Below are 115,343 nucleotides of genomic sequence, written 5' to 3'. Positions count from 1 at the left end.
CAGTATCACTTACCACAACCTCGTTGCGGCCACAGCCACTCCATGTCTTACACATAAGCCTCAATCAGGCGGATACTCGGGTGCCCCACAAGCGATCATAGGCGTTCAAACCACGTATGCTGCGCATCATGATCACACGCACAAAATTCAAGCGTAGCTTATCTCGCCTGTGCGACGCTTAATGTCGCATCGACCTGCCACACTGTCTCTTCTACTGACGCAGAAGGGAATGCATGGTCACACTTCCACGGAACGACGTGACACATTATGACATCATCGGGGATGTTCACGGTCAGTACGGCACTTTGATTACCTTGCTCGAGACCTTGGGCTATCGTCATGAGAACGGTGTGTAGTCTCAGCCGGGGCACCAGGCAGTTCGAGTGAACTGGTGGCCTACACCCATTCGCCCGACGTGCCAGTGGCCACTCAACGCAAAGAGGCAGCATGATGCAAAATGACACCCGTTTGATCGCGTTTTACCGAGGCGAAGCGCCCGACCATCAGGGCCGTATGATAACGGACCTCTGGGCGCTGTCGCCGTTTTGGCTAGAGCACACCCACGACTACATTCAGTGGCTGTTTCCCATTCCGGAAGCTAGTCGGTTCAATGCCTTTGCGCCTGTGTTGACGCCGGCGGTACAAGCCGCTTTTAAAGAAGACACCACGATGCGCGAGCATCAACAACGCTCGCTGGCTGTGATGCTGGATTTCTTTGGCCTAGAGCGTCGCGGCGATACCATCGTCGCCGGGCCGTCGCTGTCTATGCAGACGCACATCTGGCTCAAAGCCGGGGGGCATAATCACTTGCGGATTACCCGCATCATCCGCTCGCTGGCCCTTTGTCACCAAGAGACGCTGGCGCGCGCTTTCCAGGACGCGGTGATAACCATCGGGACTCAACGTGGCGTGGTGTCCGAGACCTCCTTGGCGTATTGGCGTGATGCGTTTTAATAGGAAACTGATGGATTTGATCATCCGAGGCCCTACCTATAAGAGAGGTCAACGAAATGACGCAACCGAACTATCTTTCAACCAATGATATTCGTGACCGTTTCTCTAAGGCTATGTCGGCCATGTATCAAGCGGAAGTGCCGCAGTACGGTACGCTGCTTGAACTTGTCGAGTGCGTTAACCAAGAAACGCTTAGCCAGCAGCCTGAACTGCATCGCCGCCTGGAAGCGCAAGGTGACTTGGCGCGTTTGAGCGTAGAGCGCCACGGCGCAATTCGCGTGGGTACTGCCGCAGAGCTTTCCATGCTTCGCCGCCTGTTTGCCGTAATGGGCATGTATCCGGTCGGTTATTACGACCTATCTGAAGCGGGAGTGCCCGTTCACTCAACTGCCTTCCGGCCCATTGACGATGATGCGCTGGCGACGAACCCTTTCCGTGTGTTTACCTCACTACTGCGTTTAGAGCTCATTGAAAGCAAGGCCCTGCGCCAGCGTTCAGAAGAAATTCTGGCAAAGCGCGATATTTTTACCCCAGGAGCGCGCGCGCTTGTCGAGCGTCATGAGACTCAGGGTGGGTTAACCCGCGAAGAGGCCGACCGGTTCGTGAAAGAAGCCCTGGAAACCTTCCGTTGGCACCAGGATGCGACCGTTGACTTGGCTACCTATCATGCGCTGCATGATGAGCACCGCTTGATTGCCGATGTGGTGTGCTTTCGTGGGCCGCATATTAATCACCTGACGCCGCGAACTCTGAATATTGACGAAGTACAGCGCCGCATGGCGGAGATGGGCATGAACCCGAAGGCCGTCATTGAAGGGCCTCCGCGCCGTGAGTGCCCTATTTTGCTGCGTCAAACCAGCTTTAAAGCGTTAGAAGAATCGATACGCTTTGCCGGTGACGAGCAAGGCACCCACACCGCTCGCTTTGGCGAAATTGAGCAGCGTGGTGTGGCGCTAACGCCGAAAGGGCGTGCGCTTTATGACCAGTTGCTTAATGAAGCTCGAAAGCAAACCGTTGGGCTGGATAACGATGCCCACCAAGCGGTAATGCAAAGCGTATTTTCCACGTTCCCTGATAACTATGAGGCAATGCGCCAGGAGGGTTTGGCGTATTTTCACTATCATCTGACCGAGAAGGGGCAAGTCGCTCAAAATCATCTCGATACCGATATTGAGGCATTGATCGAACAAGGCCGAGTTGAAGCCCGGCCCATTACTTATGAAGACTTCTTGCCGGTGAGCGCTGCGGGCATTTTTCAATCAAACCTGGGAGGAAAACAGAATGAAGCCTACGCGGGTAACGCGAATCGTGATGCTTTTGAAGACGCGTTGGGTGCTCCGGTAACTGACGAGCTATCACTCTACGCAGAGCGCGAACGGGCATCGAAAGAGACAATTTTGACGAAGGTATAGCTAAAGCGATGCTGCCACTACCTAAATTTCAAGATAACGGTATAAAAATTCTGTTTAACCACTCAGCCAGAATGTATGCCTACCACTAGGGAAGCGCTGCATAAAGCCTGCTACAGCTGCCGGTTCAGGGCATGTTTCTCCAGCAGATGACACGGCGTTGCCTACGAGAGGCCGCTCACTTCGCTCAGGGTGTCGCCGCGCGCTAGGAGACGCCGCAGGATGTCGGGCATGAACTGACGTCGGACGGTGACAGCGTAGAAGGATTCGTGGACGTTGGGCAACGTCATGTAGGGAACCAGGATGCCACTGGCGATTTCGTCGTGGGCAACGACTTCGGGGAGGAGAGCGAGGGCGCCGCTGTCGCGCGCGAGCAGGCGGAGCATGGCCATATCATCGACTTCGGCCAGCACGTCCGGTCGGTACTGATGGAGGCTGCAAAAGCCGTCGAAGGCGGCGCGTATTTCGCTGCCCGCGCCCGGTAGAACCCAGCGCCAGCCTTCATAGCCGTGGGGAAAGTCACCGTCGGGACGGCCCTGCGGCGGACCGACGATGGCCAGGGGCTGGCAGTCGAGCAGTTGCGCCTGCCACGACTGTTCGCCGTCGTCGCCAGAGACAGCGGTGTTGGTGAGAATCAAGTCGAAGCGGTGCTGCGCCAGGCCGTCGAGCAGCGGCGCCATGGCCCCTGCATGCAGGCTAAAGCGCACGCGCGAGTCGTGCAGCAGCGGAGCGATGAACTGGTCGATGAAGTTGCGCGACATGCTTGAGAGGGTGCCAATACGCAGCTGCTGGAACTCCGGTTCGATACCGTGGCGCAGCATGGATTCCAGCTCCTCCCCCTTGCGGAAGATCTCCTCCGCGTAGCCCAGCACCCGCTGGCCTGTGGCGGTGAGCTGTAGGGTACGCCCGCGTCGCTCAAAGAGCTGTACCTCCATGCTGCGTTCAAGCTGCTGGATCTGCGCGGAGAGCGCTGATTGGGAGATGTGCAGCTGTTCGGCGCTGCGAGTCAGATGCCCGCTGCGGGCCACCTGCCAGAAATAGAAAAGGTGGCGGTAGTTGAGTCGCTGCATGGCGGCCTCCTAATACATTTATAAAAAAGAACGTTTTGTCAAAATATATATATTTAAATTAATGAAGTGAAGTGGTGATACTGTCGGTTCCGTTCCCTGTTTGATGACTCAGGAGACCGCTCATGACACCCGAACCCTCGAACGTACTGATGTCCCTGCTGCTGGTGGCGGTGCCGATGCTGTTCCTGCTCGGCGCAGCCCACTCGCGCAGGCAGGCCCTGACCACCCAGCCTCGCGTGCCGGTGTGTCATCTCTCCTCGGCGGTGCCACTTGCGGGACTGACCATCGTCGCCGGACTGAGCCTCTGGCAGTGGCTGGCACCGGTGACGCCGCTGGCGGGCCTCAGCGGCAACCCCCTGACGCTGACACTATTGACACTCGTGCTGCTGCTGGCGCTGGTGATTCTGCCGTTCTCGCAGCGCTACATGGCGGGAGATCGTCGCGCTGATCACTATGCGCGCTGGCTGCAGCGCACCCTGGCGGCGGTGACGCTGGTGCTGATCAGCGATCACCTGCTGCTGTTCTGGGTCGGCTGGGTGATGATCAGCCTCTCCCTGCACAAGCTCCTGATGACCTACCCAGAGCGCCCGCGGGCAGCACTGGGCGCGCATAAGAAGTTTCTCCTGGCGCGGCTGGCAGAGATCTCGCTGTTGGCGGCCTTCGTGCTGCTGTACCAGGCCCACGGCACGGCGGTAATCTCGCAGCTGGTGGCTACCGCACAGACGGCGCCGCTGGATGTGTCCAGCCAGATCGCGCTGGGACTGATTGCCCTGACCGCGCTGATCAAGTGTGCCCAGTTGCCGGTGCATGGCTGGCTGATCCAGGTCACCGAGGCGCCGACGCCGGTCTCGGCGCTGCTGCATGCGGGCGTGATCAACCTCGGCGGCTACCTGCTGCTCGTCTTCGGACCGTTGCTGGCACTGGCCGACCCGGCACGCTGGCTGCTGCTGGGCGTCGCCGGCCTGACTACCCTACTGGCCGCGCTGATCATGACCACCCGCATCAGCGTCAAGGTGCGACTGGCCTGGTCCACCAGCGCCCAAATGGGCCTGATGCTGGTCGAGTGCGCGCTGGGACTGTATGAACTGGCACTGCTGCACCTGATCGCCCACTCCTTCTACAAGGCGCACGCCTTTCTGGCAGCGGGCAGTGCGGTCCAGCAGCATCTGCTGCGCCACTTCCTGCCCGCACCCCGAACAGGGTTTCGGCAATGGGCCCTGGCCACGCTCTGGATAGTGCCGGCAGTAACGCTGGCCGCGCTGACGGTGACGCCGGCCGGCCCCTTCAGCCCCTGGCTGCTGCTAAGCATGGCGCTGATCGTGCTGCTGGCCCGTCATGGCGGTATCGGCTGGATGCCCTGGGCGATGCTGTCCCTGGCCCTGCTGATGATCTACAGCCTGCTCAAGCTGGGCGCCGGACAGCTGCTGCCGGAAAGCGTGCCCCTACTGGATCCGCTGGCGGATGCCTGGGTAGCCATGCTGGTGCTGGCTCTATTCGGCCTGCACGCTTGGCTGACACGCAGCGACAGTGCGCTGGCCCGACGCGTCAACCTGCATCTCTATGCCGGGCTCTATCTCGATGAGTGGTTCACCCGCACCACCCTGCGGCTATGGCCGGTGCGCTTGCCGCCAAGCCTGAACGCCAAGCGTACTGAAAGCCCTGCGCCGCTTCACCTGACACAGGAGTATTGAGTATGTCTCATCATCACAACCTCCGTTCTCCCGCCCCGACGCTGACGGCAGGGCAGCGTCAGGCCCTGCAGGCTGCGGGGGGGCGCATCGCACCGACCTGGCCGCTGGACCAGCTGATCGCCGTGAACCCCTGGTGGGAGATGCGCGACCAGCCGCTGGAAAGGGTCGCGGCTCGCCTCTCGGCACTGGCGCATGCCCGCGTGCTGATGCCCGCCGAGCATTATGCCGGACTCTGGGAGGCCGGACGCATCACAGCGGCGCATCTGCAGGCAGCTGCCGCCGAACGGGGTGAGCACGCCAGTACCGCGAGCCTGTTGGCGGCACTACGGGATACGCCGGCCTTGCCGCACTGGCACAGCCTGGGGGACTGGCTGGATGCCGAGCGCGATCAATACCATCAGGTCGCCTGGCGGGACGAGATCACCCACCAGATCAGCCAGTTCTGCGCCGCGCGCTATCAGGCCGATGGCCCTCTGTCGCGCGCGGAGCCGTCTTTGTATGCCGCCTGGCTGGAAGTCACGCGGGTGGATCACGGCATCGCCATTCTGATGGAAAGCCCGGCGCTGCCCGAGATCTTCGCCTCCCTGCCGGAGGATGCCGACACCCTGCTGGCCACTGCCATCGAGGAGCTAGGCCTGACCGAGGGGGTGCTGACCGACCATGCCCATGCCCTGCTGCTGGACGTCAACGGCTGGGCCTCCTGGCTCGCCTACGAGCGCTGGCAGGCGCAACTGGATGGCGACAGCCACGATGAGCTGCCGGAGCTGATCGCCATTCGGCTGGCCTGGGAGCTGGCACTGTGGCGCTTGCAGCACCGCCAGTCAGCGGCGGCCGCGCAACGCTTGCAGTATCGCTGGCAGCAGCAGTTGCACCAGTTGCCCGCGTTGCTCAAGCGGCACGAGACGGCACTGGCGCCCTTCTGGATCTGGCAGCGTGCGGCGGAGCTGGCCTATCAGGCGCACCTGGCGGCACGCTTGTCACCCCGAGAGACAACCGAGCCCCTTGCAAGCGCGCCGGAACGCCCGCGCCTGCAGGCGGCCTTCTGTATCGATGTGCGCTCAGAGCGCATGCGCCGCGCCCTGGAGGCCCAGCACCCGGACATCGAGACCCTGGGCTTCGCCGGTTTCTTCGGCCTGCCGATCGCCTATGCGCCGGCCGGCGGGAATACGGTGCGCCCGCAACTGCCGGGGCTGCTGCGCGCCGGGATCACCGTGACCGAGGCCGACACCGAGGCAGGCGATCTGACGCGGTACCGGCAGCGCCAGCTGGCCCCGAAGGCGCGCTGGCAGCAGTGGAGCGGTGGCGCCGGCTCGGCTTTCAGCATGGTGGAAAGCGCCGGACTGAGCGGCCTGTGGAAGCTGTTAAAGCGCACTTTCATTCCCGATGCGGGCTCGGCCCACCCGTTCAACGACCTGACCTGGCCTGACACGCGCTGGCGGCTGAGCCGCGACGCGGCGCCCCTGTCGCTGGAGGAACAGGTCGAATTGACCGATGGCATCCTGAAGGGCATGGGCCTGACCCGTTTCGCCCCAGTGGTGTTGCTGGTCGGTCACGGCAGTCACAGCCACAACAATCCGCATGCCGCCGGGCTGGACTGCGGCGCCTGCGGTGGCCAAACCGGCGAGATCAATGTGCGAGTACTGGCCGCCCTGCTCAATGACCCCCAAGTGCGGGCCGGTCTGCGCGAGCATGGCCATGCGCTGCCGGAGGGTGTGCGCTTCGTGGCGGCGCTGCACAACACTACCACCGATGCCCTGACGCTCTTCGACGCCGAGGCCGAAGCGCTGGAGGCCGACCTTCCCGCGTGGCTGGCAGCGGCGACGCACCAGGTCCAGCGGGAGCGCGGTGCCTCTCTCGGCGTGGACGACAAGACGCCGGTGGCGGAGGATCTGCAGCGGCGTGCGCGAGACTGGTCCGAAGTGCGGCCGGAATGGGGGCTGGCCGGCAACGCCGCCTTCATTATCGCGCCGCGCGCCCGTACCCGCGGGGTCGACCTGGAGGGACGCACCTTCCTGCATGACTATGACTGGCAGCAGGATACGGACTTCCAGGGGCTGGAGCAGATCATGACCGCGCCCATGATTGTCACCCACTGGATCAACATGCAGTACAACGCCTCAGTGACCGACAACCCACACTATGGCAGCGGCAACAAGGTGCTACACAACGTGGTCGGCGGGCATCTGGGCGTGTTCGAAGGCAACGGCGGCGACCTGCGGATCGGCCTGCCACTACAGTCGCTCCACGATGGTGCGCGCTGGATGCACGAACCGTTGCGCCTTTCGGTCTGTATCGAGGCCCCGCGCGAGGCCATCGAGGGCATCCTTGAGCGTCACGAGATGCTCCGCCAACTGGTCGATCACGGTTGGCTACACTTATTGAGATGGACGCCGAACGGACTGGAGCGCCTCGCACAGGCCGAATGGCACCCGCTGCCGCGCCTCCCGGCCGATCCCGGACCAGACGCAAAGCGTGCAGCAGCGCCGCTACATCGTCAAACAGTGCAAAAAGGCCGCCCAATGGAAACGTAAAACATTTAACGTTCGCCTGGTCGCCATTAACAAAGACAGCTTAAGCGCCCCAAGTGTGGATAGGCCTATCGCCGTGGTGTTCAGTGCCCTGCCAGATTTTCTCTTCCCATGGCACATCATCCGCGCGGTTGAACACCACAAGATGGGCTTCATCGGCACCCACTTGGTCCGCATAACCGGCTGTTTGCGCGACGCCCTTCGCTACGGTGGCCTCCCGGCTGTCGCGTTGAATTTTGAGCTCAATCACCACCTGCTGTACCGGGCCGTTAAAGCCTTTTGCTTCATTCAGCGGCCACTCGATCAATAAGTCGATGCGCTTGCGCCCCAGGCCATATTTGCGCGTGATACGCCCGCCGCCGTTGATAATGCGCTGCAAAAACGCCTGCATCACAAGCTGCGGCCCGGCTTCTTTATACTGAAAGCGCTCCAGCCAACTCTCGGCGTGCTCGCGGAAAAACTGCTGAAATCCTGCCAACAGCTTGGGCACGTCCAGCCGACGTTCGGGAGTGAGGTACCAGGCTTGTTCTTGGTTGGGAATGCGCGTCTGCATGATCCAGGTAAGATCGCGCGGGATGACTTCGCGATAGATACGGTTACTGATACGCAGGGACGGGTACGTCTCGATCAGGCCCAAGTCTTCGACATACTGCTGGTCGTCTGGCTTGACCGCATCGATATCGACACTCTCTTCGCTGGAGAGCAGCGCACTCATCACCCGCTGCACGCGCGGCTCGCGTAGTTTGTCGGTCAACTGGTCGAGGTGCGTGGCGCGGGATTGAATGAGTTTTTCCCGGGCGGCGCGGTAATCCTCTAGCGTGAGCAGGCGCGTGCGATCGCGGGCGGGCCTGAAGCGCCAGGTCAGCTCGTAACCCAAGGCATTGACCAGCCACGGCTGGCCGCGGGTGTCTTCCCATAGCTCGGGAAAAATCGCCGGGTCCAAAAGCTGCCCGGTGGCTTCGGTATGCTGACACCAAAGTTGCTCGCACTCTTCATAGGTAAAATTACCCATACGCAGCGATTCAGCTTTGATATTGAACGCGCTGCCGCCGGTGATCACCTGCGCACCTTCCTGGTGCATGCGGTAATCGCGCACGTCGCGCACGCCGCAGAGCACAATCGACTGCGGAAACGCCTCCGGGCGCTGGGCGTAGCCGGCGCGGATCTGTCGCAAAAGCGATATCAGCGTATCGCCCACCAGGGCATCGACTTCGTCGAGAAACAGTACGGTGGGCTTGTCCGCCGTCATGCTCCATTCACCAAGCAGGCGGGTGAGGAGATCCTGCGCACTGCTACCGCGCTGGGCCATCAACCAGGCATCCAGCGAGGCATCGCCCAGATAGAGCTGGATAGAGCGCGCAATGGCACTGCACGCCGCCGGAATGCCCTTGCTTTCATCGCCCCGCGCCGCCTGCGCCCCTTCGATATTGGCGTAGGCGCAGGCGTAACGCCCCGCCTCGTTGAGTGCTTTCATCATCGCCAGCAGCGTGGTGGTCTTGCCTGTCTGGCGCGGCGCGTGCAGCACGAAGTAGCGCTCTTGCGCGATCAACGCTCCAATCTCTTCCCAGTCGACACGCATCAGCGGATCAATATGATAATGCTTGTCTGGCTTAGTTGGGCCGGCGTTATTAAAAAAGCGCTCCATCGAATAGCACCTTGAAAGGGAAAACTTTCTCCACTTTAGCACGGGCGACTGCCTATCGTTGCCACACGAAAATCTGACTTCGGATTTGGGTGATTTCGCGAATGCGGCGCTGGAGGTGGTCGATATTCGCGCTAAAGGCTTAGCCGGGCCGGCGCCGCTCGCTCAGCAGGCCACCACCAGCTTGTGCGGGCGTACGGGGTGATCGATCACCCGCATGGGCAGCTGATAAAGCGCGGACAGTCGCTCATCCTCAAGCACCGTATCCGTTGCGCCCTGGGCGATACAGCGGCCGTTTTGCAGCAGTAAGACATGATCGGCATAGCGCGCGGCCAGGTTCAGGTCGTGAAGGATGATCAGCACGCCAAGCCCTAGCGTCGCTTGGCGCCGGGCGATTTCAAGGGTCAGCTGCTGATGGGCCGGGTCGAGCGCGGCGGTGGGCTCGTCCAAAAGCAGATAGCGGGCGATTTCCAGCGACTCAGAGGCGTCGTTATAGATCTGCGCCAGCACCCGGGCCAGCTGCACGCGCTGCTGCTCGCCGCCGGAGAGCACCGGAAACGAGCGCTTAGCCAGGTGCAGGCAGCCGGCTTCCTTCAGGCACGCCTGGGCAATCTCCAGATCCCGGGCGTGGCCGCTGGCGTGGGGAATACGCCCCATCATGACCACCTCAAGGGCGTGAAACGGAAAGTTGAGCGTGGATTTTTGCGGCAGCACCGCGACCTGGCGGGCGATATCTTCACGACACCAGGCGGCATAGGGCTCGCCGTTGAGCGTCATCTGTCCGGCGCTAGGCGACGCCTCGCCGGTCAGAACGTTTAGTAGACTACTTTTGCCCGCGCCGTTGGGCCCGAGTACCGCGGTGACTCGGCCGGGCATCACCTCGACGTCGACGTTTTCCACCAGCGTGTGGCGACCCACCCGGTAGCTGATGCCTTTGGCTGTAAGCGTCATAGCCGGTATTTCCTCCCCTGCACGATGATCAGGGCAATAAAGAAAGGCCCGCCAATCATCGAGGTCAAAAGCCCGATAGGCAGCTCCGCCGGGGCGATCAGGCTACGCGCCAGCATATCCGCCACCACCAGAAACAGGCCCCCCAGAAGCGCCGAGGCCGGCAGCAGATAGCGATGGTCCGGACCCAGCGTCATGCGTACCAAGTGCGGCACGATCAGCCCCACAAAGCCCACCATGCCGGCGGCCGCTACCGCCGCCCCCACCGCCAGCGCGCTGAGCAGCATCACCCGATACTTGACCCGATTGACGTCGATCCCCAGGTGGCGAGCCTCGGATTCGCCCAGCAGCAGCGCGTTGAGCGGGCGCGCCAGGCGCGGCAGCAGCACAAGCGCCAGCACGATCAGCGAACCGGCGGCTAGCACCACCTCCCACATGGCTCCGCCCAGGCTGCCCATGGACCAGAACGTCAGGGTGCGCAGCTGGGCGTCGTCGGCCATGTAGGTAAACAGGCCGATGCCGGAGCCGGTGATGATGTTGATGGCAATGCCGCCGAGCAGCAGCGTGCTGGTGGAAGTGCCGCCGCTTCTTGAGGTGGCAATGCGCGCCACTAGAAGTGTGGTGGCAAAGCCGCCAGCGAAGGCGGCCAGCATCAGGCTGTAGGGGCCCATCCAGGCGATCAGCGGCCCCAGGGCGGTGCTGCCAAGCACGATCACCGCCACGGCCGCCAGCGCCGCGGCCCCCACCAGGGCCGCGGCACACGCCACGGCGACACCGCCCAGCAGCCGGCGCGTCTTCAGCATTGGCGTACTCATGCGCAGGCTCGCTCCGGATTCAGCATGGATTCGGCCAGACCGCGCCACTCGGGGTCCTCCTCCCGGGTGCGCACGCCAAAGAACTGGGCCGCGGTGTCGCCGTTCTCCATGTAAAGCTCAATGGAGGTGATAATGCCGTCCCTCGACGGTTTGCGCACCACCCAGGCGTGGGTCACCTTGTCCATCTGCAGGTGCAGGTTGAACTCAGGGTCGAGCACGTTGAGCCAGGGCCCCATGGTCTTGACCCGGCTGATCGCCCCAGAGTGAATCTGGATATTGCCGCGGTTGCCGACAAAGCACATGATCGGCACGCCGCGGTCAGCGGCCTGCTCCAGAAGCGCGGTCACGCCGGCCGGTGCAAACGGCTCGGCCCGGGTAGGCCCGACCAGGCGAAACGCCTGCTGGCGGCTGACACCGTGGCGTTCGAGCATGCCCCTGAACTGATGCACGTCGGTCATCTCGTCCCACTCCCGGGCAAGCGCTGCGGTGTCCACCTCGGCATCCCGGGCATAGGCTGTCTCTTCCGGCCCGTCTTCCACGGCCAGCGGCGTGGTTTGGTCATCGGCGCGAAATTCATCCACCAGCGCCAGGTAGGCGTCAAAGTCGCTTTCCGGCTGCAAAAAGATCTTCTGCACGGCGTCGCCCTGCGCGTCAAAAAACTGCAGGCTATAGCGCACGCCGTCTTTCACCGGCTCCGCCACGGCAAAGCCGAAGCGCCAGCGCCCCACGATAATGCGCAGATCAATCTTGCGCCCCTTGCTGATCACAAGGCCCATGGGGCCGTTGATTCTTGCCGGCGGGTAGCTGCCCTTGCGCTCGTGCACGGCGGCCTCGTTACGCGTCAGGGTCATCAGGTAGCCCAGCCGGTGAAACGCCTCGATCTGCTCGCCGAAGCGCGCGTCCAGACGAATACGGCGCAGCTCGCCGGCCTGGGCATCCACAAGCTCGGCCTCGCTGCAGCCAAGCGCATAGGCCGCATCCCGGCGGCGTACGGCGGTGCCACTTTCCTGCAGCACTTGATACTTCCTTGCAAGGTCGGTCAAAAACGGCGTGGCAAGCGGGGTATCTTTCGGGCTGATATCAAACATGGCATGCATCTTTTTATTTCCTGTCGAGCGCAAATATTAGTGCCTTGGAACCCCGCGCCTGCCGGTGGCGGCAGGCGCGGGGCGCGGGATTAGAAGTCGGCGCTTACGCGAAGCGAAAGCTCGCGGCCGGGCTCAAGAAACTCACCGCCGCTTTCCACCACTTCGTCGAATACGTTATCCAGCCCCAGGCGGACGTTGGCGTACTGGCCTACGGGCTGACTCACGCCCAGATCCACCACGTGATAAGCGTCGATCTTGTCGCTGTTGGCGCTGTCGGCGTACTGGCTTGCGGTATAGCGCCAGGCCCCGTACAAGGTGCTGCCGACGTTGGGCAGGGTGTGCTCGGCCACCACCTTGAACAGATGTTCGGGAGTATCGGCAAGCGCATTGCCGCGATAGCGCTCGGCGCGATTTTCGCTGTCAAGCCAGGTGTAGCTGGCGCGCAGGCGGCTGTACTCGCCAGCGCGCAGGTCAAACTCGGCTTCCACCCCCTGGGTGATGGCCTCATCCACATTCTGGTACTGGGCCACGGTGACGCGGCCATCCTGATACTCACCGGTCGTGATCAGATCATCGATGCGGTTGTGAAACAGCGTGATGCTGGTTTCCCACTCCGGCTGGCTGTAGCTTGCGCCCAGCTCAAAGGTGGCGTTGGTTTCCGGCTCAAGGTCGTCGTTGCCTTCGTAGCGCCGGGTGGGGCCGGCGGGAATCACGTAGTCGGAAGTAGCCTTGGAAAGCCCCGGCGCCATGTAGCTTTCGCCGTAGCCGGCCTTGAGACCGAGGCCCGTCATCCCACCCCAGTTCCAGTAAATGCTCGGGCTGATTTCATCGTCGTAGCGGCTGTGGTGGTCATAGGCCACGCCAAGCGTCAGGGCCTGGCGCGACGTCAGGCTGATGCGATCCTGAAACGTCAGCGTGGTGGCATTGACGCTATCGTCAAAGTCTTTGTCGTTGCGCGCGACGTCTTCTCGGCGGTGCAAGAGCCCGGTGGACAGCCGATGGCGCTCGCCCAGGCGTCCTTCCAGGCTGGCCTCGTAGTTGTCTTCATCCACTTCCCAGTCGCTTGAGCCCTCCAGCAGGTCGGTTCTGCCTTGGGTGGCGCTGAACTGCAGGTCGAAACCACCCAGGCGAGTCAGGTAACTGGTCGAGAGCAGACGGCGATCCTGCTCAAGCTCGGTGGTGCGCATGCCAAAACCGTGGGCGGGACCGATTTCCCAGGCCTCGTCGCGACCCAGCAGCAGGTCCACCTCCACGCGGTCGGTATCGCTCAGCGCGATGCCGACCCCGGTCTGCAGCGTGCGGCTATTTAGCTCGGAGGTGCGGGTAGTGCCGTCGTCGGCCACGATGGGCTCTTCGTTGCGCTCGGAGACCGACAGATTGAAATCGCCGCGGCTGCCAAGCGGGCCGCCCACGGCGGCGCTGACCCAGTCGCTCTGATGGTCGCCGTCCCGGTAGCCCAGCTCGCCGTCCACGCTTGCCACCCACTCCTTACCGGCCTTTTTGGTCACGATGTTGATCACCCCGGCCATGGCATCGGCGCCGTAGAGCGTGGCCGCCGGCCCGCGAATCACTTCCACACGCTCGATCTGGCTTACCGGTACCCAGTTGTAGCGATAGGCCGGCTGAAAGCTCAGGTTACGGTCGGTATTGGGTACCCGTTTGCCGTCGACCAGCACCAGCGTCTGTTCGGCGGAGAAGCCGCGAATGCTGGGCGCGTCCTGAGCCACGTTGCCCGCCTTTTGCAGATACACCCCCGGCAGATTCTGCAGCACTTCCTGCACGCTTGTGGCACCGCTACGGGCGATCTCTTCGGCGCTGACCCGATCGACGGTTCCCGGGTGACGGTCTGCACCGCTAATGATCTGCCCGGTGACCACCTGGGGCTCAAGCACGACGTCCGACGCTTGAAGTGAGGTGTTCAGCACGAGACTCAAAGGCAGGGTGGAAGCAAGGGTAAGGGTCGAGCGCAACTTCATGATGATCGTTTCCAGTCATTGGATGCTAGGGATGCATAAACAAGCACATACAGCAGACGTAACGGGCTGGGCTCGCAGAGCGTGAGCCTGGGGACATGGCCTGCTGATGGCGATGCAGAATACCAGATAGCAAAAGTAATGCAAATGAGAACAAGTTAGATTTATTTATAAAAAAAGCTCGACCGAAATCCGCCCGCGAGCCACATCCATAGTCACCCAGCAGGCGCACGGACACCCCTACCGGCGCGGCGCAATGCTGAAAGCTTTGGAAGCGGCTTGATCCGTCCACATCTTTCTTGCTGCGACCATCATGACCTCCAATAAGATAACGGCTGAAACCCAAGGTCCGTGAGTCCGTGAAAAATGCAACGCGTCATCACAGGATCAAGCGATTGATGATGCCCAAACCCCGCCGGAGATTGCATATCGCGCCCGCCGCCCCGATGGTAGAAGGCTCAGGCAAACCCGCACCATGGAGTTCTCATGCCCCGGCTCACCGATACACCTCTCCCCGTCCTCGACCTGGCGCAGCTTACCGAGCGGCTGGGCTTCATCCGCTTCTGGATGGCCGAACACCAGCAGTTCCTGGGTACCGCCATCCTCGGCGGCCCCGAAACCGTTCGCGAGGGCCTCGAGCATTTCCCTAAGAGCTACGAGATTGTCGCCGAGGCATGGCGCTCATGACCCATGACGGCAATGGAATAGGCCACACCCGACAGACCATCTTTCGCTTTCATGGCGAGCTCAACGACTTCCTGCCCAGGGAGCGGCGATCGCGCGCCTTCAGCCGTGACGTTCCCCCTAAGGCGGCGGTCAAGGATGTGATCGAGTCTCTGGGTGTGCCTCATACCGAAGTGGACGTGATCCTCGTAAATGGCGAATCAGCGGGATTCTTCTGCCAGCTGGAAGGCGGCGAGCAGATCGAGGTCTATCCCTGGTCGTTGGTGCCGCCGGTAGCCCCCGTGTGCCACCTGCGCCCACGACCTGCGCCAAGGCCGCGCTTCGTGCTTGATGCCCACCTGGGCAAGCTTGCCCGCCACCTGCGCCTGCTCGGCTTTGACTGCCGCTATCACCACGCCATCGAGGATGACGAGATCGCCAAGCTTGCCGAGAGCGAGAAGCGGATCGTGCTCAGCCGTGACCGTGGGCTGCTAATGCGCCGACGCATCGAGCAGGCGCATTTCGTGCGCAACATCAAGCCCTTGGCTCAGCTTGAGGAGGTGTGCAGCACCTTCGATCTGGTGAATGCCCTTGCGCCCTTCACACGCTGCACTCGCTGCAACGGCCTGCTGGTGGAGGTGGACAAGGCGGATGTTCAGGATCGCCTGGAGCCGCGCACCCGGGCCCATGTCGAGCACTTTTTCGAGTGCGAGAACTGCGGCCATCTCTACTGGCACGGCAGTCATGTCGAGCGCATGCGGTCAATGGTGGAACGGCTGCGAAAACGCCTGCAATGAACGAATCAGGCTGGCGCCCTGGCACGCAGCATGAGGTTGCGCGGGGTAAGGCTTCGCTTGCAGAAGGTACCGAGCTCCACCGCAAGGCCCGCCTCCTCAAGCATTCGGGCACGGTCCCGGGCAAGCCATACTTCCAGAGGCCGGCGAAACAGGTGGCGCACCAGTTCAAGCCGTGCCACCTCACCATGGCGGCGCCAGCCGGCCTGTTCATGTCGCGCCCAGTCGATCCCGTCGGGAAGCGTGATCGCCTTTCGATCTGCCGCCCAGTGGCAGAAACCCTCGAAGCTTGAAGGCAGCGCTCCGTAGGCAAGGCTCGGCACGGGCAGATAGGCGTCCAGGCCGCGCAGTTCGCGCTGAAGCTCATCGAAACCCAGCCGCCAGGCACTGGCTTTCTGGCGGTTCAGGCGTACATTGCGCGGGGCGGTGACGGTTTCCTGCACGGCAAGGGCAAGGTCCTCGCGGCTGAGTGAAAGCCCGAAACGCTCGCAGAGCCGGCGCCCTTCCCGGGAGAGCGGCCGGTAGTGCTCGGCCGTGGTGCGCTGGTAGCAGCAGGGTGCAAGAGTGACGGCACTGCCGCGCTCGGCGGCAAGCTCGAGCAGGCGCACGTGCAGGTCGCCACAGGCGTGCAGGGCCATGAGATGGCTGTCGGGCTTGAGCGCATCGGCCACTTCGGGAGCCAGCACATCCTGCCGGCACATCCGAAGCGCCACGCCCTGACGCTCGGCCAAGGCCTGCCCCTGGTCACAGAGTGCCTGCTGCCACTCGAGGGCTGAAACCTCGCTCTCGAGCAGGCGCGCCAGGGTACGCGACAGGTGGCCCTTGCCGGCGCACCACTCGACAAGCTTCTGGCCCGGGATGAAGGCAAGCCGCTCGGCAAAGGCCTCGATCTGCTGCCACTTGCGCCCGCCCACATGCTGGCACCAGGCCTCGGGCAGTTTCGTTGCATTCCGGGCAGAAAGCGCGGGCAGTGTCACGAGCTCGGCAAGCGCCTCGACCGGTAACCAGCGAGCCAGTGGGGAGTCGGTGAAGGGGTCGTCTTCCAGGCGCGCACAGTCCTCATCGGTCAGCGAACGCAGCATAGCGCCAAGCTCGGGGTAGTCCGCCTCCCAGGGCAGGACGGGGTGCTGAAACGGCAAGGGGCGCCAGAGCGGCTGCCACCGGGCGAGAAGATGGGTCAGGTGCATGCAGGCAAGGTCTCGAGGAGAAGCGCTTGGAGCGGCGATTTTACCATGACCCGTCACTTCTTCACGACCCGAGCCGGGCTTGCGAATCAGGGTTTTATTCTGTAAGCCATGGAAAGCCGCAACCTCTGCTCCGTAGTGCGTTTGAATAAAAAGCATTATTTATTGTATGTTTTCAACTAAGCGCAAAGATCTAGCAAGAAGACACTTGGCTACCAGCCGATTCCTTTTCATTTACCCTAGGTAGCCTCCATGCTTCTGATCCCATTGAGCCGCTGGCGGGCCGCGGGCCTTCTGATCGCCATTGTGACCCTTGTCCTTATCTGGCTTGCTGACTACGCAGGCGTTTTTCGCCTGCCCGACGCCTCGGTCTATCGTGAGTACCATCGGCTAATGCCCCCCATCGATCAGCCACCCTCCCAGGTGCTGCTGGTAGAAGGCGACCTGCAAACCCTGGAAGAAGATGAGTGGCCTTTGTTGATCCAGCAGCTTAAACGCTTCGAGCCCGCTGCCATCGGCGTGATGTACCCGCCGCCACGCGTATCGAAGGCAGGCCTTGATGCTGCGCGGCAGCAGGGGGTAGTCATCGGTGAGGCCCATGACCAGACTTCTTCGCACGCGTCTGTGATAACCCCGGCGCCCTCGCCCTGGCCTGAAGACGTAGGCTTGCATCAGCCGCACCCACGCATTGGCGATGACACCGTCACCAGCCTGGAAGCGGCCGTCGCAAACCTTGCCGGTCAAGAGGAGGTGGCCGGGGAGGCGTTTCTCATTGACTTTCGCCCCGGCATCAATCATCTCCCGCTGATCAGGCTCGATCGCGTGCTGAAAGGCGACCTCACCCCCGACCTGATCAATGGCCGGGCGGTGCTCATCGGGCAAGGCATCGACTCGCTGAACCCACCCCTGCAAACGCCCCTTTCCGTTAAAGGCGAGATATCCCGGCTGATGCATGCCGGCTACGCGGTGGAGACGCTGCTGCAGCCATCCTCGCTGCACAGGATCACACCCTGGCAGAACCTGCTGTTCTGGGGCGTGCTGATAGTGGCCGCGATCCTGCTGTATGTCTTTTGGGGGGTATCCCATGCGCTTGGCATCGCCATTGGCGGAAGCCTTGTGCTGTTTGCCGCTGGCTGGGCCGCCCTGCATTTTGTCGGCTGGATAGTGCCCACCAGCCAGCTTATCGCTTTTCACCTGCTGCTCTGGTATCTGATCTCCCGGCGTGAACAGCGGCGTGAATCGAGTACGGTGAGGCAGGTATTGCGCACCAGCAGCGGCTATCTTCAGGACCGCTTGCTACCCACGGACTTCAATACCAGCGACGATCCGTGGGGCCACGTCATCCTGCTGACCACCCAGCTGCTGAATCTGGAAAAAGCCATCGTGCTTGAGCGCATTCCAGGGCGCCATCACGTCCGCGAGGTTAAGGCCTACGGCTGCTCCATCGAGGACATCGATGAGCGCCGGCGCGATTTCGAGCGCACACCTTACGCCTCAGCGCGGCTCGAAGGCGGCCCTTTGCTCTTGAACCAAGCCTTTCTCAAAAACCCCGCGCCCGATAGCCGGCAGTTTCTCGTGCCACTAGAGTTCAACGGGCGGGTTCTGGGCTTTTTCAGTGGGGAGGTGACAAAGCAAACACTCGACGAAACGCCCTTCTTTCTTTCGCTGCTCGGCGATTTCAGCGAGCGCATCGGCGAGCTGCTGTATCGGCGCCAGCGCTTTCAGGCGCGCCAGGAGCGCGAATCCAGCGAATGGGCACGACTGCTGAAACTCGACTCCCTGAAAGCTGAGTACCAGTCTCTAAGCGACATGGCGCTGCTGCTCGAGCGCCGTATTTCGCTGCTCGAAGACGTTTTTGACAACCTCAAGACCAGCACCATCCTCTACGACGCCTTCGGCCAGGTCTCCCAGGTCAACCGTCGAATGAAGGACCTGGCCCGGCGCGCGGATCTCTCCATCTTCTCGCTGACCGCCGCCGATGTCCTCGCGACCCTTGGCGACATGCCCCTTTCCCAGGCTCGCCGTCACCTGCAGTACCTGGTACAGACCGACCAGCCGCGAGTATTTGCCGTCGACCTGCCCTTGGCAGGCAGTGCTTGTTTGCTTAATGTGCGCCCTCTCAAGGCCCAGGCGCTGGAAGAAGACGCCCGGGAAGAGAGCCTAAAGCCGGGCAGTTCCGAGCGGGAAGACACCCCCCTGCATTTTCTGGGTTTTCTGTTTGAACTCGTGGATGTCAGCCAGGTGGTGTGGCTCGAGCGGCTCAAACAGGATGTCAGCCGCATGATCGACGCCGACCTCTGCCAACGGATTGAATCGAGCCTGCGGGCGGCAAGGGCTCTGCCTGCAAGCGATGAAGCAAGCCACCTGCAGGCAGCGCTTGAATCCGCCCTTCAGAGCTCGAAACAGGCAACACAACACCATCAAAGCGCTGCCGATATTCACAGGCTCACCGATTTCCCCGTGAACCCTGTAACCCTGCTCGAGGAGACCACACGACGCTGGGCGCCGCGCCTTGAAGCCGGTGGGCTTGAGCTTGCCACCGGTGAGAGCGCGGTCGATACCTTGGTGCGCGTCGACGCAGGTAATGTCATTGAGGTACTCGATGACATCATGGAAGTTCTCGCCGAGGACTGCATTGCCGGTAAGAAGGTCATGCTCGATCTTGAGCAGCAAACGCACGAAGGAAAAAGCCGGGTGCTGCTACGCCTGGAAAATCAGGGCTACGGCATGCCCGACGAGCGCTTCAAGGCGCTGCTTGAAGAAGACAGCGGGGAGCTTCCCCCCGCCTTTCAGCGCCTCGCTCAAGCGCGCCGCCGGGTACACGAGTGGGGCGGCAAGCTCCAGGGCCATTCCGCCTTGGGCCAGGGCCTGTGTATTGAGATCCGGCTCCCCGCGCTTTCACTGCGTGAGGAACTGGCCAAGCATCAACTGACGGGGAGTGGGCTTGCCGAGGATGACCGTGACACCGACTGATAGCCGTCGCTACCCGAGCCGCCGGAGCCTGTCCCGATGAGCTGGGAGCTCCCGGTCCTGCCGATATTCCCCGAGGGAAGCCTAGCAAGCTCCGTTATCACCACCGTCTGGGTAGGTGTTGGGGTAGTGGCTTTCTTCAACCTGCGTCTGGGTTGGAGTCTTGCCGGCCTGGTGGTACCCGGCTATCTGGTCCCCCTGCTGCTGTTTCGCCCCTGGAACGTGGCGGTGATCATCGCCGAGGGCATCGTCACCTACCTGCTGGTTTGGAGTATTTCCGCTCTGGGCGGACGCTATTTGGGGCTTGCCCACTTCTTCGGTCGCGAGCGCTTCTTCGCCATTCTGCTGGCAAGCGTTGCCGTGCGCGTGGTGTTCGACGGCTTTTTGCTTCCCGATATAGGCGCCTACGCCAATCAGCACTTCGGCCTGCGGTTCGATTATGAAAACCAGTTGCACAGCTTCGGGCTGATCATCGTCGCCCTCATCGCCCACAATTTCTGGAAGCCGGGCCTGGTGCGCGGCTCCCTTTGGCTTCTGGTTACGCTCTTTCTCACCTTTGTGCTGGTGCGCTTCGGGCTGATGGCGCTTACCAACTTCTCGCTGGGTAACCTCGCCTATCTCTACGAGGATATCGCAAGCTCCATCTTCGATAGCCCCAAGGCCTACATCATCCTTCTGACTACGGCCTTGATTGCCTCGCGCATGAACCTGCATTACGCCTGGGAGTTCAACGGCATCATCATCCCCTCCCTGCTAGCGCTGCAGTGGTATCAGCCGGTTTCTTTGGCGTTTACCTTTATAGAAGTGGCGGTGCTGCTCTTGATGGTGAAATTGCTGTTCAAGCTGCCCTGGCTTTCGCTTGCCACTCTCACTGGCGCCCGCAAGCTTTTCCTATTCTTCACCCTGGGGCTCGTCTACAAGCTGCTTCTCGGCCATGCGCTAAACGAGTGGGCTCCTGAAATCGACGCCAGGAGCTACTTCGCCTTTGGCTACCTGATTTCCGCCCTACTGGCGATTAAGATCCACGACAAGGACATCGGCATTCTCGTCACCCGGGCAACCCTTCAGACCTCACTTGTCGCGGTGATCCTGGCAAGCTTTTTCGGCTTTGCCCTGAGCCTTCTGCCGCTCAAACTGATGGATGAGCCGAAGGCGCCCGTCTCGCCCACCCCCATGATAGGCGACACCACGCTTGAATCCTTCATGCTGCGCCAGCGGATCCTGGAATACGCCAGCATCGAGCGTGAAACGACGCCTCTGCCGACGTCTCAGCAGCTGACGCTGTTTGAAGACGCCCTTTCTACCCTGCAAGATTTTCGCCGCAACAGAAGCCCCCGCCACCTGCAGCGTGCGCGCTTGATGCTTGGCAAGCTCGACTACGACCTACGGGTTTTGGAAGACCGCTACCTCGTACTGCGGGAAAACACGCTGCCAAGAGGCTTCGGCACCTATGTCATCGACACCCGTACCCAGAGCGAGCTTGTGATCCAAGTACCGGATGGCGGTGAACTCGGTGCCGCTGATGCCGGTCTTGCGCTTTTTCATCAACAAAAGGCGGCAGCGCTTGCCATCGGCGGAATCACGCTACGCTCCCCCGCGCAAGGCGCCATCGATGCGACACGACATCCCGACACTCTCTTTCACCGTTTTCATCGCCACATGAGTCCGGGAAACAGCCTGCAGCTACGCCTCACTTCCACCCACCATGAAACCGCCCTGCGGGTAAAACAGAAGCTCCCGGCGGATCTCAAGCTAACTCCCATGGAGGAGGTGCTTGGTCGTGTGAACCTGAGATGGGAGAGCCCTCGGGACCACAACATCCAGCGCGAGTCCACAGCCGGCGGCTTTGCCGAGCTTTTGCTGTCGAGAAACACTGCCCTTTCGCTTATCGAGCACAACGCTCAACCGGAGGCTGGCCGACGAGAACGCCAAGGCTCGCTTCACGCCTACTTGATCGATCGGGCCGTACGGCTTCGCAACGTTGGCCAGCCCACTTTCATCGAGCCGGGCCTCGCCACTTTGCTGTATTTCGACCGGGAAGTGCTGACGCCGCTGCTCAAGCTGATCGAGCATCCCGCGTTTGACTCAAGAGCCGGCCAACAAGAGCTGGCCTACCTCGATAGCCTGGCCCGGGGGGTGGGTTACTGCCTTATTCGCTTTGCAACGTCTGATGCGTCATTTCTCGTGCTTGAAGCAGCCAACAGAAACAGCCGCCCCCCATGGGGCACCTATATTTTCCGCGTGGGTGAGTCGCAGGCGCAGCTGGTCGAGGTACCAAGGCCCTTCTTCGAGCAGCATACGCTGGAAGCCGGCGTGGCCCTTTTCCGGCAGCTCAAGGCGAAGGCGCTTTTAATCGCCGGCCGGCACCCCTTCCCCAACCCCGCGGGCCAGCTTGATGCGCTCGATCCCACACCGCCACTGCATCTATTCAACCAGGTGCATCAGACGCTGGTGCGCGAGGCCGGTGATGCCCCGCTTATGATCAGCCAGGTACGGGGCATGGAAAACCTGCCCGCTCTTTCCCAGCCGGGCCTTGTGGCACTGGCCAGTGGCGTTGCCGTGACAGGAGAGCCGCTGCTTTCCAGCACGCCACTGGGCCGTGAGCTTGAATCCGGGCTTTCGACACTGGGACTTAAGCTCAAGGAAAGGCAAGGCGAGGCAAGCACCGCCGGCTACGAGGTAGGCTTCAATGCCCAGGCGCAATACCTTGACGCCACACGCAACAAGCAGTTTGCCAGCCTCTGGCTGACGTCCCAGGCACGCGATGCCTTCGCCCCGCAATCCCAAAGGCGCCAGCAAAAGGCCCAATTTCAGGCACTGGGCATCGAGACCGTAAAAGCACCTCTCGCCGAGCAGGCAACGGTGCGCGGCGTTGCCAGCCAGTCGCTACCGACGGCCATGCGCGCCCTGCTCTTTCGCTACCACCTAACCGGCGACATCATGGCTCTGCGCCAGCTGCAACAGATGCCAGGCTACCGCCTCACCCGCCTACTGACACCGGATACCGATCAGGCCTTTCTCCTTATCACAACGGATGGTGAGCATCTCTTAGCCTTAGCCAATCTGGCGCCCATTAGCCAGAAAACGCTGACGTTCAAGACCGACGATAACCTGGCAACAAGGCTTGAGGCCTTTGCCGCCAGCCGCGCCTTCCTGCTGCATTCATCAGGCGAGAGGGACACAGGAGGGCCGCGATGAGGTGGATAGGCCGGATTTTTCTGCTGGCACTGCTCTCGGCGCTACTCGTCGCGGGGTATCACGCCCTGCGCCCTTTCTGGCAACTACCCACCAGCTTGCCCGCGCTCGTAAAAACGCTGGACCTTGAGACCCATACCACCCGAGTCTATTTTCTCTCTGGGGATGAATGGCTCACCTTTCCTCTTATCAATCGGCCTAGCCAAGTGCGCCTGCTGACCCACGCAGGCGTCGCGCCGGACACCCCCAGAGAGGCGGAGCTGCGCTATACCCTGGTCTACGAGGTGCTGGATGACAAGCGCCGATTACTGAAAAGAGGCCGATACACCCATGAAACCCGGTTGCCGCCACGTCTGGAAAAGGCGGGAACGCCGGTGCCGCCCTACCTCTACGCCGAGCAAGAGCTATCGGTGGCCAGTGGGCAGGCCTTCAACTTAAACCTCAAGGCGTTGCCCGACGCCGCCTACCTGAAGCTACGCGCCGAGCCTTTGACAGAACCACTGCGCAACCTGGCCCTGCGCTTCTACCGTGAAGAGCGCCAGAGCCCGAGAGAAGCAGCGGTGGAGTGGGAGCGCCTGGCCCAGGCAGAGCGTGAGCGCCTTTCCGAGGCAATCATCGCGCCACCGGTGCTCTTGAGCGAACAGGAGAAACGCCACCTGCTGCAGACCCGCTGGCGACCCACGGCACCCCTGGGCACCCGCCCGCCACAAGGGCGGCTTTTCAGCGTCGAAGGGCTTGAATCCACCGTCGACCCGGCACTGACCGTTCAGGCGCCCGGACGCTATATCGATCGCAAGCGTTTTGGTGTTGTCCCCATCCCAGCCAGCGGCGACTACGTGGTTCAATTCAGGGATCTGGAAAACGGCGGCGCCCCCTTGCGGCTGACGTTTCACCAACTGACCGAGGAGCTTGAACCCGCCCGCCTTGAATCCCTTGAGCTGCCACGAGCACTCGGTCGTATGCCGCGGCACTTCGAAAAGGGCCTTGTGCTTGTGCAGTCAAACAGGCCCGGGCTTCTCGACATCTTTCCGGCTGAGAGCCCCCACACCAGCGCCCTGCCCGAGCCCCTCTATCTGCGCGCCCATCAGGCCGGACAAGGGGGAGTCAATTACCGGCTAACGCCGAATGAACACCACCGCACGCCCCTGCGGCTGGACCTGCGCGCTTTTGGTCAGGGGGTGCCGCTGCCGGCTCAGACCCCTACTGAAGCCACCTACCGTTTCTACGACGCCCAAGATAAGCTTCTCGAGCAAGGCGAGCTGACGCCCAGCCTGCCGCCTTCGGCCTTCGATCGGGTGGCCTCGACGCCGGCCATTGCCGACACCTCGCAACCGGCAAGCTTCTTCTTTCGCCTCTCCCCCCAGGTCAGCCGGGTCGAGATCACAAGCGATGACTCGGTTCTCGTGAGCGCCTATACCCGCCCGCCGGACCTGGCGCATACAAGGCGTGTGCCCGAGGACTACTATCCCTGGAAGGGGGACGCGTCTCCACGGCCGCGATGGTTTCTGCTCGACCCCCTGCCGGCCGGAACGGCCACTACCCAGAGCGTGGTGCTACATCTGCAGTCAAGCCCGCCCGAGCGCAATCCGGCACTTCTTGCCGGTGACTATGCGTGGGAGGGCCTGGAACCTCAGCGTGGCGCCCATGGCGCACGACTGCTGCTGCCGGCAGAGAACCTAGCGCAGCTTCGCCCCCAAGGGTTGCCGGTCTATTTTCAGCCGCTGGCGGAAGACCGTGGAAACGAAGGCAGTGGAAGCCCAAAGCACGCCATCGAGGCCTCCGTTGTCTTTGAAACACCCCTCGCCGATCACCGAATCGAGCCCGAGCTGATCTATCTGCGCGACTCGGCCGAGCCCTTCCGCCTGAGCGTCCGTCTGGGTGGCCAGAGGCGCGAGCACCTTTTGAGCGGCAGGCGCGGAAGTCTTCTTCTGCCAAGTACGGCAACCGGCAGACAGAGCATCGCGCTCGACTCAAGCAGTGCCGGCGAGTGGCTTTTGAACTATCGCTATCCCAATGAAGAGGGCTACATCCGGCGCCTAGGCTACCGCCTGAAGGACCAGCCGCTGCACTTCACCCTGCCGGCCCACCCCGAAGCGTCGCGGCTCATCGGGGCGCGTTTCTACCGCACTCAGCCGAACCGGCCCAGCGTGATTCACGCCCGCCTCAACGCCGGTCGTCTTGCCTCGGGCCCGGTAACCGCCTGGACAAACACAGAGCAGCGCTACATCATCAGACCCGAGGGCGCGACGCGTCCGCAGGGCTATGTGCTTGATCACCAGAGCGAAGACGTCGCTGACGGACAGATGCTGCTCTTTGAGCTGGGCGAGGATCTTCCCGAGGGGCCTTTTGAGCTGACGTTCACCCGAGAAAGCGGCGGCCCTGGTTACCTCGTCGTCTACGAGATCCTCCCCGGCGAATACAAGCGCATCCAAACCTTCACCGAGCAGAGCCCATGATCTTGCACTCACAAGCCACCCTGCGAAAAACATGCCTAGTGGCCTTGCCGCTGCTTTTGGGCTTTCTGATACCGGCTCTGGCCCTGGCACTGCCCCCTGTCTATTCGGCAGACCCACTGCATGCACTCGACCGCAACCACCAGGGCGAACGGCTCATCTGGCGGCCCGCCCGTGAGGCGGTAATCCTTGAAAAAGCCGGTCTGGAAACACCGAATAGTGGGCTTTTCGCCGTGCCGGCACCTGGGTATCTGCGCTGGCAGGGCGAGGATGAAAGCCGCCCGCCACGGCTCTGGCTTTCCCGGGATGCCCGTCTCTGGCAAGCGGTGGCGTGGACAACCGGCACCGAGTCGGGGGAGTGGTTTCACATCGCCAACGCGTCGGAAGCCGGCTACGCCCGTCTGGAGGGGGCGAACAATGGCCGCTTGCTAGTCGCCGAACCGGACCCCATCGACGCACCCGATACCTACCGCCCGCTCGATCTGCCACTGCCCAAGGTCCGCTTATACAACGAGGACGGCAGCCAGGTGACCGCTTATGAACTGCCCGCTGAAAACGCCGTTTATCGAGAGGTTAAGGGGCCGGCGGTACTGGCGCTGGCAAGCCGTCCGGGCGCTCCTGCATACTACAGCGACCCACCGCGCTCCGGCCTGGAGTGGCAACTGGATGGCAGCGACTGGCAGCCGACCGATCCGCGTCGCCCCCAGCTCACCCCCAATGCCCAGCGCCGGGACACCGACAGCTGCCTGCTTCACGGCGACATGGAAAGACGCTATCTGGTCATCCCGAAGGGGCGCCACCGCCTTGGCCTGCGCGCTCGGAACGCCTTGCTGATCAGCCTTGAGCACGCCGAGCGGCACGCCTATTTTCTGGAAAGCAACGCACCCGAGCCGACGGTCGAGGCGCGCACCCGACAGCTGCTGAACACGCCCCTGGCCCATAACGGCAACCCCCTTGCCGAGATCGACGCCCTGGCCCGCAGCAATCACCTCGAAGGGGCCGCCGACCTTGCGCTTGCCCGGCTGGCGCCGGCACCCGGTACCCAGCGAGACCCCGTGGCTGACGCCCTGGCCGCGAACATCGAATTCCGCCAGCGCTTCTTTCGCAACCTCTACCCCGATGCCGAACCGACGCGCACGAAGGCCGCCTGGTTCAGCGCGGTTGCCCCCGGTGAGCTTCTCGATGCGCCCCGCTATTTTCTCAGCAATGCGTTTCAGGATGCTCGTCAAGGCAGCGGGATTTTCGATCAGATGTCCAAGGGCGCCTTCGTCAGCCTGGGGACGAGCCCCACAAGCTACCCGCTCCCCCCACGTGAAGGCCCCTCACGACTGCGCCTGGCGGTCGCAACGCCTTTTTTAGCCTCCGGAGCCACGCTGCGCGTGCGCTATGACGATGGACCGGCCCGGCTGCTCGCGCTTGACCCTGACGGCCTTGAGGTCGACTCGCCCCAAGAGGCGCTGCTGTCCCATCTGCAAAAGCGGATTCCCCCGACGCTTGAGGGGCTCTTTGCTGCCCATCGCGAACCGGGCCACCACCTGCCCGTGGCGAGTATCGAGCTCGACCTGCCAAGGCACGTGGCCAGGGTACGGGTGGAAGCGAGCCATCCCGTTAAACTCGCCCTGCAGTACCGCGCCAGCCAGCCCTTCGTTGCGGACGAAAGCGCCTACCTGAAAGCTCTGGAAAGCCAGCCTCCCGTGGCGCTGGTGGCTCACCTTCACCAGCGCTTTCAGGCCGTGGCGGACCCCGCCTCCCGGCCATTGCCAACCGTTATCTCCTCCGAGCGCGCCCTGGCCAATCAGTGGTACCCGCTGCTGCGCGAACTGCACGCCGCGCAATCCGCCTGGCTTGATCACCTCCACCCAGAGAACTCACCGCCGAGCCCTGTGCGGCTTGAGGCCCGGCTTGGTGCCGCACGCAAGGCCGCCGCCAACGAGCAGTGGCTTGAGGTGATGGAAGCCCTCGGCAGCCTGGGTTACGGCCAAAATGCCGAAGCCTACCGGCTCTCCCAGCAAGCCCTCAAGGCCCTGGACGAGCACTTCACGGCTCTCAGGCAGCGCCAGGCGGCGGCTCTTCTGGGCGCGGACTCACAGGCGCGCGAGCTTGCCACCCAAGACCTTCTGACGCAGTACCAGGCGACCCAGGACTGGAACAGCCAGATCCGTCTGCTCGCGGCACGCTTTCTCCGGGAAGGGGATCCAACCCTGCTCAACCCTTTGGGCCAAGCCCTTCACCAAAGCGGCGAGCCGCTCTGGGCGACCCAGCTGGGGCTGGTACTGGCAAGGCTCGGCCAAGCGCCCAACTGGCTCGCGCTTGCCGCCTTTGACGCCGAGTGGCCGATCGCAGCCGACCAGGCGCTGGCAACGCTGCCACCCACTCGCCGGGCCTATCTGCTCGGTGAGCAAGCCGCCCGCAGAGGGCGCGACGAAGAAGCCGCCAGGCACTGGAAAGCGGCCGGCGTCGCCGGTCAAAAGGCTCTCTCCCGGCTGCAACAGGCCCGCAACATTGCCGCCGCCCTGGCAACCCCCGGCAGGGCCGCCCGCGAAGCGGCGGTGGAGCGTTGGCTTGCCTGGTCCCTGGACTCAGATAAGGGGTTTGAGTGGCACTCACTAACGGCTGAGGTAACGCAGTCGGCGGGCTTTGCCACCCTTGAAAGCGAGGTCACCCGCAAGCCACTGGTGCTGCCTCGCGCCACCGCGCAGGCGCCGGTGGAGATAGAGGTCGTCGGGCCGCGGATACTGCGCGTCCAGGCGCGCCGGCTCGACCCCGACAATAGCCCGGAGGACCTGGACTGGCTGGTGGCGGAAATCGCCGGCGAACGCCGTCTGCACCCGCTGCCTGCCCAGCCGATAAATCCCTACCTGGCGCCGCTCGCAGGGCAGCCGACGACCAGCATCGCTGATGACGTGCTGCTGCGGATACCGCCGGGGCTGCAGCGCCTGCGCCTACAGCCGCAAACCCATGCTCACCTGTTTCAGATCGATCAGTGGCAACCCAAAAGCCGCTGGGCCATACTGCCGCCGGTGATGCCGCTGGCACTGCGCGCCCTGCTCTCGCCTGCGGGCAGCTTTCAGGCGCCCTCCGGCGACACACGGCAAAGGCCCGACTACCGGCTGATCAGCGATTGCCGGGCAGTGCCGCTTCCCGTGCTGCCTGCCGAAAGCCTCTACACCCATGGGCTGATAGACGCAGGCGGGCTCGAGCCGGCAGCAACACCTGCGCTTGCCCACTCACTTGCCGGCTTACGCTTTCCCGCCCGGCCCGTCGAGCCCCCGGGATGGCCGCCCGGCAGCCATGCCGTGGCCCTGGAGACACCGCTCCCCTCACCCGCTGACCCCGTACCCGATGCCGAGCAGACCCATGCCCGGGCGATGACCCTGCTTTGGGAAATGCAGCAAAAACCGCAGCGCCATGACGAATTGGCCGCCAGGATCGCCCGCCTGACCAAGCCCTATACGCATCTGCCGGCGTTGCGGGACATACGTGACAAGGCCCTGGAAGGGCTCAGCTGGCAGCTTCAGCCTACCAGTCTTGAGAATGCCGGCGTTCTTCCGCTGCCCTTCGAGAAGCAGTGGCAAGCCCCCTTTAGCCGAGTGCGCAAGGCCTTGCTTGACGAGACCAATGACGCCTTTTTTCTGCACGGGCGCGATACCCGAGGGTTGACCTTCGACTACCCGCAGCCCGTTGCATTGACGCTTGCGCTTGAGCAGAAAGCGCTGCCCTATAACCGGCGCATTCCCGCCACGGTGATGGTGCAGATTGATGATAGCCCCCCGAGACGGGTAACCCTCGATGAGCCCCGCGCGCGTCTGCCTCTCTCCTTCGATGAAGGCGTGCATGCCCTGCGCCTCTGGCTCGAAGAACCGGCCCAGCAGCAGTTTGTCAGCGCCAGGCTCAGGCGCACCGATGCGCCGCTTTCCCCGCTGGAGGAGGAAGCCGCCAGCGATCGCCTCTACCACATTGCCTCGCCCAGCCAGCCGGTGCGCTTTCAGCTCAAAGGCCCGGCCTGGGTGCGTATCGAGCAGTGGCGGCCGGGCGGCACCCCACCCCGCTACCGCTATATTGAGCCCGGCCTGCAGACGCTGGTGCTTTCGGCCACGGATAAGGATCGCTACTACCGCCTCTACGCCTTGCGCGAGGCCCCTGAAAGCCCACCGCTGGCGTCTCGAACGCGACAGGAAACCCTGGCGGCGCCAGCCGAAGGTCCAAAGGCGCCCGAGCTCCCCACCCCCTTGGCCTGGCAGGCCCACGACAGCCAGGAACCGGGGGCCACCCCGGGTAGCCCAGGCTTCTATCTGCATATCGACAAGCGTCTGGCGGGCAGCGATGATGCCATCACCTCGGTTCAGGATTCAGGCTCCATCGAGGGCGGGTTGCGCTACCGTAAGCGTCTTGATCACCCCCTCGGCTTGAACGATACGTCTATCTACAGCCAAAGCGATCTTTTTCTGCGCCACCTGGAGGGTGGCCAATCGCTGTTCGGCGCGCGCCAATGGCTGGATATCTACCCCGCCCAACGCCCCTGGACACTGCAGTTGTACGGAGAAGCCCAGGTGCAACCCGGCAGCATTTCCGGGGTGGATGACCGGCTCTGGTCGGCACAGCTGCAAACACGGCTGGCAAGAGAGTACGAACTCTCCCCCACGCTTGACCATGAACCCGAGCTTGTTCTCGATCAGCACTGGCTGAGCCTGGACAGCGTGCCCGCCTCAGCCCTGGACAACATCGACCCCGATATCTTCACGCCCTATACCGCCGATCACCGGCGCAGCCTAAGCCTTGGCGATCGCCTCACCTGGTGGCCCTGGCGGGATCAGCGCTGGTATCTCGAGGGGGCGGTGGTCAGCAACGAGGATCTCAATCTGCTGTCGCCGGATCACTGGCGCCTGGAAGCGGCCGCCGGTCAGCTGTTCGGCCCGCTTGCCGCCGAAGCTGGCATGCGCTATCGCCACTACCTGGCCGACGATGACCGCGAAAGCTCGCTCGACCGCTCCGATCTTTTCCTGAGCCTCGACTGGCTGCGCTGGGGCAAGGATTCCAACGCCCTGGCCTTGGGCGCCGAAGTGAGCTACGACATTCAGCGCGAGGCCACGCGCTGGCAGCTGAACTTCTCCCTTGACGACAATCAGGGGCGCCTGAGCCCCTTCATGCGCCCAGATGAAATGAACTTCGTGAACCTGCGCCGTGCTCAGCAGCGCTCGCATGTTGATACCAACCGCCTGACGCCGCTGTACGTTAGCGATGCTACGACAGCCGATAGAGCAGCACCTCCACCGGCTTCCCACGACGTGGATCGCTATCTACAAGTAGTGGCGTTGAGTACGCAAGCCTCGGCCCTTGCGCTACGGGAGAGACTCGATCGCCAACTCGGCGCCCCCACACGCTTGGTGAACCGCGGTGGCTTTTATCGCGTCCAGGTCGGTGCAAATGCGCAAGACGTCGAGGCGCTTCGTCAACAACTGACTGCCATGGGCTTTGCCGATACGTTCATGGTGGCCATACCCTCGACCTCTCGGGAAACCCGTGGCACGGCCATCCCCCATGACGTGGACCGCTATTTGCAAGTCATGGCATTGAGCACAGAAGCCGCCGCGCTTGAGCTGCAAACAAAAATCGACCGGAAGCTAGATGCGCCAACCCGTCTGGTGGACGGTGGTGGCGTTTATCGCGTCCAGGTAGGCACAAATGCGCAAGGCGTCGAGACGCTCCGCCAGCGGCTGAGTGCCATGGGGCTTACCGATACGTTTATGGTGCAACGTGATTAAAGAGGGCACAGCACAGGCAGTGGGATTTAACCGAAAGAGGCATCTTGGGCAGAAATATGCGGCCGCGTAACGCCAACGGGCAACTTGAGGAGGTCTTGACCGAAGGGCTTTCCGCGACTTGGCAGCGGCTGCATCGCCACCAAATAGCCGCCATCCTGCGCTTCTACCATCAGGAGGAGCGCCGGGCCCCGAGCCGGGACCAGGACAGCCTGCGCAGAACGCTGCTGGCGACCCTGCTCGACTGGCTGACGGATCGCCAGCGGGAGATGGCACGGCTCAGGGCGGCACAGGAAGCCTTTAGGCGGCGTCTGAATCGCGCCCGCTCGGAAGCCGAGATCCAGGCCCACGTACTCGACCATGCCCGCGACCTCGGCGCCAGCGGGTTCAAGCTTCAAGGCGACCGGCGCGCCTTGAAGCGCTGGTTCGGCGCCGATGCGGTCAGCGAGCGCTACCGCAGGCAGTATGCCGCCTGCGAGCGTCACCTAAGCGTTAGCCTAGAGCGCCTCGGCGTGCTGGGTGCCGCCCACCTCCAGGCCGAGGAAGGCGGTGAAAGCCGCGTGCTCGAGCGTTGGCAGCGGTTGGCGCTGGAGCGGCACCTAAGTGGCCTACTTGAGCACGATGGCGATCACAACGTCCGCCTGGCCGCTTTCAAGGCGCTGTCGGCGTGTATTCGCGCCCTACCCCAAAGCGCGCACGAAGCGTGCCTGAGCAACGCCACCCTAAGCAGTACCTACCGCCTGGCGATGGATCATGCCGAGCCGGTGTGGTTGCAAACCGAGGCGCTCTCCCTGCTCAGCGCTCTGGGCCATGAAGAAGTGCTGACCATCATTGAGCGGCGCCTTGCCTCCCCGGCCAAGGGCGACGATTTCTTCGTGCGCCAGCACGCCGTCAAGGTATTGGCAGCGCAGGAAAAGATCCCCCCGGCGCTGCTGGAAAGCGCCTGCCGTGACGACAGCCCCACGGTGCGCCAGGCACTGATTGAGCTGCTGGTAGACCGGGCGCCTCAGGCGCTTGAAAGCCTGCTTGAGCATTTGACACTCAAGGATGAGGCCCAGGCGGTACGCAACCTTGCCGTACACGCCCTGCCCCGCCTGGTAAAAGCCCATGCGCATACGCTGCCGCTTGTGCGCCGCCTGCTCGAGAGCAACACGCGAGAGGAGACGTGCGCGACCACCCTGCGCCTTTACTGCCATGGGATACCGGCCATCGCGTTCGTGCTTCTTGAGCAAGAGCGCCAGGATGACATCGATACCTGGGCCGAAGAGGGCCTTGGCGTGCTCACCCGACTCAACACCCAGGCCCTCGACTTTCGGGTGCGGCGCTGGGCCGCCCAGGCACGCGAGCGGCTCTGGTGCCTGGCCGACCCCGAGGCCCGGGCACTGCACGAGCACATCAAGCACCATCTGGATAACACCCCCGCGAAAAAGACACGGCGGCTGAAACTCCCCCGAGCCGTGGACGCGGATCGCTTGGGGCGGGTGCTGGGTCTCTTCACCCAGCAGGGTTTTGGGCTGGATGTGAGTGTCAAAGGCCGGCGGCTTTCATGGCGGCGCTGGGAGCGCTTTCGCTTTCGTCTCTGGCGGCTGTGGTACGAGATGACCCACGCTTCCGCCTCCAAGCGCCAGGCGGGGTATCACACCCTCGGACGCGTCTACTACGGACTTCTGCAAGTGCCCTCGGCGCGCCTAGCCGAGCTGAGCGCCACTCAGGTGCCCGGCGAGCCGCTGCAAATGCCCGAAGAGGCTGGGTGGCGCCCTTACCTGCCGCTGGTCGATCAACTTATTTCAAGCCTCGACCAGGGCTGGCCGACCCAGCCGATGCACCTCTACACCAGCGAGGGCGTCACCGAGATCACCCCACCCAAGGGTTTCATCGCCCGCCTCAAGGCAAGGCTCAAGCTCACCTTCGGCTTTTCGCGCTATGCCAGGCTGCGCAACTGGGAGCCAGGGCGCGGGATGTCGGTAAGGGGCTATGTCGAAGCACTCAGGCGCCTCGGCTTTCAGGTCCGCTTTCGTCCCCATACCGACTTCGAGGGCCACGCACTGCCCGCCGACCCGGCGGTGACGCGCTTTTTTTCGCTGGCCTGGCTATCGCCACTGTTGCTGGAGTGGTGGCAGCGCTATACCGACTACTTCGTCTCGCTGTACCAAAACAGCCTGCGCCAGCTGATGGTATTTCTGGGTGGCATGGGCGCGCTCTTTCTCGGGCGCCATGCCGTTACCAACGCCACGACCCGGCGCGCCCGCAACGGCTTGGCGCTAGTGATCGGTGGCTGGGGAACGCGCGGCAAATCGGGAACCGAGCGCCTCAAGGCTGCCCTATTCAACGGGCTCGGCCTTGAGGTGCTATCCAAGAGCACCGGCAGCGAAACCGTGCTACTCCACGGCGAAAGCCACCGGCCGCTGCAGGAAATGCTGCTCTTTCGCCCCTACGACAAGGCCACCATCTGGGAGCAGGCGTCCATCACCAAGCTGGCAAGAAAGCTCGACGTGGATGTCTTTTTGTGGGAGTGCATGGGCCTTCGCGCCTTCTACGTCCAGATACTGCAAAAGCAGTGGATGCGCGACGACATCGCCACCATTACCAACACCTACCCTGACCACGAAGATATCCAGGGTCCCGCCGGCATCGATATCCCGCAGGTCATGACCGAGTTTATTCCGCGCCGGGGGTCCCTGGTCACCAGCGAAGAAGAGATGCTGCCCATCCTCGAGCAGACGTGCCGTAAGCTTGACACGCGCTGCTTTCACAGCGACTGGATCAATATCGCGCTCTTGCCCGAAGATATACTGGCGCGCTTTCCCTACGCGGAGCATCCGGCCAACATTGCCTTGGTGGTGCGCCTGGCCGAAACACTCGGGCTTTCTCCGCTCTTCGCCCTCAAGGCCATGGCCGATCACGTCATCCCGGATCTTGGCGCGCTGAAAGAGTACCCGCCCGCCCGGGTGCGGGGGCGCACCCTTACGTTCACCAACGGCATGTCGGCCAATGAGCGCCTGGGTGCTCTTGGTAACTGGCACCGCATGGGCTTTGACACTCAAGATCCCCAGAAAGACCCCGGCGTCTGGGTCACGACGCTGATCAACAACCGTGCCGACCGCCAAGCACGCTCGCGTGTCTTTGCCGATATCCTGGTCAACGACATCAGCGCCGATAGGCACTTTCTCATCGGCACCAACCTAGAAGGGCTGATGGACGACATCGAGCGGGCTTGGGAGCGTCGCTACGCCGACGCCTCTTTGTTCACCGAGGAGGCCTCCCCCCGCGACACCTGGCGGCGACAAGCCCAGCACCTGCGAGTGCCCACCTCGCGAGAGGCGGTGATCGACAGACTCGCGGCGATGCTCGAAGGCCTTGAGGTAACCCCCGACAAGAGTGAGCTCGACGACCACTTGGACGACCCCTCGCCCTGCTTGACCGCGTTCGAGGAAGAGCTCTCCGAGGCGTGCAGAAAGGCCGTTCTTGAGCAGCACCGGATCACTCTCAAGGAGTGGAAGGGATTCGATGCGCTCGACCAGCGGCTGGCCTCGCGGCAATCCGCTGCCTCTCTTGAGAAGAGCGCGCTCGAGAAGGATGCCCGGGAACTTCTGTGGCAATGGTTCAAAGGCCGCCTGGAAGTAGTGCCCTCGCCCACCGTCAGCGGCGAGGCGCTGGTGGATCTCGTTGCCGAGCGGACACCCCCCGGCTACACCAATCGCATCATCGGCATGCAGAACATCAAGGGCACCGGGCTTGATTGGGTCTACCGCTGGCAGGCCTGGGACAGCCTGTATCACGCCGGCGAGAAGCTCCTTCACGGCGACTCGCGCCAGGCTCGCCAGGCCCTCAAGTTTCTGAGTGAATTCAAGGCGTACGGCGTACTGTCAATGGAGTACATGCAGGCGCTGCTCAAGCAGGTTCGCGAGCGCCCCCTGGCACAGGAGGAGAGAGCCGAGGCGGAACTCGAGCTAATCGAAAAGCGCCTAGAGGCCAGGCGCAAGGCCCTGGAAAAGACAGACGATGCTGACGTGGCAGCCCATCACGGACTCTGGCAACCCCTGCTGGGATTTCTCGAGGCGTTTCTCGATGTGGGCGATGCCGTTCGCCGCCGGCGCCGGGCCGATCGTATTTATCGGGACCTCACGACGCAGCGTATCAGCAGCACGCGCGCCGCCAAGGAGCTCAAATCCTTGGACAGCCGTCAGAAAGGCGGCTGGCTTTCACGCTGACGCACCTTGAAAAGAGGGTGCCCTATCGAGCGTTAGCCGATCGCTCGGCCTATAGTCGTACAAAAGCTATACAACTATTGCATGCGCAACTCATCGCTGCTAACTTAAGCGTGAGGCTTACTTAACCGCCTCTACAACCTGCAGCTTTCACAAGGAGACCGTCATGGAGATGGTGCGTTTTGGCAGCGACGACATTGAAAATAGCTTAGCCTCGATGGATGACAAAAAGCTGGATGAGCTCGCCTTTGGCGCTATCCAGCTGGATAAGGATGGCAAGATTTTGCAGTACAACGCCGCCGAAGGGGGCATTACCGGACGCGATCCGAAAAGTGTGATCGGTAAAAACTTCTTCAAAGAAGTCGCGCCGTGCACCCAAGGCAAAGAGTTCGAAGGCCGCTTCAAAGAAGGGGTGAAAAGCGGCGACTTGAACACGATGTTTGAGTACGTGTTTGATTACCAAATGCAGCCCACCAAGGTGAAGGTGCATATGAAAAAGGCGATTTCAGGCGATACCTATTGGGTTTTCGTTAAACGGCTGTAAACCTCGCCCACACCTTTTAAACCCATAGCCCTTTAAAGCCCACAACGAAGGAAAGCCGTACGTGCCTACATGGATGACCCCGCCGCTGATTCGCGCCGTATTGCACTCACTACTGGCCACAGAGCTTAGCGATTACCGGGGTGTACCGCTCTCCTCGCTATCCGACGCTCCTGCGATCGATTCGCTGGAGCGTCTTTATTTAGCCTCCAGTGTGGCGGAGTTTTTTTGTCTGCATGAAACCGGCATGGAAGATCGTCTGTTGATGGAGGAGAGCGTCGACGCCTGGGCGGCACTGATTGGGCGGGCGGTGGCTCACACCTCTGGCTTGGTCTTTCACACCTCGGGCAGCACCGGCGAGCGGAAGGCCTGCCACCACCGCTGGGCGGATATCGACGCCGAAGCACGAGCGCTGCATCAGCGTATTGCCGAGCAGGTAACCCCCAAACGCGTCGTGGCTTGGCTGCCACTGCATCACCTCTACGGCTTCATGCTCGGCGTGGCCTACCCCGCTGTCAATGGCCTTGAGGTACAGTTGGCCGATAAAACGTTACCCACGCTGCATGAAGGCGATGTGGTCGTCACCGTACCGCCACGCTGGGCGTATCTTGCCAAGGCTCGTGCTGGTTGGCCCCCGAATGGGCTTGGGGTGAGCTCCACCGCGCCGCTACCCGGCGAGGTGGCCAGCGCGCTTGCCGCGCGCGGCATGCCGCTGATGGAGATCTACGGCAGTTCGGAAACCGGCGGCGTCGCCACCCGATTCGCCCCCGCCGAGTCTTATACCCTGCTCTCCCACTGGCAAAGAGAGACATCCGATACGCTCATCGCCGCCGACGCACGCCCTCAACGAGCCCACCTGCCAGACCATGTGGCATGGGAAGATGCGCGACGCTTTACGCTGGGCAGCCGGCATGACGACGTGGTCTCGGTGGGCGGCGTCAACGTCAGCCCGTCAGCGGTCGCGCGCGAACTGGAAGCGCTGCCGGAAGTGCAGCAGTGCGCCGTCAGGCCCACTCAATCCCATGGCCAGACGCGTCTGAAGGCCTTCGTGGTGCCCACAGAGGCGTACCGCGATGAGGCGGCGACGCGTCTGGAAAAGGCCATCAGCGATTGGCCCTCCGCCAAGCGGCCCGTGTCGATCACCTATGGCGACGCGCTCCCCACCAACGCCATGGGTAAATTAACCGACTGGTAGCCTGGCCGCCCCGCCCCAATAAGGACGTTTTGCATGCTGACATCCCTCACCCTTGAGCAGCTTGAAGCCGTGGCGCTTGCCCGCGGTACCGCGACGCTCTCGTCCCATGAGCGCGACAACGTGGAAAAGGCCCATGCCTTTCTGCTCAGCCGTATCGAACAACGTCAGCGCATTTACGGCGTCACCACCGGTTACGGCCCACTGGCCAGCACCTACGTGGCACCAGAGCAGTCCGCCCTTTTGCAACGTAACCTGGTGTATCACCTCTGTAGCGGCGTGGGGGAGCCGCTCGCCATCGACCAAGCCCGGGCGCTGATGACCGCCCGCTTGGTTAGCCTCTGCCAAGGCCATTCAGGGGTTAGCCTCGCGCTGATCGAACGCGCGCTATTCTGGTTGACGCACCAGATAACCCCCGAGATCCCTGCGCGCGGCACCGTCGGCGCCAGCGGTGATTTAACCCCGCTCGCGCACTGGGCGCGCGCCCTGGCTGGCGAAGGGCGAGTGAGCGTTAAAGGGGGGCCGTGGATCGAAAGCGCCGAGGCACACCGCCAGCTTGGCATCGAGCCGCTGACATTGGCGCATAAAGATGCGATTGCCCTGGTCAACGGCACCTCGGTGACCGTCGGTATTGCCGCGCTCAACGCGGTCCGCGCGCAGCGTGCGATCAAGCTGAGCACGCTATGCGTGCTGCTCTACGCGGAACTGCTGGAGGGGCACCGGGAGGCATTTCATCCGCGAATTGGCGCGGTACGCCCGCACCCCGGGCAACAACAGCTGCATCGCTGGCTGTGGGCGCTCTCCGGCGAAAGCCGCGCGCTAAAACCGCTCAGTGCCACGGCGCTGCCCCGCTCGCTAGAGGGCATTGCTCGCGACCAGCCGCTACCCCAAGACGCCTACACCCTGCGCTGCGCCCCTCAAGCCCTGGGCGCCGCTTGGGATGTCTGCACCCAGCACGCCAGCAGCGTCGAAACAGAGCTCGCCTCGGTGAGCGACAACCCGTTACTCTTCCCGGACGCAGACGCGATACTGCATGGCGGCAACTTTTTTGGTCAACACCTCGCCTTTGCCAGCGATCACTTAAACAGTGCGGTCATACAGCTTGCGCTCTACAGTGAACGACGCATCGCCCGTATCACGGACCCGGTGCGCAATAACGGCCTGCCGGCCTTCATGCAGCCGCAAGATACCGGTTTGCATAGCGGCTTCATGGGCGCCCAGGTCAGCGCCACGGCGCTCGTCGCGGAGCTTCGCAGCCACGCCATGCCCGCCTCCGTTCAATCGATACCCACCAATGCCGATAATCAGGATATCGTGCCGCTTGGGACCATCGCCGCTCGCCGCGTCAGTACGAGCCTCACTCAGCTCTATCAGATTCTGGCGATAGAGGTATTGGTACTGGCGCAAGCGGTGGATATCACTGGCACCGAGGCATTGAGCCCGGCTTCCCAGGCGCTGCATCGGTGGGCACGCCAACACGCGACCACTCTGCAAGAGGACCGCCCTTTGGCCGAAGAGATCGAATCGGTCGCACAAGCGCTGCTTGACCCGCACCAAGTCGAGGGCTTGCTGGCGCCGCTGGCTTAAGGAGCCCCGACAAATCGGCGTCGACACCCCGACTTGAGTGAGATGCGGATAAACTTGACGCGTATCAGCACTTACAAGATGCGTTCAGCCAAGATACTCTTCACCTGAAGCGCCGTATCCACCCACTGTATCCACCAAACCTCAGGAAGATCATCCGCTTGGCCTTTCTGTTTGGCTCGTTCTTGGCGCCTTTGATGTTTGAGTGACCTGTTTAGGAGAAAATAGGCGCATGAAGCCTTCAACAACCGCAGCATCCGTCCGCTTCCGTGGCTGGCAGAAACTCTCGCTACAAAAGAAATTTCTGGTGTCGGTTTCAACGCTGATGCTCTTGGCCTTGGCCTTGCTGAGTTTACTCGCGGGACAACTCCTCACCCAAGAAGTGGACCGGGCGGTTGCCAGTGAGATGCACAATAGCCTGCAGAAAGCCCAATCCCAGGCCCATGAGTGGCTGGTGGACAAAAAAAAGCAACTACAAGCGCTGGCACGGCACTTGCCCGGCAACCCGGAAGACCGAACCGTCTGGCAAGACTTTCTCACGGTGGCCAAAGAGGCGCAGGGGTTTGATCTGGTGCATATCGGTACCGACGATGGCCAGGTGATTCAATCGCAGCCCCCCATTGCGCTACCGCCGGGCGCCGACCCCCGAACCCGCCCCTGGTTTATTCAGGCAGAAGAGAAAAATGACCTAATCCTGACCCCGGTGTACGTCGACCTGTTGACCGGCGATCTCACCATGACCCTGGCGGTGCCTCTTGCACAAAACCCTGATCACATCCTGGGCGGAGACCTGCACATTTCCGCGATGGTGGATGAACTGTTGCAGCAGGAGATGCGCTGGAATAGCCAGTTGGTCATGCTGGACGCAGACGGGCAGGTGCTGGCGCACTCTGATCCGGCGCTGCTTCAGAAAGCGTTGCGAGACGTCGTGCCCGATTTTCAACCGGGCTTGGAAGGGATTCAGTCGGTAACGTTCAACGACCAGCCTTGGCTGGCCTCCTCGGTTAGCGTGCCGGCGACCGGCTGGCAGTTCCTGCTACTGGTGGACGCCGAGGAAGTCAACGCCGTTTCCACCAAGCTACTCACGCTACTGGGCGGCCTGGCCCTGCTGGTGACGCTTGTCAGCGGCCTTCTGGTTTACTGGCTGGCGCTGACCCTGACGCGCCCCTTGCAGCACTTTCAACAGCAGCTGGAACATATCACCCAGACCCTGGATCTGGAGCAACGCCTGGAGGCGCCCAAGCAGACCGAATGGCACCAGATGGCCACTCAGACCAACCGCTTGCTGGAAAGAATTGAAGGGGTGGTCAGAAGCGTGACCCATAGCTCCACCCAGCTCAACGCCTCGGCGCGCAATCTGGCGTACACCGCGGGCCTGGTGGGTCGCAACAGCGACCTTCAGGATGAAGTCAGCCAGTCCATGGCGGCAGCGGTGGAAGAGATGTCCTCCTCGGTGGCTGAGATCACCTCGACCATGGAGGAGCTCTCCACCTCTTCAACCCACATTGCCGATCACTCCCAGTCCGTGGTGGAAGTGGCCAATCTGACCCTGGACAACAGCCGCAAGGGGGTGGATGCCATGCAGCAGCTGCAGGATCGCATGGGTGATATTTATTCGGATAACCAGCAGAGCCTGGCAGAAATCATGGAGCTTGGGGCCAAATCCAAGCAGATCAGCAAGGTCATGGACCTGATCAACAACCTCGCCGACCAGACCAAGCTCATCGCCTTCAACGCCGCCCTGGAAGCCTCCAGCGCCGGCGAATCGGGCAAGCGTTTTTCCGTGGTGGCCAGTGAAATCCGCCGCCTCGCCGACAGCGTGACCGACTCCACCCGAGAGATCGAAGACCATATCCAGGAAATTCAAGATGCCATCAGCCGCCTGGTGATCACCTCGGAAAAAGGCGCCAACTCCATTCAATCGGGGCTGGAAGTGAGCGCCAACACCGCAGAAGACCTCAATGACCTGCTGGAGGCAGCCAGCCAAACCAGCAGCGCCGCCGAGCAGATTTCGCTCTCCACCAAGCAGCAAAAAACCGCCAGCAACCAGGTGGTGGTGGCGCTGCGCGATATTGCCTCGGCCAGCTCTCATAACGCGCAGTCGGTACGCTCCATTACCGAAATCAGCGAGGATATGCTGTCGATGTCGCGCAGCCTGATGGAGCTAGTGCAAGAGTTCCGAACCCATGGAGACAAACGGTGAATCCCACCAAGCGGTATCGGGTGTTGGTGGTCGATGACAGTGCCACGGCCCGCGCCCTGCTCCGGGAATTGCTGGAGCAAGGTGGCATGGCGGTCGTTGCGGAAGCCCGCAATGGCGAGGAAGCGGTCGAGCTGGTCCGCGAGCACCGCCCCGACCTTGTGACCATGGACTTACACATGCCCGTCATGAGCGGCCTACAGGCCATCGAAGCCATCATGCACGAAAAGGCCGTGCCGATTCTGGTGGTGAGCAGCGAAACCGATGCGGAAATGGCGTGCGAGGCGCTGGATATGGGGGCGCTGGAGGTGATCGCCAAGCCTGACTTGACTCCGTCTCAGGCCGCCCAGTTTGTGCGTAAGGCACGCCTGCTCGCCGGCGTGCCTGTGATTACCCGCATCAAGCGCAGAATCATGACGAATAACGTCGCGACACCACCGCTTGTGGCCTCAAAAGCCCCGGTTGAGGGCTCGCCCTTTCCCCGGTCGGCCCCTGGCGACGCCAAGGCGCGCCCTTACCAGCACGTCTTTGCCTTGGCCTCGTCAACCGGCGGCCCTCAGGCGCTGGCCCGTTTACTGCCGCGCCTGGAAGCCACCTTTCCGGCCCCGATTCTGCTGGCCCAGCATATGTGTGACGGCTTCGTAGAGGGCATGGCCCAATGGCTATCAGGGATGTGCCATGTCAACGTCAAGGTGGCGGAGGAGGGCGAACCCCTCAAGGCGGGCCATGTGTATATCTCGCCCTCGGAAACCCACCTGACCGTCACCCCTTACCACCGGGTTGCCCTCCAAGCCAGAACCGCAACGGATATTTATCGCCCCAGCTGCGATCACCTACTCGCCTCCGTTGCCGAGGTTTATGGCAAGGAAGCCATCGGGGTCATTCTGACCGGCATGGGTCGGGACGGCGCCGCTGGAATGCAAAAAATCCATGCAAAAGGCGGCGTTGGTCTCGCGCAGGATGAAGCCAGTTCGCTCATCTACGGCATGAACCAAGAGGCGGTGAAGCTCGGCGGCGTGCACCGTGAGCTGCCCTTGGAAAAGCTTGCCGATGAAATGCAGCGTATTCTGGCGTTGACGCCCAGCGGTTATCTGCACCACCTGAAGGCGGGCCTCAATGCATAATGCGCTTCACCCTTTCAAGGCACTGATCAAGCAGCACTGCGGCTTGCTTCTGGAAGGCATTGCTGAAGACCGTCTGCACAAGGCCCTGCAGACGGCGGCTCGGGTCGAGAACAAGCGCCTTGAAGACTTGCTCCCCATGCTGCAGCAAAACGAGGAGCTGATTAAGGATCTCGTCAGCCAGTTGACGGTAAATGAAACCTACTTTTTTCGTGAAAATGCCCAGTTAGAACTGCTTACCCAGCATCTCTTGCCGCGCTGGCTGCGTCTAAAGGGCCACCACCCGCCGGTTAACATCTTGAGTGCAGGCTGCTCATCCGGTGAAGAGCCCTACAGCCTGGTGATTGCCCTGGAAGAGGCATGGGGGGAGCAAGCAGCGGATCTGTTTCAGGTCGCCGGCGGCGACCTGGATCGTCAGATACTGCGCAAGGCGCGTGAGGGCCTCTATTCGCCCTTCTCCTTTCGCGGTGTTCCCGAGCCCCTTCGCCTTCGCTACTTTGAGTCGGCAGGCCCGCATTTTCAGCTAAAGCCCCCACTACGCCATCGCGTGACCTTTCACGAGCTCAATCTGCTGGCTGCCCACTGCCCCGCCGAGCGGCAAGAGTACGATGTGATTCTGTTTCGCAACGTTTCCATCTACTTTGATACGGATACGCGCTTAAAAATCCAGCGCAAACTGGCGGAGATGCTGAAACCCGACGGCTTTTTGATCGTCGGCAGCTCGGAAACCCTGGCCAATGATCTAGGCGTTTTTACCCTGGTCGAAGAGCAAGGGCACTACTACTTCGTCAAGGGTCAGGCGCTTTTACCCCCCTCTTATACCGCTCCCCGCCCTTTGGGCATCACCTCGGGTACGGCAAGGAAACGGGCAGCGACCAAGCCCCCGCGTGCAACCCGCGCTCGTTCTGCTGCGCCGCCGCCTTCTCCACCGCCGCAAGGCGAGAAAAAAGCCGCGCCCGCCCCCACGCCAAGCGCCCGCACCGACGATATTGTTCAGCGCTTGCTAAACCAGGAAAGCCATTTAGCCAGCCAGCAACTCGATCAGCTTTTGGCCGCGGGCCACCATGTGCGCGAAGCTCGGCTGCTCAAGGCCTGGCTGCTGGGCAACCGCAAACAGTTCGCTGACGCTTTAGCGCTTGTGGAGGCGCAGCTGCGTGTCGAGCCCTGGTGGCTGGATGCCCTGGTGCTTCAGGGCTTATTGCACAAGTGGCAGTCGCAGTTCGACGAAGCGGAGAAGGCATTCAAGAAAGCGGTGTATATCAGGCCCGACTGCTGGCCCGCTCACTACTATCTGGCGCAGGTGTGCCATCACGGTCACAAGAGCGCCTTGGCGTCGCGAGCCTACAAAGCCGCTCAGCGCTGCCTACAGGGTCAGGAAGGAGCGCCCACGGGCCTTGAGGTGCTGCCGTTGAACCTCAATCGATCGGATGTTGTATTTTTGATTGAGCATCAGTTGGCCCGCCTTGCGCATACGCCGACGCCCGGCGTACAGGAGAGGGAGTAAAGCATGGCGCTGGATATTAGCCGCTTTGTCGTGCGTTTTATCGAGGAAGCCAGAGACCACCTGCGAGAGCTCAGCGAGGGCGTCGCACAGTTGGAGCAGGGGCAAGCCGACGCGGAGCAAGTGAACAGTCTGTTTCGCTCGGCCCATACGCTCAAGGGCTCTTCGCGGATGCTCAAACTGACGCCCATCACCGAAACCGCTCACGCCCTGGAAGATCTTTTAAGCGCGCTGCGGGAGGGCAAGGTGACCTTTGATGCCGCCCAACACGCCGACCTGCTTTATCAAACCATCGATACCCTCACCCACCAGGTTGACCAGCTTGCGGAGCACCAAGACCCCACCCAGTTACCGGACAAGGACGCGGCACTTTGCCAGGCATTGACGCAAGCCGCACAGCCCCAAGCAGAGCAGTCACAACCAGAACAGCCCCAGCCGGAGCAGGGCCAGCCAGAGGAAGCCGCCGCGCCCCAGGCACCGCCCTCCTCGCCCGAGCCGCCAAAGCGCGAATCACCCGCCCCAGAAGCCAGCCTCAAGACCAATGACAGCGTGCGTATCAAGCTCACCCGCCTGGATGAGTTGATCAAGTTGATGGGCGAGGTGGTCTCCAGCCACGCCCATATGCGAGAGCTGGTCAAGGATTCACGACAGCTCAAGCTCGGCGCCAGCCAGGCAGACTCGCGCTGGTTGAACACGCTGGATCTGTTCAACCGTGAACTGCGCACCGGCGTGCAGAGGCAGGAGTCGCTCATGCAGGAGCTGCATGAAAAGGCCATGCAGATGCGGATGCTTCCCCTATCGACCCTTTTTGACTCGGCCGGCCGCATGGTGCGCGAGATGGCACGCTCCATGGGCAAGCAGGTCGAATGCCGGGTGATAGGGTCGGACATAGAGCTTGACCGCCAGATGATTGATCAACTCGCCGACCCGATCGTTCACCTGCTGCGCAACGGCCTGGATCACGGCCTGGAAACGCCGCAAGAGCGAGAGGCAGCAGGCAAGCCACCGCAAGGCGTCATCACCCTGAGTGCTTGGCAGGACGGTAGCTGGGTGGTCATCGAGGTGCGCGATGACGGGCGCGGCATTTCCCTGCAGGCCATCCGCGATAAGGTGCTGCAAAAAAGCCTGATGCCGCCGGAGCAGTTAGATGCCCTGAGTGACCAGGAAATCATGAACCTGATTTTTCTGCCCGGCTTTTCCACCAGCGCCATGATTACCGACATCTCGGGTCGCGGGGTCGGCATGGATGTGGTCAAACGCTCCGTGGTGGACAACCTTCAGGGCGCCCTTCGCGTCCATAGCCGCCCCGGTCAGGGCAGCCGTTTCCATTTGCGCTTGCCACTGTCGCTGGCGCTGATGCGGGTATTGCTGGTCAAGGTACAGGGCCACAAGCTCGGCTTTACCGCGCAGTACATCAGTGAGCTTGTGCGCGTTAAGCACGATGCCATGATGAGGGTCGCCGAGCGCAATGCCATTATCCTGCGCAATGAGTTTGTTCCCGTTCTGGCATTGAGCGAGTTGATACACTTGCCGGAGACACCAACCAAAATCCCTAAAAAAGCCGATCAAGCGCTATTGCTGGTGCTCCATGTACAGCACGAAAAGCTGGCGCTGATCGTGGATGAGTTGATCGAGGAGCGGGATCTTGTCATCAAGCAGCTGCCTGGCCACCTTCGCCAGCAGCCGCTGATTTCAGGCATGGTCACCACGGGGCACAACGAGCTGGTCAGCCTTATCCATGTGCCCCACCTCCTAGAGCGCGCGCGCCAGGCCAAAACGCCAATTGACAACCAAGCCGCACCCGCGCAACACGCGAGCCGGATACTGGTGGTGGATGACTCGCTGAATACCCGTGAGATCGAGAAGGATGTGCTGGAAGCGCATGGCTACCAAGTCACCCTGGCCGAGAATGGCCAGGATGGCTTGGAAAAAGCGCTGCGGGACGACTTCGACGCCGTGCTAACGGATGTGGAAATGCCGATCATGGATGGCTTTGCCCTGACCGCCCGCCTACGCGAACAGGAGCGCTACAAAGACCGCCCCATCATCATCATTACCTCGCGGGAAAAAGAGAGCGATCGTCGCCGAGGGCTGGCGGTGGGCGCGGATGCCTATATTGTCAAAGGCAGCTTTGATCAAAGCAGCCTGGTGGAAACCCTGCAGCTATTACTGGGATAACCCACCGTTTAAAAAAATCAGCAGGAGGATACGATGGAAGTATTAGTGGTGGATGACGATGCGCTATCTGGGGAGATGGTGGCGGCCGTGCTGGAAGCCCAAGGGCACCAACCGGTGCTCGCCGACAATGCGGTGGACGGCATGGCGCAACTCAACGCCCACCCGCAGATAGGTTTAATCATCAGTGACATGAATATGCCGCTGATCAGTGGCATTGAGTTTTTCCGCGAACTGCGTGAACAGGGCAACACACTGCCGTTTATCCTGCTGACCGGCGATGACCCAGAAGCGGCGCGCCAGCAGGAGAGCGGCCTGAGCGCCTGCCTCGTCAAGGATTTTACGCTCGATGAAAGCCTGCCCCGTATCATGCGCGGTGTGCTTGACGGTCAGTAAATCAGCGTTCACTTAACGGAGTCATTGATGAATTCGACGCAATCCACCCTGCAGGACAAAATCGCCAAGCTTCGCGCTCGCTTTATTGCCCAGCTCCCCACGCGTTTGGAAGAAGCCCAGCAGCAGCTGAGTGCGCTCATGGCCGACCCTTGCCGTAACAGGATGGCCGCGGTTGAGCTGCACAGGACATTTCACAGCCTAAAGGGCACGGGCTACTCGTTTGGCTTTGACCAGCTTGCCAGGGTGGCGGATGAAGCGGAAGCGTATCTTCAGCAGCTGTTGGATGACATCGATGACGGCACGCCCCTAGGCCGGCCCGACCGTCTTAGCGCCTTACTACAGCGGCTGGACGCTCACACGCAAACGTTGATCGGTGACGACGCCCCCCACCACCACGCAACGCCGGCGCCCCTGCTTGAAGTCAACGCGCCACCGCTGGCGCAAGCCAGCGCGGTGAAGAAACAGAAGCTTGTGTATATCTGTGATGATGAGTTGGAGCATGTCACGCATTTAGGCTATCAGCTGCGCTGTTTTGGCTACCAAGTCGAGCACTTTACCGAAACAGAAGCCTTCGACGAGGCGGTGGTGTTAAAGCGCCCCGATGCGGTCGTCATGGATGTCCACTTTCCTCAGGGGAAAACCGCTGGCACGGAGGCGCTGGCCGAGATACAAAAAGTGACCGGACAGCAGCTACCCGCCATTGTGCTTTCCGGTTTTGACGATTTTGAAGCCCGCCTCAGCGCGGTGAGAGCGGGGTGCAAAACGTATTTCACCAAGCCCGTCAAGCCGCTGGCGTTGGCAACGGCGCTGGATGAGATCATGGATGACAGCCCTTTCGAGCCGTATCGGATTTTGATCGTTGATGATGAACCGGAGGTGGCCCGTTACCACGGCCTAATGCTCGAAGAAGCGGGCATGCTGGTTCACTCGCTCTCCGAGCCCGGCGAGGTCTTGACGACGCTGCAGGAGTTTCGCCCTGACCTTGTGCTGTTGGATGTTTACATGCCCAACTGCACCGGCTTTGAGTTATCCGCCTTGATTCGCCAGCTACCCGAGCACTTGAGCCTACCGATCGTGTACCTTTCCAGCGAAACCGACCGGCGCAAACAGTTCTCGGCCATGCAAGCGGGCGTGGAGGGCTTTATCACCAAACCGGTTATTCCCGAGGAGCTGGTGACCGCGGTTTCCCTGCGCGCGGAGCGGATGCGCTCGCTGCGCGCGCTGATGATTCGAGACAGCCTTACCGGGCTTTACAATCACACCACCACCACCGAGCTTTTGGAAGCGGCCCTCTCCAATGCCAAGCGCCAACAGGAAAGCCTATGCATGGTGATGCTGGACCTGGACCGGTTTAAATTGGTGAATGACACCTATGGCCACGTTGCCGGCGACCAGGTGCTTTTGGCGCTCTCGCGGATACTGCGCCACCGCCTGCGCCTTAACGATATCGTCGGGCGTTACGGCGGGGAAGAGTTTGCCATTGTATTAAAAAATATTACCCCGGCGTCGGCGGCCACTCTGATTGATCAACTGCGCGAAGACTTTTCCAACATACGCTTCAACGCCGGTGATCATGAGTTCACCTGCTCTTTCAGCGCGGGCATCAGCAGCTTCCCCCACCATGCTCGCGCTCAAGAGCTGCGTATTGCCGCTGACAAAGCGCTTTACCGAGCCAAAGACAAAGGACGCAACCAAGTCGTGGTGGAGGAGGCGTTATGAGTACGCCAAGCGCTGATGAACTCCTGGCGATGAAACAGGAAGCGGCCAGCGCCGTGGTGGACGTTGAGGAGCCCACCGTCAAGCTGGTGATTTTCACGCTGGGCGACAGATGTTTTGCTTTCCGAGGCGAGTTTGTCCAAGAGGTGCTGCCGGGCGATGAGCGTCTTTTTTACGTACCCGGCATGCCGGACTCCGTGCAGGGGGTCATCAATGTGCGGGGGGATATCGAGTCTGTCATTCTGCTGCACGCACTGCTGCAACTTGCCGCGCCTGAAAAGACGGTTTCTGGCTCGATTCTGCTGACCCACGCCAGCGGAATGCAAAGCGGTATTCGGGTGGATGAACTGCTGGATGTAGCGGATTTGCCCCTCAGCCAGTTGAAAAACCCACCGGAAAGTCTCCCGGAGCACTTTCGGCCCTATGTCGCCGCCCTGGTGGATTTTGCCGGCAAGCCGGTTGCCCTGCTGGATGTTGAAAAAGTGTTTAGCGACTATCAGGCGGGCTTGGGATGAGCGGGCAACCCGACCTCAATCAGTTTCGCCTTTCCCTGGTCTTGGTGCATCAGCGCCAGCGGAGCTGGGCGCTAGAATCGCGCTGGGTGCTGGGTTGCCACACCGTTAACGACCAGCAGCGGCTCACCCTAAAAAGCCCAGGCCACGACCGCTATGTCGCCTTCAATGGCGAGGTCGAGTTTATTGAGCTGCCCGCGGCAAAGCTCCACCCGTTACCCGCCCTGATGCAGGCCCGAAAAACCTGCCCCGCCATCAAAGCCCTGGTCGAACACCAAGATCAGCTCTTGGTACTGCTGGACGCCCTGCTTTTGGACGAAGACACTTTTTCCGCTTGATACCCTGTTGTTTGCTTAGCGCTTTCCGGCGCCGGCGCGCTAATGTTGCCTATGCTTTTACTCAGCCAAATCACTAGCCCCAGGCAAAGCACCACCAGTAGGCCAATTCCCCCATAAACGACCGGCATGACAGCCTCTAACATTGCGCACCTCACAAGACATTGCGGTTAATGGATATTGCCGTTACTACAGTGTCAGCGTAGATCTTGCTTGGCTTGCGCACCTTGATCTGCATCTATATTACGTGCCTTTCCGCGCCCAGGTTTCAAACCGGGCGTTGGGCGTCCGCATCCAGCAGTAGCGCTTTCATTGCCTCATGTACTCCAGGCGCGGTGACAAGCAGGTGGCGGCTATACAGGTCACGGGGCACTCCCTCGGGGATAGAGGATAGGTGCGCGGCGGACGCTCCCGCTTCCCGGGCGATCAGCCAGCCGGCGGCAATGTCCCAGGGTGAGACGCTCTCGTAGTAAGCATCCAGGCGGCCACACGCCACGTCGCACAGATCCAGCGCCGCCGAGCCGTTGCGACGAATATCCTGACAATGCGAAAGCACCGCGCTCAAACGCGTCAGTAGCGCTTCGCGGTCAACTTTTTGATAGGGAAAGCCGGTGGCGACCAGCGTATGGGAGAGCTCGGTGGCGTCGCTGGGCTGAATCGGCTCGCCGTTAAGGGTCGCGCCCTGCCCTTTGGTGGCGGCAAAGGTCTCCTGCAAAAACGGCGCATGCACCACGCCCACTTTGCCCACGCCCTTTTCGAGCCAGCCGATGGACACCGCCACATGGCGCAGGCCGTTGGCGAAATTGACGGTGCCATCGATCGGGTCCACCACCCAGAGCGCGGGCGCGTCTAACTGTTGCTGATCGGGGGAGAGCTCCTCGGAAAGCAGCGTCTCACCGGGAAAGTGCGCCTGCAACCGCTCGCGGATAAGCCGATCGACCGCCACATCGGCATCGGTCACCAGTTCATCGCCGCCTTTCAAGCGCTGGCCGAATGAGTGCTCTTTTCGCGCCTGAACAATCATTCGCCCGGCTTCTTCGGCGATGGTAATAGCAATCTCAAGGCGTTGAGTTAACGAATACGTCATATTTCAATTATCTCGACCAGGAAAGCAGCTCATAATGGGCGCTTTCTTACCCACTCGTTTGCGCGTCTTGTCATTGTGGCGTATTTTTCTAGCGCCAGCACCCGGGCGTTGAATGGGAGAAGCACGATGCGCCTGAACAGTACCGAAATCGCCGCGAACAAAAAAGGCGCACGCCCCCCCCCCGGCGATTCAGCCAAGCTGATGGCAGATGCTACCGAAGGTTGTTACGGCACCAAGCTAATTTTCGGGGATGAGTCCTACCACGTGCTAATATTGAAGGCTAATATTCAGCAAAGTGATAGGAGGCGCACAATGTATGCCATTGAGTTTGAAGCTGATATTAAGAGCGAGTTTTTGCGCATCCCTCAATATGAGCAGCTTAAAAATCAACATGTTAAGGTTATTTTGCTCACTGAATCCCCTGATATAAGTGCGACAGGAGACCAGCACCAATCACGAAAGCCAGCTAGCGTACCTCCCATCCACTTTAAGGGAGATATTTTTACCACAGTCACTGACCCGGACTGGTTTGGTGTGGGATAAACACGATGCGCTTGAACAATACCGAAATCGCCGCGATTAAAAAAGCCGCCGACAAGACCTTTGGCCCGCAGGCAGAGGTCAAGCTGTTTGGTTCTCGCGTGGATGACAGCGCCAAAGGGGGCGATATTGATCTCTTAGTGACGGCGCCCTATTCAGTGGATAATCCAGCACTGAGTATGGCAAAGATGGAGACGGCCATTATCATGGCTATAGGTGATCGCAAGATCGATGTCGTACTCAACGCGCCAAATCTCAAAAAAAGCGAGATTCATGCCATCGCTGAGGCGCAAGGCGTTTTGCTATGACATCTCACCAGACACGCTCTCCCGCTCACCCTGAGCTTGTCGAAGGGCACACTGCAATGGCACCGCTCTTCTTCGACAAGCTCAGAATGAGCGGTGATTTCTCGTTTCACCATCAACAACCCTCGCCCCGTGAATAAGGCAGCCTCTCACTCACCCACCACGGTGCGGCACGCCGGGCGAAGAAGATGCGCCTCAATCGCCACGCCTTCGCTTTCTTGAAGATCGCTGGCTTCTTGGCAGGCCCACTCAATTTGGCCGCCACCCTCTGGCAGGCGCGCGACCATCACCATAACCCCATCGCGAAGTTGCGGGTCGACATCGGGGGAGTCTTTAAAATAGAGGCGAAAGGTGCTGCGTGGCGGGTCATCCAAGGTGTCGCCGGCTTCAATGCGCTCAAGAAAGCTGCCAGAGATACCGTCGAGCTGCGACTGCATCGCGTTTAGCTCGCGCTCAGAAGGCAACCGACCATTATTGGCAACAAACTCGGCAAGATCGATTTTAATCGTTCTGGTTAGCGTCACGCCTTCAAGCACCTGCGCTTGCGCCGGGAAATCGCGATACGCCCGCATTGCTTGAATGACGAGTAAGCTGACAATCAGCACCACAATCATCAGCTCAACAAAGGAAAAGCCCCGTTGATGGGCCGACACAATATTTCCTTTAAGCATAGAGCTCTTCAAAAGGTTTTAGCATATTCAAAAACTTGAAGGCTCTCCTCGACAGCTACCTGGCAAATGCTTTGCCTCGATCCCGTTGTTTTTGGCCGACATACATGACCATTTAATGGAACCGCCATCAGCAATAAGCTCAATACGCAAGCGCTTACCACGGATAGCATTAGCTACCGGTGCTCGATCACGCATGTTCATGCCGATAGCTACGTTATCTTCCCGGTAAAAGTAATCGACGCTTTGAATATACCGGGTTTGGTTGACGAGTTCCTCTAAGCCCTTATCATCACCACTGCCAAAATCACCGTCAAACGCATAGCGCTCTCCCAGCTGCACTTTTACACCGCTCAACACATTCAGTGCTTCCGCCACCTGCGCTCGTGCCACTTAGTTCTGGTACTGCGGCACGGCAATCGACGCCAATACGCCGATAATCGCCACTACGATCATCAACTCGATTAAGGTAAAACCTGACTGGCATTTTTTGTTCATAAAAACTTACCAATTAAAGTCATTGGCGTTTCCAACGCGACAGCTGGAGGGAACAAATTTAAGCCGTTCAGCTTGCTCGTTGACGATGCAACGATAACGCACACTGCCACCGCTGGCATTTACCTGAAGGTGAAGGCCTATATCTTGACCATCCGTCAACTGTGCATCTCGTGTACGAAGTACAAGAATACCGTTGGCTTGGCTTTCATCTTCATTTTTTCGCTGCCATTCAAAATCGCTCCACAAGTCACTCTCGAAAAAAATAGACTCAAAAGGCACGCGAATTGTTGTTCCAGAATGGCTACCCACGCCTTCTCCAGAAAGAGCACTGTCCAACCCCAACTGCGGTAAAGAGGTGGGTAAACTTCCGGTAAGCGAGTGATATTCTGCGATTGGCTGCTTAAACCCACTCAGCAGGCTCAATCCCTCAGAAATTTTCGCCCGCGCCGTATAGTTCTGATACTGCGGCACCGCGATAGACGCCAGAACGCCGATGATCGCCACCACAATCATTAACTCGATTAGGGTAAAACCACGTTGGCTAGTCCATCGTTTCATAAAGCACCTATTCTTTTTCGTCATAGCAGGACGAAGGCATATATTTAGGCGGAATTCTGGCTTCACCAGCACCTGTTGTTGTGCGACAGGAAAACTTGATGGAACCGCTAGATTCATACGCCTCCATGACTATCCAACCGCCGGCAATTTCGCTGTTAGCGGTTTCGCTCATTTCGATAACAAATCTCGCGTTATAATTGCCGGTAGCCGGAGAAATGCCGATTGCTTCGACGTAACCTCCAAAGCCTTGGCTAGCATTGCCTCCATGAACGGCCGCATGGTCTGTAGGCAAACCGGCTTCTTCGTTACTCTGAGGGAAACGACCGTGAATAGCGTAATATTCGGTCAATGCCGTTTTGTAGGCAGCAGCCAGTGAGAATGCCTCAGACACTTGTGACCTAGCGGTGTAGTTCTGATACTGCGGCACCGCGATAGATGCCAGCACGCCGATAATCGCCACCACGATCATCAGCTCAATTAAAGTAAAACCACGTTGAGTTCCGTTCATGTCATTTTCTTCCCATAAAGAGGGGCTGTCGAAACAGCCCCATTATTTAGCTTTTCATGCTGAAATTGTACTAAGAATTATTATTTACAGCCGGCTGGAAGTTGATTGTCATCCATGCCACTTCCTGCAGCACATGTCCAGCCTGACTGAGGATTATTAGTCGAGATAGTCATAACAGCTGTATTTTTGTCATCACTAAGAGCGCTATCACTGTTGAAGGTAACGGTGATTACTCCGTCACTACTTCCACCTCCACTATATGCGACCTTGCTTACGTAACGACCGGTAATGCCGAGATCAGTGGCATCATCGAAATAGTCTGTCTCAGGCATTGAGCCGATTAAAGAGTACCGTTCAGCAACATCCGCTCTTACTCCAGCTGTCACAGATAAACCTTCAGATGCCTGTGCACGAGCCGTGTAGTTCTGATACTGCGGCACGGCGATGGATGCCAACACACCAATGATCGCGACGACGATCATCAATTCGATTAGAGTAAAACCGCCTTGGCGGGTGTTGCGCGGTGCGGTTTGAGTCATTTGTTGCATATACATTCTCCTTGGAGAGAAAGACCGCTCGGCGGTTGATGCCGAACGCGTTGGGTTCATAGCTGTTACGTTAGCTTGCACATTGTAATTTTTCAATATGGTGCGGTGAGTTTTGTCATCTATTCGTTGGATACGCTGAGACTGATCAAGTTCCGTGCTTTTCGCGGTGTCGGTATGGTAAAAGTACCACACCGCAAGCGTAGAGACGGCATTGATCCATTATGAACCAACCCATTTACGAATCCACCCTCAGTCACGCGGCGGCGCGTGGGGGGCTGCGCGGTATTGCCCAGCGTTTGGTCAAGCACGGGCTGTTGACCGAGGCGCAAGCCACCACCGCCGAGGCCGCCGCGGCGCAGCAGGATGCCTCGCTGTTAAGCCACGTGATTGAGAGCGGCATGGTCGACCCCGCCGAAGCGGCCCTGGCGGCGGCGTGGGAGTACGGCTTGCCGGTGATCGATCTGGATTCGGTGCGCTTGAACGCGCTGCCGCCTGCCGCCGAGTACCCGGTGCGGGTGCTGCAACACCTCAACGTGCTGCCGCTTGCCCGCCACGGCCACCGCCTCACCGTCGCGGTGCCCTACCCCGCCACGCTGACACAGCTCGATGAGCTGCAGTTCGCCACCGGCTTAAGCGTGGAGGGCGTGCTAGCGCCGGTTGACCAGCTCACCACGGCGCTGAATAGCTACCTGGCGCAGAACGAGCGCAGCATGCTCGATGAGCTGGACGACGTGGATGACGCCGTCTCGTCGCTGAATATCGTCCAAAACGCCGATGGCGACGAAGTGCCGCTAGAGGAGGCGCCGCAAAACAGCGATGACGCGCCGATCGTCAAGTTCGTGAACAAGATTCTACTCGATGCGATTCGCCGTGGTGCCTCGGATATCCACTTTGAGCCCTATGAAACCCACTTCCGCGTGCGCTTTCGTATCGACGGTATGCTGATTGAAGTCGCCCGCCCACCGTTTGCCATGCGCAACCGCATCGCCGCGCGGTTGAAGATCATGGCGCGGCTGGATATCTCCGAGCGCCGCTTGCCGCAGGACGGGGCGATCAAACTCCAGCTCTCGCGTTCGCGCTCGCTGGATTTTCGCGTTAACTCGCTGCCCACCGTTTACGGCGAGAAGATCGTGCTGCGTATTCTCGACCCCACCGCCGCGCAACTGGGCATCGAGCAACTCGGCTTTACCGACGCGCAGCGCGCCCACTACGAGCACGCCCTAGAGCAGCCCCAGGGCATGATTCTGGTCACCGGCCCGACCGGCAGCGGTAAAACCGTGTCGCTGTATACCGGCCTTAATATTTTAAACGAGGTCGAGCGCAATATTTGTACCGCCGAGGACCCAGTGGAGATCAAAGTCCCCGGCGTTAACCAGGTCAACGTGCTGCCCAAAATCGGCCTGGATTTCGCCAGTGCGCTGCGGGCGTTTTTGCGCCAAGACCCGGACGTGGTGATGGTGGGCGAAATCCGTGACCTGGAAACCGCCGAGATCGGGGTCAAGGCGGCGCAAACCGGCCACCTGGTGCTCTCCACGGTGCATACCAACTCGGCGGCGGAGACGCTAACGCGCCTGGCCAACATGGGGGTGTCATCGTTTAACATCGCCAGCGCCATGAGCTTGATTATCGCCCAACGCCTGGCCCGCAAGCTGTGCAAGCACTGCAAAGAGCCCATCGACATCCCCGAGGAGGCGCTCAAAAAAGAGGGCTTTCACGATGACGAGATCAAAAACGCGACGCTGTTCAAAGCCGTGGGCTGCAAGCAGTGTACGCAAGGCTATAAAGGCCGCACCGGGGTTTACGAGGTGGTGCCGATCAGTGACGCCATGCGCCAGCTGGTCATGCGCGATGCCAACTCGCTGGAGATTGATGAACTCATGCGCAAGGAGGGCCACCCCAGCCTGCATCAAAGCGGCTTGCTAAAGGTGATGCAGGGGCTGACCAGCCTTGAAGAGATCAACCGGGTGACCAAAGAGTAACCCTTAAGGAGAACCGCCATGGCGAAAAAGCCCCGGACGCGCCGCACCCCTGAGATTCAACTTACCCGCTGGAAGTGGGTGGGCAACGGCCCCAATAACCGCGTACTGAGCGGCGAAATCGTCGGCCGTAACAAAGCGGAGATCACCGCCGAGCTACAAAACCAAGGCATTACCGTGAAGAAGCTGCGCAAAAAAGGCAGCTTAAGCGGCCGTGGGCGCATCAACCCCGCCGATATCATGGTCTTTGCCCGCCAGATGGCGACCATGATCCGCGCGGGGATTCCGCTGTTGCAAGCGTTTCAGGTGGTCTCCGAAAGCTTGAAAAAACCCGCCATGGTGGCGCTGGTGCAGCAGATGATGAACGAGGTTTCGGCGGGATCAAGCTTCTCGGACGCCCTAAGCCGCCACCCCAAACACTTCGACCGCCTCTTTGTGAATTTGGTCGAGGCCGGCGAGCAGGCCGGCGCCCTGGATCAGATGCTCGATCGCGTCGCCACCTATAAAGAGAAAGTGGAGTCGCTAAAAGGGCGGGTTAAAAAAGCCATGTGGTACCCGGCGGCGGTGATGGCCATCGGCATCGGGGTGACGATGCTTTTGCTGATTAAGGTGGTGCCGGAGTTTGAGAGCATGTTCCAGAGCTTTGGCGCCGAACTCCCGGCGATGACGCAGATGACCGTTAACCTTTCGGAGCTTGCACAGAAGTACTGGCTGCACGCCTTCGGGGCGCTGATTGCGGCGGTCTTCGTGCTCAAAGAGGCGATCAAGCGCTCCCCCAACGTCGCCTACCGCTTTCACTTTCTGCTGCTGCGCCTGCCGGTGATCGGCGATATTCTGGATAAATCCGCCGTGGCGCGCTTTTCGCGCACGCTGGCCACGACCTTTGCCTCGGGCGTGCCACTGGTCGAAGGGCTGGATACCTCCGCCGGCGCCACCGGCAATAAAGTCTACGAGCGCGCCGTTGAGCAAGCACGCCACGACGTGGCCACCGGGCAGCAGCTCTATTTCGCCATGCGCATGACCAACCGCTTCCCCGCCCTGGCGGTGCAGATGGTCAGTATCGGTGAAGAAGCGGGCTCGCTGGATGCGATGCTCAACCGCGTGGCGGATTACTACGAAGAGGAGGTCGACAACAAAGTCGACGCCCTCACCTCATTGATGGAGCCGTTGATTATCGTGGTGCTCGGCGTGCTCGTCGGGGGCGTGGTGGTCTCGATGTACCTGCCGATTTTCAACCTGGGCTCAGCGCTTTAAGGAGACCTATGCACGCCCCGCCGCTAATTTTTTGGCTCATTGCCCTGGTGCTCGGGCTTTGCGCCGGCAGTTTTTTGAACGTGGTGATTACCCGTTTGCCGGTGATGTTGATGCAGCAGTGGCGCGCCCAAGCCCGCGCGGCACTGGAGCTGCCGGAGGAAACGCCGGAACGCTTTAACATCGCCTTTCCCGCCTCGATGTGCCCTGGTTGCCGCGCGCCCATCAAGTGGCACGACAACTTACCCGTGTTGGGCTGGCTCAAGCGTCGTGGGCGCTGCGCCGCCTGCGGCACACGTATCAGCGTACAGTACCCGCTGGTGGAGTTGGCGGGCGGCGCCATCGCCCTAGCAAGCCTTGCCCTTTACGGCGTGACGTTTGAGACGCTCTTTATCGCCGGCGCCTGCCTTGCCCTGCTTGCCATGGCGGTGATTGACCTGCGCACCCAGCTTCTGCCGGATATTCTCACGCTGCCGCTCCTGTGGGCGGGGCTACTCTACCAACTGCTGTTTCAACCGCTGATGCTGCCCTCCGCCGTGATCGGCGCGATGGCGGGCTACCTGATATTGTGGAGCGTTTACTGGCTGTTTAAGCTACTCACCGGGCGCGACGGCATGGGCTATGGCGACTTCAAGCTGTTAGCCGCTCTTGGTGCGTGGCTTGGCTGGCAGTTCTTGCCGCTGGTGCTGATTATCGCCGCCGGCCTCGGCGCGATCGTGGGTATCGCGCTACAGGTGAGCGTCAAAGATAAGCGCGGTATCCCCATGGCGTTTGGCCCGTTTCTGGCGCTGGCCGGGTGGGTCGCGCTACTCGGCGGCGATGGGCTAATGGCGCTCTATTTACAACTCAGTGGGCTTTAAGGAGCGTCTTATGATCGTAGGGTTAACGGGGGGCATTGGCTCGGGTAAATCCACCGTGGCGCGGGCATTCGGCGAACGCGGCATTCCCTGGATCGATGCCGACGACGTGGCGCGTGAAGTGGTCGCCCCTGGCGAGCCGGCGCTGGAAGCCATTCGCCAGCGTCACGGCGAGGCCGTCTTGCACGATGACGGCACCCTGAACCGCGCTCGGCTGCGCGAGATCATCTTTGAGCAGCCCGAAGAGCGCGCCTGGCTTGAGAGCGTCACCCACCCCCGCGTGCGCGAGCGCATTCTGGCCCATCTTGAGCGCCTAAAAGGCGAAGGCGCGCCCTATGTGCTGCTGGTGTCGCCACTGCTGTTTGAGTCTGGCCAGGATGCGCTGGTGGATTTCACCGTGGTGATCGATATCCCCGAACAGATGCAGCTCTCGCGCACGCTCAAACGCGACGACGTGAGCGAAACACAAGTGCGTGCTATCCTCGCCGCTCAAATGCCGCGCGATGAGCGCCGAGCCCGCGCCGATGCCGTGATTGATAACAGCCAGGATACCGCGCATATGCGCCATCAAGTCGCCAAGCTCGATGAACGCTTGCGCGCGGCTGAAAGTTCGGCTTAATTTTCAGACGCTTTTCACAGGAGTCGCTCATGTCTTCCCCTCACCGCTTTGCGGCCAACAACACCCCCTTGGAAGTTGCCTGCCCGCAGTGCGGCCAAAAAGTGCCTTGGTCCTCGGAGAACACCTACCGCCCTTTCTGCAGCAAGCGCTGTCAGCTGATTGATTTTGGCGCCTGGGCGGATGAGTCGCACCGTATCGCCGGCGAATCGGCCATGGACGAAGCCGACATGGATACCTTGCTTGCCCAAGCCGACCGCGATGCGCCCTTGTCATAACTGAATTGTTATAACTGAGTTGCCATAACCGCTATGCCCACGACGCTACCCGGCAGCGACGCCGAAACGGCGCTCCCTTATCAGCTGCAACATCAGCTTGATACACGCTTTGACGCCGTGCTCGACGCGCTGGAGCAGGTCGTTGCGTGCTTCAGCGAGCGACCGCCGGCGGTTTGGGCCTTTGATCACCCCACCCCGGATGCCGCGTGGCTGCGCCGTGCGCTTTTCGATATGTGGCATGCGGAGGGTCAGGATGGCCGCGAAACGCGCAATTACATCGGCCTGATCGCCGCCGATGAGGCGCTGATGGACGCGGTGAAAGCGGCGAATCGCGCTAAGGCGGACTTTAGCGAGTGCTTGAAGGCCATCAAAGCGCACTCGCCCGCTTTGCTCAGCGATGCCAAAGGGCAGCTGCCAAGGCGGCACCCCGATGTCGAGCGGGTCCTTGAGAAAACCGGCTTGGCGCGGCTGCACCTTAAACAGTGCTGGCGGCAGTTACCCATAGCGGAAGCGCCGGTCGCGCGGGTGCGCTTTGCCTGGTACAGCAGCGGACGCTCGATCAAGCGCTTAACCGTAGCGGATGCGGAGAAGAAGCTGCTCGCACTGGACAGCGACGCCGCGCATGTCCGTATTCAGCTGCGTAAGCTCGCTGGCATCCCGAGCGGAGAAATATTAGCGCAGGTCCAGACCCAAGCACCGCTGATGCGGGCCAACCTGTTTTTTACCGAGCCGTTGGACGATGGGCATACCCGCCGAGCGCTGAATGTGGCCATGCCGATGTTTGTGCCCAGTCTTGATGGACGCTTACCTCACACCAACCTGCCCCCGCTGACCCCGCCTGAAACCCGCACTCGGGCTAAACGCCGGGATGAAAAGCTCGAAAGCGAGCCCTTTCTGCCTAGCTTGCGTGTCTACCGTTACCGCTAATGCATCAGGCGTCAGGGTTGCGACACAACTTGGGGACGTGGCACCTCACCGTCTTTCCAGTGCCCCGACCGTAGCAGCGTTTCAATCAACGCGAGCAGTTCCGCCTGCGTCAAAGGGGATTCCGCCCATAGGGCGTCAAAACGCTCACGGAATGCCTTCGCGTGATCGCGCTTGTGCTCCGCCTCTTTCTGCTCTTGCTCCTCTTGCTCTAACGCCGCTAGCGAGCGTACCGGCGGGCCCGTGGGAATCTTAAGCGAGCCTTTGGGATCGTCGAGTTCACGCAGGGCGTTGGCAAAGGCGTCATCCAATTCGCGAAACTGGCGCAGCTTATCCCTCTCATCGACTGGTTTGTGTACTTTTTGGTATTTCATCAGATTTTGCGCGGGATACCCGGTACTTCTAGTGCCGGGAGGGATAGCGCGTCGCTCGCAGAGCGACCTGGATTACGCCACCGCTTGTCCCGCTTCTCCTTTTGTTGGTTGATGGATAGTCGGCGTGACGTAATAGCCGTAGCCATCGCCTCGTTGGATCAGGGTGCAGTGCCTGTGCGAGATGCCCTGCACGGCCCCTTGATCAGTCTGGATGTTGAAACTGCCTGTCTTGCGCACCGCGACACGGCCGGTATGGGTGCCGGCCTTCTTGCCGGTCGGCACCACGGCTCTCACCATATCGCCGGTCTGAAAGCCGTGTACCTGCTTCTGATGCATCAGGTGGCCGCGTGGAAAACCGTGTTTCGTCAGCCGCGTGCGCTGGTAACTGCCGCGGCCGGTGCATTGGATCGCCAGCGTCGGCACTGCCCAGTCGTGCAGCGTCTCGAAAACACCGACACAGGCCGCGTCCAGCGCATGGGTCTTGGGAATGTCGAGGCGCTGGCGGTTATACTTGGTGCGCCCGCCGGTGCCAACAGCCACCGGCAGGCCGGTGGCGTTGAGCGCGGTGAACAGCGCCCAACGGGTGGCATTGACCGCGCTGGCATCACGCAGCGGGCGCTTGAGTTCACGCTGCACGCGCTCCAGCCGTGCGTCCGCTAACAAACCGTTGGCCTTGAAGCGCTTTTTCAGGCCTTTATCACGCGCAAAGAAGTCCGCCAGGGGCAGTGAGTCCTTGGCCTGATTGCAGGCGTGGCAGCTTAGCGTTAAGTTGCTGACGCGGTTTGAACCACCCCGCGAGCGCGGCACCACATGCTCGATTTCCAGCGCAGTTTCCGCGGTGCCGCAGTAGGCGCACTCCCGACCCCATTTCTCCAACAGGTACTCGCGCACTTCGTAGCCTAGCAGCGTACCCTGCTGGTATTCGACGCCGCTGATTTCCGGGTTTTCCAGCTTCTGGGTATCAAAGCGCACCAACTCTTGGCTGATGCCAGTGATCGGCGCCAGCCGAGAAAGCCGCTCCACCCACGCCATCACCGTATCCACCCGATGCTGCAAGCTGGGCGGTAGCCAGCCGGCTTTGCGCTTCCGGTTGTCAAAGCGTGGGGCGCGGTAGCGCAGGTTCTTTGAGCGGCGACGCCGACGAAAGGCGGCGCGCTGCGCTAGTGCTTTTTTGATCTGAAAGCCGCGATGCACCAGGTCAAACAGGCACAGCACATGGCGCTGCTCACCGTCCGATTCACGCATCAGCGCCAGCCCGGTCGTTTTGCTGCCGGGATCGAGCCCTAAGCGAAGCGGTTGCGTCTCGCCGCCGACGCGATCTTTCAGTCGTATGCAGAACGGGTAGCGTTTATGCACCACGGCGCGACCGCGCTCTAGCAGCAACCGCGCCCGCTTTTCGCTACACGGCATTAACGGCTGCTTCTGTTTGTCCAGTACGAAAACCGCCATGCGATTTCCTCCTTAAAACGTACCCTTACGGGTCTGGTATCGCGGGGCTTGCGCCCCGTCTCCCCTCGGGAATGTCGATAACCGGCTCCTGCCTGGCGGCAGCGATCAAGACCTTCGGCGTTTTCCCTTGCGCCAGCATGATCCTGACCTTTCAGTGCCCGCCGCTGAGTGAAGTACGGCGGGGGGAGTCTTGACGACCCGTTATCAACGTAGCGGGGTGGTGTCCGCTCTCCCCGGTCAACCCGGCTTGCTTTCACAAGCCTCTGCCTTCAGGCAGAGGTAGTTGACAGACTCTCGTATTTATCTGCTGAAAAAGCCGTGACGCTGCCTAAAAGGCGCTAATTCCTCAAAAACTGTGCACAAACGTGCAGCCAGGCGTAACAAACTTGCCTTTGCCCCCGTCGAACCTGCATAAAGAACCTACTCTGTACGCTATCGCACGACCTTCACTATATTGAGAGATAGCGCACAAACTTTAGGTTCGTTAGCAACGCGCAGACAGACGCGTTGTGAGAACACGTTTCCTTAGCACCGGGAAGGTGCCAAGCGGGTGAAAAATGACACCTGCATGAATGACGCAAGGGAGGCCAGTTAATGTTTAATGCAATGATAAGGGCGGAGATTTGGCTTCAAGAGACCATCGGTAAACAAATAAGCATCAATGAACTAGCTGACCATTTGGGCTATTCTGATTCGCAGGTGAGGCGTCAATTTCGCCACTATTTTGACACCTCTCCCAGTGCTTACCGGGATCAGCGCCGCCTTGAGCATGCGGCTGTCTTACTCGCCCTAACGCCTAAAAATATAGCCCAAATCGCCCTCGTATGCGGCTATTATAATCACTCCTCTTTTTCGCGCGCCTTCCATAAACACTTCTCCGTAAGCCCGCGCCATTTCCGCCAGTCGATACGCCGAACGCTTCAACGCCAACGCCCGCCGAGTGGATTTACCACGCGTATTATCCGAAAACCGCAGCGGCAATTTATATTGCGGCGCTACTATAAAGCGCCAGAACAGCTAAAGGGTTTAGGCACAGCCGAGTTACATACCGAGTCGTTACCCTCCCTGCCCAAGACTTGGACACAAACCACGCCGAGTATTGCACTACCGGATCTACTGACGGAAAAAATCGGTGCCCGTGTCGCGCCGTCTGCTGCGTTACCACGCACGGATGTGGGGTTTTGCTTAGCATCGCAAGAGGCGCTGGCGTTAAAGCCCTCGCTGCCGATGACTTACCGGCGCATGACGCTAGCGCCTCAGCACTATGCCATTACGTGTTTTGATGACTTTTCGGCGCTATCCCACGCGTTAACCCACGCTCTCTACCAATTACTCTGCCACCCAACGCCGTTTTATATTAGTGGCGCCGCGCCGTATGTCTTATGGCGAAAAACAAGCCTTGAGCTGCGCTTGCCGCTATCGGAATAGTGGTTGACGTATTCACCACGCCTTTGAGGGGATAGCGTTTATATCGGTTTAATACAAAACCGGCATTTCGTGGAAATGCCGGAGAATCACTCATTAATCTTCCATGCGTACCAGCCAGGACTCAACGGTGTCGTCGCCGTGCTCTTCTTTCCAACGCCGCAGCCCTTTATGGTTACCGCCGCGGGTTTCGATCACTTCCCCGGTGTGCGGGTTTTTATAAATCTTAAGGCGACGCTTACGGCGGCCGTCGGTACTTTTGGTTTTATGTAAATCGCTGGGGTCTACATGCGGCTCGAACAAGGCGACAATATCGGCTGGCACCTTGCCGAACTCTTCCATTAATTTCTCAAGGCGATCTTTGAACTCAAGCTCGCTCTTAAGACGCTGATCGCCTTCCATGCGCTGCATGTCTTCTTGCAATTTCTTTAGCTGCTGCTCTTTCTGGATGTATTCATTTAATAGGGACATGGGCTCATCCTTTTATGTCGTTTAAGTCGCTAAGATAGCGTACTTACAGGCTTATTACTCCTGCATTCAGGACTCAAAATATATTTTTACTTAAGGTATAACTTAATCTTGCCAAAAAGCAAACTCAAGCATGTTTAGATACGAGCGTATTATTGCTGTAAAAAGGGCTACTGACAACAGTTTAGACAGCTTTAAGTAAGCCATGTCACTTTTACTGTGGACATAATTACGCTAACCAACAACTAAAAAAACGCCGCCCATTAGGGCGGCGTTTTTAATGAGCCTAAAGCGTTAAAAGCGGAGCCTCGAAAGGCCCCACGTTAACCCTATTAGTCTTGGCCCATCTGCTGCTTAATCAGATCACCGATGGTGGTCGGGCCACCTGCTTCTGGTGATTCTTCACGCAGCTTTTTCAGGTTTTGACGCGTGTCGTCTTGCTCTTTCGCTTTTACCGACAGGTTAATCTGGCGGCTCTTGCGATCAACGCTGACGATGCGCGCTTCCACGCTGTCGCCTTCGCTCAGCACGTTGCGCGCGTCTTCTACGCGATCAGCGCTGATTTCAGAGGCTTTCAGCACGGCGATAACGTCGGTCGCCAACTCAACCTGAGCTTCTTTGGCGTCAACGTCAACAACGCGACCTGTCACGATAGAGCCCTTGTCGTTAACGGACAGGAACTCCGCCACCGGGTCGGTATCCATCTGCTTGATGCCCAGCGAGATACGCTCACGCTCCGGGTCGATCGAGAGGATAACAGCTTCGGCTTCGTCGCCCTTCTTGTAGTGACGAACGGCTTCTTCGCCAGTCTCTGTCCAAGAGATATCGGACAGGTGTACCAGACCGTCGATACCGCCTTCCAGGCCGATGAAGATACCGAAATCGGTGATCGACTTGATGGTGCCAGAAACACGGTCGCCCTTGTTGTACTGCGCATTGAACGTTTCCCACGGGTTCGGCGTGCACTGCTTGATACCCAGGGAGATACGACGACGCTCTTCGTCGATGTCCAACACCATGACGTCAACATCATCGCCCACTTGAACGACTTTAGACGGATGGATGTTCTTGTTGGTCCAGTCCATTTCAGAGACGTGAACCAGACCTTCGACACCCTCTTCCAGCTCGGCAAAGCAGCCGTAGTCGGTCAGATTGGTGACCACGGCGTGCACCTTGGTGCCTTCCGGGTAACGGTCTTTGATGTTGACCCACGGATCTTCGCCCAGCTGCTTAAGTCCCAGCGATACGCGGTTGCGCTCGCGGTCAAACTTTAGCACCTTGACGTTGATCTCGTCGCCTACGGCCACGATTTCAGACGGATGCTTGATGCGCTTCCACGCCATGTCGGTGATGTGGAGCAGGCCGTCGACGCCGCCTAGATCAACGAAGGCGCCGTAGTCGGTCAGGTTCTTGACGATACCCTTGATCTGCTGGCCTTCCTGCAGCGTGGCGAGCAGCGCTTCACGCTCGGCGCTGTTCTCGGCTTCGAGAACGGCACGGCGAGAAACGACGACGTTATTGCGCTTCGGATCAAGCTTGATGACTTTGAAGTCGAGTTCTTTGTTTTCGAGGTGCGCGGTATCGCGAACCGGACGAACGTCGACCAAAGAGCCCGGCAGGAAAGCACGGATAGAGTCGACATCGACAGTGAAGCCGCCTTTGACTTTACCGTTGATCACGCCCTTGACGATTTCATCTTTCTCGAAGGCGGCTTCAAGTACCTTCCACGCTTCAGCGCGTTTGGCTTTCTCGCGCGACAGACGCGTTTCACCGAAGCCATCTTCGACGGCTTCCAGTGCGACGTGAACATCATCGCCGATCGCAATGGTCAGTTCGCCATTGTCGTCGCGGAATTGCGCGGCGGGGATCTGACCTTCGGATTTCAGACCTGCGTTAACGGTAACCCAGTCACCGTCAATGTCGACAACCTGGGCCGCGACGATAGCGCCTGGCTCCATGTTGATGTCGTTAAGAGACTGTTCAAACAGTTCAGCAAAGCTTTCGCTCATGGTGTTCCTACGTGATCAACGTTGTTGAGGCAGTACTGCCTTCTCCGTACCACCAGCAAGTACGGGCCTAATGTCACTCTGCTTTCGAGGGCGTTAGCGCTGGTTCGACCTAGCCGGGCTCACCGCGATGAGTTTAGTGCCCTGCCACGTCATGACGCCGCATCGAAAGCGCCGCAAGGGAGAATCAAACGCCGGTTGCTAACCCCCTTTGGATCAGCAGTTCGGTTATCCGATCAACCACTTCCGGTATGCTCAGGCGCGTGGTATCAAGCGTAATGGCATCATCTGCCGGCTTGAGAGGTGCCACGCTGCGCTGCGTGTCGCGTGCATCGCGTGCCTGAATCTCCTTCAAAAGACTCGAAAGACTAGCATCCACGCCGGCTTCGCGCAACTGAAGATGCCTTCTGCGCGCCCGCTCTTCGGCACTCGCGGTTAAAAAAATCTTTAGCGGAGCGTCATCAAACACCACGGTGCCCATGTCGCGACCATCGGCGACCAGCCCCGGGGCCTGGCGAAAATCGCGCTGGCGGCTTAGCAGCGCCTCACGCACCAAAGGCAGCGCGGCCACTTGAGAGGCGCGCTCGCCGGCTTGCTCGGTACGAATCGCGCGCCCCACGTCCTCGCCTTCCAAAAGCGTCTTGGGCATGCCGCCTTCCACCGGAAAGGCCACGTCGAGCCGCTCGGCGAGTTTCGCCACCGCGGGCTCGTCATCCAGCGCCACATTGTGCTTAACGGCCGCATGCGCGGTGAGGCGATAGAGCGCGCCGCTATCCAAAAGATGCCAATCCAGCCGCTCGGCGATCAGCCCGCTGATCGTCCCCTTGCCCGCACCGCCTGGGCCGTCGATGGTAAGAACCGGTGCCTGCTCAGACATTCGCTCCCTCCACCTTCAATGCCAACCCGATACGGGTGGCAAGCTCAACAAAGTTGGGGAAGGACGTGGCGACATTGGCGCAGTCGTCAATCACCACCTCGTCGCTTGCTCGCAGCGCCGCGATGGTAAACGCCATGGCGATGCGGTGATCGCCCAGGCTATCGATAAGACCGCCGCCATAGCTCGGCGCATCATCGCGGCCGCCGCCGACGATATCGATGCCATCTTCCACAACCGTATGCTCGACACCCAGCACGGCAAGCCCATCGGCCATCGCTTGAATGCGGTCGGACTCTTTCACCCGCAGCTCTTCGGCGCCGCGCAGGCGTGTGGTGCCTTCCGCATTGGCAGCGGCGATAAACAGCGCCGGGAACTCATCGATCGCCAGCGGCACCTGATCAACGGGGATATCAATGCCTTTAAGCGGCGCATAGCGAATACGAATATCCGCCACCGGCTCGCCGCCGACCTCCGCCTGATTGGAGAGGGTTAGATCCGCCCCCATCAGCGTCAAGATATTGATCACGCCGATACGCGTGGGGTTAATGCCAACGTGCTCAAGGGTAATGTCCGACCCTGGCGTGATGGCTGCCGCGACCAAAAAGAACGTCGCCGAAGAGATATCCGAGGGCACGTCGATCGGCCCGGCGGTGAGCCGACCGCCGCCCGCTAGCCAGCAAGTATCCCCCTCGCGGGAAACGGGGTAGCCAAAGCCGTTCAACATGCGCTCGGTGTGGTCGCGGGTCGGCGCGGGCTCGCGTACCCGGGTCTCGCCGTTGGCGTACATGCCGGCAAAGAGCACACAAGATTTCACCTGGGCGCTGGCCATCGGCATGTCATAATCGATGCCTTGCAGCGCGGCGCCGCCGTGAATCTTAAGCGGTGGCCGGCCGCCTTCGGCGGTATCGATCACTGCTCCCATGGCGCGCAGCGGGTCGGCGACCCGCCCCATCGGACGTTTGGTGAGCGAGGCGTCGCCGGTCAATTCGCTATCGAAGGCCTGCCCGGCCAAAAGCCCGGCAAACAGGCGCATCGCCGTGCCGGAGTTACCCACGTAAAGCGGCCCGGATGGCGCTTTTAACCCGTGCATTCCCACGCCGTGAATGGTCACGCGCCCCTGGTGCGGCCCCTCGATAGCCACGCCCATTTCGCGAAACGCCTGCAGCGTGGCGAGGCTGTCTTCGCCTTCCAGAAAGCCCTTCACCTCGGTCACGCCCTCGGCAAGGGCGCCGAGCATGATCGAGCGGTGGGAAATCGATTTATCTCCGGGTACTCGCAAGCGGCCCTGAGCTTGTCCGCCCGGGCGCACGCGGTACGTCACTTGACCCTGTGGTTGCATTAAGTATTCCGCCTGATAACTGGTTTTGTTCAATAGCGATTCAAAGTAGCGGCGCGCGTGACTGGCGCGGTCAAAAGTGGCCAGCATCGCGTCGCTATCGCCCGCCTCTACCGCCGTGCGCAACCGCTTAAGCCCAGCCTCGAAGTCGTCGAGCGAGGCTAGCACCGCATCGCGGTTAGCGATAAAAATATCCCGCCACATGACCGGGTCACTCCCGGCAATCCGGGTGAAGTCGCGAAAGCCTCCCGCCGCGTAGCGAAAAATATCCAGCCGCTGATCCTGGCGCGCCAGCGTGTCCACCAGCGAAAACGCCAGCAGATGAGGGAGGTGACTGGTGCGCGCCAGCACTTCATCGTGACGGGCGACGTCCATCTCCAGCACCTCGGCGCCGGTGGTTTGCCAGAGCTTTCGCACGCGGGTGAGCGCGGTGGGATCGACATCGGGCTCGGGGGTGAGAATCACTTTATGATTCACGTAGAGCTTGGGATTCGCCGCGGCCACGCCGCTTTTTTCCGAACCCGCGATGGGGTGACCTAGCACCAGCGTCGGGGGCACTCGGCCAAAAACGCGCCGCGCGCACTCACGGATCGTCGCCTTGGTACTGCCCACATCGGTGATCACCACTTGCGTGATATCCAAAAGTGAGCCGGCCAGCTCTCGCATCACGCTTTCCATCGCCAGCACCGGCACCGCGAGCACAATCATGCTCGCGCCCGGTAACTGCTCGGAGAGCTTCGTTCCACCCGAATGAATCAAACCCATCTCGATGCCGCGTTCGATCTCGCTGGCATCGGGGTCGCAGGCGATAATCTCCCCGCCAAAACCCGCTTCCCGCAGCGCCGCCGCGAGCGAGCCACCAATCAACCCCAACCCGACGATTAAAAGGCGTGATTCACTCACGCGACTCGGCTCGCCAGGGGGCAACACAACGTCGCTTGAACCCGCTACGCTCACAGCACGCCCTGGGGGTAGGAGCCCAGCACTTTCAAATCCGAGGCGCGCAGGCGCACTTCATCGAGCATGGCGGAGATATGCGGTTCGGCGTAGTGCCCTTTAAAGTCAATAAAGAAGACGTAGTTCCATACGCCGCTGCGTGATGGGCGTGTCTCCAGGCGGGTCATATCGATCTGATGGCGATGGAAGGGCTCTAGCAGATCGTGCAGCGCGCCGGGCTGGTTGCGCATCGCCACCACCAGCGAGGTTTTGTCGTCGCCTGACATGGGCACGTCTTGGCTGCCGATAATCAAAAAGCGCGTGGAGTTATCCGGTCGATCTTCGATTTTCTCGGCGATACGCTCCAAGCCGTAGAGCTTGGCCGCCATATCACCGGCAATCGCGGCGCTGTGCCACTCGGTTTTTACCAGCTTCGCGGCTTCGGCGTTGGACGCCACCGGCACCCGCTCGGCGTGTGGGAAGTGAGCATCGAGCCACTTGCGGCACTGGGCAAACGATTGCGGGTGCGAGTAGATACGCGAGACCTTGTCTCGCCGGGTATTCTCGCTCACCAGCAAATGGTGGTGGATGCGCAGCACCACCTCACCGCAGATATGGATGGAAGACTCCATGAAGGTATCCAGGGTGTGGTTCACCACGCCCTCGGTGGAGTTCTCCACCGGCACCACGCCATAGTTCACCGCCCCCGCTTCGACCTCACGGAACACTTCGTCGATCGCCGCCATGGGCAGACTCACGGCGCTTTCGCCGAAGTGCTTAAGCGTCGCCTGCTGGGTAAAGGTGCCTTCCGGACCGAGGTAGGCAACTTTTACCGGCTGTTCAAGCGCCAAGCAGGCCGACATGATTTCCCGAAAAAGCCGCGCCATCTCCTCGTCATCCAGCGGGCCAGCGTTCAACGCCATGATGCGGCGCAGCACCTGCGCTTCCCGCTCGGGCCGATAGAAGACCGTTGACGCATCTTCAGCGCGTTTGACCTGGGCGACTTCTTGAGCGCAATTGGCGCGCTCGCTGATCAAGCGCAGAATATCGCTATCGAGTTGGTCGATGCGCTGGCGAAGCGCGTCGAGCTTGACGGATGTATCTGACATCGTGTCTTAGCCCCTTCTCTGTTCAAAATCTGCCATGAAAGCCACCAGCGCATCCACGGCCTCTTCCGATACGGCGTTGTAAAGACTCGCGCGCATCCCTCCCACGCTGCGGTGCCCTTTGAGGTTCAAAAGCCCCGCTTCATCGGCCTCCGCGAGGAACGTCTTATCCAACGCCGAGTCGGCCAGCACAAAAGGCACGTTCATGCGTGAGCGGTTAGGCAGCGCAATGGGATTGGCGTAGAGTTCACTGGCGTCAATCGCGCCGTAAAGCTTTTCCGCCTTGCGCTGATTAATGATCTCCATCTGCGCCAGCCCGCCGATATCCTCTCGCAGCCACTGGAACACCAATCCCGCCAAATACCAGGCATAGCTCGGCGGTGTGTTGACCATCGAGCCCGCCTCGGCAATGGCGCGGTAATCAAATAGCGAGGGAATCGGCTGCTGGGCCTGATCGAGCAGGTCATCGCGCACGATCACCAGCGTAAGCCCCGCCGGGCCGATGTTCTTCTGCGCGCCGGCGTAGATCACGCCGTACTGGGAGACATCCAAGGGCGCGGAAAGAATGCTTGATGACAGATCGCACACCAACGGCACCTGGGCACCATCGCGGCGTCGCGCACCGGGGGTGTAATCAAACGCCAACCCGCCGATGGTTTCGTTGGCGGTAAAGTGCAGATAGGCGGCATCGTCGCTTAGCTGCACCTCATCCGGGCGTGGCACCGCCGTATGGCCGTTGGCCTCGCTGCTGGCGGCAACGTGATGGGGCAACTCAAGGTGCTCAAGCTCTTTTAGCGCTTTTTTCGACCAAATGCCGGTGTTGATGACATTGGCGCTGCCACCGCGACCCAGCAGGTTCATCGGCAGCATGGCAAACTGCAAGCTGGCACCGCCTTGTAAAAACAGCACCTTGTAGTTATCCGGCACCCTAAGAAGCGCGCGCAAATCGGCTTCCGCCTGTTCGGCGATCGCGACGAACTCGTCGCTACGGTGACTCATCTCCATCACCGAGAGGCCGCGCCCGTGGTAGTCGAGCATCTCTTCCTGGGCACGCTTGAGAACCGCCGTGGGCAGCGCCGCCGGCCCCGCGCAGAAGTTAAAGTGACGCGTCATCGGCTCCCGGGGCCTCCTCTTGGTGGGTGTCTTCGTCGTCTACGTCGAGCTCGATATCCTCCGGCTCCTCGACGCGCACCGTCTTGACAAGCTTCTCCTCTTTACCCAAGCGAATCAGCATCACGCCTTGGGTATTGCGCGAGGTGGTCGATACTTCCTCCACCCGGGTGCGCACCAGCGTACCGCGGTCGGTGATCAGCATCATTTCATCGCTGTCGTAAACCTGCATGCCGGCGACAAGCGCACCGTTACGCTCGCTTGTCTGCATCGCAATCACGCCCTGGCCACCACGGCCGCGCAGCGGGAACTCGCCTAGGCGCGTGCGCTTACCGTAGCCGTTTTCACTCGCGGTGAGGATGTAGATCGGCTCCTCTTCCGTCCCGCTTTCCACCACGGCTGGGGCGTCGTCGCCTTGCGCATCGCTTTCGGCATCAATTTGCTGATGTTTAGGGATTATCAAGCTGATGACTTCGGCGTCGTCCGCCAGGCGCATGCCGCGCACACCGCGTGCGGTACGGCCCATCGCGCGCACGTTACCCTCTTCAAAGCGGATCGCCTTGCCGTTGGAAGAGAGCAGCATGACGTGATCACTGCCGGAGGTAATCGCCGCGCCCACCAAGCGGTCGCTCTCATCCAGATCGATGGCGATTAAGCCCACGCTGCGCGGGCGCGAGAACTGCTCGAGGCTCACGCGCTTAACCGTCCCTTGGGCAGTAGCGAAGAAAATATAGTGGCTAGGATCGTAGTCGCGCACCGGCAGAATAGCGTTAATCGCCTCGCCTTCATCCAGCGGCAGCAGATTCACCAGCGGCTTACCGCGCGAACCGCGGCTGGCGGCGGGCATTTCGTAAACTTTCAGCCAGTAGACCTTGCCGCGATTGGAGAACAGCAGCACGGTGTCGTGGGTGGATGCCACCAGCAGGTGCTCAATGACGTCCTCATCCTTCATCGCCGTGGCTGACTTACCGCGACCGCCGCGACGCTGGGCCTGGTAGTCCGAGAGCGGCTGGGTTTTGGCGTAGCCCGAACGCGACACCGTGACCACCATGTCCTCTTCGGCGATCAAATCCTCCATCGACAAATCCAGATGGCTCACCTGAATTTCCGTGCGGCGGTCGTCGCCGAACTGATCGCGCACGGCGTGCAGCTCGTCGCGAATCACCTCCATCAAGCGATCGGGCGAGGCGAGAATCTCGGTAAGCTCGGCGATTTTTTCCAAAATAGAGAGGTATTCGTTGAGCAGCTTCTCGGTTTCAAGCCCGGTCAAGCGGTGCAAGCGCAGCTCCAGGATCGCCTGCGCTTGAGCGGGCGAGAGACGGTACTCGGTGGCCGACGGGTTAAGCCCAAAACCCTCCTCCAGGTCCTCCGGCTTGCAGGACGTGGCGCCGGCTCTTTCGAGCATGTCAGTCACCTGCCCCGGGCGCCAGCTGCGATCAAGCAATTTCTGTTTCGCTTCGGCGGCGTTGGGCGAGGCTTTGATCAGCTCGATCACCTCGTCGATATTGGAAATCGCGACGGTCAAGCCTTCTAAAATGTGGCCACGCTCGCGGGCTTTTTTCAGCTCAAAGAGCGTGCGGCGCGTCACCACTTCACGACGGTGGCGAATAAAGGCTTCTAACAGCTCTTTTAAGTTGAGCGTGCGCGGCTGACCGTTTTCCAGCGCCACGATATTAATACCAAACACGTTTTGTAGCTGCGTCTGGGCGAAGAGGTTATTGACCACGACCTCGCCGGATTCGCCGCGCTTGATCTCGATCACCACGCGCAAGCCATCTTTATCCGACTCATCGCGCAGCTCGGCAATGCCCTCGATGCGCTTCTCTTTGACCAGCTCGGCGATCTTTTCGATCAGCCGCGCTTTGTTCACCTGATACGGCAGCTCGGTGATAATAATGTGGTCACGGCCGGTTTTATCATCGTGCTCGACGGTGTGGCAGGCGCGCACGTAAATACGCCCACGGCCCGTGCGGTACGCTTCAAGGATGCCGGCGCGGCCGTTGATGATGCCGCCGGTGGGGAAGTCAGGCCCCGGCACGTACTCCATCAGGTCATCCACCGAGAGCGTGTAGTCGTCGATCAGCGCCAAACAGGCGTCGATCACTTCACGCATATTGTGCGGGGGAATGTTGGTCGCCATGCCCACGGCGATACCCGAGGAGCCGTTGATCAGCAGGTTCGGCACCTTGGTCGGCAGCACATCGGGAATACGCTCGGTGCCGTCGTAGTTATCCACCCAGTCGACGGTCTCTTTTTCCAGATCGGCGAGAAGCTCATGCGCCAGGCGCGCCATGCGTACCTCGGTGTAACGCATGGCCGCGGCGCTATCACCGTCGATCGAGCCGAAGTTACCCTGGCCATCGACCAGCACATGGCGCATCGAGAAGTGCTGCGCCATACGCACGATGGTGTCGTAAACCGCGCTATCGCCGTGGGGGTGGTATTTACCGATGACATCGCCGACCACGCGCGCCGATTTCTTGTACGGTTTATTCCAGTCATTACCCAATTCGTGCATGGCGAACAAAACACGCCGATGCACGGGTTTTAAGCCATCGCGCACATCGGGAAGCGCGCGGCCGATGATAACGCTCATCGCATAGTCGAGGTACGACTGTTTGAGCTCGTCTTCAATATTGACGGGCAGAATTTCTCTGGCGATGTCACCCATGGAAGTCAGATCCTTTGCACTGCTTTGGCACTGCGAGAGTTGAAAGCGCTAATACCGCCCTTAGCAACACAACAGGGCGGCGCGCAGATACCGCGACATCATACCACTGCAGGCGCGGCAAGGGCAGTGAGAGGCAACAGGATTCCCACTGAGCGTGGCAAGCCGATTAGAGGCTAAAGGCCTCTTTTTCAAGGGACAACGCGTTTAGCGCCTGGCGCACATCGCCTTCGATCGGGGTGGCTTTATTGGCTTTCATATCCAGCAGCACAAAGGTGACATCCGCTTTTGCGACTAAAGCACTATCCCCTGCGCCATCCTGGCGACGAATGATTTGGTGGTGGCATACCGCGCTGCGCTCGCCTACTGCGGTGATGCCGGTCAACACCACCAGATCATCGCCTGCCACTGCCGCGGCTCGGTAATCGATGTTTAAATTGACCACCACAAAGGCTTTGCCGGCCTGATGCAGCTCTTTTATTAACGCGGGATGCTCATCAAAAAACGTCCAACGCCCCTCCTCCATGAACTCTAAGTAACGCGCGTTATTCACATGGCCATAACCATCGAGGTGATAGCCACGAACGCGCAGTGCCGTGCGTGAAAGTCGATCACTCATCCTCAAAACCCCTTCTGCTGGCAGTTGAAACAGTGGTTAAAACGGTGGTTGAAACAGCTAAAGTTAAAGGCAGACACCAAATCAAACACAAGTTTGAAACACATACAACATCGTGGTGTTAAGCAATCACGCTGGCAGGTGAGCGCTGCTTTCGCCATAATGAGCGCCCTTTTCTCTAGGACAGGCGATATGTGGTTTAAAAACCTGCTGTTATACCGCCTTCACGGCGCGCCGGAAAACGCTCAAGAACTTTCTCAAGAACACTCTCAAGAACACGCACAATCGCCCTCCCTTGATGCCTTGGGCGACGCCTTAGCGGCGCACGCGGCGCGCCCGCTCGGCAGCGCCGATGCGCGCCGGATGGCTTCCGGCGCCGCCGGCGACTGGGGCAGCAGCCCCAGCCGCTTGGCCACCTCGCGGGTGGGCAGGCGGTGGATATCGCTGCCATCGAGCAGAACCGAGCCGCCCATGGGCGCGGCCAGCCGCGCCATGGTGCGCAGCAGCGTCGACTTGCCGCAGCCATTGGGCCCGAGCAGCACGGTGAGCTGACCATCCGGCACGTCAAGGTCGAGGTCCGTGAGTATTGGCGTGGCGCCATAGCCCGCGGCAAGAGCGCGGGCCTGGAGTGGCGACTTTTTGCCGAAGGCGTGTCCGGTCAAAATCATCGGCTTCAGAAGGTGTAACGCGCCGAAAGCGTCACTTTCAAAGGATCGCCCGGGTAGACCCGCGATGCCCGGTAGCCACCGGTCCAGTGCTCCTCGTCGGCCAGGTTCTTGCCGACCAGGGAGATATCCACGTCGCCCTTCTCGTAGAAGACACCGGCGTTGAAGAGCGTGTAGTCAGGCAGTGGGAACCCTTCCTGGAACGTCTCCCGCTCACCGACGTACTCGGCGCCAGCGCCCACCGCGAATCCGCTACCCAGGTCGTACTTGCCCCACAGCGTAGCGGCATGGTGAGGAGCCCCCTCCTTGGTCTTGCCTTCGTTTTCGGCGATCTCGTCTTCGGTCACCTCGGCGTTGTTGTAGGCGTAGTTGGCGATGATCGACAGACGATCGGTGAGGTTGCCGATCGCTTCCAGTTCCAGGCCGGTGGACTGCTCCTGACCGCGCTGGCGGTAAAGGTCAGGATTGCTGGCGTCATTGGCCCAGACGACAATGTCGTCGTTGACGATATGGTAGAGCGCCGCGGTGAACAGCAGATCGCCGCCGAAGGCGAGATGCTTGGCGCCGACCTCGAACAGGCGGCTAGTGGTCGGGTCGAAAGGGCCACCTTGTGCCGATGTGTAGCCGAAGTTGGGCTCAAAGCCCTCGGCGTAGGTGCCGTAGAAGCTCAGGTCGTCGGTGTAGCGGTAGACTACCCCCAGCCGCGGTGCCAGGTCGCTGTCCGAGTACTCTTCGCCTCCGATGGCCTGGGTGCTGAAGCTAGAGTAGCGCAGGCCCGCGAGGAAGTCCCAGTCACCCAGGGTGACCTGATCCTGCACGAAGAGTCCGGTGCGCTCGTTATCTTCTCCCCAGGGTCCCCAAGGATCCACCAATGGATAACTGTCCACCGGGCGACTGATGTTCTCCGGGTCGAGCACATCGAAGACGAAGACATTATTCGCTTGCTGATCCCTTGATTCTTTCTCCTGGCGCATCGCATCGGCGCCGACCACCAACTCGTGAGCGAAGTTGCCGGTTTCAAACTCACCGGTCGCGTAGACGGTACCGCTGAGAGTCTCGGCTTCAGTGTCACGCTCACCATAGCGAATGGTGTACTCGCTGCCTGAAGGTAGCGTTGCGCCAAAACCAACGCGATGCTCCCTCAGGTCCTCTTCGTAGTCGTGGTATTGAAGCGAAGCCGAAAGGCGCCACTGATCCGACAGGGCCTGATCCAGGGAGAGAGCAGCGGTGAAATCCCGGGTATCTAAACCGTCACCGGGCTGAGTCACCGAGACGTCAATAGGCACCACGCCGAGGTCGCTGGCGTCACGCAGGTTGGGCTGTCCCCGGTCCAGCACGGTTTCGCGGTTGGTGTAGCTCAGCTCCAGGTTGAGCCGGGTGTCCTCGCTGGGTACCCACGACATCGAGGGCGAGAGACTGTAGCCCTCGTCAAAGATTTCTGTCCTGAACGAGTCGTGGTCCCACTTCGAGGCATTGAAGCGATACAGGAGCGTGCCGCTGTCGTTTACCGGCCCGGTGGTATCGACGGCAAGCAAACCCTGGTTGTCTCCCCCACCGAAGGTGCCCAGGTCGCCGCGCACCTCATGCCGGCTCTCGGCCAAGGGCTTCTTGGTGACGATATTGACTACCCCGCCGGGTGTGGCCTGACCGTAGAGCACCGCCGAAGGCCCCTTGATGACCTCGACACGCTCGACGTTGGCGATATAAGGCTGCGTCCAGAAGTTGTTGTAGACCCGCTGGCCGTTGACCCGCCGGTCATCCTGATTGCGGAAGCCGCGAATGGTAAGGTCGTCGTAGACCGAGAACTCGTTCATCCCGGCCACATAAGGAGCCACATCGTTGAGCGTAAGAAGGTTCTGTTCCTCGATGACCTCCTTGGTGACGGCATTGACCGTCTGGGGCACATCGAGAATGTGCGTTTCGGTCTTGGTCGCGGCGAAGGTGGAGTCGGCGAAGTCGGTGGTGATCGCACGGCCCACGACCTCGATGGTCTGCAGCGAGGTCTCACCACCATTCGCCTGGGCGGTTTCGCGCGCCAGTGTCACCCTGTCGGCCCCGGTAAAGCGGGCATCCAGACCGGTCCCTGCCAGCACCTCGTCTAGGGCCTCGGCGGCCGAATACTGCCCGTCCAGGCCTTCGCTGGTCTTGCCCTGGGTTAATTCGGGGTTAAAAGAGAGGCTCAAACCCGCCTGCTGAGCCAGCGTATTGAGCACCGAGGTAAGAGAGCCAGCGGGCACATAATAGGTCTGGCGAAGCTGTGTTTCCGCTTCAGCGCCATCCTGTTGCGCAAAAACGCTGGTTGGGAGCAGTGACCAGCCGGCAGCGGTCGCGATCCCGATAGCCAGGGCAATAGGTCGAAGTGTAAATGGTTTGGAAGACGTGGAGAAAGACATTGTTGATCCCTTGGAGTTTTGGTGTTCTGCCTATCAAGACGAACCCGAAAACAAAAGGGACAGCAAATACGAAAAATTTTTATTCTTTTTTGCGGTTAACGCTGATCAACCAGGGCGTAAAACGCTGTGTCTCAATGGGCAGCGCGCGCGCAAGAACATCAAGCGCTTTATCCATATCGTCCAGCGGCAGCACGCCAGAGACTCTCAACGGCGCGAGTTCAGCTGCGTCGTAACGCAGCACGCCTGGGTAGTAGCGCGCCAACGCATCGAGTGCCTCGTTCAGCGGGCGATTATCCAGCACCATTGTGCCCGCCGTCCAGGCAGGCTGCTGGGTTAAGTCAAGCGCTTGCGGTGAATAGATGCCATGGCTCACCTCTCCCCCATGGCCGCTATCCACTTCCTGGCAGGCGGTATCGCGCGGGCAGACATCAACGCGGGACTCGTACACGGCCACCCGCATCGAAGGCGCACCCGCCTGGCGCAGGCGCTGGACACTAAAGGCGGTTCCCAGGGCACGCACACTTCCTTCAGGCGTCACGACCTCCAACGGCCGCTGGCTGTCGGGCGCCACCTCGACAAAAACCCGTCCTTTTAGCAGCTCAATACTGCGCCGTTTCTGGCTGAAAGCGATATCCACGGCGGAGTCGGTATCAAGCGTCAGCTCGCTACCATCTTCCAACACCACCGTATTGCGCTCGCCCACGGCGGTGTGGTGATCCGCCAGCAGGTAGTGCGGCGCCGGCGTTCCACTCGCCCACCAGCCTGCGGGAATCAGTGAGAGCAACAGTATCGCCAGGCCGCCGGCTTTTCCTAACAGACGGCGCCGATGAACACGCTCCTGCTGAAAAGTATATTCCAGGGTTTTGCCGAGCCCCGGCTGCTCGGCACTGGAAAAGGCGCTCCATGTACTGCGCATCGCCTCCCAGGCACGTCCATGCTCATCGTCGCGCTGTAGCCAGCGCTCGAAATCGCGCCGTTGATCAGGGGAAACATCCTCATCGGCAAAGGTCACGCACCATTGAGCGGCTTCCAGTAGCGCCTTTTCAGAAGGAGGAGTTGGAGAGGATATGGGGGGACAAGATTGATGCGGTCTCACGTGTTAGAACTCACACTGTGTTTGCCTGGAGAGCACGATGACAGTGCAGCAGACCCTGCGCAACATACTTTTTCACCATGCTGACACTCACTCCCAGTTCCTCGGCGATGTCGGCCTGTGACGCACCATCAAGGCGAAAGCGTAAAAAGGCTCGGCGTGGCTTATCTCCCAGCCCGTCCAGCAGCGTAGCCACGTGCTCTAGGGTATCCAGCACTTCATTGATCTCTTCCGCCGAAGGGGCAAACGCATGCTCGGCTTCCATTTCTGCATAGGTCTCACGCCACGTCTGCTCAAGGCGCGCCCGTCGCGCGTTATCAATCAAAAGACGGGTGGCAATTTTAGCCAGAAACGCCTTGGGCTGTTTCACGCCATTTTCATCTGTGCAACTTAGCACCCGGTAGAAGGTATCATGAGCACAATCTGACGCTCTCTCCGGACAACCTAGTTTCTGTTGCAACCAGTTCTTCAGCCACTGGTGATGAGACTGATAGAGAATCTCTGTCTGCGCATGGGAGGATGCCTTGGGGAACGACGTCATAGCTGACCCGGAAAATAATGCAAATGAAAGTGATTATAATTTAACTGACAATCACTCTCCTCGCAACGCCCGCGAGGGGATCACTCGGCGCTAAAAACCCAGCTAAATTAGAAAGTTCTGCGAAAATAGGGGGGGAGGCAAACAGTCGAGGAATCAATAGATATTCTGGCCAGCCTAGCGCACCACGAAAACGGCTACGCGCGCCGGTTTGCGGATTGTTCGGCTTGCCTAAGGCATCTTGCAAACGTCATGGCGTCAACGCACACTAGCTTTCTCCCTCTACCTCCTTTAAATGAGGCGCATCATGCTGCTAGCGGTGGTTGCCATTATCGTGGGTCTTGCTCTTTTGGTCTGGAGCGCTGACAAATTCGTTGAAGGCTCCGCCGTAACCGCCGGCCACTTCGGCATGCCGCCGCTTCTGATTGGCATGGTCGTGGTGGGGTTTGGCACCTCGGCACCGGAGATGGTGGTCTCCGCGCTGGCGGCCACTCAGGGCAATCCTGGATTGGCGCTTGGCAACGCCTACGGCTCGAACATCAGCAATATTGCGCTGATCCTGGGTATCACCGCCTTGATTAGCCCGATTGCCGTTCACTCGCAGGTACTGCGCAAAGAGCTGCCGCTACTCGCGCTTATCACTCTGCTGACGTACTGGCTGCTATGGGATGGCAGGCTGAGCTTTTTCAATGCGCTGGTGCTGATGGCGGTGTTTGCTGGCTTGCTCGGCTGGTCGATCTATCAGGGCATGACGCAAAAATCAGACCCTATGGCGACCGAGGTGGAAGCAGAGCTTGAAAGCCAGGGCATGACGATAAAAAAAGCCGTGTTCTGGCTGGTGATCGGGCTTGGCTTGCTGATTTTAAGCTCGCGGATTCTGGTCTGGGGCGCGGTGGATCTCGCCACGGCCTTTGGCGTCAGTGATTTGATTATCGGGCTGACCATTGTCGCCATCGGCACATCGTTACCCGAACTCGCCTCCTCGGTGATCGCCGCGCGCAAAGGCGAGCACGATCTCGCCCTAGGCAATATCTTAGGCTCCAACTTGTTCAATACCCTGGCGGTGGTCGGCATTGCCGGGCTGATATCTCCCATGGCGGTGGCGCCGGAAGTGCTCAGCCGTGACCTCGCTGTCATGACCGCCCTGACGTTATCGCTCTTCGTCATCGGTTACGGCTTCCGCGGCCCCGGCCGCATCAACCGCGTCGAAGGCGGCGTACTGCTCGCTTGCTTTATCGGCTATACAGCGTACCTGGTGACAACGGCTTTTTGATTTCATACCGATATAACCGTGTATAGCGTAATTGACTGTTTCTGCCGAGGGTTGGTGCTTGAGCAAAGATAAGTGCTCTTATGTAAGATATATCTTACAAAAAAATAATCCAATTATTACAAAGAATTATATTTTTTGCCCCAGCTCAACTCCTTTGTTTAACGCGCCTTGATCCGTCCTTCGACTCCGCGTATGTTACGCATTTTTACGGGCAGAAAGCGAAAACCAACCCAGCCAAAATATTGCTTTCCCCAAGAAAGGTTTTTGGCATTTGCCAAATGGTGCTGCCATGAAGGCGGCTGTAAGGAAGCAGCACTCGCTGCGTAAAAACACTGATGGATCAACAAGGGAACACCATGCAAAAACTAAAAATTGCCGCCGCCGTAACGGCATTAAGCGTACTCTCTGGCTGTGCCTCTATCGTTGGAGAAAAAGAGCAGTCTGTTACTATCAACAGCACGCCCAGTAACGCCAATGTTGTCATCACTGACGAGCGTAGCCAAGAAGTCCACTCTGATACCACGCCAACTACCGTGCAGCTGCGTAAATCCGATGGTAGCTATTTTGGCGGCAAAACTTACACTGTTGAAATTTCAAAAGATGGCTACGAATCCCGCACGATGATGGTTAACTCCACGCCTAACGGCTGGTACATCGGCGGTAACCTCATTTTTGGTGGCTTTATTGGTTGGCTGATCGTCGACCCGCTTACCGGAGCGATGTACAACCTCTCTCCCGATAGCCTCAATGCCTCACTCGGTGAAAGCGTCGCTACCACAGCAAACGGCGACTCCGAAATCACACTCGTCCTAGTGGAAGACGTGCCCTCGCACCTACTTGACGACATGCAGTACCTCGGCCAAATCTAACGGCCTGCAAAGCACCGCTTTCGTGGCGGTGCTTTTACTTCCCACGATAAGGCTTTTAAAACAGCTCATCTCCTTTCAAAAAAAGCGCTCTCCTGGCACCAAAAGGTGAGACTAGTCGACGCCCTGCCCTCCATGGGCCCCGGCAAATTGAAAATCTTCTTTTCGCTGCTATGTTCAGAGTCAGGGTTTCGTGTTTATACCCTATCGAAACCGTCAGCCAACCAGGGAGGAAACATGAAAGCCATTACTCGCAACGACCTGAAGATCATGAACGAGACGGAGCACGAAGATTTCGTGCTGATTAACGTTCTACCACGGGAAGTCTTCAACGAGCAGCACATCCGCACCTCGATTAACATTCCGGTGCAGGATGATGATTTCGTCAAGAAGGTTGAAGACGTGGCAGGCAGCAAGGACCGCAAGATTGTGGTCTACTGCGCCAACTTCGAGTGCGATGCCTCACCTAAAGCCGCCGAGAAGCTTGAGGAAGCCGGATTTACTCAGGTGTACGACTACGAGGGCGGCACTGAGGATTGGTTCGAGAAGCGCTGACCCTTACCCAAATCCCGCCTTTATTCGACATAGGCCTCCTCCTGCGAAGGGGGCTATGCAGAAGAGACCTATTCAAAAGCGTGAACCCGGCTGTTTGAGAAACTCGATCTCCTCAGGCGTAGAAGTGCGACCCAGTACGTCGTTGCGGTGCGGGTAGCGGCCGAAGCGGTCGATGATTTCTTTGTGTTTTATCTCATATCTAACGTTATCCGCCGGCGCGAATGCCTTGAACAAGGCGTCTGCCTGCTCGTGGATAAGCCGCGATTCGCTGTGCATATAGGGCATCAGCAGGAAAGTGCGCTCGTCCTGGGTTAAGTCATCGAGTGCGCCGGCGGCCACGGCTTCCTGAGCGAGCACTAGCGCTTGCGCGTCTTGGGCAAATGCATCCGGTGTGTTGCGGTAAATATTGCGGGAAAACTGATCGAGCACGATCACCTCGGCCAGGCGTCCTTTTGCAGAGGCGCGCCAACCATACAGCTCTCCGGCAATGGCCTGCTGCAGCACGCCAGAGAAGCGCGCCTTGAGCTCTTGATCAAACGCCGGGTCCACTCGCCACCACTGCTTAGGCGCAATCTCGTGAAACCAAAAAGTGAGTATGTTCTGGTACATGGGCACACCGCTTTTTTGCTCAAACTGATGTGAAAACGCCTCCGCGAGGGAGGCGCTTTGGGATTGCGTGGTAGCGCGGCGATCAAGCAAACACTTGCGTCCACTCGCTGCGCTTATCCAGCAGGCCGCGCGCGAGCTCTTGGGCGCCTTCGAGGCTGTGGCTAGCGGCCCAACCACACTGCATTTCGTTGCAGGCAGGCACTTCGGTGGCGTTGAGTACGTCTTTCAGCGTCTGCTCGACCATGTTGACCACGTCATCGTAGTCGTCGTGGTTGATCATGGCGATATAGAAGCCGGTCTGGCAGCCCATCGGGCTGATATCGACGACTTTATCGGAGTGGTTGCGCGAAAGCTCGGCGAGCAGGTGCTCAAGCGAGTGCAGCGCGGGCATCTCCATGTGCGCCTTATTGGGCTGGCAGATGCGCAGGTCGTATTTATGGATACGGTCGCCCTGCTCACCCTCTTTAATATCGGCGAGGCGAATGTAGGGCGCCTTAACCTTGGTGTGATCCAGGTTAAAGCTTTCAACATTCATCTTTTGTTCGGTCATGGTCGCTCCTTTCGCTATGTCGCTGGTCTTGAAACTCGCCCCTATTCTACACCCCTCGTCTACACCTTGGGCGCGTCAAAGTTCCACGGCTCGTCGGTGTAGACGCAGACATTGGCATCTTCGATATCGCCGTCGGGGGACTCGACGTTCTCAGCGAAGAAAGCTTGAATCTCCTGGCGCTGGCAGTGCGCCTCGAAGGCTTCGCGGTTCGCCCAAATCTCGTGAAAAACGATAGGGTAACTCTCCCCCTCGGCGAAGGGGTTTTGAATCTGGCGTGTGACGGTGTAGAGCAGGCAAGCATCTTCCCGGTGGGCATTGGGTTCCAGCGCTTGCAGTGCTTTGAACACCGCCTCTTCTTTGCCGGGCTTGGGTTTAAAGCTGGCCGTGCAGTAAATCTTTTGTGACATGATAGCTCTCTGGTGCGTTAGAAAATTCCATTATGCGCGCCGTGACAGCGACTGACAAAAACCACTAGCGCAGCAGGCGCTCTGCTAGGGTTTCCAACTCCGGCACGGTCATATCCGGCTCAATACCCCAGGGGTCAAACGGTGCCTCTGAGGAGCGGCGAATCCAGGCGCTGCGAAGCCCGGCGTGGGTCGCGCCGATGACATCGAAGGGGTTGCTGGAGATCAACCAGGTCGCCTCGGGGCGCGCTTCAAGGCGAGTGCGCAGGTACGCGTAAACGGCAGGGTCGGGTTTGAAACGCTTGACGTCATCCACGCTGATCACGTCATCCATGTGGTGCAGAACGTTTGCCCGCTCAAGCAGTGTTTCCACCGCCTGGCGGGTACCGTTTGAGAATGCCACACAGCGCATGCCAGCGTCGCGCAAGGTATCCAGCGCGGGCACCACATCGGGAAAGGCGGGAAGCTCGGCGTACACCGCCATCAGGTGATCGTGATCGTTATCGGAGAGGCCGGTTTGTAGCGCGCGATCGGTGAACACCAGGGCTTCGCGGGTACACTCAGAAAAGGGCAGGTAGTGCCCCATGAGCCCATGACGAAAGCTGTACTCCAGCTGCTTATCGCGCCAGCGGCGGGCAAACTCGGTAGCCTTTTCGGGTTGGGTCAAGCGGCGCTCGAGCTCGGCGATAACCCCTTGCGTATCAATGAGGGTGCCATAAACATCAAAGGCAATCACGGCTTGCATATTGGCTCCTTAAACAGCGTCAACCACACTATGTGTACAGCATAGCGAACACCTTACACGTTAGCCCTTAAAAAACCCGCTAAAAAACGCCGCCACCCCTCTCAGGGCAGCGGCAGGTGGAGCACAGGCCTAGAGCGTCAGCGCGGCCTCTTTTTGCCCCTGCTTGAGATCGCCCGAGCGTGAGAGTTCATCGGTGACGCGGTCGACTGCGCGTTTAACCCGGCCGATCATGTCGTCCACCTCTTCGCGATTGATGGTCAGCGGTGGCGCAAACCCAAGGATATCGCCTTGCGGCATGGCGCGGGCGATCAGGTTCTCTTCAAGTGCCGCGGCGGCGACACGCGGACCGACTTTCAGTGCCGGGTCAAAGTGCTCGCGCTGCGCGGCATCCGGCGAAAACTCGAGTGCGGCCATCAGGCCCACGCCGCGCACATCGCCTAACAGCGGGTGGCCGTCAAACGTGGTCTTAAGCTGCTGCTGGAAGTAAGCGCCGGTTTCGGCGGCATTGCCCACCAGGTTCTCGCGCTCGATGATGTCCAGGTTCACCAAGCCCGCCGCACAGCCTAGCGCGTGGCCGGAGTAGGTCCAGCCGTGGCCGATGGGGCCGTATTCACCGGTGCCGGCTTCCAGCACTTTCCATACTTTATCGCCCACGATCACCCCGGAGAGCGGTTGGTAGGCGCTGGTCAGCCCCTTGGCGATGGTGACCAAGTCGGGCTGGATGTTGTAGTGATGGCTGCCGAAGTCGGAGCCGGTACGGCCAAAACCGCATACCACTTCATCGGCAATCAGGAGTACGTCGTACTTATCCAGCACGGCTTGAATTTCACCCCAGTAGCCCTCCGGCGGCGGCACGATGCCGCCGGTGCCGAGCACCGGTTCGCCGATAAAGGCGGCCACGCTGTCCGGGCCTTCCTCGAGAATCATCGCTTCAAGCTTCTCGGCGCAGAACGCGGAGAATTCGCGCTCGCTCATGCCGTGCTGTTCGGCGGCGCGGTGGTAATAGTACGGCGCTTCGGTGTGGCGGATGGTTTCAATTGGCAGATCGAAGTGATCATGGAACGCCTTTAGGCCAGTCAGCGAGCCGGAGGCGATGCCCGAGCCGTGGTAGCCGCGCATGCGCGAGATCACCTTTTTCTTCTGCGGGCGACCGAGCACGTTGTTGTAGTAACGCACGATTTTGAGCTGCGTTTCGTTGGCGTCACTGCCGGACATGCCGTAGTACACCTTGGACATGTTCATGCCGGCGATTTTCAGAATGCGCTCGGAGAGGGCGATCTGCGGCTCGTTCGCGTGGCCCACATAGGTGTGGTAGTAAGAGAGCTCCATCGCCTGTTGGTAGATGGCTTCGGCGACTTCGGTGCGGCCGTAACCGATATTCACGCAGTAGAGCCCGGCAAAGCCGTCGATAAATTCGCGACCATCTTTATCGACGATAGTGATCCCTTTACCGCCTGTTATCACGCGCCCCGGCGCATCGCCGTGGGCGAAATCACGCAGATGAGTGGAGGCGTGAAACGTGACTTTACGGTCGCGGTCGATTAAATCCTGATGCAAGCTCATGGCGTTCTCTCTGTACAATAATCCTCCGCATTGGCGGAGTGGACAAACGTTATTCAAGTGGCAAGGGCAGGTGCTAAGCGAACCGTCTTTTTCAGGGATGAAAAAGTCGAGCGCCCAAGGATGGGTTCACAGCGTGTTCGCGTGTACCTGCCCTCGCCACGTGCTAGCGCAAACAATTAGCTACCGGAAACAGACCCTAGCGCGCCGAGGCAGTAGTATTTGGTTTCCAGGTACTCATCGATACCGCTGGCGCCCCCTTCACGGCCAAGGCCGGACTGCTTCACGCCGCCAAAAGGTACCGGCGGGCCGGTCATTTTCACCGAGTTGACCGCTACCATGCCGAACTCCAGGGCGCGCAAGAGTTTCCAGATGCGGCGAATGTCGTGGGTGTACACGTAAGCCGCGAGACCGTAATCGGTATCGTTGGCAAGCTCGATCACTTCGTCATCGTCGGCGTAAGGCGTGATACCGGCGATGGGCGCGAAGCTCTCCTCTTGCCAAAGACGCATGCCGCGGGTGATGCCCGTGAGCAGCACCGGCATGAAGAAGTTCGGCCCCGGTGCCTGGCTCTGGTCGCCGGCGACCAGCGTGGCGCCCTTGGAGATGGCGTCATCGACAATGCCCGCCGCCTTCTCGACCGCTTGCCGGTGAATCAGCGGGCCGAGGTCGATTTCACTCTCAAGCCCATTGCCCACGGTCAGCGCGGCCATGCGCTCGGCAAAGTGCTCGACAAATGCATCGTGGATGGATTCGTGCACCAGAATCCGGTCCGCCGCGAGGCAGTCTTGGCCTGCGGTCTGGAACTTGGCCGCCACCGCCGCGAACGCCGCCTCTTTCGGGTCCATATCCGGCCCGACGATAAAGGGCGCATCGCCGCCGAGCTCCAACGAGAGCCGTTTCACGGTGGGGGCGCTCTGCTCCATCAACAGACGCCCAACGCGGGTGGAGCCGGTGAACGACAGCGCCTTGATACGCGGCTCGGCGCAGAGAATCTTGGACACTTCGGGCGGGTCGCCCAGCACCACGTTGAAGATGCCCTCCGGAATGCCCGCGCGCTCGGCAAGCTCGGCCAGCGCCAGCGCCGAGAACGGGGTCTCATTAGCCGGTTTAACAATCACTGGGCAGCCCGCGGCCAAGGCAGCGGCGGCTTTGCGGGTGATCATCGCCAACGGAAAGTTCCACGGTGTGATCAGCGCGGCAATGCCCACCGGCTCTTTGATCGTGCCAAGCGAAGCGTTGGGAATGTGGCTGGGTATCGTCTCGCCGTAGGTGCGCTTGCCCTCTTCGGCGAACCAACGCACGAAGCTTGCGCCGTACTCCACTTCGCCACGCGCATCCGGCAGCGGCTTGCCCTGCTCCAGGGTCATGAGGGTGGCCAAGTCTTCGCGGTTGGCTTGAATCAAATCGTACCAGGCCAGCAAACGCTCGCAGCGTTCATCCGCGCGCATCGCCCGCCAGTGCACATAGGCGGCGTCGGCGGCGTCCACTGCGGCGGTAATCTGCTCGGGTTCCAGCAGCGGGATATGGCCCAAGGCTTCACCGGTGGCGGGGTCTGTCACCACCTCTTCGCGGCCACCTTCACCGTGGGTCCACTTGCCATTCACGTAGGCGTATTGGCGAAAAAGGCGTGGATCTTCCAGGCGCTTGGCGAGTGTGGTGGATAGTGTCGTCATGGCAGCCTCCCCTGAACGGCGGCGCAAAAGAAAACAAAACGGCCGACAGGGCCGTTGGCGTTTTGATGCTGCCAGGGTAAGGGAGAGCGCGCCCGAAGTGCTTTTGAAAGCGCGGGATTTAAATCGCGTTTTTTTTGTCGCGCCCGCGCTGAGGTCGTGTTTTTTTGGCTAGTCGGTGAGCGCTTCGGCGTCGATGCCCACCGGCGGGCGCTTGACCGTTTTGGTCACGATATAGGTGCAGTAGCGCTCGATCCCGACATCGGACACCAGCCACTGATCCATCAGGCGCTGGTAGCTATCGATGGAGCGCGCTTCAAACTTGACTAAATAATCCACCCCGCCGCCCACTGCTACGCACTCGGTCACTTCCGGCGTCACCATCACCAGCGACTCAAAGGCCTTGAAGCTTTCGGCGTCGTGCTTTTTTAGCTCGATTTGTACCCACACGGGGTTACGCGGTATGAGTACATTGCTATCAAGGCGCGCGCTGTAGCCTTGGATAACGCCCGCTTGCTCTAGGCGCTTGACCCGCTCCCAGCAGGGGCTCACGGAAAGGTTGATCGCCTCCGCGAGCTTGGATTTGGTGATCCGCCCGTCGCGGGAGAGAATTTCTAGAATTTTGAGATCGTATCGGTCCAATTTGGTCATGGTGAGTACGCCACGCCTAGGCGTTAAGACGCTCCACCACATCGGCAATCACCGCGAGGGTATCGCCCATATTGATTAGCGCGGGCGCACGCCGTGCCATCAACACTCCATCGCGCTCGGCGCGGTAGGCGACCGGCTCGGTCCCGCTGCGGGTCATGTCGTAGACGTAGGCAATCGTCTGGCCTTTTTCCACCTCGTCACCCAGCGCCACCAATAGCTCCAACACGCCCGCGTGCTGGCTCTGCACGTAGCAGCTGGCATCGGGCATATCCAGATACACCTGCCCGCCCGCGGGCATCTCGACCTCGCCGGCCACAAGTCCATAGTGGATCAAAAAGTTGCGCACGCCGCGCTCGGTAATCGCCATGCTTTGCGGCGTGGAGGTCCCGCCGCCGCCCAGCTCGGTGGCGACAAACACCTTGCCCTGGCGTTCGCAGGCGGTATCGAAGAGTTTCTCCGCGTCGAGCTCAAACATCACCATGGCGTAGGGCGCGCCAAAGGCTTTGGCGCCTTCCAGCGCCGCCTGCTGCTGATTTTTGTCGTCCAGCACATGGGAGGCGGCAAACGGCAGAATATCCAGCGTGCGCCCGCCGGAGTGCAGATCCAGCACCACGTCGCTCATCGGCACCAGCACACGGGTGAAATAGTCGGCGATCTGCGCGGTGGCGTTGCCGTTGGGGTCGCCGGGGAAGCTGCGGTTCATGTTGCCGCCATCCAGCCCCGAGGTGCGCTTGCCGGCGGTGACCGCCGGGGTATTCATACACGGCACGATGATCACCCGACCGCGCACGTCGTCGGCTTTCAGGGTTGAAGAGAGTTTTAACAGCGAGGTGATGCCCTCGTACTCATCGCCGTGGTTGCCCCCGGTGAGAAGCGCCGTGGGTCCGTCACCATTTTTGACCACGGTGATCGGAATCATCACCGCGCCCCAGGCGGACTCATCAGTGGAGATAGGCAGTTTGAGAAAGCCGTGCTGCACACCGTCGGCATCGAAATCGACGGTGGCGGAAATCGGGCTGGGCCGCTTGCTCATATTAAAGCTCCTTGCGTGTCTTGGTGGTGCTTGCGCTATTTAACAAACAGCTGACGGGGAAAGTCGGCCAGCGTCTCGCAGCCATCCTCGGTGATCAAAATACTTTCGGTGATTTCCAGGCCCCAATCCTCTACCCAAAGGCCGGGCATAAAGTGAAACGTCATGCCGGGCTGGAGCACCGATTCATCCGAGGGGCGCAAACTCATGGTGCGCTCGCCCCAGTCGGGGGGGTAGGAAATACCGATGGGGTAACCGCAGCGCGCACCGCCGCGGTCGAAGCCGTATTTATCCATCGCCGCGCCCAGCGCCATGGCGATATCAGCGGTGCGATTGCCCGGCTTGGCCACGGCGAGGCCGTTCTCAATGCCCTCCAGAAGCGCGGATTCGGCACGCAGAAAATCCTTGGGCGGCGTGCCGAGATACACCGTGCGCGACATCGGCGCGTGGTAGCGCTTATAGACGCCGGCAATTTCGAAAAACGTGCCCTCGCCCTCGCGAAACGGCGTGTCATCCCAGGTCAGGTGCGGGGCCGCCGCATCCTTGCCGGTCGGCAGCATCGGCACGATCGCCGGGTAGTCGCCACCAAACACCTTGCCACTCTCATCCACGTAGCCTTCGATACCCACGCGGTAAATCTCGGAAACCAGTTTACTTTTGGGCAGCCCCGGCTCGATCACTTCCAGTATCCGCGAGTGCATGCCCTCCACAATCTTGGCTGCCGTGCGCATGTAAGCGATCTCTTGGGGTGACTTGATCGCCCGGCACCAGTTGACCAGGCCGTTGGCATCCATAAAGCGCGCATGGGGCAGCTCGCGTAGCAAGCTTTGATACGCCTTGGCGGTGAAGTAGTAGTTATCCATCTCCATGCCCACCACCCCCTCATGCCAGCCACGGTCCGGCATGATCGACTGCGCCAGATACTCCATGGGGTGCATATCAGGGTTTTGGACGTAGTAATCCGGGTAGTAGGTGATATTTTCTGGATCAATCCAGCAGGTTAACAGCGCGCCGTTGGCATCCATGCGACGGCCAAACCACACCGGCTCACCCTCCAGGCCGACGAGCACACACTGGTGTACATAAAACGACCAGCCATCGTAACCGGTAAGCCAAGCCATGTTGGAGGGATCGCTAACGATCACCACGTCAATACCACGGCTCGCCATTTCAGCGCGCACCTTCCACAACCGATTCGCGTACTCGTCGCGGGTGAAAGGCAGGGAAACCTCACTCATCGGGCAACTCGCCATTAAAGATCGCTAAGAACCGAAAAAGCGACACATGTCGCTTTTTCGGGCCACAGGATCGACCCTGGCCACCACCACAGTTGGCCCGCCAATGTCGTCTTAGGCTGATACTAGCACCACTCCTCGGCTGCCGGTCAAAGCCTTTATGACAAAAAAACCGTTCACCCGTGATAGCGTTAGCATTAATGCCCCATAACACCGAGCCGAAGGGAGCCAAGATGAAAATTGTCGTACACATCAAGGGTGAAGCCGAGCAGTGGCGCGAGGCACTGGCTGACGCTTTTCCCGAGGCGACTGTCCTCACTAGCGATGCCTGCGCCGAGGAGCGCAAAAACGCCGACTACCTGGCGGTGTGGAAGCCACCCGAGCACCTGCTGCGTGAACAAACCCAGCTAAAGGCGATGATCAATTTAGGTGCCGGGGTGGATTATCTGCTGCGTACCCCCGGGCGGCCAAAGGAGGTGCCCATCGCCAAGCTGCGCGACGCCGGCATGAGTGAACTGATGGCGGATTATGTCCTCTATGGCGTGCTGCACTTCTACCGCAGCTTCGACCGCTACGCCGCGCAGCAGGCCAATGCCCAGTGGCAGCCGCACCCGGTGGAGGAGAAGTCACAGTGGCCGGTGGGCGTACTAGGGCTTGGCGCCATTGGTGCCCATGTGGCCGAAACGCTTAGCCAGGCGGGCTTTCCCGTCTCGGGGTGGAGCCGCTCACCCAAGCGGATCGAAGGCGTGAACTGCCTTCACGGCGACGACGGCTTGGAGAACATACTCAGCCAAGCCAAAACGCTGATCACCCTGCTGCCAGACACGACTGAGACGCGTGGGATTATCAACGCTAAACGCCTCGGCCAACTGCCCCAAGGCGCGAGCCTGATCAACCCGGGCCGCGGGACGCTGGTGGATGAAAACGCGCTGCTCAAAACGCTCGATGCGTCGGAAGGCTTGCGCGGGGCGATGCTGGATGTCTTCCCCGAGGAGCCGTTACCCGCGGATAACCCGCTATGGCGGCACCCAAAGGTCACCATCACCCCGCACATGTCCGCCCCTACCCCGTTACATGACGCTATCGATCAAGTGATCGCCTACATACGCGATTTTGAAGCCGGTAAATCCGTCACCACCGTTGACCCGGAAAATGGCTACTGACACGTAACCCCCCAGGCGCTATAGTCAGCGCCCCGTGCCAACGCCGATAGAAGGAGCGCCGCATGTTACTCACTCGCCGTTCACTGACCCTGGCTATTGGCGCGCTGACCGGTTGGCTTTCGGCGCTCCCCTTGTGGGCCGATGGCACACCGGCTGACGCCACGCACGGCGCGCTCACGCCGTTTGAGGCTGAGTACCGCCTGGAAGTGAAAGGCTGGCCCAGCGCCACCATTACTCACCGGCTGATAAACGAGGCGCACTACTGGTTAAGCGATATGCGCTTTTCGGTGGCCGTGGCACGCGGTCAGGAGCGCAGCCAGTTCTTCATCGACGATGACGCCACCCGTTCGCTCCACTACAGTAGCAGCTACTCCCTGCTCGGCATCGGTAATAGCTACCAGCTCAATGAAGCCGATATCGTGTCACTTGATCGCCAAGCGGCAATTATCGACCTCGCCCGGCGCGCGGGCAGTGAAACCTGCACCGCCATCGTCCCTTGCGACGTCCACTTTGTCGATCATCGAGGCCGCGATGAGCACTTCCAGTACTATTTGCAAAGCGAAGCGCCGCTAGAAGTGCCCGCCGGTCAGTTTGACGCGCGCACGGTGGTGCTGATCGATGCCGAGAAACCCGACCGTGATATTCGGATCAGCTATCACGCCGACTATCCAGGGCTTATCCTCAAAGCGGTTTACCAAAAAGATGGCAAACGCGACACCCAACTGACGCTCACCCAATTGAGCTCGCACGGAGGCAGTTAAGGTTCACCATGTTGTCTGGCTTAATGATCGTGTTACTCCCGCTGGTGCTGGGGTACTTAGTGCCCGTGCGCCGCGCCCACTGGCAAGCCGTTATCAACCACGGCGTCAATGGCTCGGTCTATCTCATTTTACTGCTCATGGGGGTCGGCCTCGCTGGGCTTGAGAACCTCGCATCGCAGCTTTCGCGCCTAGGCGGTAACGCACTGCTGCTCTTTAGCATCACCACCACGTTAAACCTTGCTGCCCTTTGGTGGTTAGCGCGACGCGTGGCGCTTAAGGCCGGCACCTCGCCGGTGGTGAAAGATGCCCCAACCAGCAAGCTCGCGGCGATCAAAGGCTCGCTGCTACTGGTCGGGGTGGTGGCACTGGGCGTTACCCTGGGCGTGCTACTCGGCCCACGCCTGGGTGAGGCGCTTTTCGATACCGCGGATACGCTTGCCGAGTGGGTGCTGTACGCCCTACTGGCGCTGATCGGCTGTCAGCTACGCAACTCGGGTATGCCGCTTAAACAGATTCTGCTCAACCGGATGGGGCTGGCGATTGCGCTGACCTTGGCGGCAAGCTCTTTGCTTGCCGGGCTTTTGGCCGCCCCTCTGCTGTCACTTCACTGGAACGAAGGGCTTGCCATGGCCGCCGGGTTCGGCTGGTACTCGCTCTCGGCGATTCTGATTGGCGATGCGCTTGGTCCGCTGATGGGCGGGGTGGCGTTTTTCAACGACCTCACCCGCGAGCTTGTGGCGTTTATTTTGATCCCGCTGACGATCCATCGCTACACGGCGCTGGCGATTGGCTACGGCGGCGCCACCTCCATGGACTTCACCCTGCCGGTGATTCAGCAGCACGGCGGCGTTGCCTGCGTGCCCATCGCCGTAGTGAGCGGATTTATCCTCTCGCTACTCTCGCCGCCGCTGATCCTGTTTTTTCTCTCGCTATCCGCTTAAGCCGTTCGGGGGTAGCGCTTGGCTACCCCCGCTTCGCCGCTTAAACGGCAATCCCCGCTTTGCCCGCGCGAGCGGTATGGAGCTTTTTATAGCTTTCGATCAGGCGCTGGTGCCGCTCTATTCCGTTCAGTGCCATGCTGGTGGGTTCTAGGCCGTAAAAGCGCTCGCTTCCCTCCACCGAGCCGACAACCGCGGCCATGGTGGCCTCGCCGAACATGCGCTTAAAGTTGGGCAGGTAGTCGGCCAACTCAAGCTCATCATCGAGTTCGATTTCCAACACCGCCTGCAGCGCTTGGTAGAACAGCCCTCGCTCGACGGTATTGTCGTTATACTGGTGGAACATCTCGACGTACTCCAGCGCCTCTGCGTGGCGCGAAAGCGCCAGATTGATCAGAAGCTTGAGTTCCAGAATCGTTAGCTGTCCCCACACGGTGTTTTCGTCGAACTCAATGCCGATCAGCGTGATGATGTCGCTGTGTTCGTCGACCTCACTGGCTTCCAAACGCTCAAGCAAATCGGCCAGCTGCTCATCGCTTAAACGATGCAAGTTGAGAATATCCTCGCGAAACGCCAGCGCCTTGTTGGTGTTATCGACGATCAAGTCTTCCAGGGGGTAGACCTCGGAGTAGCCCGGCACCAGAATCCGGCATACCGGCGCACCAAGGTCGTCGTATACCGCCATGTACACCTCCGCCCCCAGTGCTTCGAAGATGCCGAAAAGCGTCGCGGCTTCGTCTTCGTTGCTGCCGGAGAAATCCCACTCGCAGAAATCGAAATCGGCCTTGGCGCTAAAAAAGCGCCATGACACCACGCCCACCGAATCGATAAAGTGCTCGACGAAGTTGTTCGGCTCGGCGACCGTCTGCGAATTGAAGGTCGGTTGCGGCAGATCGTTCAAGCCCTCGAAACTGCGGCCTTGAAGCAGTTCGGTCAGACTGCGCTCTAGCGCAACTTCAAAACTCGGGTGCGCGCCAAAGGAAGCAAACACACCGCCGGTGCGCGGGTTAATCAGCGTCACGCACATCACCGGAAACTGCCCGCCCAAGGAAGCATCCTTGACCAGCACCGGAAAGCCTTGAGCTTCCAGCGCGTCGATGCCTTCCACAAGATGCGGGTATTTGGCCAACACCTCGCGGGGGACGTCGGGCAAGGTCATCTCCTGCTCGATGATTTCGCGCTTCACCGCGCGCTCGAAAATCTCCGAGAGGCACTGTACCTGCGCTTCGGCGAGCGTATTGCCCGCGCTCATGCCGTTACTCAGAAACAGGTTCTCGATCAGGTTGGAGGGGAAGTAGACCGTCTCGCCATCGGACTGGCGCACAAAGGGCAGCGCGACAATCCCGCGATCGGCGCGGCCGGAGTTGGTATCGATCAAATGCGAGCCACGCAGCTCCCCTTCGGGGTCATAGATCTCCCGGCAGTGCTCATCCAGAACCCCCTCGGGCAGCGAATCGGCGGGCCCTGGCTGAAACCACTTCTCAAAGGGGTAGTGTACGAAGTCACTATTGGCGATCTCTTCACCGAAAAACTGATCGTTGTAGAAGAAGTTACAGCTAAGCCGCTCGATAAACTCACCTAGCGCCGAGCACAGCGCACTCTCTTTTGTCGCGCCTTTACCGTTGGTAAAGCACATCGGTGAAGCCGCATCGCGGATATGCAGCGACCACACGTGGGGCACGATATTGCGCCAGGAAGCGATTTCGATCTTCATGCCCAAATCCGCCAAAAGCCCACTCATATTGGCGATGGTCTCTTCTAGCGGCAGGTCCTTGCCTTCGATATAGGTGCGCGTACCGCCTTCGGGAGCCCCCATCAGCAGCGCCTGGGCATCCTCGTCGATGTTTTCGACGGTTTCAATCTGAAACTCGGGGCCCATCTGCACGACTTTCTTCACTGTGCAACGATCGATGGAGCGCAGGATACCCTGTCGGTCTTTATCGGAAAGATCGGCGGGCAGCTCGACCTGGATCTTGAAAATCTGTTTATAGCGATTCTCCGGGTCGACGATGTTGTTCTGCGACAGACGGATATTCTCGGTGGGAATATCGCGGGCGTTGCAGTACACCTTGACGAAATAGGCGGCGCACATGGCCGAGGAGGCGAGAAAATAGTCGAAGGGACCAGGCGCGGAGCCATCGCCTTTATAGCGAATCGGCTGATCGGAGATAACCGCGAAATCATCGAACTTGGCCTCCAGACGGAGGTTATCGAGATAATTGACTTTGATTTCCATGAACGGGGCCTAAATAGGTAACAAGAGGTGGCGCGCATCCGCGCTCGTTGCGCGCCATTATCCAGTTTTTACCCCGCTTCGTCTTGGGTCACATTCGGCTGACAAGGAACTCGTTAATGCGCGTTGGCGGTGGTCAGCGCAATCGCCTCACCTTGGCGGTCAAACGCGACCATTCGCCCGATATCGCCCATTTGCACCGCAATCACCAAGTGCGAAAGGCGTGATTCGATCACTTCCTCGCTGCCGGGGTGATCCATCGCAGCAACCAGGGCAATATCCCAATCAACGCCGGTGGCTTGGGACTCTTCCGCCAGCGTGGCCATGTCGTCGAGTTCGGTCGGGCATTTGTCCACGCACAGTACCGGGGTTAACACGCCGCCCTCACCGCGCTCGACGCTTTCCCGCTGCGTCGGCGTGGGAAAATCCGGTAGCTCCGCGCGCGCGAGCACAAACAGAAGGCGCTGAGGCACGGGCTGGTGGCGCGCTTCTTGAATCAGGTCGTCCAGGGTTGTCAGCATGACAGTCTCGCACAGTAGTAGAGGGTTTAATGGTGGCCAATGCCTATCTGCCGGCGCTGAGAAACTGGCGCAGGCGGGGTTCGTCGAGCACGGTCAGGCGCTGGCGGCTTGTTTCGATTATCTTCTGCTCACGCAGCCTGGTCAGCATGCGTGACAAGGTTTCAGGCGTCATCGCCAGCTGGTCGGCGAGCCAGCTTTTGGGCAGCGATAGACGCAGGGTATACGGGGTTTTCACACGGCCACGGGGCATTTGGCGCAGCAGGTAGCTCACTAGACGTGCCATGGCATCGCCCTGGGTGACCAGCGCCAAGTCCTCCAAACGATCGGTGAGTTCCAGTGCCAGCCGGCTCATGAATTCAGCGCGGCAGGCGGGGTGCGTGTCCAGCACTTGGCGACACGCGGCCGCGGGAAGCGCGATCACGTGCGTCATCCGTTTTATCTCGGCCGAATAGAGGTAACTGCCAAGGTTGGCCACCATGCTCAGTTCACCGAGCGTACTACCACGCTCGACATGGCGGATGGTGGCTTGGCTACCGTCTGGAGCGATTCTCACCAAGCGCACCATGCCTGTAATCACGATATAGAGCCATTCGGCAGGGGCATCTTGATGAAAGAGCCACTCCCCCTCTTCAACGTCGATCACTGCACTTTGCGCTAGCAGCTCAGTGCGCTCAAGCTCGGTCAGAGCACTTAACCAGGAGACACCGCCTAGCAGCTCGTTAAGCTGGTAAGGCTGGCAGAGCAAGTCAAGCGAGGAGCTGGGCGGTTGTGCCATGTTCATCATGCGTATCCTTTATCGATGACATCACTGCATCAAAGCGCCACCGCTGTCATCGTCAAGCGCGACACCTTCGACGCCAATCTCGGCTTCAAGCGCGAGCAAATAGTGGCGAAGACCGCGCCGGGTAGCTTGCTCATGCAGGCTGCGGCGCACTTGATCCGCTACGCTCGTGTAAGGCAGACGCTGCCCCTCTTCGCGCGCGTCGACCATGACGAGATGCCAACCATAGCGCGAGGCTAAGGGCCGCGCGTGCAGGCCTTGCGGCAGGTGTTGCAGCGCGCGGTCGAGTTCCGCCACCGTCTGCCCCGGCTCCAACCACCCCAGCTCACCGCCCTGCTCTTTTGACGGGCAATCGGAGTAGCGCGCTGCGAACTCAGTCAACCGCTCGGGATGCTGGCTTAGCATTTCCAGCAGGGTAACGCCCTGGTGATACTGGGCGTCCCGCGCCTCGGCATCGTCCGGCGCGGCGGCGAGCAGGATATGGCGGACACTCACTCGGGTCGGCGTGCTGAAGCGTTCGGGGTGGGTGGCATGGAAGCGCTCACAGTCGGCTTCGGAGGGCTCCGGTACCGCCAACTCGCGCTCCAGCAATTCCGCCACTGCCCTGTCTTCGTCAGCGTCTTCTGTCAGAAGCCCCAACTGCACGGCACGCTGACGGAGAAGCTCGCGCACCACCAGTGCCCGTGCCGCTTTGAGCTGAGCGCTGCCGGCGCTATCCGCCGGGTGGTACTGCATTTCGTGGGCGATGTCACGCTCTAAAATGGGCTGGCCACCGACGCTGACCGGTGGGGGCGTGGCCGCCCCCGGGAGCTGTTCAATATCGATCATCTGCATGAGATGACTCCTTTAACTTCTGCGGCGTACCAGTTGATAACGGCGTGTGATGTAACCAAACGGCACGCTCCAGACGTGTACCAAGCGCGTAAAGGGAAACAGCATGATGATGGTGATCCCCACAAAGATATGCACTTTGTAGATCCAGGAAACTTCCGCCATGTAATCCGCCGCGCCGCCGCTGAAGAAGATGATCGACTGCGCCCAACTAGAGAGCGTCAGCATCATTTCACCGTCAAGGTGGCCCAGCGAGAAGATGACCGTGACCATCCCCAGCGCGGCTTGTGACACGATAAGCGCCAGAATCAGCGTATCCATATGGCTTGAGGACTGCCGCACGCGCGGATTGGTGATACGGCGATAGAGCAGCATCGCCCCGCCGATCAGGCAGGCAATACCCGCCGCGCCGCCGACAACGATGGCGATAATCTGCTTGGTGCCCGCGTGCAGAAACGGCGCATATACCCAGTGCGGCGTGAGCATGCCAAACAGGTGGCCAAAGAAGATCACGATAATGCCGATATGAAACAGATTGCTCGCCAGGCGCATGTTTTTTGACGACAGCATCTGGCTTGAGCCGGTTTTCCAGGTGTATTGCCCATGGTCATAGCGCAAAAGGCTCCCCAGCAGAAACACCGTGCCGGCTAGGTAGGGATAGTAGCCATAGATCAAGTGTTGCAGGTATTCGCTAAACATGACGGTTCTCCTTTAGCGATCGCTTACACCACGACCGGCGGGGTCGGGGCTTGGCATGATGGTGATGGGGTCACTTGGCACGCTGCGCTTGCGTTCGGCAAGGCGGCGCCCTTCGGCGGACTGCAGCGCGCAATCCTGGTCGGACGCGGCGGAGAAACGCACCGCCTCCTCCTCCCACACGGCATCCAACGCTTCGGGCGTGTCGTCGGGCGCCTCGGCTTTGACTTCGTCGCGATGCGCCTCGGCCTCCATCTCGGCGCCGATCAGCGCCAGAAGTGCGTAAGGCACCAGCGCGTAATCCGCCCCGCGCTCCTCCAAACGCGCGGTCAGCAGCGCCAGGATGTGGCGAATTTCGCCCAGCCAACGGGCGATCTCTTCTTCCGGGCGGGTAGAGAGGTACTCTAGAAATAGCGGTAAGTAATCGGGCAACTCCCGCGCATCGAGTTCAAATCCGGCCGCCTGATACTCGTTCATCAAGTCGACCATGGCCTGCCCACGATCGCGGGATTCGCCATGAACGTGCTCGAAGAGCAAAAGCGAGGTCGCATGTCCCTTATCAAACAGGGCCACGTACTCAGACTGCAGCTCCAAAAGATCTGTGTCGGCTAGGGACTGGCACCAGGTCATGAGTTGTGCGCGCAGAGCAGGAGGCCAGCGCTTTTCTGCATCGATCAATTCAATCAACTCGCCGGCGGCTTGCTGTAGCTCGGCACTGGGGTAGTCGAGCAGCCGAGCCAGAACGCGCAGGCTCAACATCTCTTCCTGCGCGGCCGGTAGCAGGGTTTCTGCGACGTTACCCATGACGCGCCTCCTCGCTTTGTGCCTGTGGGTCAAAGCTCTCGACAGGCCTGACCAGGGTGGACGTGGTCGAGCGACCGTTAAACAGGCTCGGGGTGCTCTCACCATGACAGCCATCACCAAAGCTAAAGCCGCAGCCGCCGCGCTCAGGGAAGGCATCGGTGGCCATTTCACGGTGGCTGGTCGGAATCACGAAGCGGTCTTCGTAATCGGCGATCGCCAGATAGCGGTACATCTCCTCGACCTGGGCTTGGGTTAAATCCACCTCATCGAGCACCTCGGTATTGGCGCTGCCTTCGACGTGCTTGCCGCGCATGTAGAGGCGCATGGCCATCAGGCGCTTGAGCGCCAGCACTACCGGTGCCTCCTCCCCGGCGGTGAGCATGTTGGCCAGGTACTTCACCGGAATGCGCAAGGATTCGATCTTGGGCATCACGCCCTCAAACTCGACCTTGCCGGCCTCAGCGGCGGACTGAATCGGCGACAGCGGCGGCACGTACCACACCATCGGCAGCGTGCGGTACTCGGGGTGTAGCGGCAACGCCAGGCCCCAGTCCATCGCCAGCTTGTAAACCGGCGACGCTTGCGCGGCCTTAATGACGTTATCGGTAATGCCGTCCTTCTTCGCCTGAGCGATCACTTCCGGGTCGTTGGGGTCGAGGAAGATTTCGCGCTGGCGGTGATACAAATCCTGCTCGCTGGGCGAGCTTGCCACTTCCTCGATGCGATCGGCGTCATACAGCAACACGCCCAGATAGCGGATGCGGCCCACGCAGGTTTCCGAGCAGATCGTCGGTTGGCCGTTCTCGATGCGCGGATAGCAGAAGATACACTTCTCGGATTTACCGCTTTTCCAGTTGTAGTAGATCTTTTTGTAGGGGCAGCCGGAGATGCACATCCGCCAGCCGCGGCACTTGTCCTGGTCGATCAGCACGATGCCGTCTTCTTCGCGCTTGTAGATCGCCCCGCTTGGGCAACTTGCCACGCAGGTGGGGTTCAGGCAGTGCTCGCACAGACGCGGCAAGTACATCATGAAGGTGTTTTCAAACTGGCCATAAATATCGGCCTGTACTTTCTCGAAGTTGGTGTCTTTGCGGCGCTTGGCGAACTCGCCGCCGAGGATCTCTTCCCAGTTCGGGCCCCATTCGATCTTTTTCATCCGCTCGCCCGATACCAGCGAGCGCGGCCGGGCGATGGGTTGGTGCTTGCTCTCCTTGGCCGTGTGCAGGTGCTGATAATCAAACGTGAATGGCTCGTAGTAGTCGTCGATCTCGGGCAAATCCGGGTTAGCGAAAATGTTTGCCAGCACCCGCCACTTGCCACCGATCTTCGGCTCGATCTTACCGTCACGGCGGCGCATCCAGCCGCCTTTCCATTTCGCTTGATTCTCCCACTCCTTGGGATAACCGATGCCGGGCTTGGTCTCGACGTTGTTGAACCAGGCGTACTCGACGCCTTCGCGACTGGTCCAGACGTTTTTACACGTCACCGAGCAGGTGTGACACCCGATGCACTTGTCAAGGTTGAGGACCATGCCTACTTGGGAGCGGATCTTCATTTCACAGCCTCCTGCTCATAATCGTTGCCTTCGCCATCCAGCCAGTCGATCTTCTTCATCTTGCGTACGATGACGAATTCATCCCGGTTGGAGCCGACGGTGCCGTAGTAGTTGAAGCTGTAAGACAGCTGTGCGTAGCCGCCGATCATGTGGGTCGGCTTGGGGCAGATACGCGTGACCGAGTTGTGGATACCACCCCGGGTGCCAGAGATCTCCGAGCCGGGGATGTTCACCAGTCGCTCCTGGGCGTGATACATCATTACCATGCCGGTCTTGACCCGCTGGCTGACCACCGCGCGGGCGGCGATGGCGCCGTTGGCGTTGTAGAGCTCCACCCAGTCGTTGTCCTCGATCCCGATGGACCTGGCGTCTTCCTCGGACATCCAGACGATAGGGCCACCGCGGGACAGGGTCTGCATCATCTGGTTGTCGGAGTAGGTGGAGTGGATACCCCACTTCTGATGCGGGGTGATCCAGTTGAGTGCGATTTCAGGATTACCGTTACTCTTGGTCCCTTTGAGGCCCGCGACCGTCTTGGTGTCGATGGGCGGACGGTACACCAGCAGGCTTTCACCGAAGGCGCGCATCCAGGGGTGGTCCTGATAGAACTGTTGACGACCGCTGACCGTGCGCCACGGAATCAGCTCGTGGACGTTGGTATACCCGGCGTTGTAGGAGACGTGTTCGTCCTCAAGCCCAGACCAGGTGGGGCTGGAGATAATTTTGCGCGGCTGGGCCACCACATCCCGGAAACGGATCTTCTCGTCTTCCTTGGGCAGCGCCAGGTGGGTGTGGTCGCGCCCGGTAATCTTGGACAGCGCCCCCCAGGCTTTCACCGCGACTTGGCCGTTGGTCTCCGGTGCGAGGGTCAGCACGGTTTCGGCGGCGTCGATGGCCGACTCGATGCACGGACGCCCTTTAGAAGAACCTTCCCCTTTGCGCTTGTTGAGCTTGCCTAACAGCTCGACTTCGGAATCGGTGTTCCAGTTGATGCCCTTGCCGCCGTTACCCAGTTTCTCAAGCGCCGGGCCAAGCGAGGTAAAGCGTTCAAAGGTCTCGGGGTAGTGGCGCTGCACTTCCATCAGCGCCGGCATGGTCTTGCCGGGAATGGGCTCGCACTCGCCCTTCTTCCAATCTTTAACATCCACTTGAGCAAGTTCGCCGGGGGAGTCGTGCTGCAGCGGCAGGGTGACAAGATCGGTCTCCTCGCCCAGATGCCCCTCGCAGACCCTGGAGAAGGCCTTAGCGATGCCCTTGTAAATATCCCAGTCGCTGCGCGACTCCCACGCGGGGTCGGTAGCCGCCGTCAGCGGGTGAATGAAGGGGTGCATGTCCGAGGTATTGAGATCGTTTTTCTCGTACCAAGTGGCCGTGGGAAACACGATGTCTGAGTAGAGGCAGGTGGTCGACATGCGGAAATCCAGCGTCACCAGCAGGTCGAGTTTGCCCTCGGCGGCCTCATGCTTCCAGTTGACCTCCTCGGGGAGCACGCCGTCCATCTTGCCCAGGTCCTCGCCCTGGATGCCGTGGTTAGCGCCCAGCAGGTACTTGAGCATGTAGTCGTGCCCCTTGCCTGAGGCCCCTAACAAATTAGAGCGCCAGATGAAGAGGTTGCGCGGGAAGTTCTGGGGGTCGTCCGGGTCTTCCGCGGCAAAGGCCAGCTCGCCCTTCTTGAGCTGCTCGACGGCGTACTCCCTGGTCGACATGCCGGCTTCCTCGGCTTTCTTCGCCAGGCGCAGCGGGTTGGTATTTAGCTGCGGCGCGGAGGGCAGCCAGCCCATGCGCTCGGCGCGCACATTAAAGTCGATCAGGCTGCCGGGGTAGTCCTCGGCCTTGGCCAGCGGCGAGAGAATCTCCTTGATCTCAAGCTTCTCGTAGCGCCACTGCGACGAGTGGTTATAGAAGAAGGAAGTGGAGTTCATGTGCCGCGGCGGGCGGGTCCAATCCAAGCCGAAGGCCAGCGGCAACCAGCCGGTCTGCGGGCGCAGCTTCTCTTGGCCGACGTAGTGGGCCCAGCCTCCACCGCTCTGACCAATGCAGCCGCACATGACCAGCATGTTGATCAGGCCACGGTAGTTCATGTCCATGTGGTACCAGTGGTTCATCCCGGCACCGACGATGATCATGCTGCGCCCATGGGTCTTGTCGGCGTTGTCGGCAAACTCCCGGGCGATGCGCAGGCACTGCTCTGCCGGTACGCCAGTGATCTTCTCTTGCCACGCCGGTGTGTAGGGTCGGAGCTGATCGAAGGAGGTCGCGCCGTCGTCCTCGCCCTCTTTGCCAAGGCCTCGGTCGATGCCGTAGTTGGCGCACATCAGATCGAACACCGTGACCGCAAGCATCTCGCTGCCGTCGGCCTTCTTCATGCGCTTGGCGGGCAGCGCGTGGAACAGTAGATCGTCGGCGGCACCTTCGCTCTTGACGTGGTCGAAGTGCTCGTGCTCGATGCCGCCGAAGTAGGGAAAGGCGACCCTAGCCACCTCGTCGTGCTTCTCGGCAAGGGTTAAAAGTGGCTTGATCTCGGTGCCCTCGGCATCCAGGGATTCCAGGTTCCACTTGCCCTGGTTCTCCTCCTTCTCGCCCCAGCGAAAGCCGATGGAGCCGCGCGGTACTACGAGCTGGTCGCGATTCTCGTCCCAGGCCACGGTCTTCCACTCGGGGTTGTTGTCCTGGCCGAGGCTTTCATCGAAGTCGGATGCGCGCAGCTGGCGACCCGGGGCGTAGCTGCCGTCTTCACGCTTCTCGAGCTCCACCAGAAACGGCATGTCGGTATAACGGCGCACGTAGTCGGTGAAGTAGGCGCTCGGCTTCTCCAGGTGAAACTCTTTAAGAATCACATGGCCCATGGCCAGGCCAAGCGCGGCATCGGTGCCCTGCTTCGCGCTCATCCATTCATCGGTGAGCTTGGAGACCTCGGCGTAGTCCGGGGTGATGGAGACCGTCTTGGTGCCCTTGTAGCGCACTTCGGTGAAAAAGTGCGCATCCGGCGTACGTGTCTGCGGTACGTTTGAGCCCCAGGCGATGATGTAGCCTGAGTTGTACCAGTCGGCGGATTCGGGTACGTCAGTCTGCTCACCCCAGGTCATCGGCGAGGCCGGCGGCAGGTCGCAGTAGAAGTCGTAGAAGCTCATGCAGACGCCGCCGATCAGCGACAGGTAGCGGCTACCGGCGGCGTAGCTGACCATGGACATAGCGGGAATCGGCGAAAACCCAATAATGCGATCCGGCCCGTACTGCTTAGCGGTGTAGACATTGGAGGCGGCGACCAACTCGTTAAGCTCGTCCCAGTTACCGCGGACAAAGCCGCCGCGGCCACGTGCGCGCTTGTACTCTTTGGTCTTTTGCGGATCCTCGACAATGTAGGCCCAGGCGTCGACCGGGTCTTTTTTCAGCTCAAGCGCTTCCCGCCACAGTTTCAGCAGCGGCTTACGCACCAGCGGGTACTTCAAGCGGTTGGCGCTGTACATGTACCAGGAGTAGCTCGCCCCCCGTGGGCAGCCGCGCGGCTCGTGATTGGGGAGGTCGGGACGGGTGCGTGGGTAGTCGGTCTGCTGAGTTTCCCAGGTCACCAGGCCATTTTTGACGTAGATTTTCCAGCTGCACGAACCGGTGCAGTTCACCCCGTGGGTGGAGCGCACCACCTTGTCGTGCTGCCAGCGGCGGCGGTAGCTATCTTCCCACTGGCGATCTTCTTGGCGAAGTTCGCCGTGCTCATTAGCAAAGGGCTCACGCGCTTTGCGGAAAAAATTTAGCCGGTCAATGAAATGACTCATGGTCGATCTCCAGGCTTCTCGAAGGAAAGCAATCACCTGAAACACAGGCACCTTGGAGATCGATTCTGGGTGATTAAACAGCCGATTTCTGCCCGGTTACCTCCATATAGCCCCCTGCTACCCCTTAGGGGATAGCTTCCGCCAATACCTGGAGATAGGGGCGATGCAAAGGCGTTACGTTTGACCCAAATCATGCATTAATAGAGCATCTTTATTACTATATCCAAAGCCCGACTAATACACTCAAGTAATATCCCACGGCGTTTTGGCGAGATAACGGCGACTAAGATAAAAGGTGAAATGACATGAGCGACCCCGCGCTATCTCAACGCTTCCCGCTGCTGCGGCTGGCTTTTCGGCCCTTCTTTCTGCTTGGCGCCCTGTTCAGTGTGCTCGCGATGCTGGCGTGGCTCGCCTTCTGGCACGGTAACCTGTGGATTACGCCCTACGGTGGCATGTTGTGGTGGCATCAGCACGAGATGCTGTTTGGCTTCGCCAGCGCCGTTATGACGGGCTTTTTGCTCACCGCCGTGCAGAACTGGACGGGACGCCCCAGCCTCTCTGGCGGGCCGCTGTTGGCGCTGGTGCTCCTTTGGCTTGCCGCGCGGCTACTGCTGGCCTACGCGCCGATGCTGCCCGGCTGGTTTTTGCTGCTGGTGGACGTGGCCTTTTTGCCGCTGGTCGCCTGGGTGATGGGCAAGCGCGTGGTGGCCGCGCGTATGTGGCGCAATTTACTCTTCGTGCCGGTGCTTTTACTGCTCGCCCTGGCGAACGCAATGATGCACTGGGGCGCCCTGCAAGGCGATGGGTTGCTGATCCGCGAAGCGGGGCACTTGACGCTTTTTCTCATTACCGCGCTAATGGTGCTGCTCGGCGGCCGGGTGATTCCGTTTTTCACCTCGCGCAAGCTCGGGGTTAAACAACCCGAACCTCGGCGCATTATTGAGCTCACAAGTCTCGGCGCCATCGGCGCGGTGGTGCTGCTACAAACAGTGATCACCCTGAGCGATGTGCGGGCGAACGTTTTGCTGACCGTGCTTTTGGTGATCACCGCCAGCGCCAATGCGTGGCGCTTGGCGCGCTGGCAAGGCTGGTTAAGCGTGCGCGAACCGCTTCTCTGGGGGCTGCATGTCAGCTATGCGTTTATTTCCCTGGGGCTTTTGATGTGGGCGTGGCAGCTTTTCACCGGACAACGGGTGGAAACCGCCCTGCACGCCTTGGCGATAGGCAGTATCGGCACCATGATGCTGGCGATGATGGCGCGGGTTTCGCTCGGCCACACCGGGCGTGTCATCCGGACACTACCGGGTATCGGTATCGCGCTGGCGGGCCTTTTGGTCGCCGCCCTTTTACGCTCGGTGTGGCTTGTGCTGTTTCCGCAATCGAGCCATTGGGTCTATAGCGCTGTTATCATTATCTGGTGCTTAAGCTATCTGGTCTTTGTATTGCACTATAGCGTGCCTCTGCTCAGCGCCCGCCCGGACGGCAAGAACGGTTAGCGGCGCGCGCTGTCTCTGGTAGAACCCGTATCGACAAGGGGATTAGCGTGGCGGAACACTATGTAATGCTTAAACACCTGCATATTTCGATGGCGTATCTGAGCCTGCTGTTCTTTATTGTACGCGCGGTCTGGGCGGTGCGGGAAACGCCGATGTTACAGGCACGCTGGGTCAAGGTAGTGCCCCATGTTATCGACACGGCGCTGCTGACATTCGGGGTACTGCTCGCTATTACGCTCAATTTCTGGCCGCTGCCGGGCTGGCTCAGCGCTAAACTTGTCGCGCTGATCCTCTATATCGTGCTTGGCACCATGGCCATTAAGCGAGCCAAAACGCCAGCGAAGCGGGCTGGCTTTGCCTTAGCCGCCGTGGTGGTATTTATCTATATGCTGGGTGCCGCGATTCAGCGCACCCCGCTCTCCTGGCTAGGGTGATGAAATAGCGCAACGCGCAAGGCAGAAAAGGGAGGGAAATAGATGCGGCTGACTCAAATCGTTTGGTGCGCACTCGCCTACCTCTGTATCGGGTTGGGTGTGGCGGGCATTGTGCTACCCCTGCTGCCCACCACGCCGTTTCTGCTTTTGGCCTTATGGGCCGCCACCAAAGGCTCGCCTCGCCTAGCGCAGTGGCTCTACCACCACCCACGTTTTGGCCCTTATCTGCATGCTTGGCGCGAACAGCGAGCCATCCCGCGCCGCGCCAAGGGGGCGGCCATTGTGCTGATGGCAATGAGCTTTGGCATGCTCTGGTGGACGGGCGTCGGCGCTATGCTGCTGGTGGCGATGGCGCTCTTCTTCTGCGCGGTTTCCAGCTTTATTCTGACCCGCCCTGATACCTGCTAAGCTTCTTTTGCTAGATCATGCCGCGCCGAGTGCCTCGGCCGGTCCAAAGTGCTCGAAATGGCGCCTTTCCGCTGGCACGCCCAAACGCTCCAACCCCTGGTTGACCGCGACCATAAAGCCGTGTGGCCCAACAAAGTAGCAGCGCGCCTGTGACGGCACATAATCCGCCAGCAGCGCGTGATTAATACGCCCCTGGTAATCGCCGCTGTCGTCCCGTTCGTACACGGTAATGGTGTTGAGCGTCTCAGGGTGCGTCTTGCGCAGTTCGGCCAGCGTCTCGGCAAAGGCGTGATGCTCGGCATCCAGCGCGGCGTGCAGGTACGTTACCCGGCGGCCCTGCTCTAGCGCTTGTTTGGCAATCGGCAACAGGGGCGTTTGGCCAACTCCACCGCTGATCAGTATCAGCGGCTCTTCATCACCGCTGAGCGTCAACTCCCCCGCGGGCGGTAAAAGCGCGAGCGTATCGCCCACGCGCATGCGGTCGTGAAAGTAGCGGCTTGCAACGCCACTCTCCTCGCGCTTGATAGAGAGCCGGTAGGAGCGGCCGTTGGGCGTATCGGACAGGCTATAGTGGCGATAAACCGGCTCCCCGTCGATCTCAAGCTTCACGCCAATGTACTGCCCCGGGACGTGCGCGGCCACTGGCCCCCCATCTTCGGGCTCTAGGATAAACGAGCGGATCACGCGACTCTCTTGGTGCGTGGCAGCGATTCGGAAGCGACGCGGCCCGCGCCAGCCACCGGGCTGTTGCTCAAAGGCGCTATAACGCTCAGCTTCGAGTTCAATCAGCAGGTCGGCCAGCTCCTGATACAGCGCGCTCCAGGCGTCAGCCACCTCGGGTGTCACGGCATCCCCCAGCACCTCACCGATCGCCGCCATGAGGCACTCGCCAACAATCGGATAGTGCTCTGGCTGGATATCCAGTGACACATGCTTATTGACCACCGTTTCCAGGGTGGCGCGCGCTTGCGCCGGGGATTGGCGCAGCTGCACGTAAGCAAGCACCGATTTTGCCAATGCACGCGGCTGACCACCGTTTTGTTGATGCGTTTGGTTGAACAGCGGCATGACCTGCGGGTAGCGCGCGAACATCAATGGGTAAAAGCGCTGGGTGATGGTTTCTAGGTGTTCGGCCACCACAGGGGCGGTGGCTTTGATGATCTCTTCTTGGCTCGGGGAGAGCATAAACGCCTCTTTAAAGATTTATTTAAAATGCATCTTTAAAATATCAGCATCGCCTTTCTGCGTAAATACGTTGTGGCCAAACATTTCTCCCCGCCCGCCAACCCCGTACAATGGTGGCTTTCGCATCGCGTGACGCCTTATGCACCTGACTCGTTTTACCGACTACTCCATTCGCGTGTTGCTTTTCCTGGCCGTCAAGGGCGAGGAGCGGGCGACCATTGGCGAGATTGCCGAGACCTTCTCTATCTCGCGCAACCACCTGATGAAAGTGGTTCAGGAGCTCAACCAGAAAGGCTACTTAACCGCGATTCGCGGCAAGAAGGGAGGATTGATGCTAGGGCGGCCGCCTGAGAGCATCACACTCGGTGACTTGGTACGCGATACCGAACACGAGATGGCGCTGGTGGAGTGCTTTCGTGACGACAATGCCTGCATCATCACGCCCTCTTGCCGCTTACAGCCGATACTGAATGAGGCCTTGAGCGCGTTTCTTGCCGTCCTGGATGGTTATACGCTGGCCGATTTGCTAGAGGGCCACACTTCCCAACTTTCCCGCCTAATGCGCATACCCACCGTGCCGGTTAACGATTAGCCGTGTGCGTTTTTATCGGGTCTACAAAGAGCCACAGAAGCAGCATCACGATCGCCACTGGGAGGATGAGGCTCCAGGCAGCAACGCGCCACCCGTAGGCTTGGGAGACCATCGGTACCAAAAGCCATGAAAGCCCACCCCCCGCGAGAATGGCGCCGTGCAATCCCACCACGACACCACCCCAACGCTGCGGCGCCCAGCTACGAATATGCGCCACGCCCGCGCTGATCACCCCGCCCGCAAGGCCGAGTCCCACTGCCACCAAGGCAAACTCCCACGCCTGCTGCGCAGCGCCTAGCCAGAGTAAACATATCGCCTGTAACGCCAACAACATCTGTATGCCCGCGCAAGTGCGTAGTCGCCGACTCACCCAATACGACGGCCATGCCGCCACTCCCCCGACGACAACCGGCAGCGCGAACGTTGAAACGGGCAGCGTCTCAGGGTAACTCCCCCCAGGCGTGGCCAGCGCCAGCATGGCATACAACACCCAGCCCGCGACGACCGCGGCGCAACCAAGCGGCACCAGCAGCAGGCTGACCAAAACATGGTAGCCGCCCTCTTCGCTGTCTGCGGGTGTATCCGACAAATCGAGTGGTGGCATCGCGGCTCTGTGCGGTAAATGGGCTTCTCGTTATTGTCGAAAGAGAGGCGCAATGGGTCAAAAGGGCAAAAGAGGTAGGGTTTTCCGCCTTTTTATACCTATTCAGAAGTAATATATTTAATATATATTTATGGCATAAGCGCTTAGGCAACATCCAAACTAACGACGCGGATACCACCTCTTCTTCCCTACCCACCCGGGAGCCGCATGAAAATTTTACGCCACTCCCTTGTTGCCCGCATTGTCGCTTTTTTGCTGGTGATCAGCGGCATGGCGATCGCCAGTATCGGGCTCACCATGCTGATTGCCCAGAGCAGTCAAGGCGATGCCGCCGCCATCAATGTCGCCGGCTCTCTGCGCTTGAACAGCGCCCAAATCGCCGAAGCGCTGCAGCGCCCGTCCCATTATGACCCGGATAAAACGGCGCGCGAGGTCAACCGGCTCGCCGAGCGACTGAGCACCCGCTTGGAAAGCCCAGCGTTAGAGAAAGGGCACCCGTACACCCGTAACAGTAAAATTCTGGAACAGCGCAATGCGCTAAAGTCACAGTGGCAGCAGACGCTAACGCCCGTGTTAGATAACGCCCTTAATGGCGACGAGAGTGACGTTGCCCGCGCAAAGGCGGCACTGGATAGTTTTATCCATGATATCGACCGGTTTGTGTCCACCTTGGAGAACAGCACCGAAGCCAAGATTCGCCTACTGAGCGCCGTTCAGGTGCTGTTTTTAGTCTTGATCGCGCTGCTACTGCTCATCGCGCTCTACGATGTGCGCCATAATCTCGTCACGCCGCTACGCCAATTAATGGTGCTCAGCCGCGAAGCCGGGCGGCGTAATTTTCACTATCGCTCTAACTTTAAAAGCCGAGATGAGCTGGGGCAGCTTGGCCGCACCTTTGACCAGATGGCCTCAGAGCTCAATACCAGCTATCGCGAACTTGAGGCGCGGGTTTCGCTTAAGCAGGAAGAACTCAGGCGTAACAACCAAGCCTTACACATTATCCACAACGGTAGCCGCACGCTTTACGGCGGTGGCAACGACCTATGCGCGAGCGCGGCCCCTATGCTGCGCGAACTTGAAGAGCTGCTTGATATTGGCCCCATTGTGCTATCACTTCACAATGAGCACGACGACAGTGAGATGGAAATTTTAGCCACCCGCTCTCCTGAGCGTCCGCGCTACTGCCGTGATTTAGACTGTTTTGCCTGTCTGGAAGAGGCCCAAAATCCGCTGCCATTTTACGGCTTTAACAAAAATTGGGCTCATGAAGAGACGCAGGCGCAAACGCTCGTGCTCCCTGTCACCGTTGGCCATTTACTGCTAGGCCACTTAACGATCGGCTATGCCACGCCGTTAAGCCCCTCAACGCGTCAAATGCTAAATACCCTGGCAGATCACCTGGCCACCGCGATCTATTTACAGCAGCGCATCGAAGAACAGCAGCAGCTCTCCTTGATCAAAGAGCGCACCATTATCGCCCGGGAGCTACACGACTCGCTGGCCCAGTCGCTCTCTTACCTGAAAATGCAGGTCGCGAGACTTGAGCGGATGCAAATAAAACAGCTCCCCATGGAGCAGCAGCAAAGCGTCATGCATGACCTCCGCGAAGGCTTGAACAGCGCCTATCGACAGCTGCGCGAACTGCTAAGCACCTTTCGCCTCTCATTGGATAAACCTGGGCTACAACCCGCGCTGCAGCAAACCGTCGACGAATTCAGTGCACGCCTGGGCTTTCCAGTGGAATTCACCTATCAGGTGCCGCCGCACTTGCTCAGCGCTAATGAAGAAGTCCACCTCCTGCAAATCGTGCGCGAAGCCTTGGCCAACACGCTCAAACATGCCCGTGCGCACTGGGCGCACGTTAGCCTCACCTTTGAGCACGCGGAACTCCATCTGGCCATCGAGGATGACGGCATTGGCCTTTCCGACGATCAATCACCCCCCATGCACTACGGCCTGATCATTATGCGCGACCGTGCGCGCAACATTGAGGCCACACTCAATTTTAAAAACCGCTCCGAAGGCGGTACCGGGGTTTATCTTTGCTTTACCCCACAGACCGACCGACTCATTGAAGAAGGGAGTTTCTGAACATGGCGAGCACACCTCACGACCACCCTGCGACCATCATGGTCATTGACGACCATCCGCTTTTGCGACGCGGTGTTCGTCAACTGCTAGAGATTGAAGATGACTTGACGCTGATTTTCGATACCGGCTCACCCAAAGAAGGCATTGCACAAGCAGTAGCATTGGATCCCGACATGCTACTGCTGGACCTTAATATGCCCGAAATGAACGGCCTGGAAGCGCTTAAGCAACTACGTGAGGCGGGTTATGCCGGTCGGGTCATTATGTACACCGTGTCGGATCAAGAAGATGACGTGGTGGATGCGCTGCGAGGAGGCGCGGATGGCTACTTGCTGAAGGACATGGAGCCGGAGGATATGGTCCATCAGCTGCGACAAGCGGCCAAAGGGCGCATGGTGATCAGTGAAAACTTAACCGCCCTGCTGGCCGAGGCCCTGCGCAATCAGCGCGCGGCCCCTGCCACGCCTTCGATTGAATCGCTCACCCAGCGGGAAAAAGAGATCCTCCGTGAGCTTGCCGCCGGTATGTCTAACAAGCTGATTGCCCGCAAGCTCGACATTACCGAGGGTACCGTCAAGGTCCATGTCAAGCACCTGCTCAAAAAGCTGCAACTGCGCTCACGGGTAGAGGCCGCCGTTTGGGCGGTACAGGAAGGGCTGGATAAGTAGCGTTACGCCCAGTTCTGAGTGGATACCCCTAAAAAGCTGGCAGGGTAGATTTGCTCCTCTAACGCTGCCAGAAAAAATAAAAAAATGATATAAAACAATTATCTATAGCAAAAATAATCTACCTATCAAGTGGTAGAACCAAGTTTTCGATGTCCAACCACCCCCATTTTCGCCGTTAAAGCCAAGGCGTATCTTCAGGTCAGGGCGGCATAACGCTGCATTCTCGTCCAAGGGGGTACGCCATGAGCAAAAAAAATGCGGATATAGAGCGCTGGGACATTGAAGATCCCACGTTCTGGGAGCAGGAAGGAAAACCGGTTGCCACACGTAATCTGTGGATTTCCATTCCTAGCCTCTTAATGGGTTTCGCCGTCTGGCTAATGTGGGGCATGATCACCACCCAGATGCAGAACCTCGGTTTTCCTTTCAGCGTCGGTGAGCTGTTTACACTCACTGCGCTCGCGGGTTTATCTGGGGCAACGCTACGCATCCCCGCCTCTTTCATGATCCGTATCGCCGGCGGTCGTAATACCGTTTTCCTCACCACGGCACTTTTAATGATACCCGCCGCCGGCACCGGCATTGCGCTGATGAACCCGCAAACGCCGCTGTGGGTATTTCAAGCCTTGGCGCTTCTGTCCGGTATCGGTGGGGGCAATTTTGCTGCTTCGATGAGCAATATTTCCAACTTCTTCCCCAAAAAGCAGCAGGGGTATGCGCTGGGCATGAACGCGGGCCTGGGTAACTTTGGCGTCACCACCATGCAGATTCTGATTCCACTGGTGATGACCGTGGGGATTTTTGGCGCCATTGCGGGTGGCCCTATGGAGCTACAAAGTTCTAGCGGCACGCTCATCGGCCGTATCGAAGCAGGTACCGATACGTGGATCCAGAACGCGGGCTTTATCTGGCTGGTGTTTCTGATTCCACTCGCCTTCGCAGGGTGGTTCGGCATGAACAACCTACGCACCATTACACCCGACCCAGGCACACCGATGCAGGCCTTCGGTAAGATTCTTGGCCTCTACGCTGTCGGCGCCGTCGCCAGCGTTATCGGCATGCTGGCACTGGTGTGGCTCAACATGTGGATTGCACTGCCACTCACCATCATCTTGACTGTCGTGCTGCTGCGCCTAATTCCTGGCGATATCCAGCCCAACATCAAAAAGCAGTTTGAAATTTTTTCCAACAAGCACACCTGGGCGATGACCGTCCTCTACATCGCCACCTTCGGCTCCTTCATCGGATTCTCCGCAGCATTACCGCTCTCCATTAACGTTATTTTCGGCGGCATGATGGAGATGGGGGCTGACGGCAGCATGGCGCGAGTTGAAAACCCCGAGGGGCCGAGCGCCTTGACGTGGGCCTGGATGGGGCCCTTCGTCGGCGCCTTGATCCGCCCGGTAGGCGGCTGGATCTCCGACCGGATGGGCGGCGCCATTGTTACTCAGGTTATTTCGGTGATTATGGTCGTGGCTTCCGCGGCGGTGGGTTACGTGATGATGCTGGCCTACAACGCCACCGACCCCAACAGCTACTTCGCTATCTTCCTGATGCTGTTCATCGTGCTCTTCGCCGCGAGCGGTATCGGTAACGGTTCTACCTTCCGCAGTATCGGCGTCATCTTCAATGCCCAGCAAAAAGGGCCGGTGCTCGGTTGGACCTCGGCCGTTGCGGCTTACGGCGCTTTTATTGCCCCCCGGGTGATGGGTGAACAGATACAAGCGGGCTCGCCAGAGCTTGCCATGTACGGCTTCGCTATCTTCTACGCCGTCTGCCTGGTGGTCAACTGGTGGTTCTACCTGCGCCAAAACGCTTACGTGAAGAACCCCTGAACCCGGCGCAAGGCGCCCGAGGCGGGCGCCCCGCTCATCCGTTTTTTAGCGAGGTCACCCATGAAGATCATGCTTGCCTATGACGGTTCTCGAAACGCCAGACTGGCACTCGATGAGACCATGAAGATGTTCCGATGCAACGCGCCCACCCTGATGCTGGTGGGGGTGGCGGAAAACCCGCGAGATGCCACCGATGCCAACGAGGATCTTTTCAAGGAGGAGTACGAGGAACTCAAAGGGCATCTTCAAAAGGGCGTCGAAGCCGCGGTCAAGGAGGGTTTCGAAGCCGAACTGCTGATCGCCGAGGGCGATGCGCGCAAGCTGCTCTTGCAAGCTACCCACAAGCAGAAGCCTGACTTACTCGTCATTGCACGACATAGCCATGAGCCCGACCCGAGCTTCATCGCCAAGTCGCTCAATGCCATCTTCGACGAATTCGACTACATGACCTTCGGGAGTGTCAGCTCCTTTCTGACCCGCCGTGTTGAATGCCCGCTGCTCATTCTTCCAACAGGCGACACCGGAAACAAGGAATAGACGATTATGAAAGCCTCTGCTGTTTTCAAGGTAAAAAGCCCGGAGATCAGGGCACTACACCTGACCTGGATTGCCTTTTTCATCACCTTCTATGTCTGGTTCAACATGGCGCCGCTGGCATCCAGCATGCTTAAGAGCGTCAACTGGCTGACCCAGGACGACATCAAACTGTTCGCCATTTGTAATGTCGCCCTGACCATTCCCGCGCGCATCATCGTCGGCATGGCATTGGATCGTTTTGGGCCACGCCGCGTGTTCTCGGTACTCATGGTGACAATGTCGATCCCGGCGCTGGTGTTTGCGTTCGGCAACACCATGGCGCAGCTTCTCGTCTCGCGCCTGGTTCTAAGCTCTATCGGTGCCAGCTTCGTGGTGGGTATCCACATGACCGCGCTGTGGTTCAAACCCCGCGATATCGGCTTTGCCGAAGGCTTTTATGCGGGCTGGGGTAACTTCGGCTCCGCCGCCGCGGCCATGACCTTGCCCACCATTGCCATCACCATGTACGGCGGTGACGACGGCTGGCGCTGGGCCATTGCCCAAAGCGCCATCGTCATGGCGGCCTATGGCGTTTACTACTGGTTCGGCATCACCGACGGTCCCGACCCTAAGTCGCACCGCAAGCCGCGCAAGGCAGCTGCCATGGAGGTAAGCTCCTGGGCCGATATGATCAAGCTGATTCTTTGGACGATTCCGCTAATCGGCGTACTCGGTATCCTTGTCTGGCGGATACAGGACATGGACTACCTTTCCACCACCGGCGCGATAATTGCCTACCTCGCGATTACCGCAGTGGTTATTTACCAAATCATTCAGATTTTGCGGGTCAACATTCCCATCCTCAAGGAGGGCGTGCCCGAGGATGACAAGTACCCCTTCAGCAGCGTGGCCGCGCTCAATAGTACCTACTTCGCCAATTTCGGCGCCGAACTGGCCGTAGTCTCGATGTTGCCGATGTTCTTTGAAGAAACCTGGGGGCTCAGCGCTTCAATGGCCGGCCTGATTGCCGCCTCCTTCGCCTTCGTCAACTTGGTAGCACGCCCCATGGGCGGCATGGTCTCGGATCGCATGGGCAACCGCCGCTTCGTCATGCTCAGCTACATGTTCGGTATCGGCATCGGTTTTGTGCTGATGGGCATGCTCAACTCGAGCTGGCCTTTGATCGTGGCCGTCGCCATCACCATCTTCACCTCCTTTTTCGTCCAGGGGGCGGAAGGCGCGACCTTCGGCATCATTCCCTCGATCAAGCGCCGCATCACCGGCCAGATCTCGGGCATGGCCGGGGCCTACGGCAACGTGGGCGCGGTGGTCTACCTGACCATCTTCACCTTTGTCACCCCGACCCAGTTCTTCTACATCATCGCCGCCGGTGCCTTTCTCAGCTGGCTCATCTGCTTTATCTGGCTCAAGGAGCCGGAGGGTGGCTTTGCCGAGGAGTATCATGTCTCATCGGTCGATCGCATGATCGAAGAGCAAGAGAACCTCAAAGCGCAGCAAGCCGGTAAGGCTTAACTTGCCGCACACGATGTTTCATTCAGGCGCTCAGTGCTTCGGCATGAGGCGTCTGAATGAGCCGCCGCTGCCCACCCCACATCTCTTCATGTTTCATTGCCTCTCACACTCTTTATTTCACCCACAAAAAAATCCCCCGAGGCGGCTGCCCCAGGGGATTTTTCGGATAAGTGCCTGACGATGACCTACTCTCGCATGGGGAGGCCCCACACTACCATCGGCGCTGAGCGGTTTCACTGCTGAGTTCGGCAAGGGATCAGGTGGTTCCCGCTCGCTATGGTCGTCAGGCGTAACTGGCGATATATCATGCTGTGTTTTGTGCGTCTCTTTCACCTAGCGTTTTTCGCTACGTCTGCGTATCCGGTGTTCGTTTGAACAGTCGTTATCATTGGCGACCCAACCCCTTGGGTGTTATAGGGTCAAGCCTCACGGGCCATTAGTATCGGTTAGCTCAACGCCTTGCAGCGCGTCCACATCCGA

Annotated in this window: 94 protein-coding genes, 1 rRNA gene and 1 pseudogene; 48 read left to right on the top strand and 48 right to left on the bottom strand. The window is 59.9% G+C overall.

The window, feature by feature from the left end:
- Positions 1-447: 447 nt before the first annotated feature.
- Positions 448-954: an opioid growth factor receptor-related protein gene (locus BQ9846_RS03860; RefSeq protein WP_235818899.1), complete on the top strand. Its 507-nt coding sequence runs from the start codon at positions 448-450 to the stop codon at positions 952-954.
- Positions 955-1,010: 56 nt separating this feature from the next.
- Positions 1,011-2,366, top strand: coding sequence for a 2-oxoadipate dioxygenase/decarboxylase HglS (hglS, locus tag BQ9846_RS03855; protein WP_075879279.1), 1,356 nt, complete (start codon positions 1,011-1,013; stop codon positions 2,364-2,366).
- A gap of 161 nt (positions 2,367-2,527) precedes the next feature.
- On the opposite strand, the gene BQ9846_RS03850 is transcribed toward hglS, so the two are convergent.
- Entirely contained in the window at positions 2,528-3,433 is a 906-nt protein-coding gene (locus tag BQ9846_RS03850) for a LysR family transcriptional regulator (RefSeq protein ID WP_075879278.1), read from the bottom strand.
- Positions 3,434-3,555: 122 nt separating this feature from the next.
- Between BQ9846_RS03850 and BQ9846_RS03845 the strand changes: the two genes are divergently transcribed.
- Together BQ9846_RS03845 and BQ9846_RS03840 are read left to right on the top strand one after the other, a co-directional pair.
- Positions 3,556-5,124: an NADH-quinone oxidoreductase subunit L gene (locus BQ9846_RS03845; RefSeq protein ID WP_210433166.1), complete on the top strand. Its 1,569-nt coding sequence runs from the start codon at positions 3,556-3,558 to the stop codon at positions 5,122-5,124.
- A gap of 2 nt (positions 5,125-5,126) precedes the next feature.
- Positions 5,127-7,655 (top strand): YbcC family protein, encoded by a 2,529-nt coding sequence (locus tag BQ9846_RS03840; protein WP_075879277.1) that lies wholly within the window; start codon positions 5,127-5,129, stop codon positions 7,653-7,655.
- Between the two features lie 40 nt (positions 7,656-7,695).
- Here BQ9846_RS03840 and BQ9846_RS03835 read toward each other — a convergent pair whose 3' ends face one another.
- The 5 genes from BQ9846_RS03835 to BQ9846_RS03815 all read right to left on the bottom strand — a co-directional run bounded on the left by BQ9846_RS03835 (position 7,696) and on the right by BQ9846_RS03815 (position 14,121).
- Positions 7,696-9,297 (bottom strand): ATP-binding protein, encoded by a 1,602-nt coding sequence (locus BQ9846_RS03835; protein WP_075879276.1) that lies wholly within the window; start codon positions 9,295-9,297, stop codon positions 7,696-7,698.
- Between the two features lie 162 nt (positions 9,298-9,459).
- Positions 9,460-10,245: a heme ABC transporter ATP-binding protein gene (locus tag BQ9846_RS03830; protein ID WP_075879275.1), complete on the bottom strand. Its 786-nt coding sequence runs from the start codon at positions 10,243-10,245 to the stop codon at positions 9,460-9,462.
- Positions 10,242-11,045 (bottom strand): FecCD family ABC transporter permease, encoded by an 804-nt coding sequence (locus BQ9846_RS03825; RefSeq protein ID WP_235818898.1) that lies wholly within the window; start codon positions 11,043-11,045, stop codon positions 10,242-10,244. Before BQ9846_RS03825 ends, BQ9846_RS03830 begins: the two co-directional genes overlap by 4 nt.
- Positions 11,046-11,053: 8 nt before the next feature.
- Positions 11,054-12,145, bottom strand: a complete 1,092-nt coding sequence (locus tag BQ9846_RS03820) for a hemin-degrading factor (protein ID WP_144049369.1) — start codon at positions 12,143-12,145, stop codon at positions 11,054-11,056.
- A gap of 89 nt (positions 12,146-12,234) precedes the next feature.
- Positions 12,235-14,121: a TonB-dependent receptor plug domain-containing protein gene (locus tag BQ9846_RS03815; protein ID WP_075879273.1), complete on the bottom strand. Its 1,887-nt coding sequence runs from the start codon at positions 14,119-14,121 to the stop codon at positions 12,235-12,237.
- Between the two features lie 483 nt (positions 14,122-14,604).
- Between BQ9846_RS03815 and BQ9846_RS03810 the strand changes: the two genes are divergently transcribed.
- Positions 14,605-14,805 carry a hypothetical protein gene (locus tag BQ9846_RS03810; RefSeq protein WP_075879272.1) on the top strand — a complete coding sequence of 67 codons (201 nt, stop codon included), beginning with the start codon at positions 14,605-14,607 and terminating at the stop codon, positions 14,803-14,805.
- Positions 14,793-15,578 carry a Mut7-C ubiquitin/RNAse domain-containing protein gene (locus tag BQ9846_RS03805; RefSeq protein WP_210433165.1) on the top strand — a complete coding sequence of 262 codons (786 nt, stop codon included), beginning with the start codon at positions 14,793-14,795 and terminating at the stop codon, positions 15,576-15,578. Before BQ9846_RS03810 ends, BQ9846_RS03805 begins: the two co-directional genes overlap by 13 nt.
- 5 nt (positions 15,579-15,583) lie before the next feature.
- On the opposite strand, the gene BQ9846_RS03800 is transcribed toward BQ9846_RS03805, so the two are convergent.
- Entirely contained in the window at positions 15,584-16,918 is a 1,335-nt protein-coding gene (locus tag BQ9846_RS03800) for a methyltransferase (protein ID WP_235818897.1), read from the bottom strand.
- A gap of 93 nt (positions 16,919-17,011) precedes the next feature.
- On the opposite strand from BQ9846_RS03800, the gene BQ9846_RS03795 reads away from it, so the two are divergent.
- The 16 genes from BQ9846_RS03795 to BQ9846_RS03715 all read left to right on the top strand — a co-directional run bounded on the left by BQ9846_RS03795 (position 17,012) and on the right by BQ9846_RS03715 (position 48,620).
- Entirely contained in the window at positions 17,012-19,732 is a 2,721-nt protein-coding gene (locus BQ9846_RS03795; protein ID WP_075879271.1) for a CHASE2 domain-containing protein, read from the top strand.
- Between the two features lie 36 nt (positions 19,733-19,768).
- Positions 19,769-22,927, top strand: coding sequence for a poly-gamma-glutamate biosynthesis protein PgsC/CapC (locus BQ9846_RS03790; RefSeq protein WP_083651454.1), 3,159 nt, complete (start codon positions 19,769-19,771; stop codon positions 22,925-22,927).
- Positions 22,924-25,380 carry a hypothetical protein gene (locus BQ9846_RS03785; RefSeq protein WP_075879269.1) on the top strand — a complete coding sequence of 819 codons (2,457 nt, stop codon included), beginning with the start codon at positions 22,924-22,926 and terminating at the stop codon, positions 25,378-25,380. Before BQ9846_RS03790 ends, BQ9846_RS03785 begins: the two co-directional genes overlap by 4 nt.
- A complete protein-coding gene (locus tag BQ9846_RS03780; protein ID WP_075879268.1) occupies positions 25,377-31,139 on the top strand; it encodes an SPOR domain-containing protein in 5,763 nt (1,920 codons plus the stop codon). Before BQ9846_RS03785 ends, BQ9846_RS03780 begins: the two co-directional genes overlap by 4 nt.
- Positions 31,140-31,195: 56 nt before the next feature.
- Positions 31,196-35,347 (top strand): hypothetical protein, encoded by a 4,152-nt coding sequence (locus BQ9846_RS03775; protein WP_075879267.1) that lies wholly within the window; start codon positions 31,196-31,198, stop codon positions 35,345-35,347.
- A 163-nt stretch (positions 35,348-35,510) separates the two neighbouring features.
- Positions 35,511-35,888 carry a photoactive yellow protein gene (gene pyp / locus BQ9846_RS03770; protein ID WP_075879266.1) on the top strand — a complete coding sequence of 126 codons (378 nt, stop codon included), beginning with the start codon at positions 35,511-35,513 and terminating at the stop codon, positions 35,886-35,888.
- Positions 35,889-35,949: 61 nt separating this feature from the next.
- Positions 35,950-37,080, top strand: a complete 1,131-nt coding sequence (locus BQ9846_RS03765) for an AMP-binding protein (protein WP_075879265.1) — start codon at positions 35,950-35,952, stop codon at positions 37,078-37,080.
- A 33-nt stretch (positions 37,081-37,113) separates the two neighbouring features.
- Positions 37,114-38,664 (top strand): HAL/PAL/TAL family ammonia-lyase, encoded by a 1,551-nt coding sequence (locus BQ9846_RS03760; RefSeq protein ID WP_075879264.1) that lies wholly within the window; start codon positions 37,114-37,116, stop codon positions 38,662-38,664.
- A gap of 229 nt (positions 38,665-38,893) precedes the next feature.
- The gene (locus BQ9846_RS16450) at positions 38,894-40,864 is read left to right on the top strand and encodes a methyl-accepting chemotaxis protein (RefSeq protein WP_144049367.1); all 1,971 of its coding nucleotides are present in this window, start codon (positions 38,894-38,896) and stop codon (positions 40,862-40,864) included.
- Complete coding sequence (gene cheB / locus BQ9846_RS03745) at positions 40,861-41,985, top strand: chemotaxis-specific protein-glutamate methyltransferase CheB (protein ID WP_075879261.1); 1,125 nt, start codon at positions 40,861-40,863, stop codon at positions 41,983-41,985. The genes BQ9846_RS16450 and cheB overlap by 4 nt, the downstream gene beginning before the upstream one ends.
- Positions 41,978-43,486, top strand: coding sequence for a CheR family methyltransferase (locus tag BQ9846_RS03740; RefSeq protein WP_075879260.1), 1,509 nt, complete (start codon positions 41,978-41,980; stop codon positions 43,484-43,486). The genes cheB and BQ9846_RS03740 overlap by 8 nt, the downstream gene beginning before the upstream one ends.
- A gap of 3 nt (positions 43,487-43,489) precedes the next feature.
- Complete coding sequence (locus BQ9846_RS03735; protein ID WP_075879259.1) at positions 43,490-45,661, top strand: hybrid sensor histidine kinase/response regulator; 2,172 nt, start codon at positions 43,490-43,492, stop codon at positions 45,659-45,661.
- A gap of 33 nt (positions 45,662-45,694) precedes the next feature.
- Complete coding sequence (locus tag BQ9846_RS03730; RefSeq protein ID WP_075879258.1) at positions 45,695-46,054, top strand: response regulator; 360 nt, start codon at positions 45,695-45,697, stop codon at positions 46,052-46,054.
- Positions 46,055-46,081: 27 nt separating this feature from the next.
- The gene (locus BQ9846_RS03725; protein WP_075879257.1) at positions 46,082-47,773 is read left to right on the top strand and encodes a diguanylate cyclase; all 1,692 of its coding nucleotides are present in this window, start codon (positions 46,082-46,084) and stop codon (positions 47,771-47,773) included.
- Positions 47,770-48,285: a chemotaxis protein CheW gene (locus tag BQ9846_RS03720; RefSeq protein ID WP_075879256.1), complete on the top strand. Its 516-nt coding sequence runs from the start codon at positions 47,770-47,772 to the stop codon at positions 48,283-48,285. Before BQ9846_RS03725 ends, BQ9846_RS03720 begins: the two co-directional genes overlap by 4 nt.
- Entirely contained in the window at positions 48,282-48,620 is a 339-nt protein-coding gene (locus BQ9846_RS03715; protein WP_075879255.1) for a hypothetical protein, read from the top strand. The genes BQ9846_RS03720 and BQ9846_RS03715 overlap by 4 nt, the downstream gene beginning before the upstream one ends.
- Positions 48,621-48,885: 265 nt before the next feature.
- On the opposite strand, the gene BQ9846_RS03710 is transcribed toward BQ9846_RS03715, so the two are convergent.
- Positions 48,886-49,704, bottom strand: coding sequence for an inositol monophosphatase family protein (locus BQ9846_RS03710; RefSeq protein ID WP_075879254.1), 819 nt, complete (start codon positions 49,702-49,704; stop codon positions 48,886-48,888).
- A 126-nt stretch (positions 49,705-49,830) separates the two neighbouring features.
- Here BQ9846_RS03710 and BQ9846_RS03705 point away from each other — a divergent pair, with 126 nt between their 5' ends.
- The 3 genes from BQ9846_RS03705 to BQ9846_RS16675 are packed head-to-tail and all read left to right on the top strand — an operon-like array spanning position 49,831 to position 50,689.
- A complete protein-coding gene (locus BQ9846_RS03705) occupies positions 49,831-50,247 on the top strand; it encodes a hypothetical protein (RefSeq protein WP_075879253.1) in 417 nt (138 codons plus the stop codon).
- Positions 50,248-50,252: 5 nt separating this feature from the next.
- Positions 50,253-50,552, top strand: a complete 300-nt coding sequence (locus tag BQ9846_RS03700; protein ID WP_075879252.1) for a nucleotidyltransferase domain-containing protein — start codon at positions 50,253-50,255, stop codon at positions 50,550-50,552.
- On the top strand, positions 50,549-50,689 hold the full coding sequence (locus BQ9846_RS16675; RefSeq protein WP_159437905.1) for a hypothetical protein: 141 nt from the start codon (positions 50,549-50,551) through the stop codon (positions 50,687-50,689). Before BQ9846_RS03700 ends, BQ9846_RS16675 begins: the two co-directional genes overlap by 4 nt.
- A 9-nt stretch (positions 50,690-50,698) precedes the next feature.
- Here the strand turns inward: BQ9846_RS16675 and BQ9846_RS03695 are convergent, their stop codons facing one another.
- The 6 genes from BQ9846_RS03695 to BQ9846_RS03675 form a co-directional block, all read right to left on the bottom strand.
- Positions 50,699-51,202: a pilin gene (locus BQ9846_RS03695; RefSeq protein ID WP_159437904.1), complete on the bottom strand. Its 504-nt coding sequence runs from the start codon at positions 51,200-51,202 to the stop codon at positions 50,699-50,701.
- 45 nt (positions 51,203-51,247) lie between these two features.
- Positions 51,248-51,595 (bottom strand): pilin, encoded by a 348-nt coding sequence (locus tag BQ9846_RS03690; protein WP_235818896.1) that lies wholly within the window; start codon positions 51,593-51,595, stop codon positions 51,248-51,250.
- 15 nt (positions 51,596-51,610) lie between these two features.
- Positions 51,611-51,715, bottom strand: coding sequence for a type IV pilin protein (locus BQ9846_RS16910; RefSeq protein WP_422821874.1), 105 nt, complete (start codon positions 51,713-51,715; stop codon positions 51,611-51,613).
- Positions 51,716-51,721: 6 nt separating this feature from the next.
- On the bottom strand, positions 51,722-52,273 hold the full coding sequence (locus BQ9846_RS03685; protein WP_075879250.1) for a prepilin-type N-terminal cleavage/methylation domain-containing protein: 552 nt from the start codon (positions 52,271-52,273) through the stop codon (positions 51,722-51,724).
- 7 nt (positions 52,274-52,280) lie between these two features.
- The gene (locus BQ9846_RS03680; protein WP_075879249.1) at positions 52,281-52,781 is read right to left on the bottom strand and encodes a pilin; all 501 of its coding nucleotides are present in this window, start codon (positions 52,779-52,781) and stop codon (positions 52,281-52,283) included.
- Positions 52,782-52,861: 80 nt separating this feature from the next.
- Entirely contained in the window at positions 52,862-53,329 is a 468-nt protein-coding gene (locus tag BQ9846_RS03675; RefSeq protein WP_210433164.1) for a pilin, read from the bottom strand.
- 221 nt (positions 53,330-53,550) lie between these two features.
- Between BQ9846_RS03675 and pilB the strand changes: the two genes are divergently transcribed.
- From pilB to BQ9846_RS03645, 6 genes are read left to right on the top strand one after another with little or no spacing between them, the layout of a single operon-like run.
- Complete coding sequence (pilB, locus tag BQ9846_RS03670) at positions 53,551-55,308, top strand: type IV-A pilus assembly ATPase PilB (RefSeq protein WP_075879248.1); 1,758 nt, start codon at positions 53,551-53,553, stop codon at positions 55,306-55,308.
- A gap of 18 nt (positions 55,309-55,326) precedes the next feature.
- On the top strand, positions 55,327-56,559 hold the full coding sequence (locus BQ9846_RS03665) for a type II secretion system F family protein (protein ID WP_075879247.1): 1,233 nt from the start codon (positions 55,327-55,329) through the stop codon (positions 56,557-56,559).
- Positions 56,560-56,567: 8 nt separating this feature from the next.
- Positions 56,568-57,416, top strand: a complete 849-nt coding sequence (locus BQ9846_RS03660; RefSeq protein WP_075879246.1) for a prepilin peptidase — start codon at positions 56,568-56,570, stop codon at positions 57,414-57,416.
- Positions 57,417-57,426: 10 nt separating this feature from the next.
- Positions 57,427-58,032: a dephospho-CoA kinase gene (coaE, locus tag BQ9846_RS03655; RefSeq protein ID WP_075879245.1), complete on the top strand. Its 606-nt coding sequence runs from the start codon at positions 57,427-57,429 to the stop codon at positions 58,030-58,032.
- A gap of 29 nt (positions 58,033-58,061) precedes the next feature.
- A complete protein-coding gene (gene yacG / locus BQ9846_RS03650; protein WP_075879244.1) occupies positions 58,062-58,307 on the top strand; it encodes a DNA gyrase inhibitor YacG in 246 nt (81 codons plus the stop codon).
- A 33-nt stretch (positions 58,308-58,340) separates the two neighbouring features.
- Complete coding sequence (locus BQ9846_RS03645; RefSeq protein ID WP_075879243.1) at positions 58,341-59,234, top strand: DNA replication terminus site-binding protein; 894 nt, start codon at positions 58,341-58,343, stop codon at positions 59,232-59,234.
- Positions 59,235-59,245: 11 nt separating this feature from the next.
- On the opposite strand, the gene BQ9846_RS03640 is transcribed toward BQ9846_RS03645, so the two are convergent.
- Complete coding sequence (locus BQ9846_RS03640; protein ID WP_075879242.1) at positions 59,246-59,605, bottom strand: hypothetical protein; 360 nt, start codon at positions 59,603-59,605, stop codon at positions 59,246-59,248.
- 72 nt (positions 59,606-59,677) lie between these two features.
- Entirely contained in the window at positions 59,678-61,054 is a 1,377-nt protein-coding gene (gene iscB / locus BQ9846_RS03635; protein WP_075879241.1) for an RNA-guided endonuclease IscB, read from the bottom strand.
- A gap of 594 nt (positions 61,055-61,648) precedes the next feature.
- On the opposite strand from iscB, the pseudogene BQ9846_RS16890 reads away from it, so the two are divergent.
- A pseudogene (locus tag BQ9846_RS16890) lies at positions 61,649-61,945 on the top strand (helix-turn-helix transcriptional regulator); the annotation flags it as partial.
- A 96-nt stretch (positions 61,946-62,041) separates the two neighbouring features.
- Entirely contained in the window at positions 62,042-62,482 is a 441-nt protein-coding gene (locus BQ9846_RS16885) for a hypothetical protein (RefSeq protein WP_235818917.1), read from the top strand.
- Positions 62,483-62,575: 93 nt separating this feature from the next.
- Here the strand turns inward: BQ9846_RS16885 and BQ9846_RS03625 are convergent, their stop codons facing one another.
- The 12 genes from BQ9846_RS03625 to BQ9846_RS03570 form a co-directional block, all read right to left on the bottom strand.
- Complete coding sequence (locus BQ9846_RS03625; RefSeq protein ID WP_075879239.1) at positions 62,576-62,950, bottom strand: histone-like nucleoid-structuring protein, MvaT/MvaU family; 375 nt, start codon at positions 62,948-62,950, stop codon at positions 62,576-62,578.
- Positions 62,951-63,279: 329 nt separating this feature from the next.
- Positions 63,280-64,956: a 30S ribosomal protein S1 gene (gene rpsA, locus BQ9846_RS03620; RefSeq protein ID WP_075879238.1), complete on the bottom strand. Its 1,677-nt coding sequence runs from the start codon at positions 64,954-64,956 to the stop codon at positions 63,280-63,282.
- 184 nt (positions 64,957-65,140) lie between these two features.
- The gene (gene cmk, locus BQ9846_RS03615) at positions 65,141-65,830 is read right to left on the bottom strand and encodes a (d)CMP kinase (protein ID WP_075879237.1); all 690 of its coding nucleotides are present in this window, start codon (positions 65,828-65,830) and stop codon (positions 65,141-65,143) included.
- Positions 65,823-68,069: a bifunctional prephenate dehydrogenase/3-phosphoshikimate 1-carboxyvinyltransferase gene (locus BQ9846_RS03610; protein ID WP_144049365.1), complete on the bottom strand. Its 2,247-nt coding sequence runs from the start codon at positions 68,067-68,069 to the stop codon at positions 65,823-65,825. Before BQ9846_RS03610 ends, cmk begins: the two co-directional genes overlap by 8 nt.
- 50 nt (positions 68,070-68,119) lie before the next feature.
- Positions 68,120-69,211, bottom strand: a complete 1,092-nt coding sequence (pheA, locus tag BQ9846_RS03605; RefSeq protein WP_075879235.1) for a prephenate dehydratase — start codon at positions 69,209-69,211, stop codon at positions 68,120-68,122.
- A gap of 6 nt (positions 69,212-69,217) precedes the next feature.
- Positions 69,218-70,321, bottom strand: a complete 1,104-nt coding sequence (gene serC, locus BQ9846_RS03600) for a 3-phosphoserine/phosphohydroxythreonine transaminase (RefSeq protein WP_075879234.1) — start codon at positions 70,319-70,321, stop codon at positions 69,218-69,220.
- A complete protein-coding gene (gyrA, locus tag BQ9846_RS03595) occupies positions 70,305-72,989 on the bottom strand; it encodes a DNA gyrase subunit A (RefSeq protein WP_075879233.1) in 2,685 nt (894 codons plus the stop codon). Before gyrA ends, serC begins: the two co-directional genes overlap by 17 nt.
- A gap of 166 nt (positions 72,990-73,155) precedes the next feature.
- Positions 73,156-73,605 (bottom strand): acyl-CoA thioesterase, encoded by a 450-nt coding sequence (locus tag BQ9846_RS03590; RefSeq protein WP_075879232.1) that lies wholly within the window; start codon positions 73,603-73,605, stop codon positions 73,156-73,158.
- 266 nt (positions 73,606-73,871) lie between these two features.
- On the bottom strand, positions 73,872-74,270 hold the full coding sequence (locus BQ9846_RS03585) for an ATP-binding cassette domain-containing protein (RefSeq protein WP_075879231.1): 399 nt from the start codon (positions 74,268-74,270) through the stop codon (positions 73,872-73,874).
- A 5-nt stretch (positions 74,271-74,275) separates the two neighbouring features.
- A complete protein-coding gene (locus BQ9846_RS03580) occupies positions 74,276-76,504 on the bottom strand; it encodes a TonB-dependent siderophore receptor (RefSeq protein WP_159437903.1) in 2,229 nt (742 codons plus the stop codon).
- Positions 76,505-76,739: 235 nt separating this feature from the next.
- The gene (locus BQ9846_RS03575) at positions 76,740-77,756 is read right to left on the bottom strand and encodes a FecR family protein (RefSeq protein ID WP_075879230.1); all 1,017 of its coding nucleotides are present in this window, start codon (positions 77,754-77,756) and stop codon (positions 76,740-76,742) included.
- A 10-nt stretch (positions 77,757-77,766) separates the two neighbouring features.
- Positions 77,767-78,294 carry a sigma-70 family RNA polymerase sigma factor gene (locus BQ9846_RS03570; RefSeq protein ID WP_075879229.1) on the bottom strand — a complete coding sequence of 176 codons (528 nt, stop codon included), beginning with the start codon at positions 78,292-78,294 and terminating at the stop codon, positions 77,767-77,769.
- A 304-nt stretch (positions 78,295-78,598) separates the two neighbouring features.
- Here BQ9846_RS03570 and BQ9846_RS03565 point away from each other — a divergent pair, with 304 nt between their 5' ends.
- The 3 genes from BQ9846_RS03565 (at position 78,599) to BQ9846_RS03555 (ending at position 80,985) form a co-directional block, all read left to right on the top strand.
- Positions 78,599-79,564 carry a calcium/sodium antiporter gene (locus tag BQ9846_RS03565; protein WP_075879228.1) on the top strand — a complete coding sequence of 322 codons (966 nt, stop codon included), beginning with the start codon at positions 78,599-78,601 and terminating at the stop codon, positions 79,562-79,564.
- A gap of 356 nt (positions 79,565-79,920) precedes the next feature.
- Positions 79,921-80,433 (top strand): hypothetical protein, encoded by a 513-nt coding sequence (locus BQ9846_RS03560; protein WP_075879481.1) that lies wholly within the window; start codon positions 79,921-79,923, stop codon positions 80,431-80,433.
- Between the two features lie 234 nt (positions 80,434-80,667).
- Positions 80,668-80,985 carry a rhodanese-like domain-containing protein gene (locus BQ9846_RS03555; protein WP_075879227.1) on the top strand — a complete coding sequence of 106 codons (318 nt, stop codon included), beginning with the start codon at positions 80,668-80,670 and terminating at the stop codon, positions 80,983-80,985.
- 72 nt (positions 80,986-81,057) lie between these two features.
- Here the strand turns inward: BQ9846_RS03555 and BQ9846_RS03550 are convergent, their stop codons facing one another.
- The 9 genes from BQ9846_RS03550 to doeA all read right to left on the bottom strand — a co-directional run bounded on the left by BQ9846_RS03550 (position 81,058) and on the right by doeA (position 89,445).
- Positions 81,058-81,594 (bottom strand): DUF924 family protein, encoded by a 537-nt coding sequence (locus BQ9846_RS03550; protein WP_075879480.1) that lies wholly within the window; start codon positions 81,592-81,594, stop codon positions 81,058-81,060.
- 82 nt (positions 81,595-81,676) lie between these two features.
- Positions 81,677-82,144, bottom strand: a complete 468-nt coding sequence (locus BQ9846_RS03545; protein WP_075879226.1) for an S-ribosylhomocysteine lyase — start codon at positions 82,142-82,144, stop codon at positions 81,677-81,679.
- 59 nt (positions 82,145-82,203) lie between these two features.
- A complete protein-coding gene (locus BQ9846_RS03540; protein ID WP_075879225.1) occupies positions 82,204-82,551 on the bottom strand; it encodes a putative quinol monooxygenase in 348 nt (115 codons plus the stop codon).
- 64 nt (positions 82,552-82,615) lie between these two features.
- Positions 82,616-83,293 (bottom strand): haloacid dehalogenase type II, encoded by a 678-nt coding sequence (locus tag BQ9846_RS03535; protein ID WP_075879224.1) that lies wholly within the window; start codon positions 83,291-83,293, stop codon positions 82,616-82,618.
- 129 nt (positions 83,294-83,422) lie between these two features.
- Positions 83,423-84,856, bottom strand: coding sequence for an aminotransferase (locus tag BQ9846_RS03530; protein WP_075879223.1), 1,434 nt, complete (start codon positions 84,854-84,856; stop codon positions 83,423-83,425).
- Positions 84,857-85,032: 176 nt separating this feature from the next.
- Positions 85,033-86,529, bottom strand: a complete 1,497-nt coding sequence (locus BQ9846_RS03525; RefSeq protein ID WP_075879222.1) for an NAD-dependent succinate-semialdehyde dehydrogenase — start codon at positions 86,527-86,529, stop codon at positions 85,033-85,035.
- Between the two features lie 168 nt (positions 86,530-86,697).
- Positions 86,698-87,177 carry an Lrp/AsnC family transcriptional regulator gene (locus tag BQ9846_RS03520; RefSeq protein ID WP_075879221.1) on the bottom strand — a complete coding sequence of 160 codons (480 nt, stop codon included), beginning with the start codon at positions 87,175-87,177 and terminating at the stop codon, positions 86,698-86,700.
- 16 nt (positions 87,178-87,193) lie between these two features.
- Positions 87,194-88,210 (bottom strand): N(2)-acetyl-L-2,4-diaminobutanoate deacetylase DoeB, encoded by a 1,017-nt coding sequence (gene doeB / locus BQ9846_RS03515; RefSeq protein WP_075879220.1) that lies wholly within the window; start codon positions 88,208-88,210, stop codon positions 87,194-87,196.
- A gap of 35 nt (positions 88,211-88,245) precedes the next feature.
- Entirely contained in the window at positions 88,246-89,445 is a 1,200-nt protein-coding gene (doeA, locus tag BQ9846_RS03510) for an ectoine hydrolase DoeA (RefSeq protein WP_075879219.1), read from the bottom strand.
- Between the two features lie 230 nt (positions 89,446-89,675).
- On the opposite strand from doeA, the gene BQ9846_RS03505 reads away from it, so the two are divergent.
- The 3 genes from BQ9846_RS03505 to BQ9846_RS03495 all read left to right on the top strand — a co-directional run bounded on the left by BQ9846_RS03505 (position 89,676) and on the right by BQ9846_RS03495 (position 92,307).
- Complete coding sequence (locus BQ9846_RS03505; protein ID WP_075879218.1) at positions 89,676-90,605, top strand: 2-hydroxyacid dehydrogenase; 930 nt, start codon at positions 89,676-89,678, stop codon at positions 90,603-90,605.
- Positions 90,606-90,667: 62 nt separating this feature from the next.
- The gene (locus tag BQ9846_RS03500; protein ID WP_075879217.1) at positions 90,668-91,366 is read left to right on the top strand and encodes a hypothetical protein; all 699 of its coding nucleotides are present in this window, start codon (positions 90,668-90,670) and stop codon (positions 91,364-91,366) included.
- An 8-nt stretch (positions 91,367-91,374) separates the two neighbouring features.
- Positions 91,375-92,307 carry a LysO family transporter gene (locus tag BQ9846_RS03495; RefSeq protein ID WP_075879216.1) on the top strand — a complete coding sequence of 311 codons (933 nt, stop codon included), beginning with the start codon at positions 91,375-91,377 and terminating at the stop codon, positions 92,305-92,307.
- Between the two features lie 40 nt (positions 92,308-92,347).
- Here BQ9846_RS03495 and BQ9846_RS03490 read toward each other — a convergent pair whose 3' ends face one another.
- The 8 genes from BQ9846_RS03490 to BQ9846_RS03455 form a co-directional block, all read right to left on the bottom strand.
- A complete protein-coding gene (locus tag BQ9846_RS03490) occupies positions 92,348-94,540 on the bottom strand; it encodes an OsmC domain/YcaO domain-containing protein (RefSeq protein WP_075879215.1) in 2,193 nt (730 codons plus the stop codon).
- A gap of 113 nt (positions 94,541-94,653) precedes the next feature.
- On the bottom strand, positions 94,654-95,058 hold the full coding sequence (locus BQ9846_RS03485; protein ID WP_075879214.1) for a ribonucleotide reductase subunit alpha: 405 nt from the start codon (positions 95,056-95,058) through the stop codon (positions 94,654-94,656).
- A gap of 43 nt (positions 95,059-95,101) precedes the next feature.
- Complete coding sequence (locus tag BQ9846_RS03480) at positions 95,102-95,833, bottom strand: Crp/Fnr family transcriptional regulator (protein WP_235818895.1); 732 nt, start codon at positions 95,831-95,833, stop codon at positions 95,102-95,104.
- A 30-nt stretch (positions 95,834-95,863) separates the two neighbouring features.
- A complete protein-coding gene (locus BQ9846_RS03475) occupies positions 95,864-96,673 on the bottom strand; it encodes a peptidylprolyl isomerase (RefSeq protein ID WP_075879212.1) in 810 nt (269 codons plus the stop codon).
- A gap of 12 nt (positions 96,674-96,685) precedes the next feature.
- Complete coding sequence (narI, locus tag BQ9846_RS03470) at positions 96,686-97,369, bottom strand: respiratory nitrate reductase subunit gamma (protein ID WP_075879211.1); 684 nt, start codon at positions 97,367-97,369, stop codon at positions 96,686-96,688.
- Positions 97,370-97,381: 12 nt separating this feature from the next.
- Complete coding sequence (gene narJ, locus BQ9846_RS03465) at positions 97,382-98,170, bottom strand: nitrate reductase molybdenum cofactor assembly chaperone (protein ID WP_075879210.1); 789 nt, start codon at positions 98,168-98,170, stop codon at positions 97,382-97,384.
- Positions 98,163-99,725, bottom strand: a complete 1,563-nt coding sequence (gene narH / locus BQ9846_RS03460) for a nitrate reductase subunit beta (protein WP_075879209.1) — start codon at positions 99,723-99,725, stop codon at positions 98,163-98,165. Before narH ends, narJ begins: the two co-directional genes overlap by 8 nt.
- Complete coding sequence (locus BQ9846_RS03455) at positions 99,722-103,498, bottom strand: nitrate reductase subunit alpha (protein ID WP_075879208.1); 3,777 nt, start codon at positions 103,496-103,498, stop codon at positions 99,722-99,724. The genes narH and BQ9846_RS03455 overlap by 4 nt, the downstream gene beginning before the upstream one ends.
- A gap of 305 nt (positions 103,499-103,803) precedes the next feature.
- Here BQ9846_RS03455 and BQ9846_RS03450 point away from each other — a divergent pair, with 305 nt between their 5' ends.
- From BQ9846_RS03450 to BQ9846_RS03440, 3 genes are read left to right on the top strand one after another with little or no spacing between them, the layout of a single operon-like run.
- Entirely contained in the window at positions 103,804-104,997 is a 1,194-nt protein-coding gene (locus tag BQ9846_RS03450; RefSeq protein ID WP_075879207.1) for an NnrS family protein, read from the top strand.
- Between the two features lie 47 nt (positions 104,998-105,044).
- Positions 105,045-105,431, top strand: a complete 387-nt coding sequence (locus tag BQ9846_RS03445) for a SirB2 family protein (RefSeq protein WP_235818894.1) — start codon at positions 105,045-105,047, stop codon at positions 105,429-105,431.
- A gap of 42 nt (positions 105,432-105,473) precedes the next feature.
- Positions 105,474-105,839 carry a YbaN family protein gene (locus BQ9846_RS03440; protein WP_075879206.1) on the top strand — a complete coding sequence of 122 codons (366 nt, stop codon included), beginning with the start codon at positions 105,474-105,476 and terminating at the stop codon, positions 105,837-105,839.
- Between the two features lie 15 nt (positions 105,840-105,854).
- Here the strand turns inward: BQ9846_RS03440 and hmpA are convergent, their stop codons facing one another.
- A complete protein-coding gene (gene hmpA / locus BQ9846_RS03435; protein ID WP_075879205.1) occupies positions 105,855-107,024 on the bottom strand; it encodes an NO-inducible flavohemoprotein in 1,170 nt (389 codons plus the stop codon).
- A gap of 139 nt (positions 107,025-107,163) precedes the next feature.
- Between hmpA and BQ9846_RS03430 the strand changes: the two genes are divergently transcribed.
- Positions 107,164-107,616 (top strand): RrF2 family transcriptional regulator, encoded by a 453-nt coding sequence (locus BQ9846_RS03430; RefSeq protein ID WP_075879204.1) that lies wholly within the window; start codon positions 107,164-107,166, stop codon positions 107,614-107,616.
- Here the strand turns inward: BQ9846_RS03430 and BQ9846_RS03425 are convergent.
- Positions 107,606-108,220 (bottom strand): MFS transporter, encoded by a 615-nt coding sequence (locus BQ9846_RS03425; RefSeq protein ID WP_075879203.1) that lies wholly within the window; start codon positions 108,218-108,220, stop codon positions 107,606-107,608. The two genes, BQ9846_RS03430 and BQ9846_RS03425, sit on opposite strands and share 11 nt — an antisense overlap.
- Positions 108,221-108,427: 207 nt before the next feature.
- Between BQ9846_RS03425 and BQ9846_RS03420 the strand changes: the two genes are divergently transcribed.
- The 5 genes from BQ9846_RS03420 to BQ9846_RS03400 all read left to right on the top strand — a co-directional run bounded on the left by BQ9846_RS03420 (position 108,428) and on the right by BQ9846_RS03400 (position 114,863).
- Positions 108,428-110,311, top strand: a complete 1,884-nt coding sequence (locus BQ9846_RS03420; protein ID WP_075879202.1) for a histidine kinase — start codon at positions 108,428-108,430, stop codon at positions 110,309-110,311.
- Positions 110,312-110,313: 2 nt separating this feature from the next.
- Positions 110,314-110,979, top strand: coding sequence for a two-component system response regulator NarL (gene narL / locus BQ9846_RS03415; RefSeq protein WP_075879201.1), 666 nt, complete (start codon positions 110,314-110,316; stop codon positions 110,977-110,979).
- Positions 110,980-111,221: 242 nt separating this feature from the next.
- Complete coding sequence (locus BQ9846_RS03410; protein WP_075879200.1) at positions 111,222-112,814, top strand: MFS transporter; 1,593 nt, start codon at positions 111,222-111,224, stop codon at positions 112,812-112,814.
- Between the two features lie 60 nt (positions 112,815-112,874).
- Positions 112,875-113,351 (top strand): universal stress protein, encoded by a 477-nt coding sequence (locus BQ9846_RS03405; RefSeq protein WP_075879199.1) that lies wholly within the window; start codon positions 112,875-112,877, stop codon positions 113,349-113,351.
- 6 nt (positions 113,352-113,357) lie between these two features.
- The gene (locus BQ9846_RS03400) at positions 113,358-114,863 is read left to right on the top strand and encodes an MFS transporter (RefSeq protein WP_075879198.1); all 1,506 of its coding nucleotides are present in this window, start codon (positions 113,358-113,360) and stop codon (positions 114,861-114,863) included.
- 172 nt (positions 114,864-115,035) lie between these two features.
- Here the strand turns inward: BQ9846_RS03400 and rrf are convergent.
- A 5S ribosomal RNA gene (gene rrf, locus BQ9846_RS03395) occupies positions 115,036-115,151 on the bottom strand.
- Between the last annotated feature and the right edge of the window lie 192 nt (positions 115,152-115,343).

Origin of the sequence: Vreelandella massiliensis (genome assembly GCF_900155385.1) — a bacterium.
Classification (GTDB): domain Bacteria; phylum Pseudomonadota; class Gammaproteobacteria; order Pseudomonadales; family Halomonadaceae; genus Vreelandella; species Vreelandella massiliensis.
The sequence above is the reverse complement of the archived record's forward strand: the minus strand, read 5'-3'. Positions and strand labels throughout refer to the sequence as shown.

Bases quoted from the DNA above. Each gene is read 5' to 3' on its own strand.
- BQ9846_RS03500 (WP_075879217.1), top strand. From the start codon at position 90,668: ATGTTACTCACTCGCCGTTCACTGACCCTGGCTATTGGCGCGCTGACC.
- BQ9846_RS03715 (WP_075879255.1), top strand. From the start codon at position 48,282: ATGAGCGGGCAACCCGACCTCAATCAGTTTCGCCTTTCCCTGGTCTTG.
- BQ9846_RS03710 (WP_075879254.1), bottom strand. From the start codon at position 49,704: ATGACGTATTCGTTAACTCAACGCCTTGAGATTGCTATTACCATCGCC.
- BQ9846_RS03535 (WP_075879224.1), bottom strand. From the start codon at position 83,293: ATGCAAGCCGTGATTGCCTTTGATGTTTATGGCACCCTCATTGATACG.
- iscB (WP_075879241.1), bottom strand. From the start codon at position 61,054: ATGGCGGTTTTCGTACTGGACAAACAGAAGCAGCCGTTAATGCCGTGT.
- BQ9846_RS16450 (WP_144049367.1), top strand. From the start codon at position 38,894: ATGAAGCCTTCAACAACCGCAGCATCCGTCCGCTTCCGTGGCTGGCAG.
- BQ9846_RS03530 (WP_075879223.1), bottom strand. From the start codon at position 84,856: ATGAGCTTGCATCAGGATTTAATCGACCGCGACCGTAAAGTCACGTTT.
- BQ9846_RS03420 (WP_075879202.1), top strand. From the start codon at position 108,428: ATGAAAATTTTACGCCACTCCCTTGTTGCCCGCATTGTCGCTTTTTTG.
- BQ9846_RS03815 (WP_075879273.1), bottom strand. From the start codon at position 14,121: ATGAAGTTGCGCTCGACCCTTACCCTTGCTTCCACCCTGCCTTTGAGT.
- BQ9846_RS03790 (WP_083651454.1), top strand. From the start codon at position 19,769: ATGAGCTGGGAGCTCCCGGTCCTGCCGATATTCCCCGAGGGAAGCCTA.
- BQ9846_RS03565 (WP_075879228.1), top strand. From the start codon at position 78,599: ATGCTGCTAGCGGTGGTTGCCATTATCGTGGGTCTTGCTCTTTTGGTC.
- BQ9846_RS03820 (WP_144049369.1), bottom strand. From the start codon at position 12,145: ATGTTTGATATCAGCCCGAAAGATACCCCGCTTGCCACGCCGTTTTTG.
- BQ9846_RS03405 (WP_075879199.1), top strand. From the start codon at position 112,875: ATGAAGATCATGCTTGCCTATGACGGTTCTCGAAACGCCAGACTGGCA.
- BQ9846_RS03830 (WP_075879275.1), bottom strand. From the start codon at position 10,245: ATGACGCTTACAGCCAAAGGCATCAGCTACCGGGTGGGTCGCCACACG.
- BQ9846_RS03840 (WP_075879277.1), top strand. From the start codon at position 5,127: ATGTCTCATCATCACAACCTCCGTTCTCCCGCCCCGACGCTGACGGCA.
- BQ9846_RS03545 (WP_075879226.1), bottom strand. From the start codon at position 82,144: ATGACCGAACAAAAGATGAATGTTGAAAGCTTTAACCTGGATCACACC.
- BQ9846_RS03525 (WP_075879222.1), bottom strand. From the start codon at position 86,529: ATGACGACACTATCCACCACACTCGCCAAGCGCCTGGAAGATCCACGC.
- BQ9846_RS03860 (WP_235818899.1), top strand. From the start codon at position 448: ATGATGCAAAATGACACCCGTTTGATCGCGTTTTACCGAGGCGAAGCG.
- BQ9846_RS03835 (WP_075879276.1), bottom strand. From the start codon at position 9,297: ATGGAGCGCTTTTTTAATAACGCCGGCCCAACTAAGCCAGACAAGCAT.
- BQ9846_RS03485 (WP_075879214.1), bottom strand. From the start codon at position 95,058: ATGCTGACAACCCTGGACGACCTGATTCAAGAAGCGCGCCACCAGCCC.
- BQ9846_RS03725 (WP_075879257.1), top strand. From the start codon at position 46,082: ATGAATTCGACGCAATCCACCCTGCAGGACAAAATCGCCAAGCTTCGC.
- rpsA (WP_075879238.1), bottom strand. From the start codon at position 64,956: ATGAGCGAAAGCTTTGCTGAACTGTTTGAACAGTCTCTTAACGACATC.
- BQ9846_RS03410 (WP_075879200.1), top strand. From the start codon at position 111,222: ATGAGCAAAAAAAATGCGGATATAGAGCGCTGGGACATTGAAGATCCC.
- BQ9846_RS03550 (WP_075879480.1), bottom strand. From the start codon at position 81,594: ATGTACCAGAACATACTCACTTTTTGGTTTCACGAGATTGCGCCTAAG.
- BQ9846_RS03850 (WP_075879278.1), bottom strand. From the start codon at position 3,433: ATGCAGCGACTCAACTACCGCCACCTTTTCTATTTCTGGCAGGTGGCC.
- gyrA (WP_075879233.1), bottom strand. From the start codon at position 72,989: ATGGGTGACATCGCCAGAGAAATTCTGCCCGTCAATATTGAAGACGAG.
- BQ9846_RS03555 (WP_075879227.1), top strand. From the start codon at position 80,668: ATGAAAGCCATTACTCGCAACGACCTGAAGATCATGAACGAGACGGAG.
- hmpA (WP_075879205.1), bottom strand. From the start codon at position 107,024: ATGCTCTCCCCGAGCCAAGAAGAGATCATCAAAGCCACCGCCCCTGTG.
- doeA (WP_075879219.1), bottom strand. From the start codon at position 89,445: ATGAGTGAGGTTTCCCTGCCTTTCACCCGCGACGAGTACGCGAATCGG.
- narJ (WP_075879210.1), bottom strand. From the start codon at position 98,170: ATGGGTAACGTCGCAGAAACCCTGCTACCGGCCGCGCAGGAAGAGATG.
- BQ9846_RS03795 (WP_075879271.1), top strand. From the start codon at position 17,012: ATGCTTCTGATCCCATTGAGCCGCTGGCGGGCCGCGGGCCTTCTGATC.
- BQ9846_RS03430 (WP_075879204.1), top strand. From the start codon at position 107,164: ATGCACCTGACTCGTTTTACCGACTACTCCATTCGCGTGTTGCTTTTC.
- BQ9846_RS03400 (WP_075879198.1), top strand. From the start codon at position 113,358: ATGAAAGCCTCTGCTGTTTTCAAGGTAAAAAGCCCGGAGATCAGGGCA.
- BQ9846_RS16910 (WP_422821874.1), bottom strand. From the start codon at position 51,715: ATGAACAAAAAATGCCAGTCAGGTTTTACCTTAATCGAGTTGATGATC.
- BQ9846_RS03805 (WP_210433165.1), top strand. From the start codon at position 14,793: ATGGCGCTCATGACCCATGACGGCAATGGAATAGGCCACACCCGACAG.
- BQ9846_RS03825 (WP_235818898.1), bottom strand. From the start codon at position 11,045: ATGCTGAAGACGCGCCGGCTGCTGGGCGGTGTCGCCGTGGCGTGTGCC.
- BQ9846_RS16675 (WP_159437905.1), top strand. From the start codon at position 50,549: ATGACATCTCACCAGACACGCTCTCCCGCTCACCCTGAGCTTGTCGAA.
- pyp (WP_075879266.1), top strand. From the start codon at position 35,511: ATGGAGATGGTGCGTTTTGGCAGCGACGACATTGAAAATAGCTTAGCC.
- BQ9846_RS03625 (WP_075879239.1), bottom strand. From the start codon at position 62,950: ATGTCCCTATTAAATGAATACATCCAGAAAGAGCAGCAGCTAAAGAAA.
- BQ9846_RS03760 (WP_075879264.1), top strand. From the start codon at position 37,114: ATGCTGACATCCCTCACCCTTGAGCAGCTTGAAGCCGTGGCGCTTGCC.
- BQ9846_RS03810 (WP_075879272.1), top strand. From the start codon at position 14,605: ATGCCCCGGCTCACCGATACACCTCTCCCCGTCCTCGACCTGGCGCAG.
- BQ9846_RS03685 (WP_075879250.1), bottom strand. From the start codon at position 52,273: ATGAAACGATGGACTAGCCAACGTGGTTTTACCCTAATCGAGTTAATG.
- BQ9846_RS03570 (WP_075879229.1), bottom strand. From the start codon at position 78,294: ATGACGTCGTTCCCCAAGGCATCCTCCCATGCGCAGACAGAGATTCTC.
- BQ9846_RS03800 (WP_235818897.1), bottom strand. From the start codon at position 16,918: ATGCTTTTTATTCAAACGCACTACGGAGCAGAGGTTGCGGCTTTCCAT.
- BQ9846_RS03450 (WP_075879207.1), top strand. From the start codon at position 103,804: ATGAGCGACCCCGCGCTATCTCAACGCTTCCCGCTGCTGCGGCTGGCT.
- BQ9846_RS03740 (WP_075879260.1), top strand. From the start codon at position 41,978: ATGCATAATGCGCTTCACCCTTTCAAGGCACTGATCAAGCAGCACTGC.
- BQ9846_RS03640 (WP_075879242.1), bottom strand. From the start codon at position 59,605: ATGAAATACCAAAAAGTACACAAACCAGTCGATGAGAGGGATAAGCTG.
- pheA (WP_075879235.1), bottom strand. From the start codon at position 69,211: ATGTCAGATACATCCGTCAAGCTCGACGCGCTTCGCCAGCGCATCGAC.
- BQ9846_RS03645 (WP_075879243.1), top strand. From the start codon at position 58,341: ATGCCCACGACGCTACCCGGCAGCGACGCCGAAACGGCGCTCCCTTAT.
- BQ9846_RS03585 (WP_075879231.1), bottom strand. From the start codon at position 74,270: ATGATTTTGACCGGACACGCCTTCGGCAAAAAGTCGCCACTCCAGGCC.
- BQ9846_RS03730 (WP_075879258.1), top strand. From the start codon at position 45,695: ATGGAAGTATTAGTGGTGGATGACGATGCGCTATCTGGGGAGATGGTG.
- BQ9846_RS03440 (WP_075879206.1), top strand. From the start codon at position 105,474: ATGCGGCTGACTCAAATCGTTTGGTGCGCACTCGCCTACCTCTGTATC.
- BQ9846_RS03495 (WP_075879216.1), top strand. From the start codon at position 91,375: ATGTTGTCTGGCTTAATGATCGTGTTACTCCCGCTGGTGCTGGGGTAC.
- doeB (WP_075879220.1), bottom strand. From the start codon at position 88,210: ATGAGCAAGCGGCCCAGCCCGATTTCCGCCACCGTCGATTTCGATGCC.
- BQ9846_RS03660 (WP_075879246.1), top strand. From the start codon at position 56,568: ATGCACGCCCCGCCGCTAATTTTTTGGCTCATTGCCCTGGTGCTCGGG.
- BQ9846_RS03480 (WP_235818895.1), bottom strand. From the start codon at position 95,833: ATGGCACAACCGCCCAGCTCCTCGCTTGACTTGCTCTGCCAGCCTTAC.
- BQ9846_RS03775 (WP_075879267.1), top strand. From the start codon at position 31,196: ATGCGGCCGCGTAACGCCAACGGGCAACTTGAGGAGGTCTTGACCGAA.
- BQ9846_RS03475 (WP_075879212.1), bottom strand. From the start codon at position 96,673: ATGCAGATGATCGATATTGAACAGCTCCCGGGGGCGGCCACGCCCCCA.
- cmk (WP_075879237.1), bottom strand. From the start codon at position 65,830: ATGTCTGAGCAGGCACCGGTTCTTACCATCGACGGCCCAGGCGGTGCG.
- yacG (WP_075879244.1), top strand. From the start codon at position 58,062: ATGTCTTCCCCTCACCGCTTTGCGGCCAACAACACCCCCTTGGAAGTT.
- narL (WP_075879201.1), top strand. From the start codon at position 110,314: ATGGCGAGCACACCTCACGACCACCCTGCGACCATCATGGTCATTGAC.
- hglS (WP_075879279.1), top strand. From the start codon at position 1,011: ATGACGCAACCGAACTATCTTTCAACCAATGATATTCGTGACCGTTTC.
- BQ9846_RS03540 (WP_075879225.1), bottom strand. From the start codon at position 82,551: ATGTCACAAAAGATTTACTGCACGGCCAGCTTTAAACCCAAGCCCGGC.
- coaE (WP_075879245.1), top strand. From the start codon at position 57,427: ATGATCGTAGGGTTAACGGGGGGCATTGGCTCGGGTAAATCCACCGTG.
- BQ9846_RS03590 (WP_075879232.1), bottom strand. From the start codon at position 73,605: ATGAGTGATCGACTTTCACGCACGGCACTGCGCGTTCGTGGCTATCAC.
- BQ9846_RS03675 (WP_210433164.1), bottom strand. From the start codon at position 53,329: ATGCAACAAATGACTCAAACCGCACCGCGCAACACCCGCCAAGGCGGT.
- BQ9846_RS03785 (WP_075879269.1), top strand. From the start codon at position 22,924: ATGAGGTGGATAGGCCGGATTTTTCTGCTGGCACTGCTCTCGGCGCTA.
- serC (WP_075879234.1), bottom strand. From the start codon at position 70,321: ATGACGCGTCACTTTAACTTCTGCGCGGGGCCGGCGGCGCTGCCCACG.
- BQ9846_RS03490 (WP_075879215.1), bottom strand. From the start codon at position 94,540: ATGGAAATCAAAGTCAATTATCTCGATAACCTCCGTCTGGAGGCCAAG.
- BQ9846_RS03680 (WP_075879249.1), bottom strand. From the start codon at position 52,781: ATGAACGGAACTCAACGTGGTTTTACTTTAATTGAGCTGATGATCGTG.
- BQ9846_RS03720 (WP_075879256.1), top strand. From the start codon at position 47,770: ATGAGTACGCCAAGCGCTGATGAACTCCTGGCGATGAAACAGGAAGCG.
- BQ9846_RS03700 (WP_075879252.1), top strand. From the start codon at position 50,253: ATGCGCTTGAACAATACCGAAATCGCCGCGATTAAAAAAGCCGCCGAC.
- BQ9846_RS03455 (WP_075879208.1), bottom strand. From the start codon at position 103,498: ATGAGTCATTTCATTGACCGGCTAAATTTTTTCCGCAAAGCGCGTGAG.
- narH (WP_075879209.1), bottom strand. From the start codon at position 99,725: ATGAAGATCCGCTCCCAAGTAGGCATGGTCCTCAACCTTGACAAGTGC.
- narI (WP_075879211.1), bottom strand. From the start codon at position 97,369: ATGTTTAGCGAATACCTGCAACACTTGATCTATGGCTACTATCCCTAC.
- BQ9846_RS03705 (WP_075879253.1), top strand. From the start codon at position 49,831: ATGCGCCTGAACAGTACCGAAATCGCCGCGAACAAAAAAGGCGCACGC.
- BQ9846_RS03505 (WP_075879218.1), top strand. From the start codon at position 89,676: ATGAAAATTGTCGTACACATCAAGGGTGAAGCCGAGCAGTGGCGCGAG.
- BQ9846_RS03780 (WP_075879268.1), top strand. From the start codon at position 25,377: ATGATCTTGCACTCACAAGCCACCCTGCGAAAAACATGCCTAGTGGCC.
- pilB (WP_075879248.1), top strand. From the start codon at position 53,551: ATGAACCAACCCATTTACGAATCCACCCTCAGTCACGCGGCGGCGCGT.
- BQ9846_RS03845 (WP_210433166.1), top strand. From the start codon at position 3,556: ATGACACCCGAACCCTCGAACGTACTGATGTCCCTGCTGCTGGTGGCG.
- BQ9846_RS03425 (WP_075879203.1), bottom strand. From the start codon at position 108,220: ATGCCACCACTCGATTTGTCGGATACACCCGCAGACAGCGAAGAGGGC.
- BQ9846_RS03520 (WP_075879221.1), bottom strand. From the start codon at position 87,177: ATGACCAAATTGGACCGATACGATCTCAAAATTCTAGAAATTCTCTCC.
- BQ9846_RS03560 (WP_075879481.1), top strand. From the start codon at position 79,921: ATGCAAAAACTAAAAATTGCCGCCGCCGTAACGGCATTAAGCGTACTC.
- BQ9846_RS03665 (WP_075879247.1), top strand. From the start codon at position 55,327: ATGGCGAAAAAGCCCCGGACGCGCCGCACCCCTGAGATTCAACTTACC.
- BQ9846_RS03735 (WP_075879259.1), top strand. From the start codon at position 43,490: ATGGCGCTGGATATTAGCCGCTTTGTCGTGCGTTTTATCGAGGAAGCC.